This is a genomic window from Kiloniella sp. (assembly GCF_965205715.1).
In the GTDB taxonomy this organism is placed as follows: Bacteria; Pseudomonadota; Alphaproteobacteria; order Kiloniellales; family Kiloniellaceae; genus Kiloniella.
In genome coordinates this window covers 726,840-842,182 of the sequence record NZ_CBDBHW010000014.1, presented here as the reverse complement: position 1 = coordinate 842,182, position 115,343 = coordinate 726,840, and the positions used below count along the sequence as shown (strand labels likewise).

The 115,343-nt window shown below is 45.8% G+C and carries 106 protein-coding genes, 1 tRNA gene and 2 pseudogenes (1 of these 109 only partly in view); 55 read left to right on the top strand and 54 right to left on the bottom strand.

Translation table 11 applies throughout. The features are described from left to right. The 5 genes from serB to ACOGW3_RS20745 all read right to left on the bottom strand — a co-directional run. On the bottom strand, positions 1-553 hold the 5' portion of the coding sequence (serB, locus tag ACOGW3_RS20765; RefSeq protein ID WP_419904694.1) for a phosphoserine phosphatase SerB. Its footprint begins 419 nt before the window's first position; the window shows 553 of its 972 coding nt (coding positions 1-553); the start codon lies at positions 551-553; its stop codon lies off the left edge, out of view. A gap of 40 nt (positions 554-593) precedes the next feature. Continuing rightward, positions 594-1,346, bottom strand: coding sequence for an amino acid ABC transporter ATP-binding protein (locus ACOGW3_RS20760; RefSeq protein WP_419905967.1), 753 nt, complete (start codon positions 1,344-1,346; stop codon positions 594-596). A gap of 92 nt (positions 1,347-1,438) precedes the next feature. Continuing rightward, positions 1,439-2,527 (bottom strand): amino acid ABC transporter permease, encoded by a 1,089-nt coding sequence (locus ACOGW3_RS20755; RefSeq protein ID WP_419904693.1) that lies wholly within the window; start codon positions 2,525-2,527, stop codon positions 1,439-1,441. Between the two features lie 2 nt (positions 2,528-2,529). After that, positions 2,530-3,705 (bottom strand): amino acid ABC transporter permease, encoded by a 1,176-nt coding sequence (locus tag ACOGW3_RS20750; RefSeq protein ID WP_419904692.1) that lies wholly within the window; start codon positions 3,703-3,705, stop codon positions 2,530-2,532. A 183-nt stretch (positions 3,706-3,888) separates the two neighbouring features. Next, complete coding sequence (locus tag ACOGW3_RS20745) at positions 3,889-4,920, bottom strand: amino acid ABC transporter substrate-binding protein (RefSeq protein ID WP_419904691.1); 1,032 nt, start codon at positions 4,918-4,920, stop codon at positions 3,889-3,891. 158 nt (positions 4,921-5,078) lie between these two features. Here ACOGW3_RS20745 and tnpA (ACOGW3_RS20740) point away from each other — a divergent pair, with 158 nt between their 5' ends. From tnpA (ACOGW3_RS20740) to ACOGW3_RS20715, 6 genes are all read left to right on the top strand, one after another. Continuing rightward, positions 5,079-5,513: an IS200/IS605 family transposase gene (gene tnpA, locus ACOGW3_RS20740; protein WP_419901075.1), complete on the top strand. Its 435-nt coding sequence runs from the start codon at positions 5,079-5,081 to the stop codon at positions 5,511-5,513. 324 nt (positions 5,514-5,837) lie between these two features. Further along, on the top strand, positions 5,838-6,845 hold the full coding sequence (locus ACOGW3_RS20735) for an amino acid ABC transporter substrate-binding protein (RefSeq protein ID WP_419904690.1): 1,008 nt from the start codon (positions 5,838-5,840) through the stop codon (positions 6,843-6,845). Between the two features lie 19 nt (positions 6,846-6,864). Beyond that, positions 6,865-9,171, top strand: coding sequence for an ATP-binding protein (locus tag ACOGW3_RS20730; protein WP_419904689.1), 2,307 nt, complete (start codon positions 6,865-6,867; stop codon positions 9,169-9,171). 453 nt (positions 9,172-9,624) lie between these two features. Continuing rightward, positions 9,625-11,178 carry a sensor histidine kinase gene (locus ACOGW3_RS20725; protein ID WP_419904688.1) on the top strand — a complete coding sequence of 518 codons (1,554 nt, stop codon included), beginning with the start codon at positions 9,625-9,627 and terminating at the stop codon, positions 11,176-11,178. Then, on the top strand, positions 11,175-11,777 hold the full coding sequence (locus ACOGW3_RS20720; RefSeq protein ID WP_419904687.1) for a response regulator transcription factor: 603 nt from the start codon (positions 11,175-11,177) through the stop codon (positions 11,775-11,777). The genes ACOGW3_RS20725 and ACOGW3_RS20720 overlap by 4 nt, the downstream gene beginning before the upstream one ends. A gap of 119 nt (positions 11,778-11,896) precedes the next feature. Next, positions 11,897-12,415: a GlcG/HbpS family heme-binding protein gene (locus ACOGW3_RS20715; RefSeq protein ID WP_419904686.1), complete on the top strand. Its 519-nt coding sequence runs from the start codon at positions 11,897-11,899 to the stop codon at positions 12,413-12,415. A gap of 119 nt (positions 12,416-12,534) precedes the next feature. Here the strand turns inward: ACOGW3_RS20715 and ACOGW3_RS20710 are convergent, their stop codons facing one another. Continuing rightward, entirely contained in the window at positions 12,535-14,784 is a 2,250-nt protein-coding gene (locus ACOGW3_RS20710) for a PAS-domain containing protein (RefSeq protein WP_419904685.1), read from the bottom strand. Between the two features lie 5 nt (positions 14,785-14,789). Further along, a complete protein-coding gene (locus tag ACOGW3_RS20705; protein ID WP_419904684.1) occupies positions 14,790-15,587 on the bottom strand; it encodes a substrate-binding periplasmic protein in 798 nt (265 codons plus the stop codon). A gap of 385 nt (positions 15,588-15,972) precedes the next feature. Here ACOGW3_RS20705 and ACOGW3_RS20700 point away from each other — a divergent pair, with 385 nt between their 5' ends. After that, entirely contained in the window at positions 15,973-16,989 is a 1,017-nt protein-coding gene (locus ACOGW3_RS20700) for a DUF2278 family protein (protein ID WP_419904683.1), read from the top strand. A 66-nt stretch (positions 16,990-17,055) separates the two neighbouring features. After that, entirely contained in the window at positions 17,056-18,639 is a 1,584-nt protein-coding gene (locus ACOGW3_RS20695; RefSeq protein WP_419904682.1) for an SH3 domain-containing protein, read from the top strand. A 143-nt stretch (positions 18,640-18,782) separates the two neighbouring features. On the opposite strand, the gene ACOGW3_RS20690 is transcribed toward ACOGW3_RS20695, so the two are convergent. Beyond that, positions 18,783-19,145, bottom strand: a complete 363-nt coding sequence (locus tag ACOGW3_RS20690; protein ID WP_419904681.1) for a hypothetical protein — start codon at positions 19,143-19,145, stop codon at positions 18,783-18,785. On the opposite strand from ACOGW3_RS20690, the gene ACOGW3_RS20685 reads away from it, so the two are divergent. Then, positions 19,132-20,364 (top strand): ISL3 family transposase, encoded by a 1,233-nt coding sequence (locus ACOGW3_RS20685; RefSeq protein WP_419901077.1) that lies wholly within the window; start codon positions 19,132-19,134, stop codon positions 20,362-20,364. The genes ACOGW3_RS20690 and ACOGW3_RS20685 overlap by 14 nt on opposite strands. 650 nt (positions 20,365-21,014) lie before the next feature. On the opposite strand, the gene ACOGW3_RS20680 is transcribed toward ACOGW3_RS20685, so the two are convergent. Both ACOGW3_RS20680 and ACOGW3_RS20675 read right to left on the bottom strand, forming a co-directional pair. Next, entirely contained in the window at positions 21,015-22,211 is a 1,197-nt protein-coding gene (locus tag ACOGW3_RS20680) for a DUF1835 domain-containing protein (protein WP_419904680.1), read from the bottom strand. A 180-nt stretch (positions 22,212-22,391) separates the two neighbouring features. Further along, positions 22,392-22,706, bottom strand: a complete 315-nt coding sequence (locus tag ACOGW3_RS20675; protein WP_419904679.1) for a DUF3088 family protein — start codon at positions 22,704-22,706, stop codon at positions 22,392-22,394. A 158-nt stretch (positions 22,707-22,864) separates the two neighbouring features. Between ACOGW3_RS20675 and ACOGW3_RS20670 the strand changes: the two genes are divergently transcribed. Beyond that, entirely contained in the window at positions 22,865-23,368 is a 504-nt protein-coding gene (locus ACOGW3_RS20670; RefSeq protein ID WP_419904678.1) for a hypothetical protein, read from the top strand. Between the two features lie 66 nt (positions 23,369-23,434). On the opposite strand, the gene ACOGW3_RS20665 is transcribed toward ACOGW3_RS20670, so the two are convergent. The 4 genes and pseudogenes from ACOGW3_RS20665 to ACOGW3_RS20650 all read right to left on the bottom strand — a co-directional run bounded on the left by ACOGW3_RS20665 (position 23,435) and on the right by ACOGW3_RS20650 (position 29,805). Next, entirely contained in the window at positions 23,435-25,825 is a 2,391-nt protein-coding gene (locus ACOGW3_RS20665; RefSeq protein ID WP_419904677.1) for an EAL domain-containing protein, read from the bottom strand. A 57-nt stretch (positions 25,826-25,882) separates the two neighbouring features. Beyond that, positions 25,883-26,038: pseudogene (locus ACOGW3_RS20660) on the bottom strand (hypothetical protein); the annotation flags it as partial. Between the two features lie 461 nt (positions 26,039-26,499). Then, positions 26,500-28,470, bottom strand: coding sequence for an ATP-binding protein (locus ACOGW3_RS20655; protein WP_419904676.1), 1,971 nt, complete (start codon positions 28,468-28,470; stop codon positions 26,500-26,502). Positions 28,471-28,572: 102 nt separating this feature from the next. Continuing rightward, positions 28,573-29,805, bottom strand: a complete 1,233-nt coding sequence (locus ACOGW3_RS20650; protein WP_419901077.1) for an ISL3 family transposase — start codon at positions 29,803-29,805, stop codon at positions 28,573-28,575. Between ACOGW3_RS20650 and ACOGW3_RS20645 the strand changes: the two genes are divergently transcribed. The 3 genes from ACOGW3_RS20645 to ACOGW3_RS20635 all read left to right on the top strand — a co-directional run bounded on the left by ACOGW3_RS20645 (position 29,792) and on the right by ACOGW3_RS20635 (position 32,611). Beyond that, entirely contained in the window at positions 29,792-30,439 is a 648-nt protein-coding gene (locus tag ACOGW3_RS20645; protein ID WP_419904675.1) for an ABC transporter substrate-binding protein, read from the top strand. The genes ACOGW3_RS20650 and ACOGW3_RS20645 overlap by 14 nt on opposite strands. Before the next feature lie 7 nt (positions 30,440-30,446). Further along, positions 30,447-31,052, top strand: coding sequence for a hypothetical protein (locus ACOGW3_RS20640; RefSeq protein ID WP_419904674.1), 606 nt, complete (start codon positions 30,447-30,449; stop codon positions 31,050-31,052). Between the two features lie 407 nt (positions 31,053-31,459). Next, on the top strand, positions 31,460-32,611 hold the full coding sequence (locus ACOGW3_RS20635; protein ID WP_419904673.1) for a sensor histidine kinase: 1,152 nt from the start codon (positions 31,460-31,462) through the stop codon (positions 32,609-32,611). Between the two features lie 270 nt (positions 32,612-32,881). Here ACOGW3_RS20635 and ACOGW3_RS20630 read toward each other — a convergent pair whose 3' ends face one another. After that, complete coding sequence (locus ACOGW3_RS20630) at positions 32,882-36,889, bottom strand: DNA topoisomerase (protein WP_419904672.1); 4,008 nt, start codon at positions 36,887-36,889, stop codon at positions 32,882-32,884. Positions 36,890-37,013: 124 nt separating this feature from the next. Then, positions 37,014-37,700 (bottom strand): substrate-binding periplasmic protein, encoded by a 687-nt coding sequence (locus ACOGW3_RS20625; RefSeq protein WP_419904671.1) that lies wholly within the window; start codon positions 37,698-37,700, stop codon positions 37,014-37,016. 357 nt (positions 37,701-38,057) lie between these two features. Between ACOGW3_RS20625 and ACOGW3_RS20620 the strand changes: the two genes are divergently transcribed. The 5 genes from ACOGW3_RS20620 to ACOGW3_RS20600 all read left to right on the top strand — a co-directional run bounded on the left by ACOGW3_RS20620 (position 38,058) and on the right by ACOGW3_RS20600 (position 43,516). After that, positions 38,058-39,167, top strand: a complete 1,110-nt coding sequence (locus tag ACOGW3_RS20620) for a substrate-binding domain-containing protein (RefSeq protein WP_419904670.1) — start codon at positions 38,058-38,060, stop codon at positions 39,165-39,167. Positions 39,168-39,175: 8 nt separating this feature from the next. Next, entirely contained in the window at positions 39,176-39,922 is a 747-nt protein-coding gene (locus ACOGW3_RS20615; protein WP_419904669.1) for a hypothetical protein, read from the top strand. Between the two features lie 128 nt (positions 39,923-40,050). Continuing rightward, positions 40,051-40,500: a terminase small subunit gene (locus ACOGW3_RS20610; RefSeq protein WP_419904668.1), complete on the top strand. Its 450-nt coding sequence runs from the start codon at positions 40,051-40,053 to the stop codon at positions 40,498-40,500. A gap of 63 nt (positions 40,501-40,563) precedes the next feature. Then, positions 40,564-42,027 (top strand): terminase, encoded by a 1,464-nt coding sequence (locus ACOGW3_RS20605; RefSeq protein WP_419904667.1) that lies wholly within the window; start codon positions 40,564-40,566, stop codon positions 42,025-42,027. A 298-nt stretch (positions 42,028-42,325) separates the two neighbouring features. Further along, positions 42,326-43,516 carry a hypothetical protein gene (locus ACOGW3_RS20600; RefSeq protein WP_419904666.1) on the top strand — a complete coding sequence of 397 codons (1,191 nt, stop codon included), beginning with the start codon at positions 42,326-42,328 and terminating at the stop codon, positions 43,514-43,516. Positions 43,517-43,522: 6 nt separating this feature from the next. Here the strand turns inward: ACOGW3_RS20600 and ACOGW3_RS20595 are convergent, their stop codons facing one another. From ACOGW3_RS20595 to ACOGW3_RS20585, 3 genes are all read right to left on the bottom strand, one after another. Continuing rightward, the gene (locus tag ACOGW3_RS20595) at positions 43,523-43,786 is read right to left on the bottom strand and encodes a hypothetical protein (protein WP_419904665.1); all 264 of its coding nucleotides are present in this window, start codon (positions 43,784-43,786) and stop codon (positions 43,523-43,525) included. A 170-nt stretch (positions 43,787-43,956) separates the two neighbouring features. Further along, a complete protein-coding gene (locus tag ACOGW3_RS20590) occupies positions 43,957-44,757 on the bottom strand; it encodes a hypothetical protein (RefSeq protein ID WP_419904664.1) in 801 nt (266 codons plus the stop codon). 96 nt (positions 44,758-44,853) lie between these two features. Then, a complete protein-coding gene (locus ACOGW3_RS20585) occupies positions 44,854-44,982 on the bottom strand; it encodes a hypothetical protein (protein WP_419904663.1) in 129 nt (42 codons plus the stop codon). Between ACOGW3_RS20585 and ACOGW3_RS20580 the strand changes: the two genes are divergently transcribed. After that, complete coding sequence (locus ACOGW3_RS20580; RefSeq protein WP_419904662.1) at positions 44,969-46,201, top strand: ISL3 family transposase; 1,233 nt, start codon at positions 44,969-44,971, stop codon at positions 46,199-46,201. The genes ACOGW3_RS20585 and ACOGW3_RS20580 overlap by 14 nt on opposite strands. Here ACOGW3_RS20580 and ACOGW3_RS20575 read toward each other — a convergent pair. Then, the gene (locus ACOGW3_RS20575) at positions 46,179-46,511 is read right to left on the bottom strand and encodes a hypothetical protein (RefSeq protein ID WP_419904661.1); all 333 of its coding nucleotides are present in this window, start codon (positions 46,509-46,511) and stop codon (positions 46,179-46,181) included. The genes ACOGW3_RS20580 and ACOGW3_RS20575 overlap by 23 nt on opposite strands. Positions 46,512-46,942: 431 nt before the next feature. Between ACOGW3_RS20575 and ACOGW3_RS20570 the strand changes: the two genes are divergently transcribed. Continuing rightward, positions 46,943-47,033, top strand: a tRNA-Ser gene (locus tag ACOGW3_RS20570). Between the two features lie 251 nt (positions 47,034-47,284). Here ACOGW3_RS20570 and ACOGW3_RS20565 read toward each other — a convergent pair. From ACOGW3_RS20565 to lexA, 5 genes are all read right to left on the bottom strand, one after another. After that, the gene (locus ACOGW3_RS20565; protein ID WP_419904660.1) at positions 47,285-48,337 is read right to left on the bottom strand and encodes a hypothetical protein; all 1,053 of its coding nucleotides are present in this window, start codon (positions 48,335-48,337) and stop codon (positions 47,285-47,287) included. Further along, a complete protein-coding gene (locus tag ACOGW3_RS20560; RefSeq protein ID WP_419904659.1) occupies positions 48,303-49,295 on the bottom strand; it encodes a hypothetical protein in 993 nt (330 codons plus the stop codon). Before ACOGW3_RS20560 ends, ACOGW3_RS20565 begins: the two co-directional genes overlap by 35 nt. 86 nt (positions 49,296-49,381) lie before the next feature. After that, positions 49,382-50,614, bottom strand: coding sequence for an ISL3 family transposase (locus ACOGW3_RS20555; protein WP_419901077.1), 1,233 nt, complete (start codon positions 50,612-50,614; stop codon positions 49,382-49,384). Positions 50,615-50,688: 74 nt separating this feature from the next. Continuing rightward, positions 50,689-50,871, bottom strand: a complete 183-nt coding sequence (locus tag ACOGW3_RS20550; RefSeq protein ID WP_419904658.1) for a hypothetical protein — start codon at positions 50,869-50,871, stop codon at positions 50,689-50,691. Further along, complete coding sequence (gene lexA / locus ACOGW3_RS20545) at positions 50,858-51,520, bottom strand: transcriptional repressor LexA (RefSeq protein ID WP_419904657.1); 663 nt, start codon at positions 51,518-51,520, stop codon at positions 50,858-50,860. Before lexA ends, ACOGW3_RS20550 begins: the two co-directional genes overlap by 14 nt. Before the next feature lie 162 nt (positions 51,521-51,682). Between lexA and ACOGW3_RS20540 the strand changes: the two genes are divergently transcribed. From ACOGW3_RS20540 to ACOGW3_RS20450, 19 genes and pseudogenes are all read left to right on the top strand, one after another. Then, a complete protein-coding gene (locus tag ACOGW3_RS20540; protein ID WP_419904656.1) occupies positions 51,683-51,880 on the top strand; it encodes a hypothetical protein in 198 nt (65 codons plus the stop codon). A gap of 4 nt (positions 51,881-51,884) precedes the next feature. Then, on the top strand, positions 51,885-52,355 hold the full coding sequence (locus ACOGW3_RS20535; RefSeq protein WP_419904655.1) for a DUF2924 domain-containing protein: 471 nt from the start codon (positions 51,885-51,887) through the stop codon (positions 52,353-52,355). Next, the gene (locus ACOGW3_RS20530) at positions 52,352-53,737 is read left to right on the top strand and encodes a recombinase family protein (RefSeq protein ID WP_419904654.1); all 1,386 of its coding nucleotides are present in this window, start codon (positions 52,352-52,354) and stop codon (positions 53,735-53,737) included. Before ACOGW3_RS20535 ends, ACOGW3_RS20530 begins: the two co-directional genes overlap by 4 nt. Then, the gene (locus tag ACOGW3_RS20525; RefSeq protein WP_419904653.1) at positions 53,722-54,132 is read left to right on the top strand and encodes a hypothetical protein; all 411 of its coding nucleotides are present in this window, start codon (positions 53,722-53,724) and stop codon (positions 54,130-54,132) included. Before ACOGW3_RS20530 ends, ACOGW3_RS20525 begins: the two co-directional genes overlap by 16 nt. A 198-nt stretch (positions 54,133-54,330) precedes the next feature. Then, on the top strand, positions 54,331-54,879 hold the full coding sequence (locus ACOGW3_RS20520) for an RNA polymerase sigma factor (RefSeq protein ID WP_419904652.1): 549 nt from the start codon (positions 54,331-54,333) through the stop codon (positions 54,877-54,879). A 194-nt stretch (positions 54,880-55,073) separates the two neighbouring features. Next, complete coding sequence (locus ACOGW3_RS20515) at positions 55,074-55,367, top strand: hypothetical protein (protein ID WP_419904651.1); 294 nt, start codon at positions 55,074-55,076, stop codon at positions 55,365-55,367. Then, positions 55,364-56,263, top strand: coding sequence for an ATP-binding protein (locus tag ACOGW3_RS20510; RefSeq protein WP_419904650.1), 900 nt, complete (start codon positions 55,364-55,366; stop codon positions 56,261-56,263). The genes ACOGW3_RS20515 and ACOGW3_RS20510 overlap by 4 nt, the downstream gene beginning before the upstream one ends. Then, entirely contained in the window at positions 56,260-56,850 is a 591-nt protein-coding gene (locus ACOGW3_RS20505) for a hypothetical protein (RefSeq protein WP_419904649.1), read from the top strand. Before ACOGW3_RS20510 ends, ACOGW3_RS20505 begins: the two co-directional genes overlap by 4 nt. Before the next feature lie 12 nt (positions 56,851-56,862). Then, positions 56,863-58,527 (top strand): DEAD/DEAH box helicase, encoded by a 1,665-nt coding sequence (locus ACOGW3_RS20500; protein WP_419904648.1) that lies wholly within the window; start codon positions 56,863-56,865, stop codon positions 58,525-58,527. Further along, positions 58,524-58,733, top strand: coding sequence for a DUF6511 domain-containing protein (locus ACOGW3_RS20495; RefSeq protein ID WP_419903501.1), 210 nt, complete (start codon positions 58,524-58,526; stop codon positions 58,731-58,733). The genes ACOGW3_RS20500 and ACOGW3_RS20495 overlap by 4 nt, the downstream gene beginning before the upstream one ends. After that, entirely contained in the window at positions 58,734-59,525 is a 792-nt protein-coding gene (locus tag ACOGW3_RS20490) for a PD-(D/E)XK nuclease family protein (protein WP_419904647.1), read from the top strand. Beyond that, positions 59,522-61,711: an AAA family ATPase gene (locus ACOGW3_RS20485; RefSeq protein ID WP_419904646.1), complete on the top strand. Its 2,190-nt coding sequence runs from the start codon at positions 59,522-59,524 to the stop codon at positions 61,709-61,711. The genes ACOGW3_RS20490 and ACOGW3_RS20485 overlap by 4 nt, the downstream gene beginning before the upstream one ends. Before the next feature lie 374 nt (positions 61,712-62,085). Next, positions 62,086-62,571, top strand: coding sequence for a hypothetical protein (locus ACOGW3_RS20480; RefSeq protein ID WP_419905966.1), 486 nt, complete (start codon positions 62,086-62,088; stop codon positions 62,569-62,571). Then, positions 62,568-62,852 (top strand): DUF6378 domain-containing protein, encoded by a 285-nt coding sequence (locus tag ACOGW3_RS20475; RefSeq protein WP_419904645.1) that lies wholly within the window; start codon positions 62,568-62,570, stop codon positions 62,850-62,852. The genes ACOGW3_RS20480 and ACOGW3_RS20475 overlap by 4 nt, the downstream gene beginning before the upstream one ends. Then, positions 62,842-63,225, top strand: coding sequence for a DUF6362 family protein (locus ACOGW3_RS20470; protein WP_419904644.1), 384 nt, complete (start codon positions 62,842-62,844; stop codon positions 63,223-63,225). The genes ACOGW3_RS20475 and ACOGW3_RS20470 overlap by 11 nt, the downstream gene beginning before the upstream one ends. Positions 63,226-63,538: 313 nt before the next feature. Beyond that, positions 63,539-63,847, top strand: a pseudogene (locus ACOGW3_RS20465) (ParB/Srx family N-terminal domain-containing protein); the annotation flags it as partial. A gap of 94 nt (positions 63,848-63,941) precedes the next feature. Next, positions 63,942-65,174, top strand: coding sequence for an ISL3 family transposase (locus tag ACOGW3_RS20460; protein WP_419904321.1), 1,233 nt, complete (start codon positions 63,942-63,944; stop codon positions 65,172-65,174). Positions 65,175-65,301: 127 nt separating this feature from the next. Continuing rightward, positions 65,302-66,534 carry an ISL3 family transposase gene (locus ACOGW3_RS20455; protein WP_419901077.1) on the top strand — a complete coding sequence of 411 codons (1,233 nt, stop codon included), beginning with the start codon at positions 65,302-65,304 and terminating at the stop codon, positions 66,532-66,534. Positions 66,535-66,791: 257 nt separating this feature from the next. Then, a complete protein-coding gene (locus ACOGW3_RS20450) occupies positions 66,792-67,088 on the top strand; it encodes a hypothetical protein (RefSeq protein WP_419904643.1) in 297 nt (98 codons plus the stop codon). Here ACOGW3_RS20450 and ACOGW3_RS20445 read toward each other — a convergent pair. Continuing rightward, entirely contained in the window at positions 67,085-68,038 is a 954-nt protein-coding gene (locus tag ACOGW3_RS20445; protein WP_419904642.1) for a COG2958 family protein, read from the bottom strand. The two genes, ACOGW3_RS20450 and ACOGW3_RS20445, sit on opposite strands and share 4 nt — an antisense overlap. 74 nt (positions 68,039-68,112) lie before the next feature. Here ACOGW3_RS20445 and ACOGW3_RS20440 point away from each other — a divergent pair, with 74 nt between their 5' ends. After that, a complete protein-coding gene (locus tag ACOGW3_RS20440; protein ID WP_419904641.1) occupies positions 68,113-68,547 on the top strand; it encodes a lysozyme in 435 nt (144 codons plus the stop codon). Here the strand turns inward: ACOGW3_RS20440 and ACOGW3_RS20435 are convergent. Genes ACOGW3_RS20435 through ACOGW3_RS20405 form a run of 7 tightly spaced genes read right to left on the bottom strand, consistent with a single transcriptional unit; the run spans position 68,544 to position 77,088 of the window. After that, positions 68,544-69,254, bottom strand: coding sequence for a M48 family metallopeptidase (locus ACOGW3_RS20435; protein WP_419904640.1), 711 nt, complete (start codon positions 69,252-69,254; stop codon positions 68,544-68,546). The two genes, ACOGW3_RS20440 and ACOGW3_RS20435, sit on opposite strands and share 4 nt — an antisense overlap. Next, positions 69,254-72,466, bottom strand: a complete 3,213-nt coding sequence (locus ACOGW3_RS20430) for a type I restriction endonuclease subunit R (RefSeq protein ID WP_419904639.1) — start codon at positions 72,464-72,466, stop codon at positions 69,254-69,256. The genes ACOGW3_RS20435 and ACOGW3_RS20430 overlap by 1 nt, the downstream gene beginning before the upstream one ends. Further along, a complete protein-coding gene (locus ACOGW3_RS20425) occupies positions 72,466-73,662 on the bottom strand; it encodes a restriction endonuclease subunit S (protein WP_419904638.1) in 1,197 nt (398 codons plus the stop codon). Before ACOGW3_RS20425 ends, ACOGW3_RS20430 begins: the two co-directional genes overlap by 1 nt. Further along, a complete protein-coding gene (locus ACOGW3_RS20420) occupies positions 73,655-74,665 on the bottom strand; it encodes a virulence RhuM family protein (protein WP_419904637.1) in 1,011 nt (336 codons plus the stop codon). Before ACOGW3_RS20420 ends, ACOGW3_RS20425 begins: the two co-directional genes overlap by 8 nt. Further along, the gene (locus ACOGW3_RS20415) at positions 74,662-76,176 is read right to left on the bottom strand and encodes a type I restriction-modification system subunit M (protein WP_419904636.1); all 1,515 of its coding nucleotides are present in this window, start codon (positions 76,174-76,176) and stop codon (positions 74,662-74,664) included. Before ACOGW3_RS20415 ends, ACOGW3_RS20420 begins: the two co-directional genes overlap by 4 nt. 17 nt (positions 76,177-76,193) lie before the next feature. After that, a complete protein-coding gene (locus ACOGW3_RS20410; RefSeq protein WP_419904635.1) occupies positions 76,194-76,427 on the bottom strand; it encodes a DUF2188 domain-containing protein in 234 nt (77 codons plus the stop codon). Positions 76,428-76,431: 4 nt separating this feature from the next. Beyond that, complete coding sequence (locus ACOGW3_RS20405; RefSeq protein WP_419904634.1) at positions 76,432-77,088, bottom strand: restriction endonuclease subunit S; 657 nt, start codon at positions 77,086-77,088, stop codon at positions 76,432-76,434. 106 nt (positions 77,089-77,194) lie between these two features. On the opposite strand from ACOGW3_RS20405, the gene ACOGW3_RS20400 reads away from it, so the two are divergent. The 3 genes from ACOGW3_RS20400 to ACOGW3_RS20390 are packed head-to-tail and all read left to right on the top strand — an operon-like array spanning position 77,195 to position 82,287. Next, positions 77,195-77,779, top strand: a complete 585-nt coding sequence (locus ACOGW3_RS20400; RefSeq protein ID WP_419904633.1) for a hypothetical protein — start codon at positions 77,195-77,197, stop codon at positions 77,777-77,779. A 21-nt stretch (positions 77,780-77,800) separates the two neighbouring features. Continuing rightward, the gene (locus ACOGW3_RS20395; RefSeq protein ID WP_419904632.1) at positions 77,801-80,539 is read left to right on the top strand and encodes a TM0106 family RecB-like putative nuclease; all 2,739 of its coding nucleotides are present in this window, start codon (positions 77,801-77,803) and stop codon (positions 80,537-80,539) included. Continuing rightward, positions 80,539-82,287, top strand: a complete 1,749-nt coding sequence (locus ACOGW3_RS20390) for a VRR-NUC domain-containing protein (protein WP_419904631.1) — start codon at positions 80,539-80,541, stop codon at positions 82,285-82,287. The genes ACOGW3_RS20395 and ACOGW3_RS20390 overlap by 1 nt, the downstream gene beginning before the upstream one ends. A gap of 507 nt (positions 82,288-82,794) precedes the next feature. Here ACOGW3_RS20390 and ACOGW3_RS20385 read toward each other — a convergent pair. From ACOGW3_RS20385 to ACOGW3_RS20355, 7 genes are all read right to left on the bottom strand, one after another. Further along, positions 82,795-84,027 carry an ISL3 family transposase gene (locus tag ACOGW3_RS20385; RefSeq protein WP_419901077.1) on the bottom strand — a complete coding sequence of 411 codons (1,233 nt, stop codon included), beginning with the start codon at positions 84,025-84,027 and terminating at the stop codon, positions 82,795-82,797. A 589-nt stretch (positions 84,028-84,616) separates the two neighbouring features. Then, positions 84,617-85,360: a hypothetical protein gene (locus ACOGW3_RS20380; protein ID WP_419904630.1), complete on the bottom strand. Its 744-nt coding sequence runs from the start codon at positions 85,358-85,360 to the stop codon at positions 84,617-84,619. A gap of 472 nt (positions 85,361-85,832) precedes the next feature. Then, positions 85,833-88,469 (bottom strand): TRAP transporter permease, encoded by a 2,637-nt coding sequence (locus tag ACOGW3_RS20375; protein ID WP_419904629.1) that lies wholly within the window; start codon positions 88,467-88,469, stop codon positions 85,833-85,835. A 129-nt stretch (positions 88,470-88,598) separates the two neighbouring features. Then, positions 88,599-89,585, bottom strand: coding sequence for a TAXI family TRAP transporter solute-binding subunit (locus tag ACOGW3_RS20370; protein WP_419904628.1), 987 nt, complete (start codon positions 89,583-89,585; stop codon positions 88,599-88,601). An 89-nt stretch (positions 89,586-89,674) separates the two neighbouring features. Further along, positions 89,675-90,145 (bottom strand): RidA family protein, encoded by a 471-nt coding sequence (locus ACOGW3_RS20365; RefSeq protein WP_419904627.1) that lies wholly within the window; start codon positions 90,143-90,145, stop codon positions 89,675-89,677. A 13-nt stretch (positions 90,146-90,158) separates the two neighbouring features. Then, positions 90,159-91,214, bottom strand: coding sequence for a D-cysteine desulfhydrase (locus tag ACOGW3_RS20360; protein WP_419904626.1), 1,056 nt, complete (start codon positions 91,212-91,214; stop codon positions 90,159-90,161). A gap of 37 nt (positions 91,215-91,251) precedes the next feature. After that, the gene (locus ACOGW3_RS20355; protein WP_419904625.1) at positions 91,252-91,995 is read right to left on the bottom strand and encodes a sulfite exporter TauE/SafE family protein; all 744 of its coding nucleotides are present in this window, start codon (positions 91,993-91,995) and stop codon (positions 91,252-91,254) included. Positions 91,996-92,133: 138 nt separating this feature from the next. Between ACOGW3_RS20355 and ACOGW3_RS20350 the strand changes: the two genes are divergently transcribed. After that, complete coding sequence (locus ACOGW3_RS20350; protein ID WP_419904624.1) at positions 92,134-93,036, top strand: LysR substrate-binding domain-containing protein; 903 nt, start codon at positions 92,134-92,136, stop codon at positions 93,034-93,036. Positions 93,037-93,093: 57 nt separating this feature from the next. On the opposite strand, the gene ACOGW3_RS20345 is transcribed toward ACOGW3_RS20350, so the two are convergent. Together ACOGW3_RS20345 and ACOGW3_RS20340 are read right to left on the bottom strand one after the other, a co-directional pair. Beyond that, the gene (locus ACOGW3_RS20345) at positions 93,094-93,822 is read right to left on the bottom strand and encodes an aspartate/glutamate racemase family protein (RefSeq protein WP_419904623.1); all 729 of its coding nucleotides are present in this window, start codon (positions 93,820-93,822) and stop codon (positions 93,094-93,096) included. Positions 93,823-93,864: 42 nt separating this feature from the next. Continuing rightward, the gene (locus ACOGW3_RS20340; protein WP_419904622.1) at positions 93,865-94,362 is read right to left on the bottom strand and encodes an Lrp/AsnC family transcriptional regulator; all 498 of its coding nucleotides are present in this window, start codon (positions 94,360-94,362) and stop codon (positions 93,865-93,867) included. A 168-nt stretch (positions 94,363-94,530) separates the two neighbouring features. Here ACOGW3_RS20340 and ACOGW3_RS20335 point away from each other — a divergent pair, with 168 nt between their 5' ends. Then, the gene (locus tag ACOGW3_RS20335; protein WP_419904621.1) at positions 94,531-95,571 is read left to right on the top strand and encodes a LacI family DNA-binding transcriptional regulator; all 1,041 of its coding nucleotides are present in this window, start codon (positions 94,531-94,533) and stop codon (positions 95,569-95,571) included. A gap of 19 nt (positions 95,572-95,590) precedes the next feature. Here the strand turns inward: ACOGW3_RS20335 and ACOGW3_RS20330 are convergent, their stop codons facing one another. From ACOGW3_RS20330 to rsgA, 6 genes are all read right to left on the bottom strand, one after another. After that, on the bottom strand, positions 95,591-96,895 hold the full coding sequence (locus tag ACOGW3_RS20330) for a TRAP transporter large permease (RefSeq protein ID WP_419904620.1): 1,305 nt from the start codon (positions 96,893-96,895) through the stop codon (positions 95,591-95,593). Continuing rightward, positions 96,892-97,419, bottom strand: a complete 528-nt coding sequence (locus tag ACOGW3_RS20325; protein ID WP_419904619.1) for a TRAP transporter small permease subunit — start codon at positions 97,417-97,419, stop codon at positions 96,892-96,894. The genes ACOGW3_RS20330 and ACOGW3_RS20325 overlap by 4 nt, the downstream gene beginning before the upstream one ends. A gap of 94 nt (positions 97,420-97,513) precedes the next feature. Continuing rightward, complete coding sequence (locus ACOGW3_RS20320; protein WP_419904618.1) at positions 97,514-98,446, bottom strand: TRAP transporter substrate-binding protein; 933 nt, start codon at positions 98,444-98,446, stop codon at positions 97,514-97,516. 157 nt (positions 98,447-98,603) lie between these two features. Continuing rightward, positions 98,604-99,851, bottom strand: coding sequence for an NAD(P)/FAD-dependent oxidoreductase (locus tag ACOGW3_RS20315; protein WP_419904617.1), 1,248 nt, complete (start codon positions 99,849-99,851; stop codon positions 98,604-98,606). 187 nt (positions 99,852-100,038) lie between these two features. Further along, the gene (locus tag ACOGW3_RS20310; RefSeq protein ID WP_419904616.1) at positions 100,039-100,611 is read right to left on the bottom strand and encodes a peroxidase-related enzyme; all 573 of its coding nucleotides are present in this window, start codon (positions 100,609-100,611) and stop codon (positions 100,039-100,041) included. A 12-nt stretch (positions 100,612-100,623) separates the two neighbouring features. Continuing rightward, a complete protein-coding gene (gene rsgA, locus ACOGW3_RS20305) occupies positions 100,624-101,769 on the bottom strand; it encodes a ribosome small subunit-dependent GTPase A (protein ID WP_419904615.1) in 1,146 nt (381 codons plus the stop codon). 207 nt (positions 101,770-101,976) lie between these two features. Between rsgA and ACOGW3_RS20300 the strand changes: the two genes are divergently transcribed. Together ACOGW3_RS20300 and ACOGW3_RS20295 are read left to right on the top strand one after the other, a co-directional pair. Continuing rightward, positions 101,977-102,987 (top strand): PAS domain-containing protein, encoded by a 1,011-nt coding sequence (locus ACOGW3_RS20300; protein WP_419904614.1) that lies wholly within the window; start codon positions 101,977-101,979, stop codon positions 102,985-102,987. A 9-nt stretch (positions 102,988-102,996) separates the two neighbouring features. Beyond that, the gene (locus tag ACOGW3_RS20295; protein WP_419904613.1) at positions 102,997-104,244 is read left to right on the top strand and encodes an ISL3 family transposase; all 1,248 of its coding nucleotides are present in this window, start codon (positions 102,997-102,999) and stop codon (positions 104,242-104,244) included. On the opposite strand, the gene ACOGW3_RS20290 is transcribed toward ACOGW3_RS20295, so the two are convergent. Continuing rightward, the gene (locus tag ACOGW3_RS20290; protein ID WP_419904612.1) at positions 104,185-104,328 is read right to left on the bottom strand and encodes a hypothetical protein; all 144 of its coding nucleotides are present in this window, start codon (positions 104,326-104,328) and stop codon (positions 104,185-104,187) included. The genes ACOGW3_RS20295 and ACOGW3_RS20290 overlap by 60 nt on opposite strands. Here ACOGW3_RS20290 and ACOGW3_RS20285 point away from each other — a divergent pair. The 4 genes from ACOGW3_RS20285 to ACOGW3_RS20270 all read left to right on the top strand — a co-directional run bounded on the left by ACOGW3_RS20285 (position 104,315) and on the right by ACOGW3_RS20270 (position 108,931). Beyond that, on the top strand, positions 104,315-105,547 hold the full coding sequence (locus ACOGW3_RS20285; RefSeq protein ID WP_419901077.1) for an ISL3 family transposase: 1,233 nt from the start codon (positions 104,315-104,317) through the stop codon (positions 105,545-105,547). The genes ACOGW3_RS20290 and ACOGW3_RS20285 overlap by 14 nt on opposite strands. Positions 105,548-105,676: 129 nt before the next feature. Further along, positions 105,677-107,002, top strand: a complete 1,326-nt coding sequence (locus ACOGW3_RS20280) for a hypothetical protein (RefSeq protein WP_419904611.1) — start codon at positions 105,677-105,679, stop codon at positions 107,000-107,002. Positions 107,003-107,127: 125 nt separating this feature from the next. After that, positions 107,128-107,976: a 5'-nucleotidase, lipoprotein e(P4) family gene (locus ACOGW3_RS20275; RefSeq protein ID WP_419904610.1), complete on the top strand. Its 849-nt coding sequence runs from the start codon at positions 107,128-107,130 to the stop codon at positions 107,974-107,976. A gap of 352 nt (positions 107,977-108,328) precedes the next feature. Next, entirely contained in the window at positions 108,329-108,931 is a 603-nt protein-coding gene (locus tag ACOGW3_RS20270) for a paraquat-inducible protein A (RefSeq protein ID WP_419904609.1), read from the top strand. A gap of 44 nt (positions 108,932-108,975) precedes the next feature. Here ACOGW3_RS20270 and ACOGW3_RS20265 read toward each other — a convergent pair whose 3' ends face one another. The 4 genes from ACOGW3_RS20265 to ACOGW3_RS20250 form a co-directional block, all read right to left on the bottom strand. Continuing rightward, a complete protein-coding gene (locus ACOGW3_RS20265) occupies positions 108,976-109,644 on the bottom strand; it encodes a DMT family transporter (RefSeq protein WP_419904608.1) in 669 nt (222 codons plus the stop codon). A 64-nt stretch (positions 109,645-109,708) separates the two neighbouring features. Continuing rightward, positions 109,709-110,521, bottom strand: a complete 813-nt coding sequence (gene istB, locus ACOGW3_RS20260; protein ID WP_419901088.1) for an IS21-like element helper ATPase IstB — start codon at positions 110,519-110,521, stop codon at positions 109,709-109,711. Continuing rightward, on the bottom strand, positions 110,518-112,026 hold the full coding sequence (istA, locus tag ACOGW3_RS20255; protein ID WP_419901087.1) for an IS21 family transposase: 1,509 nt from the start codon (positions 112,024-112,026) through the stop codon (positions 110,518-110,520). The genes istB and istA overlap by 4 nt, the downstream gene beginning before the upstream one ends. Positions 112,027-112,123: 97 nt before the next feature. Beyond that, positions 112,124-112,489 (bottom strand): EamA family transporter, encoded by a 366-nt coding sequence (locus ACOGW3_RS20250; protein WP_419904607.1) that lies wholly within the window; start codon positions 112,487-112,489, stop codon positions 112,124-112,126. Positions 112,490-112,734: 245 nt separating this feature from the next. Here ACOGW3_RS20250 and ACOGW3_RS20245 point away from each other — a divergent pair, with 245 nt between their 5' ends. The 4 genes from ACOGW3_RS20245 (at position 112,735) to ACOGW3_RS20230 (ending at position 114,931) form a co-directional block, all read left to right on the top strand. Then, entirely contained in the window at positions 112,735-113,349 is a 615-nt protein-coding gene (locus ACOGW3_RS20245; protein ID WP_419904606.1) for a 2-dehydro-3-deoxy-6-phosphogalactonate aldolase, read from the top strand. Positions 113,350-113,351: 2 nt separating this feature from the next. After that, positions 113,352-113,561 carry a hypothetical protein gene (locus ACOGW3_RS20240; protein ID WP_419904605.1) on the top strand — a complete coding sequence of 70 codons (210 nt, stop codon included), beginning with the start codon at positions 113,352-113,354 and terminating at the stop codon, positions 113,559-113,561. A gap of 103 nt (positions 113,562-113,664) precedes the next feature. Continuing rightward, positions 113,665-114,099, top strand: a complete 435-nt coding sequence (gene tnpA / locus ACOGW3_RS20235; RefSeq protein ID WP_419901154.1) for an IS200/IS605 family transposase — start codon at positions 113,665-113,667, stop codon at positions 114,097-114,099. 91 nt (positions 114,100-114,190) lie between these two features. After that, positions 114,191-114,931, top strand: coding sequence for a glycosyl hydrolase family 18 protein (locus tag ACOGW3_RS20230; RefSeq protein WP_419905965.1), 741 nt, complete (start codon positions 114,191-114,193; stop codon positions 114,929-114,931). A gap of 36 nt (positions 114,932-114,967) precedes the next feature. Here the strand turns inward: ACOGW3_RS20230 and ACOGW3_RS20225 are convergent, their stop codons facing one another. Beyond that, on the bottom strand, positions 114,968-115,309 hold the full coding sequence (locus tag ACOGW3_RS20225; RefSeq protein WP_419904604.1) for a winged helix-turn-helix transcriptional regulator: 342 nt from the start codon (positions 115,307-115,309) through the stop codon (positions 114,968-114,970). Positions 115,310-115,343 lie beyond the last annotated feature (34 nt).

The window sequence follows — 115,343 nt, the reverse complement described above, 5'->3', positions numbered from 1 at the left end:
TGCTGGCTCCTGCTGTTAGTTGGATTGAATTGTTATAGGCCTCTTCAATTGCCGTTGAAGGAAGTCCTTCGAGCAATTTTAGCCGCTTGTGCAAAGAAGCTTCAAATCCAATAGCGCCCTGCATGGCTTGTTCCGTAATGGATGTTATTTTTTCAGATACGCCGTGAATGTTGGCGAGCTCATCGATGCATTCACTGGTAATGATGGTCGCATCCATATCAGCGATTAAGAGGTTCTTTTTACGGCCAATTAGGGGGAGGGCATTAGCATCAATTTCTTGGCCTTGGAGGACGTCTCTGGCTTTGATTAAACTTAAAGATAGATCTCCAGAAAAGGCAATTTCGTAGGCATTTTTTCCCAAAACCATCGTGCCGATTATGGTGCTACCGATGCTCTGCAATCCCTCAATACAGAGGTCGAGTACTGTCGATGAGATTATTCCTGATGTTGTGAGAACCAGTACGTTTGCTGTTTTAGCGTCTGGCTCTACCGTTAATTCTGCCGTTAGTTCAGATGTTAATTCTGCCGCTACTTCAGAGGGTAACCTTTCCATCTTGTCTGTGTACTCCTCGTTTACAGAAACTAAACGTGATTTAATGAGAGAGGATCTGGCTTAAGAACAGTTGAGTGCGATCCATTTGAGGGTTGGAGAAGAAAGTATCAGGCTTGTTCTCTTCTACAATTTCACCGCCGTCCATAAAGATCACGCGATCAGCTACGGACTTGGCAAAGCCCATTTCATGGGTCACGCAAATCATGGTCATGCCGTCGTTGGCAAGTTCGGCCATGACGTCGAGCACTTCCTTGATCATTTCCGGGTCGAGTGCGGATGTGGGCTCATCGAACAGCATTACTTTCGGGGACATACATAGAGATCGGGCGATGGCGACCCGTTGCTGTTGGCCCCCGGATAGTTGACCCGGGAATTTCTCGCTTTGTTCGGCGATGTTGACCCGGTTCAAATATGTCATGGCGAGATCAATCGCTTCTTTACGGGGCATCTTTCGCACCCAAATCGGGGCCAGGATCAGGTTTTCCAGAATGGTCATATGTGGAAAGAGGTTGAAGTGCTGGAAGCACATGCCAACGTCTTTACGTACCATTTCCAGCGCTTTGGTATTGCTGGTGAGCTCTTGACCATTGACGGTGATGGTTCCGGCCTGGTGTTGTTCAAGCTGATTGATACAACGGATCATGGTTGATTTACCCGATCCCGAGGGGCCACAAACCACAATACGTTCACCCTTGGTGACTTCCAGGTTTATATTTTTGAGGACATGAAAGTCACCGTACCACTTGTTCATATCTTTAAGCGAAATAACAACTTCAGAGTAGTCGGTTGGCATTTTAGAAGCCATTTTAGAAACTGTGGCTGTATTTTGAGATGACATAAAAGTAATCCTTAATCTGTACACCAGCGGTAATGAGTGGCTGGGCCCTAATCATGACTAGTCTGGCCGCGTTTTTCGAGGGAACGGCCATAACGGCTGAGGCTGAAGCAAAGTACCCAATAGACAAAGGCACAGAAGACAAAGGCTTCGGCGTCAAAGCCCAACCATTCAGCGTCCTGGGATGCCGCCTTGGCGATGCCAAGGAAATCAAGCAAGCCGACAACAACAACCAGGGAAGTATCCTTGAGCAAGGCAATACAGCGACCGATCAGCGGCGGTATGACAATTTTCAAAGCTTGCGGCAGAATGATGAAGGCCGTGGTTTGCCAACTGTTTAACCCGAGAGCCACTGCGGCTTCTGATTGTCCTGTGCTCACGCCTTGTAAACCACCACGAACGACTTCAGCAATATAGGCGGAAGAAAACAGGATAATTCCGAATTGAACCCGATAGAGAATACCGACTTCAACACCATCGGGTAAGAACAGGGGCAACATGATCGTGGCCATAAACAAGATCGTAACCAACGGGACGCCACGGATCAGTTCGATAACGCAGACACAAAAGCCTTTGATAAATTTGGTGTTAGATGTACGGCCAAGCGCAAGAAGTACACCGATGGGCAAAGAGGCAAGAATACCTGCGACAGCAAGCACAAGTGTAAGTAACAACCCGCCCCATTCAGATGTATCGACCACCTCTAGGCCTAAACCCCCGCCGATTAACCAGTAAATGGGGAGCGGGAGAACCATCCAGGCAGCAACTGCCTGTCGGGTGTTGAGATAATGGCGGGCGGTGGCAAAAAACAAACCAAATAGAAGTCCCGCAGCAATAATGGGGCGCCAAACTAGTTCTATAGGGTAGGGACCCAACAGAAATAGTTTAATCTGGGCATCGACAAACGCCCAACAAGCGCCTTGCCCTTGCCTGCAAATCTCAGCCGTGCCCTGAAAGACGGCATCGAGAATAAACCAGTTAAACAAAGGCGGAACCAAAGCAAAGAGAATACCCAACCCAATCAGGGTAAGTAGGCCGTTCGACAGGCTGTTGAAAAGATTTGATTGTACCCAGTGAACGACACCCGTTTGGGAGGCGGGGGGCGGCATATCCGGAGAGGGTTGAAATACTGTTGTCATGATCAGCGCTCCACCAACTGGAATTTTTTATTCGCAATGTTCATAAGAAGAGATATGAACAGGTTAATGCTGAGGTAAACCGCCATCCAAATTGCGATGACTTCGATTGCCTGACCATTTTGACCGATCATGGTACCACCGACGGATACCATGTCTGGAAAGCCAATAGCTATGGCAAGAGAGCTATCTTTGACCAAGCTGGCGTAGTCATTGGTCGTGGCTGGAATGACCGTGCGCAGTGCTTGCGGAAGGACGACATCTTTCATGGTTCGATCTGAAGAAAGGCCAAGGGCTATTGCTGCCTCGCGTTGTCCTTTTTGTACCGACATGATGCCACTGCGAACATTTTCAGCAATGAAGGCGCCACGATAAAAAACCAGACCAAAAACAAGGGCGGCAAATTCAGGACGGAAAACCAGACCGCCTTTGAAGTTAAAGCCTTTGAGCTCAGGAATTTCCCAACTAAGGGCATCACCGATAACGCTATTCACCAAAACAGGTGGCAGGATGAGCAAGGCCAGAGAGATCCATATAACAGGGTAGCTCTTCCCGGTTTTGTCCAAGGTTTTCTTGGCCCAGCGATTAAAAGCAAAGGTGGCAATTACACCGAGTACCATTGCTGATAATAAAAGTGTGATGTTGTCACCTGGGATTGGCCGGGGAAGAAATATGCCGCGCTGACTTAAAAATCCGCCAGGTATAAATTCAATTGCCTCTCGCACAGACGGCAAGCCAACCAGGACGACCCCGTATACAAATAGCAGTATCAAGAGAACCGGGATGTTACGCAGGACTTCGACATAAACCTCGGCCATCTTGGCAATGAGGGGATTACCCGAAACTTGGGCCACGCCCATGACAATGCCAACGATCGTCGCCAAGAATACGCAAAGTACCGTAGCATATAGTGTGTTGATTATGCCAACGAGAAAGGCATGGCCATAACTGTCAGAGGGACTATAGGAAATAAGAGAGTCACCAATTGGAAAACCAGCTTCTTGTGACAGAAACGAAAATCCGGTTTCAATGTGACGGGCTTCCAGGCTTTCCTGTGTGCTGATGAGGAGATAATAAGCAGCACCAATGACCAATCCAGCTATCACTGTCTGGTAGAGACAGGCAAGTAATCGGTCGTAGGAAAACAGCCCACCAAGGCGCATGTTGGTAGATCTAGACATGGCATAACCTTTGGTATGGGTTAACAGTCGTTAGCTCTTCAATTCAGCGAGAATTTTGTATGGATTATGCTGAAGAAGGTCCTGTTATAAATGGCAAGAGCTGTTTTCCGGTTGCAGGGGAAAACCACTCTTGCCAATTCAGAAGCTTTGCCTTTTAAGGGAAGAACAAAGCTTCGGATCTAATTAACGAAGCGGCGCCACATAAAGCAGACCACCGTCTTTCCATAGGGCATTGGTACCCCGAGGAAGGTCTAGCGGGCTGTTTTTACCGAGGTTCCGGTCATAGATTTCGCCATAGTTACCAACAACTGAAATCGCTTTTTCCATCCAGTCGTTCTCAAGACCAATGTAAGATCCGTATTCACCAGAAGCACCAAGCATGCGCTGAACTGTTGGATTGTTACGCTGGGCTTCGCCGAGGTTGGTTACGTTTTTCTGCGTCACACCCAACTCTTCAGCAGTGATCAGGCCATTGATGGTCCAAGTCACAAGGTCTTTCCACTGGTTGTCGCCATGTTTCACGAGCGGAGCCAATGGCTCTTTGGAAATGACTTCAGGCAGGACAACGTGCGCACTTGGGTCTTTCATTGTGGTCCGGAAAGCTGCCAGTTGGCTGTTGTCCGTTGTCAATGCATCGCAACGACCTGAACGGTAGGCGTTGACGGCTTCTTTTTTGCCTTCAAAAACAACGGGTTCAAAGTCAAGTTTGTTTGCCCGGGCAAAGTCGGCAAGGTTGAGCTCAGTGGTTGTGCCGGAAGTCACACAAACGGTTGCACCGTTTAGTTCTGTGGCACTTTTAACGCCGAGATCTTTACGGGTCATGAAGCCCTGGCCGTCATAAAAAACAACTGTGGTAAAATCAACACCTTCTTTGGTATCGCGTTTCATGGTCCAGGTGGTGGTACGTGACGTCAGATCAACCTGTCCGGTGACAACCGCCAGAATTTTCTGTTTGGAAGCCAAGGGAATAAACTTGATTTTGTCGCCTTCGCCAAAGATCACGGCTGAAACCGCACGACACATATCAACGTCAAGTCCAGCCCATACTCCATCTGAGTTCGGGTTGGAGAAACCTGGTACACCTTCACTTACACCGCAGTTAATGTAACCGCGTGCTTTAACATCATCCAGAGTGCCCGCAGATGCCTGGGTCGAAAAAAGAGCCAGGCCAGCGACCATCAGGCCGGAAATTTTCTTTGCAGTTAATTTTTTCATTTAGATGCCTCTTGTTCAAAAGATCCTGTTCGACACAGCTCTTTAGTTAATTTAATCCGGTAAACCCCCGGCTATGCCGGGGGACTCTCAATGGTTTGACCGTTCCCACGGTCTTACATTTCTTTGTTTATTGACCAAAATAACAAAGGAATTAGCCGATGAGAGATTACAAAAGCCTTGCACATACGAGATGGGATTGTAAATACCACGTGGTTTTCATCCCTAAACGCAGGAAAAAAGTTATCTATGGCAACCTACGTCAGTATCTTGGTGAAATTTTCCATGAACTGGCCGGGCATCGCGAAAGTAAGATTGAGGAGGGCCATTTGATGCCGGATCACATTCACATGTGTATCAGCATACCGCCCAAACATGCTGTTTCAAAAGTCGTTGGATACCTAAAAGGAAAAAGCGCGATTGCCATAGCTCGAAAATTCAAAAATAAAGCACGGAATTTCAAGGGTGAAAATTTTTGGGCCCGTGGATATTTCGTCTCAACTGTAGGGCTCGATGAACAGATGGTGAGGGAGTATATCAGAACGCAAGAAGAGCGTGATAAGTACTTTGACCAAATGGATATATTCAATCCATAACCGCTTTAGCGGTTCCCAATTTGCCCCTTTAAGGGGCTCACCCGCTTAAGCCCCCGGCTTTGCCGGGGGTCATTTAACTTGTTTTGCAGTTGCTGTGTTGGCTCAATTGTCTCTTAAAGAAGACCAGGCTCGCAATTGGACTGAGGTACTGGTGTGGGCGACAAAGGTCGTAATCGTTTGACAAAAACTACGACTAAAGTCGTACGCCTCTATAAATCTTGGCTCGCTTGATATAGGTTAAATCTTCAAAGGCTGGATAAGGTTAAAGGGGCGGTCGTGATCAAGTATCTATCTTTGTTTTCTCCTGTGCTAAGCACTGTGTTTATGGCGATGTTTTCGGGATTTCTTTTCGTAAATTCATCTTCAGATGCCTTTGCAGCCTCGACCTTGGATGAAGTGAGAGAGCGCGGTTATTTGACGTGTGGTGTCGGCGAACACGACTTTGGCTTTGCCCAACGTGATATTCGCGGACAATGGCATGGTTTTGATGTCGATTTTTGCCGCGCAGTGGCGAGTGCGACCCTGGGTGATCCTACGGCAGTTCGCTTTGTCCCCGTAGACAGCCAGAACCGGATCTCTACCCTGCTGGATAAAGAGATCGATCTGTTGACCCGCACTACGACCTGGACTTTGAGCAGGGATACCGCAAAGGCGATTAACTTTACCCAGGTTACGCTTTATGAAGGGCAGGGCATCATTGCACGCTCCGAGCTTGGTATTCATCAACTTAGCCAAGCGTTTGAGGGGACTATTTGCGTGAATTCCGGGACAACAAGCCTGCTGAATCTCGAAGATTACCTCAGTCGAAAAAATTCTAAATTAGAAATACTGGTTTTGGAAACTCAACAGGGACGCTGGGACGCTTTCTTCAATGGCCGTTGTGATCTCATGTCTTCGGATATGATCGATTTGCAGGCAGGTGCTGTGATGCTGGCGCCAAGCCCTGATGATTACATCATTCTGCCAGATGTTATATCCAAAGAACCTCTGGCCCCGGCTGTCCGTAATGATGATGACCAGTGGTTTGATATCGTGAAATGGGTGATTAACATCACGATTGCCGGTGAGGAATATGGGGTTACTTCTGTAAATGTATCGACCTTGCCGTCAGATATTCCTCTCCAGGCAGGTCGATTATTTGGATCTCAAAATACACTTGGATTGGAACTTGGTCTCGACACGGAGTGGGCCTTAAGAGTGATCCGAGATGTGGGAAATTACGGTGAGATTTTTGAACGCAATCTGGGGCAGGGATCCCAGTTTAAGGTTGAACGCAAGCTCAACAATCTTTGGACTAAAGGCGGGTTGATGTACGCCCTGCCAATCCGTTAAACGCGACTTGGTATAAACCATGCCTCAGTTTCGTCCCTCGATCTTGACCCGCCCCTCTATATTGGCAAGAGGAATTTTCACCCGCGTATTGGTGAGCTTGCTTTGCATGGTTATCCTTATAGCCACGGCGAGTTTTGTTTCTTTAAACTCCTTCAATGACCTCCGTAAGGGCTTAAGTGAATTTACAGGCAATGATCTGCCGAAAGTGGTTGCGGGATCTAAACTCAATCAAATTTCAGCCAACCTTGCTTCTTTTGCACCAGCTCTTTTATCCAGTAATAGTAAGGGGACCCGACAAGCAGTTCTCCTTCGCCTTAAAGACCAGGTAACTTGGCTCGAAGAGATACTGCAACAGTTGGAAGATGCAGGGTATTCATCCAAAGATTTACAGCGTTTTGTACAGTTAAAATCGACACTGGTTGATAATCTGCACAGCGTCGCCGAACTGGTTCGAAAAAGGTCTGAGAACTCATCGGCAAGTAAAAGGATTTTGAGAAAAGCCCCGGAATTGAATAAGCAACTGTTTGATTTCAATAAATTGTTATTTTCGAACTCAGAGCAAAAAGGAGTGGTTATCCAGAGATGGTCTAGTGCTTTGGGCGCAGGTTTATTGCTTATTCCAACAGCGGCTGCCACGGATCATCCTTTGGCTCTTCAGAAGATAAGTACGCAATTCGAAAATCATCTCAGAGTGATCGATAACAATAATACACAGTTACCAAAAGACCTTCAGGAAAAGGCTTGGAGCCTTTTTGAGCAATTGAAAACACTGGGGCTTGGGGCATCTGGAATTATCGAGTTACGCGAGCAAGCTTTTCATTTGGACGCTATTGTTCAGGGGACAGTGAGCCAGAATAAGGTGGTGGCTGATCGATTTGTTGCCTCCGCTTCAAGCCTCACCCGCAAACTCCAAACGGGAATATTAAAGAGAAGTTCTGAATTGGACCGTGAATCCCAAGAACAAAGTGCTTTGTTTTTGTTGATGTCATTGTTGAGTTCCGTCGGCGCAATTCTGGTGTTCTTTTACATCAACCGTTCAGTCATCCAGCGCCTGGCCAACCTCAGTCGTACCATGATTTCACATGCATCGGGCCTGCGTACACCCATTGTGTCCTCTGGAAATGACGAAATTACCGACATGACCAAGGCCTTCAAATATTTTGTGGATGCCATTGAAAAGCGTGAGGATGAACTCCAAGATGCCAGGGAACTGGCCGAAAAAGCTGATCGGGCTAAGTCACGATTTTTAGCAGCTGCCAGTCATGATTTACGACAACCGCTGCATGCTATTGGGCTTTTCGTGGCGACATTGCTGGGGCGCAGTCATGACAAAAAGACCAAGCCTGTTATCGAGAACATTGAACGCTCTATTGACCATATGAACGATCTTTTTGAATCAATTCTCGATTATTCACAATTGGAAGCCGGAGAACTTCGCCCAGAATTGAGCAGCTTTAATCTTTCCCCTTTACTGACCATGCTTGAGAGAGACTTTACAGAACTTGCGCGGGAAAAGGGGCTTACATTAGAGGTCGAAAATGACAATATTTGGGTCCGTAGTGAGCCTTTGCTTCTTGATCGTATTTTGCGCAATTTACTCTCCAATGCCATACGCTATACTCAGACAGGTGGTGTAGCTCTTTTGGTTGAATATAAAGGGCTAGACGCAGTCCGTATCACCGTCAAAGATACGGGCCGTGGTATCCCCGAAGGTAAACAGCAGCAGGTATTCCAGGAGTTTTATCGCAGCGGTGCCAAAGCCGAAAAAGGCCTTGGCCTTGGTCTGGCAATTGCTCGACAAATGGCCCAATTACTCGGGTCAGATATTTCTTTGTCTTCTGTCGTCGATAAAGGGTCTAGCTTTTCCCTTGATATCCCTACGGCACAAAATGAGATTAAAGAACAGTCGGGCTCTTTCGGGAGACTTACGTCCTCCAAAGAGAATTTATTGCAAAATCAGTTGGTTGTAATTCTTGATGATGACCCTCAAATTCTCAAAGCAATGAGAGGTGTACTTGAAAAATGGGGCTGTGAAGTAATCTCGGCAGCGGATAAATCCACGCTTTTTCAGAAACTTGAGTACAAGGATAAAAGCGCCTTAGCCTACATTGTCGATTATCAACTCGATAACAGCGAAACTGGCATCGATGTTCTGAGGCAACTCATGGAAGAAGATCAGGCTTCTCAAGGCGTTATTGTCTCGGGAAATACTGATCCGTTTATTGAGTTACAGGCAAGGGATACGGGATACAGTTTTTTCGCTAAGCCTCTTAGACCCGCTAAACTCGCTGCGTATCTGCGGCACTTGGTCCGGAACAGGGCTTAAGTACTATGAATATCTGGCAGATCCATTATTGATTTTGGAGGGGGGACCAAATGAGTATCAGCATAACTACCGTTGTGAGTGCCTAGCCGACAACACTTAAAATGAGGATGCCAGTTAAAACAAAGTAAGTAGCGAGTACTGACTTTAAGAACCATAGTGTGTTTTTGGAGATGTGGCGTGTACTTGGCAAGAAACCCTCCTCATATATGGCAAACAAATATCATGTATTGAAGTTAATGTAGATTTTACTTTGGCGCGAGCGATGGAGTTCCATCAATGATGTTAAATTAAAGAGTCAGTTATTAATATTGAACTAATTTTTAGGGATTGATTATTATAATTTTTACAATGATCGGTGCATTTGTATAACCTAGATCCTAAAAGTCCGGGTATGAATGTCCGTTCTCATTTTTGGCACTCAATTTAGGTATAAGCCACATTTAGGCGTAGGTAATGATTAATAAAAGAATATGGTATGGTGCTATTTCTACTTGGCTTTTGATATGCACCATATTTACTTATTGGTCAGCCACAATTCTTATAAATGATTTAAAAACTGAATTGAATACTGATGCCCAATCGTTGCATCGCATGGTCTCTCAAAGGGCGGATCAACACGATGCACATCTAACCGGGCTTTCATCTCTGGCATCCGTAAACAAAGAACCTTTGCTCGACCCTTTAGCCAGTCTGGCAGATACAATTCAGCAATTTTACACCCGAATTACCTTTATTGATTTGGTCAAGCTGGATAAACAAAAGCCTCGAGGGATTTTCACCTCGCGGCCATCGGGCCTTGAACAAAATATCATTGAGGATATTAATGCTGCAGCATATGCATCCAGTGGGGCGTTGCAGATTTTACCTGCGCCTAAGGGATACCTTTTGGTCAAACGTTCGCCTAACTCTGATCTTGCACGTTATGGGGTTGCACTGAGTATTGATGCGGCCAAGCTTCTACAAAATGATCTTGGATTTGGTTCTGAAATTTCTATAGCATTGGCAACAAATGATGGGGTACCGCTATATCACAAAATAGGTGAACCTCGCGAAGGACTGTTTCCTTTTGCCCTGAAGTTTCATCAAGTCCTTGGTAGTCGGAGCCAACCCTTAATTTTAGATGTTCGTAGAACGGTCACTTTGTCAGACATAGTCCCCTGGATACTTGTCTTGCCCTTCTTCCTGCTTTCTGGGGCAACTCTATTCGGGGTGAGGGCCTACCTTGAACAACGTTTAAAAGCCAAGCGATCCGAACAACGCGCCCTGTTGGGAGAACATGAAGCACGTATTGCGCAAGCTTCACGGATTAACAGCTTGGGTGAAATGGCTTCTGGTCTTGCTCATGAGTTGACCCAGCCTTTGACCGCGATCTTGAGCAAAAGCCAGGCTGGAGAGCACATCGTAAAACTAAATCCCGAAGATAGCGAGACCCTGTCCTCTGTTTTGAGTTCAATCACCCAGCAATCGAAACGAGCAGGGGATATACTTCTCAGGCTTCGTAAATGGACCGTGCAAGAAACGGAAGGGCTTGAACAAGTTGACTTAAATTCTGTCGCTCGGGGAATAAAAGAGTTAATGAAGGCTGACCTCAAGGAACGAGGAATCGAAATGCAACTTTTTCTAAATCCTGAAGCCCTCTTTATCTGGGCTGATGCGGTTCAGATTGAACAAGTGGTTTTCAATTTGGCTAAAAATGGTGTTGAGGCTCTCGATCATGTTGAGGGAGAGACAGAAAAAGGACACACTTTGGAAATATCGACTTTTACTTCTGGTGATCAGGCCGTTATTGAGATTACCGACAATGGACCAGGTATTTCAAAAGATATAATATCAAACGTACACCAGCCCTTTTTTACCACTAAACCAAATGGAATGGGGTTGGGGCTTTCCCTTTGTGAAGGGATCGTTGATCGCTTTTATGGCACCTTAGAAATTAACAATCGATCAAGTGGTGGTGTCTTGGCTTCAGTAACATTCCCTCTCAAAACACAAAGTACAAACCAATGAGTACGAATATCTATCTGGTCGATGATGACGAAGCCGTTCGGGACGGGTTAAGTCTGTTACTTAAAACGCTGGGTTATCACGTTGCGACCTTTGGTGATCCTGTAACATTCCTTGAAGCTCAGCCGAGACTTTCTCCTGGATGTATTGTTATGGACATTCGGATGCCAATGATTTCAGGTTTGAAAGTCCAGGAAAAATTGGTTGAAGCCAATTGCGATTGGCCCGTGGTCGTGATCAGTGGGCATGGCGATATAAATGCCTGTCGTAGAGCATTTAAGAATGGGGCCGTTGATTTTTTAAGTAAGCCACTGGACGAACAAGATCTGATCGATGCGATCCAAAAAGGAGAAGCAAACCTTCTGGAAATTGAGAGAAAACAGGCCGAGATTGCTGAGTCAACTTCCCTGTTAAACACTCTTACCCCCCGAGAGAAAGAAGTATTGGATATGGTTAGCCGGGGATGGGCAACAAAAGAAATCGCCGTAAGTCTTTCGATCTCTCCACGGACAATTGAAAGCCACCGTTCACATATTGCCGAAAAGCTTGGTACGACATCTGTTGCTGAGATGGCCCGTTTGGTTCTGGAAGCCCAAGAGTAATATATCCGTAGCTCTACGGATATAACCTAGGTGAGGTACGAATTTTTCGTCTTAAATTATTACGTTACCTTCATCTCCAGTTTAATCCTTACTGGTTTAATTCTTACTGGAGTTCAGACATGAAGACCTCGTTTAAAACTGTTGTAGTTCGTGGCTTTGGCCTATTGGGTGTTGTTATGGCAGCATCTTCTTTTTCAGCCTCAACTATGGCTGCGGACCTTCCTACAGCACCTTATCTTCCGCTTGAAATGGCAGAAAAAGCCGCCCAGGCAGCGGTCGCTCAATGCAAAGCTGATGGATATAATGTAAGCGTGGCAATTGTTGAACGCTCAGGAGCAACTAAAGTCCTGCTCAAGGCCGATGGTTCTGGCCCTCACACAGTTGGCAGTAGCACAGGCAAAGCCTTTACTTCTGCGAGCATGGGGCGTCCTACCCTTGGGCTTGCAAACTTCCTAAAAGATCACCGTGAACTCGATGGATTACGCGACATGGATGCGCGCATGATAATCCTTGGTGGTGGCCTGCCGATTAAATTTAACGGTAAATTGGTCGGTGGTATCGGTGTAGGCGGCGCCCCAGGTGGTGACAAGGATGAAAAGTGTGCCAAGGTTGGTCTGGCAGCAATTGGCGCAGAATAAGTTACAAGAATAACAGGTTCTAATTGGGCGGCGGTATAGAACAGATACGAATTAAGGGTATTCATAGTTAGTAATTGTCTGAATTTAGTTTATGTTTCTAGGGCGCCGCCTTTTAGTATTTAAGTTTGAGGCGGTGGTCCGGCATTAGGTAGCAATACGGTTATCGTGGTTCCTATTCCGACTTCACTTTCCAGGCTGATCGTGCCGCAATGAAGTTCGACCAAGGACTTAACAATCGGCAACCCAAGGCCAGACCCCTTAATATCAATTCTCAAGGGGTCGATAATTTGTCCCCAGGGTTTCATGATCTTTTCTAAGTACTCTTGTTCGATACCGATGCCAGTATCTGCTATGACCAGCTTAGTACTCGTATCTTCATTAGATGCTCGAACAGTGACGCAACCGCCCTCAGGTGTAAATTTGATGGCGTTTGACAGGAGGTTCAAAATAATTTGATCAAAGGCACGCTGATCAGCTTTGAGGAGCGGTAAATTATCTTCGATATCTGTTTCAATTATAACATCTGATCTTTTTGCAAGAGGATCAATTGTACGAAGATTGTCCTGGATTGATTTTCGTACATCCAAGACTGAAACATCAAGTTCAAGTTTCCCTGCTTCTATTTTAGAGAGATCCAATAAGTCGTTGATTAGCCTCAAAAGGTGTCGTCCACTGTTGAAAATGTCTGCCCCGTATTCTGCGTAGACGGCTTCCTTTTTGGGACCGAGCATTTGATCTTTAATCATGGTAGAAAAGCCAAGGATAGCATTAAGCGGGGTTCTTAATTCATGGCTCATGGCCGCAAGGAAGTCCGATTTTGAACGGTTGGCAAGTTCGGCACTTTCCTTGGCGAGGCGGAGCTCCTCTACGGCTTTTTTGCGTTTGGTGATGTCTGTGACAACGTTGATAACCCCTCCGCTAGGAGTTGGAGTGGTATGAACTTCCAATACCCGGCCATGAATTGTTTTGCGTTCCCAATTCTGGGGCGTGACGAGTACGGGTAGTTTTTCAATCCAAGTGTCTGCAAGTGCTTCAGGGTTACCCTCGCCAAAATCACCCCGTTTGGCCTGGTATAAGTTTTCAATACGGACAGTATCGCCAATTTTTAACAAACCGTCAGGAAAATCGTAAAGTTCGCAGTATTGTGCATTGAAAAATACGTATCTCCGATCCTTGTCAACATACCGTATCCCGCCAGGAATGTTGTCAAGAACGGCGCGGAGTTGAGCTTCTTTCTCGACCATTTGTTCTTCGGCAAGCTTGCGTACTGTTATATCGATATAGCTGCAGATCTGTCCTCCCCCAGGCATGGGAGTTCGTCTGGCTTCAATGATGCGACCGTCCGTAAAATATAGCTCCTCAGTTTCAGTTCTACCTTCTGCAAAACTTTTCATGCGTCTTTGAATGAGGGTATCTACATCACAGTTGTGATGAAGGCTTCTGTCGTAAAAGCAAACTTCCGCATCGTGTTTTATGAGTTCAGAAAACTCTAGTCCGACAAATCGGAAACGATCAGGTAGATTGAAGATCTCAAAATATCTGTCATTCCAGGTTAACATTCGACCTTCTGCATCAAAAACTACGAGCCCGCCTCTCATATTAGAGAGCGTGGCTTGTAATAAATCAGATTTTTCTGACAAGTCCTGAGTCCGGGCTTCTACCTGTATCTCAAGTTCTTCGTGATATCTTTCCTGGACTTCGAGCATTTGGTTGAAGGCATTTGTAACCACCCCAATCTCATCGTCACTGGACCATTGCACTCTTTGCCCCCGTACTTTGCTGGAAGAGGATTGGATGAGCGCTAACATTCTTCTTAAGGGTGTGCCCACATATCGTTGATGTGCAAATATATTTGTTGCAACCAGGGTTAGTATCAGGACTATGGCGAGTATGACGACGGTAGCAATCCGAAAGTAGGTTTCAGCTAGAAGATTTTTATCCGTAAAGGTGATTATTAGCTTTCCAATAACCCTGTGCTCAGATTCCATTTCAGGTACGAAGATGATTGGCCTTTGAGAGGTCAAGGATGTGGTTCCTGCCTCGATATCAATGCCTATTTTTCCAAACGACTGGCCTTCATCGTCATAAACAGTTGCACCTGCGAAGTCTTTATCGATGGCCATTGCCTCTAAAATTGATTTGATACGTTCTTCTTCAACGTTCCAAAGAGGTTCAGCCATAACAACACTGAATATTTGAGTAACCTGTTCTAGTTTTTCATGGAGTTTGGCTTTTTCCTGAAGATATAGTGATACTTCCATAGCAGTAATAAAGGTTGCGCCGATAAGTAAAAAAATGGGAACAATCAAGGTAAGTAATTTGACCTGAAGTTTGGAAAGTCCGTACTTATACTGCCACTTCTCCAGCATATTACTTACTTCTCACCGCTGCTATATGTATCAAGAATTGCTTGCCATGTCGGATCATTTACCATGGCTTTGAGAGCTTGATCGAGAAAGTCTCGGATATCTTCGCGCTTGTTATTGACGAAAATTCTACGGTTATAGCTACTGTGCGGTCGTGGGGATATGAAAAGATCATCGTAAAGGTTCATCTGCTTAATAAAATAGTTAACAGCAGACGAAGGTGTGATTGTGACATCAATTCGGCCTTTAGATAGCTTCATGAAGTTTGATATGTGTCCGTCAGAATCAATCCTAATGGTGTTGGCGGTTTTTGATATGTAATCGTCGATTTCAACGTAATGGTGGCCGCGTAACCCTCCAAACTTTAGTCCGGCTAAGGAATTTGGTCCGTTGTAAATAATCATATCGTCTTTTCTGGATACGACGACGTTTTTATCTTTTAAGAGGACTTGCTGTGTCCAAAGGAACTTCGTTTCTTCTTTATCGTTAAACCATAGAGGATTAACCCAGGGCACTACCACGGTCTTTGGTTTCTCAATTAGCAAGTTGATCCGGAGCCGAGACATTACCCTAACTTCAAAGCGATATTGTTTGTCAGCTTTGTTGTTGAGGTAGGACGCGAGTTCGTAGGTAAGCCCAACATCCTTATTGGTCACAAAAGGTATGTGTGAGTGATAGGTAATCAGAGGGATGATCTCTGTATTTGTCGTTAAGTCTTGTGCAGTAGAGGGGGGCGCAAGTATTCCTGACATCATGATACATAAAGTCACGATGGTAGCTTTTAAACTATTTTGTACCTTCTTCATCGTATAGCCCACAGAATTGTTTCACAAATCGTGGTATAAAAATGCATCTTTAAATCTATCTGCTCAGCCTAAAGCAAACCTGGTTACGATAGATTTAACACACGGCTGTCTGGTTAAAATTACTTTTACCCAGGTGCTCGCTTTGATCGGGTACGCTAAGAAATCTAGAAGGGCCTGAGCCTTTAGAGGCAGATTTTATTACCGTTATATTCGGCCATCGAGGCCAATTCCCTTTCTTTAGATGAGATAACTTTTTGTACAACAAATGGTTGAATTATCTTTTATGGTTTCACGCAAAATTCACATGACGTTTTTCTCCGGTTGAGTTCTAATAGTCGTCGCATATTGATAATTCTCTGATGTCATCAGAAGGAAACACCTGTTTATGCCCTTAAAAAATTATTCTCTCCTAAAAGGTAAAGCTTCGAATATTGCCATTGATGATGATGAGAGCCCCCATTTAGAAATAAGGATAGAGGCTGCGGGGGTAAGTTACCGCGTTGCAATCAATGTCCGTTCCAATGTCTCGCCTCATGATCTGCTCTACCGTAAGCAAGCCCCTTTTGCTCATCCTTTTTTAGATGAATTTTTACATCTTCCAGAAGGGCGGACAGATTTGAACAATGAACTGCCGGAATTGGTATTGGATTATGTCAGGGGAAACTTTGTTCAACGTGAAGCCATGAAAATTGCCCCTTTTCAACGAACTGGTCCAGATAATGACCTTCGGGATTATTTGGAACCGATAATCAGAGAGGGCATCGAGGACAATAGTATTACGTTTTATGCTTTTGGTGAGGCATGGGGGCCGGAAACAGGCGAAGTGGATAAGTATTTTGGGTTTACGCCCGGAAATGGTATCCACGATATTCATATGAATCAGGGCTCTGGCGGGCGTTTCAAAGGATCCAATGGTGTCAATCAAGACGGGGCACTTTTTATCCATTTCGGGGCTACAAACCATTGGGCCGCTGTTTTTCTCGCGTTTCAAAGCCAGTCCTGGAACACGGATTCTCATACAGGCCATCCTTTGGATGACACTTTGGTGGAACCGGGAAAAATCAACCCCCTTCAGCCAGGCGTTGCAATCGTTGCGGCCTTGATAAACCCTACAGGACATGAAGATGGTCGCGAAAGTGTAACCCTCTTAAACAGGACTGATGCTGATGTTCAAATCAATGGGTGGAAGCTGATTGATCGTGACGAGAGAGCTCAAATCCTTGTCGGCATAATAGAGGCAGGAGATACCATCAGAATAGCCTTGCATGGTGGGGCCGAAAACCCTCACCTCCGCAACAAAGGAGGTGAAATCAGACTGGTGACACCTGATGGAGTTGTTGCGCACGCCATTAGCTATAAAAAACACGAAGCAGCGAGGGAAGGCTGGACCACCGTTTTTTAACGAACTTTCTCCTTACCTTGTAAATTCGTTTGAGTACTCGGATCACCGGAGCTTAAGGAAACTGCTATGAGCAAGTTTATCTATGATGATTTTGTGAGATTACGGCGCGAACCTGATTCCAGATCAAAGGTTGTCTTAACTCTGGCCTATGGCGACGAGGTTGATGTTCTTGAACAACAAGGCCGTTATATCAAATTACGCGCCAAAACCCATTATGATGGTACAACAACAGGGTGGGCTAAAAATGATCCCGATCTGTCTTTGGGTGATCAAGGAATTTTCAAATTTTCAATGGTTGATGTCCAACAGGGCGATGGGCTGATCATGGAATCACCCAACGGCCAGATCGTATTTATTGATGGGGGAGACAACAAGCTTTTTGCCAGACACGTCGCTGCCCGTTTCAGGTATAAAAAAACAACCGCGGAAAAACCGTTGGATGTGGCTGCAATTATCATCTCACATGGGGATGCGGACCATTTTGACGGACTTAATGATCTGGTTCGATCCGAAACCCAATCGGGCCTCGCAGACCGAAAACGAATATATATTCATCCAAAACGGGTCTATCACAATGGATTGGTAAAGGCATCAACAAAAAAGGAGGATGATTCTCGGCGCTCAACTCGAGAAATGTTTGGCCGTAGCGTGGAAAGAGAGGGGGAAACCTATGCCTGTGATTTAGTGGACGATCCCAGAGATGTAGAAGATGAGCTCCGCAATAGGCCTTTTGATCGGTGGGCAACTACTCTGGATCATTGGGAAGCGCGAGGTCATATAGATATTCGCCGGATCGCCTTTGGTGATAATGAGAATGAACTTTTTGATTTCTTGTACGACGATGGTGTCAATGTTCGCCTGCATGGCCCCTTTAGTGAGCCGATAAAAGATCCTGAAGATGGTAAAGTAAAACCGATGTTACGGTTCTTTCATGCGCCCGAAAAGTCCCCGGATATGCATCTTGATGCCGGCCGTGAGGGGGCGATTTCAGCCTCACACACCATTAATGGTCATTCGATTGCCTTACAAGTTAGTATCGGAAATGTACGCTTAAATCTTACCGGGGATTTAAACAAACCGTCCATGCGATTGATGCGTGATAATATACCGGCCAGGGAACTTGAGGCAGAGATAATTAAGGCGCCACATCACGGGTCGGCAGATTTTGATTTTCAGTCCTTAAAAGATATGCGCCCTGTCGTTGCAATTATCTCCTCCGGAGATGAGAATCCCAGCAAGGAACATATCCATCCACGGGCGACTTTGATGGCTGCGCTGGGTAAAGTTATGCGGTTGGATACCGGGGTGATCCTAAACACTGAATTGGCAGCATTCTTCGGCACAAAAGGTTATGCTTATGAGCGCGATGATTTGAAGAGCTTCTTTAAAGATCACAGCCAAGAAAACTTTACCCGTGAAGAACTACAAAAAATGTTTACCGGGAAAATTGATCCGGGTGATCCCGCTGGGGCTTTTTATGCATTTGAGCGCAAGAACTTCGGCATTATCCATATTCGAACCGATGGCGAACGTGTACTGGTCTTCACCCATTCAGGAAAAAAGGGCATGAACGAAGCCTATCATTTCACTGTGAGAATGGATGGAAATGAAAGAAAAATCACCTTCGCAAAGAAAGCCAGAGTACGTTAGGAAAGGGTAAGTAATACTTTTACCTTACACCTTAATTGTCCAAAAACTATTCGCCTTCGACGGTACGGACTTTGGAACCCCAAAATGAATAAAGCCCGCTAAGTACGCCCGCGAAGTCAAAAGGGTTTCTATATGACCACCAATTAATCCAAGCTATAAACGGCAAAAATCCTGCTGGGTCCTGGTTCACAGTTATCGAAAAGACCTTGGTTTAAATAGTTTTTTGCTTCATCTAACGACCCCAAAAGGCAATGGTTATTGACTTCGATCTCTTCAGCCATGAGATTGCAGGAAAGGAAGGAACATTCAGGGGCGTTCTCTTGAGAGAAAGAAACTATATCAAATCCTTCCAGTCTTTTATTCGTCGGAACAAATACATCTGTTGGGAAAGATTTTTGGCTCTTCTCCGCTTTGTTGAGTAGAAAAAGATGCCGACCGCCAAGTAACCTGTTGATATGTATGGTTTCTGATAACTTTACATAGAGCAGGTATATGACAATCAACATCTCGCAGCATATTTTAGGCCTCAAAGGGCAACGTGTAAATGAAATTAAACTGGATGACGGCGGTGTTAAGATTGTCATTCACTGCAGCCGAGACGCGCGTAGGAGGGCTATAGACCCTGCTACAGGCCAGAAGGGAAGCATCAACCAGCATGTCCGCCGACAAGTAAACGACATCCCCCTTTTTGGGTATCCTTGTGTGGTCGAGATTGAGCTGGCGCAGGTTTATATTAACAAGGGCGAACGCCGCATTGAGGGGTGTGATTTTGTTGATAAAGGGTGCCGTTTCACTCACCGATTTTGCCGACTGATCAGTGGATTATGTCGGCATATGTCTATTCAAGCGGTTTCCAGACATTTGGATATACGATGGGAAACGGTCAAGAATATCGACAGGGCATACCTTATTGAAACTCTCCCTACGCTTGATCCTGCAGAGCTAACTGGCTTGGAATATATTGGTGTAGATGAAGTTGCCCGGGCGAAAGGTCATGACTACATGACGGTGGTCTACGATATGGTTGGCGGTCATCTGATCTGGGTTGAAGCAGGCCGAACTGCCGAGGTTTTTTCAAGGTTTTTGAAACAACTGCAACCAGATACAGCCTGCAAAATAAAGGCCGTAGCGATGGATATGGGGCCTGCCTACCAAAAGGCTGTCAGAGAGTCCTTGCCGTTGGCCGACATAGTATTTGACCGTTTCCACGTCATGAAAAACTACAGCAAAGCTATCCATAATCAGCGTCGACTTGAGTTCAGAAAGGCCGATCCAAGTGGTAAAGAGTTGATGAAAGGGACACATTATCTGTTGCTCAAAAATGCGGATAAGTTGAGTGAAAAACAAAGTGACAAGCTGCAAAGGTTGCTGGAGAGCAATAGCAACCTGAATGCACTTTACGTCTTGAAAGAACAGCTTCAGCTGCTGTGGAGTGCCGCTTCATTTGAGGCGATGGCGGAGCAACTGGAACGTTGGTGCCTGATAGCAGATCAGTCACAGATGCTCTATCTAAAAAAGTTCGCGAAATCCCTACGGAAACATTGTGTGGGCATCTGCAACTACGCCAAACACAAGCTCACAAGCGCCAGGATAGAGGCTGGTAATGTCAGTATAGGAATGATCCGTAAGCGAGCCAGAGGCATCAAGGATACCGAATACTTCAAACTCAAAATTAGACAATCATCCATTCCAGATAATCAATCTATGCTCTATTTGAAATCCTAAATCTACTCAACAAAGCGGAGAAGTGCCAGATTTTTCTGGAGCGAAAGGCTCCCAAGGACCATCTCCGGGACATTTCCCTGATCTATGCTGTAGCTCATAGGCTTCATAATAAAAGATCAGTGTTTGGGAGATATCGAGATTATTATCTGTAGCGAGCTTTTGCAAGACTGTGGGGCAGTTGAATAACCAATAGCCGTTATGTTTCCAAAAGGGGATGTAATCCGCGAAGTTTTCTGAAATACATCCACTAACCGAAAAGAGATCCTTCACGATTTTATTCTTGAAGCCTTTAGGTCTGAGGGCGATCCGTTTCGCCATATAGCCAACAGGTATCATGCGGGAGCCTAACGTTCTCCATTTTAATTTTGTAGAACATAATTTATACAATTGTGTTCTATGTACAGATCAATATTCTAATATTAGTTGTGTATCAAATTAGCGATAGAATGGTATTTTGTCGAAGAGAATATTCGCATGTTAGTGGAAATCCGATCCACTCATAACTTTGTCGTTATTAGTAACACACGTTATTCAGAAACCTTATTACGTTCTAAACTTCTCCTTAAAGGAGAGACTTTAATGCCTCCAACCCAACGTTCTGCTTTACAGATATCAAGATAATCAAGATCACCTTTTAGGACCTTATGTCCTTAATCTGTCAGTGATATCTGGCGTTCGGGCCAGGGAGTTGGCGTTGTGGTTTTATTGTAAGTGATCAAAGGCTTATTGGCCTTGGTTAGCTCGACAAGCACGGACCAGAACATCAAATCACCGAGGAAGGGCAGGGGTTCTCTTTCTCGCATTAATACGTTGAATAGTTTGTGACCTTTGATTTGCCCATAGTCTGCAATTATTTCGAGCGAAAGTTGTTGGGTGAGACCTAGGCCATTATGTTGTCCAGGCAGTTCCTGTAAATGACGCTCTAGGGCTTTGGCCATTGGGGGGATTTCCTGTGTTCCCTGAGCAATAATAGCCTGAACGTCATTTGGCGTTTCTTGTCTTATAGCGTTCCATACCCTTTTACCGAGCACGAATTGTGCGGTGGAAATAGGGGCGCGGCGATTCTCCCACAGCCAAATAAACATCTCAGGTGCTAACTGACCAAGGCCAGTTAAATCAGGAACGCCGGGAACTTCATCGACACATATCAACTCTATGGTAGGTCGATTGTACAGGCTGGATATTTTGCTCAATAGACAGGCAAGGATGAGTTGGTCGTAACTGTCGTGCTCAAACCACAAAACGACCTTTGTATAGTCTGACAAGTGATTGAGTTTCTTATAGGCGCAGTACTGTTTGGCGAGAACTTCTTTTAGTGGGAGACCGTAGGCGTTTGCTATAAAATCTGCACGCTGATTGTAAAACTCTTCATCCTCTATATCGGGTACAGGCCCCTGACAGAAAGGATCTGAAAACTCGTGAAAATCACCGACAAAGCCTGCGATATCCAGCCCGTGCTTAATATCTGAACCACAACGAATGTGCAGGGTTTTATTATCATCCAGTTGCGGGATGGTGTTTTCACCGATCTGTCTTTTGTGCAGAGAAAGGCGGTCACAATGGGTTTTAAGCTGAGGCCAGGAGGAAAAGCCATTTTCACGGGCAATTACGAATTGGCACTCACTAAGCTTTAATCGTTGGGTATCAGATGTGAAGTCCAAAGCTTTTGGATAGTGGTTGGAAAAACGCAACTGGGCGGCGTTTTCCCCGTTTATGATTGCTTTTAAAAGATCCTTAGCCCGCTTTTTTTGTTGTTCGAAATTTATCGACCCGTGAAACATAGTTCTTGAAAATTGGGTGCGGGAAGACGGAGGCGTTATTGGACGCGTTTGTTTTGACGAAGTCATACGATTACCCTCATAACTAAACCCGTGTCCGCCTGTCAGGTCAGGAAATCGTCGATATATTTTTTATCTTGAACTTGGGCGCAGCCCTTTCCGCGGACGAGGAGGCTTAAGCAAAGCCGTCAATTTTATGCCATGGGGGGAAAAGGGCGTCAATGTCAATTCCTCGACGGTATTTAGGTTCTATGGGTGGGGAGCGGCACCACCATATGTTCCTGCCAGATAAGTCGTGATCTCTATAGGGTCTGTAAGTGTTTTTCCTTGATCAAAGATTAAAACTGGTACCCACTGATTATCTTCGCCGAGTATATCAACAAGCTCTGCCCTTGGGCGCGGGAAGGGTATGCGGCGAATATCAATATAATCTTTCCACCCAGGATTGGCGGCGAGTGCTCCTTCTATCAAAGCACAATGAGAGCAGAACCAGGTCGTGTTATTGCTACCTTCGACATTGTTATCTTCAAAAGGCATGTGGAGAATAAAAAGAATGGGTTTCATTCGGACCTTTATCCTAAAGACGCGTTACAGATTGATTTAATAATCAGGATCTTATGTAAAACAAAAGCGGGCGTCTATTCTTAATTGACACAATCAAGGATTGTGTCAATACAGGTCGGGTACTGACAAATATTTCAAATAAAAATTTAGGAAAAATAATGTTACGGAAAACGTTTTTTGTCGCTAGCCTATTGGTTCTGTCAGGCTGCGTAACAAATGGTGGCGCTCCCTATACGACAGCTGGAAATCTTCAAGAAAAAGGCTTAACACCTATGTCTGGAGAAGAGGTTGCTGCCTTTGTAACAAATAAAACATTAGTGGGTGAATATGTGAGTACGCCCAATGCACAAATACAGGGAAAAACCACGCGTTGGATGGAATTTTTTAATGCGGATGGTCGTTCAGATTATCAATATTGTGAAAGTAAACAGAGCGAGAGTTGGAACTGTGCCAAGAATGTTAAGGGGCAGTGGAAGATAACCGATAATCAAATTTGCTTTAAATACAAAAATTCTGCGATTTATGGTCGTTGTTTCCACATGTATGTCGAGGGTGATGTCCATTTATTGGTTGCAACAACACACAAAGCTTCAGGTTATCTTCGCGCGAGAATTTATAAATCAATGGAAGGCTTTGTAAAAGAAGCACCTTTTAGCGGCTAATCTTATCGGTGATTAATTCTGATCCGTGGTAATCGAATGAAGGTGTCCGAGATCTAATCGGAAGGCTTATGTATGTTTGGCAGCGAATTTTGCTCTTGGATATTCGCTTAAAAAAGTGAGCATTTTATCTTCGGGCATGGGGCGGGCGTAATAATACCCCTGAAGGATATGGCAGCCTTCTTTTTGAAGGAGGGCTTCCTGCTCTTTTGTTTCGACGCCTTCGGCAATGACTTTCATACCAAAGGCTTTGCCCAACTGGATGATAGACTTGGTTATCGCAGCATCTCTGTCATCTATCATTGCCCCGCTCACAAAGGACCGATCAATTTTCAATTTTTGGGCGGGAATGGACTTTAATTGAGACATTGATGTGGTCCCGGTACCAAAATCATCGATTGATATTTCAACACCCATTTCCTTTATCTTCCATAGAGCTTCAAGAGCAATAGTTGGTTCGCTCATAATAGCTGTTTCTGTTACCTCAATTTCCAGGTTTTTTGGATTGAGCCCTGCTTTATCTAAACAAGATTCAATATTGCTGGGCAGTTCAGGATTTGCGAGTTGAACAGCTGATATATTTACCGCCATTCGCATGTCCGATATGCCTTTGTTTAGCCATTTATAATGGGTTTTTATCGCCTCTTCTAAAACCCATTGCCCAATGGGAGTTATAAGACCTGCTTGTTCTGCGAGGGGGATAAAGTCTTCCGGGTTTACCCATTTTCCCGACGGGCCGCACCATCTGAGTAGAGCTTCTGCACCAACGATCTCCATCGTTACGGCGTCAATTTGAGGTTGGTAATAAAGGGACAGTTCGTTCAGTGGAATTGCAGCACGCAAGTCTTGAAGGATTTGGGTTCGACGGATAAGATCGCTGCCATATTTCTCTTCATAGGCTTTAATTGAATTACGGCCTATCTCTTTGGCCTGTGCCATTGCAATGTCAGCCTGGTGAATTAAATCTTCTGCTTTGTCAGAGCGATCACTGTCCTTGCTAATAACGGTTCCTATACTGCCGGTAATGCGTAAATTTGACCCATTAATATTTATGGGATCATCGAGTACGGATAGGACGAGGCTTGCTAGAAATTTTGCTGATTTTGGGTTGCCATCCATTCGACTTAAAATGCCGAAAGTATCGCCGCCAACACGGGAGATTTGTATGTTGTTTGCCGTCCAAATATTTGCCCCTTTTTGCAGCCTATGGGCAACCTCTTTCAATATTTTATCCCCAATTTTATGACTAAAGGTATGATTGATATCTCGAAATTTATCTAAGCCTAGGAGTAAAACAGCCACACCCTTGTCAGAGCTTTTTTCTGGATCGAGGGGAAGCTGTTGAGTGTGAAGTGTTGCCGGCTGCTGGATAGATTTTGTATTTTGGGAAGGGACATAATCGAGAAAAGATTCTAGTCGCTCAATAAAGGATGTCCTGTTTGGAAGCTCTGTAAGAGCATCGTAATAGGCCATTCGTCGAGTATTGGTAAAAAGATGAAGGTTTTCGTGGAGCAGTGATATTCTTGAGCAGAATATTTCGACCATCTGTCGATCGTGATCACTCAAAGGATGGCTTAAGCTCAAGTAGATGATCATTTCGCTCCCAGTCTGTGAGCGAACATAAAGACAGGCAGCTGTGGGAAGGAATTGATGCTCTTTATCGTGAGAAGCTTTGTGAATGAGGCTTGAAACTTTTTTATCTTCCAGGGCTTCAATGGACTTCCCTGATGAATGTGAATAACTGCCCGCAGCGGCAATGATTTGTAGTTGTCCTGAGGTGCCGGAAACAGGGCTGAGGCTTTCACTGCAAATAAGGCTATTTGCGCTACTGCCCAGGATGGAGGCAAATTGAGTAAGGATGCTGTTGCAGAAAAGAGTAATTGAGGGGCTTTTCATCATGAATTCTGAGGTGTTGATGATTTGTGAAAGCCCAATTCTGTTTTCTTCAAGACGGTCAATATAACTATATGTACGCAGAGCTGAGATGAGAATTGAATAGAGTTTTTGCGAAGTGATTTCTGTTTTGAGGTAATAGCCATTTATATTGTAATTATGAATAACTTCCCGTTCAGGAGCTTGCCCGGGTTGACCTGTACGCAGAATGATTTGAATTTTATTGTTTTCTAATTCATTTCTTATAACCGAAATTAAACGGATGCCAGCGTCATCGGTTTCCATCATAACATCTAATAAAACCAAGGCCGTATCTGGGTTTTTTACGAGAAATTCTTTAGCTTCTTGTCCGGAATAGGCCGAATGAAACTTTACTTTTCGTCCTGCAAAAGTGATATCTGACAACATCATGCTTGTGAGAGTGTGAATATCTTCTTCATCGTCCACAATCAGAATGTGCCAGAACCGAGGGTCAATAACGGACGTTTTTTCCGTTTTGCGGTCCCGCGTTTCTTTACTGTCGGGTTCATCGGCAAACAGGATCTTATCGCTTATTTCATTCTGCATTTAAAAATTTCCGAACCAAACTGAGTGGGCCAAAATTTTCTATCTTTGAGTAAGCTTCTAATATCGTAATTTAAATTTATGGCATTTTGTGGGAATGCCGATGTTAAAGTGGGTGCCTTCTCCTTCTTCGCTATCTACTGCAATTGATCCCTTAAGTTTAGCTGCGACTATATTGTACACCAGCGGAAGGCCTAAGTCGTTGCCACCTTGATTTTTTGGGTGGTGAAGATGGGGGCGAAAACTTTTCTTATAATCACTTTGGGTATGCCAACCTCATCATCACAATAGCATATATAAACCCAATCGTGAGCAGGTTTGTTATCAATTTTTATTGCAATGCCCCCGGCCACTATCAAGGTTGGAGGCATGGCAGAGAATTTTAAGTCAAATTGGTTATGACTTGTGAGAATGGCCTGGATAGCTATTTATTCTGATGTCTTCTGGACAAACAATTTTAATGGTTTTGGGTTACGTTTTTCATCACCGCATTAATGGCTAGATCGTGTAAGTCCGGCCTCTAACGCTGTAATTCCAGATTATATTATTGATGATGATTATAGGCCATGTTCAACAATGGGAACTGTGTTGCACATTTTTTTATATAGGAGGGAATGGAAGAACCCTTGTTATATTTCATTAAGAAGTATTCGATTGCTCAAAAAAGCTGATTGGATTTAGGAGTTATTGCATTCAAGTATTTTATTTTCAATAAGGGTCCTGTTGCTTGGGAAGGTTAAGGTGATTGTGGTTCCTATGCCAACCTCACTTTCAACTTCCAAAGTACCTTCAAATAATTTCATAAAACAAATACAAAGATACAAGCCTAGGCCAGAGCCTTCGTATCGTCTCGGGTGCATTCGGTTCGTTTGTTCAAAAGCCTTGAGAGCTTGCTCTAGTTCTATTTCTGACATCCCCAAGCCGGTATCTTTGACGGAAAGGATAATTGAATTCTCTTTATTTAATCTCGTACTGACGAGAATTTTACCGCTCTCAGAAGTGTATTTTATGGCATTGGAAATAAGGTTGTTCAAAATTTGAATGATTGCTCTCTTGTCTCCTCTTAATTGAGGAAAGGCCTCTGGAATCTCCATAATCAGCTGTTGATCTGCAGCATCAGCCATTAAATGAAGCTGCCTGAAAGACATTTTAATCAATGATGCTAAATCTACAGGTTCGTCAGAAAGTTCGTACTTTTGGGCTTCAATCTTTGAGAGGTCGAGTATATCATTTATCAAACTAATGAGGAGAGTACCGCTGTTGTGTATATCACAAGCATACTCATCATATTTTGAGTGCCCAAGATCGCCAAAGGTTTTACGTCGCATGATATCGCTGAAACCAATAATGGCGTTAAGTGGTGTGCGAAGATCATGGCTCATGTTTGCCAAAAACTCGGATTTAGATTGATTTGCTTTTTCTGCGTCATCTTTGGCTTTTTCCAACGCGACTTCGATATTTTTTCTTTTGGTGATGTCAGACGCTGATCCTCGATGTCCTATATAAGCTCCGTGAGCATCAAATAAGGGAATTCCATTAATACGGGCATGAAATACCTTACCCTCCGAGTTACGATATTTATAGTCAAAATCTTTGATTTCACGGTGCTCAAGAAGTGCTGCCCGGTAAGGGATCCATTCTTCATCAAGCATAAGATCTCCTGCGAGCTCTTCGCGGGTCATACCTTGAATGTCGGTAAATTTTCGGCCGCGATATCCAGACTTTTTACTCGCAGATTCCCAAACAATACGCCCGTCAATATCGATTTCCCAAAGCCAATCAGATGCCGTTGAAGCGAACTCTCGAAAACGCTCCTCGCTTGTTTTTAATCTGCGCTCTACTTTTTCGAGTTCGTGGACCATTGAATTAAATGAATGAACCAGATCGCTTGCTTCCCTGAGAACGAAGTTGTGAAATGAGGGGATCCGTGCATTCAGCTTACCGGCTGATACATCCTCCGCAGCTTTTACAACTGCGAGCATGGGTAATGATAAGTAACGCGCAAACCACCAACTAACCAATGCTGCAACGACAATACCGAGTAGTGCAATTATAAGAACGGCTATACGTACATTGCTTGCCCGCTCATTTAATTCTGAAACAGGCTGAGGTATCATTATGCCCCAACCAACTTTGGGGAGAGTTGTGTAGCCAGCGATCATTTCCTCTTTTATGGAAGGAGAGAAAAAGGTCGTAACCCCTGTTTGGTTGTTCATCATCAATGCAACGGGTTTAATCGAAGATATGTCCTTTATCTCTGCACGCCATTTGGCGTTGGGATGTGCAAGTATGCTGCCTGTGTGGTCTACAATTGCAGCATGTCCCTGCTTTCCAAAGGATATTTTGTTCCCAATATCAACTATGTAATTTGTTTCTAACTCCCCAAAGGCAAGTGAGCCATCCAAGTCAGCTTTAACAAGGTAAAGCACTGGTTTGCCGTGGTCGTCGTGGAATGCCTGGGAAAACATAACTTGATTAGGGGTTGTTTTTGCTTTTTTTATTGTTTCATCGAGCTTTTTCAGAACCTGGGGAGATATCCTTCCCATTTCATCTATGTGTCGAAAAGTAGATGCAGGACCAGATGCGGACATAGATAAGTTAAATATTTGGCCTGTTTGATCTGTGATACAGATGTGGTTGAATTTCACAATTTTAAGAAGTTCGGGAATATGATCTGTGGATTTTTGGTCAATTAAACTTTTCGTTGATACTCTGAAAATTTGGGCTCTTCTCCGCTTTGTTGAGTAGATTTAGGATTTCAAATAGAGCATAGATTGATTATCTGGAATGGATGATTGTCTAATTTTGAGTTTGAAGTATTCGGTATCCTTGATGCCTCTGGCTCGCTTACGGATCATTCCTATACTGACATTACCAGCCTCTATCCTGGCGCTTGTGAGCTTGTGTTTGGCGTAGTTGCAGATGCCCACACAATGTTTCCGTAGGGATTTCGCGAACTTTTTTAGATAGAGCATCTGTGACTGATCTGCTATCAGGCACCAACGTTCCAGTTGCTCCGCCATCGCCTCAAATGAAGCGGCACTCCACAGCAGCTGAAGCTGTTCTTTCAAGACGTAAAGTGCATTCAGGTTGCTATTGCTCTCCAGCAACCTTTGCAGCTTGTCACTTTGTTTTTCACTCAACTTATCCGCATTTTTGAGCAACAGATAATGCGTCCCTTTCATCAACTCTTTACCACTTGGATCGGCCTTTCTGAACTCAAGTCGACGCTGATTATGGATAGCTTTGCTGTAGTTTTTCATGACGTGGAAACGGTCAAATACTATGTCGGCCAACGGCAAGGACTCTCTGACAGCCTTTTGGTAGGCAGGCCCCATATCCATCGCTACGGCCTTTATTTTGCAGGCTGTATCTGGTTGCAGTTGTTTCAAAAACCTTGAAAAAACCTCGGCAGTTCGGCCTGCTTCAACCCAGATCAGATGACCGCCAACCATATCGTAGACCACCGTCATGTAGTCATGACCTTTCGCCCGGGCAACTTCATCTACACCAATATATTCCAAGCCAGTTAGCTCTGCAGGATCAAGCGTAGGGAGAGTTTCAATAAGGTATGCCCTGTCGATATTCTTGACCGTTTCCCATCGTATATCCAAATGTCTGGAAACCGCTTGAATAGACATATGCCGACATAATCCACTGATCAGTCGGCAAAATCGGTGAGTGAAACGGCACCCTTTATCAACAAAATCACACCCCTCAATGCGGCGTTCGCCCTTGTTAATATAAACCTGCGCCAGCTCAATCTCGACCACACAAGGATACCCAAAAAGGGGGATGTCGTTTACTTGTCGGCGGACATGCTGGTTGATGCTTCCCTTCTGGCCTGTAGCAGGGTCTATAGCCCTCCTACGCGCGTCTCGGCTGCAGTGAATGACAATCTTAACACCGCCGTCATCCAGTTTAATTTCATTTACACGTTGCCCTTTGAGGCCTAAAATATGCTGCGAGATGTTGATTGTCATATACCTGCTCTATGTAAAGTTATCAGAAACCATACATATCAACAGGTTACTTGGAGGTCGGCATCTTTTTCTACTCAACAAAGCGGAGAAGAGCCTGGCTGATATCCTTTTGGCCGAGCCCGTTCCCCGTGCTGTTGTGATGGTTGGTGCTTATGCTCCTTCGGCACGCTTTATCAAACTCGCCCGTGATGCTGGTCTTGATGCTTTATTTATAAATGTTTCTTTTGTTGGTTCTGAACCTCTCGCTCGTGAATTAGGTGCCGAATATGATGGGGTTATCGTGACACAGGTTGTGCCCCATCCTGAGGATAGGTCTTTGCCATTGGTCAATAATTACCAAAAGGACATGGAAACTTACGCTCTTGGCAAAAGCCCTTCTTTCGGAAGTCTTGAGGGGTATATCGCTGCTGAAATTTTCATAAAGGCTTTATCGCGATTGGAAAGTCCCCCATCCAGGGAAAATATAATTGATGCACTCGAAGACTTAGGGGAGTTTTCTATAGGATCAGGCCATGTATTGCGATTTGGTGAAAACAATCACCAAGCGAGCCATCGTGTATGGCCTACAGTATTACGAAATGGCGAATTTGTTCCCTTTGAGTGGTCCGATATTTCTTCTTTGTTAGGGCAATAGGTTAAGGATGGAAGCTCACCAGGAGGCTATACAAATAAAAAGGATGCTGTGGGCTTTGATTGGCCTCAGCCTTTTAACGTCCTTGGTTGTTAATTTATCTTTGGGTTGGGGAAGTGTAAATCAACGGGATCTATCTGCGAAGATAGCTGTTGATGAAAAAGTATTTGCCGAAAAAGTTGCAAATATAAACCTTTTACTCCGAGTGGGTACGACTGAGATCAGGCTCTTACTCGATAGAGGAGAAAAAACAAACCCAATCAAAGGTGTTAAAGCAATACAAAGTTTGCAAAAATCATTGGAAAAGTTGAACATTTATACCAATGAAACGAGTGAAGAGCTTATCGCTTCACTCAGTCAGGGCGTAAACCAGCTCTTGAGCCTCTTGATCTCTTCTGAAAATTGGAGAGGGAGGAATGATCAAATTCAGGCCGATCTGGGGCGGGATTTCACGTTAAATAAAGTTCGACGACAATTGACAATCATTCATACAATGATCGGTGGGATTGTTGGTAATGATCGTTTGAAAATGACGTTGAACATCAAGAGGTACCAGCGCGCTGGTGGTGTTAACACCTTCCCCCGCTTGAAAGCAGGGGATTTTCGGGGCGGTTAGCCCGTCAGGTTGACGCTTCACAGGGGAGCCAGTGCTACCCTCCACGTCCAGCAACGGTGTGTTCCACCGCCGTTTGGGTAAAAGCGAAACAGCTTGGTTATCACTGTTTCAAACGCAATCTACCACCAATCGGTGGCAACGTAAAGAAAGGCCGCGCTTCCTCCCCGACCTAAAGGACGGGGTATCCGCGCGAGATTTTAGATGATGTTGTTGGTCTTACCGAAGAGATTATTAAGCAGCACAAAGAGTTATTAAAGGGAAATGTCGGAATTCTATTAACCGAATTTGCCGATATTCAACGTCTTGTTGAAGTGCTATCCGGGGAACCGAACTATGATCACCTATCAGATATCAAAGATAATAAATTAAAACCAAGTTTAGATCGCCTTGAACGCGGATTAAAAGGTTTGAAACAGGGGGAAGGGATTAATACTGTTGATTGGTTATCGGAAATTGAAGTTCTGAAAGGTTATCTTTTTGGGGTCGGCCATATTATTGATGAACAGCATCAAACAATACATGTTCGTCCTGGTGGTTTATATACCTTGATCAGGGATTATTTAGAGTTAAAGGATCGAAATCTAGACCTACGTGATGATCTCGTTCGCAATATGGCCAGTCTTGATCGTGACTGGTCGGAGTTTGTCAAATTGGAGCAGGACCGACAAAAAGAAATTAGCCAGCAGTCTGTGGCAAAATTATCTGGAATGTGGGTTACTGTCTCTTTGATCAGTGTCTTTAGTGTCTTGATTTTCCTTATTTTGATTTGGTTTATATTCAAGGCCGTCTCATTGCAAGTTGATACCCTTTATGATCTTAGACAGCAGGCAGAATCATCAAATCAAGCAAAAAGTAATTTTTTGGCATCTATGAGCCATGAATTAAGAACGCCTTTAAATGCGATCATTGGGTTTTCGCAAATAATGAAACTTCAAACACTGGGGCCTTTAGGTAACAAAAAATATTTAGAATACAGTAATGATATCACTCAATCTGGGCAGCATTTACTTGATATTATTAATGATATTCTTGATGTCTCATCGATTGAAGCGGGTCAACTTACCATTAGCGAAAGTAAGTTCCACTTTCCTGAGATTTTAAACGATGCCATCCAAATGGTCCGACTACAGGCGGAGGAATCTCTTGTAAACATCGAAAACAATGTCGGAGATGATGGCCCGTTAATATTTGCAGACGAGCGGCTGGTGAAGCAGGTCGTGGTTAACCTCTTGAGCAACGCAGTTAAGTTCACGCCCGAAAACGGTACCATTCGTATTTCAAAACTGATGGACGAAAAGGGACGTTTCTGCCTGGCAGTAACTGACACTGGTATCGGCATGGATGATGCTGGTGTGATGGTTGCCTTGACACCCTTTGGTATGGTCAAGAATGCTTACGATGACAATACAAAGGGTACAGGCCTCGGCCTTCCTTTGGCCAAACGGATGATGGAAATTCATGGCGGCACGATAACAATCGAAAGCCAACCAGAACTCGGCACTCGCGTGACCCTTGTGTTCCCAAAAGAACGTATTATCTCGGCAGATTTAACAGACTGACAGTCACATGCCAGAATGAGATAGGCTCTGGGTTTTGTGTTCTTTACATCACGCATCTTGTTACAAGCTTTAACTGGCTAAGGAACAAAGTTCCTTCCTTATTTTGGTAAGTTGCCAATTGTCCGGGTTTGAATTCCCAAACTTCAAAGGGGTCTCCAAAATCATAATAATCTGCAAGAATTATACAGTTTGATTCATCTAAAACCCAGATCGCACAGGGCCTTCTTACCTCTACGCCCTCATCTAATAATCTTACATAGGCGTGCTTTTTCATTGGGAACAATTAGTAGAAGATTTCTTGCCGATCAATATAACCAGTTCTTGGGCAGAAGACATCGCGTCATAGATTTCTTGATGTGTCGGTTGTTTTGCGGTCTCGCTTGGTAAAACCACGATGGCAGCCTTTCCTTGCTGCGCCTTGCAACGTGTTGGATGTAGGGCATAGGCGAGAGGCAGACGATCTAGTTCATCGAAATCAAATTCATGGCTTTTACCTGAGAAATCAATGGTGACACGGCCACTATCTAGCTTACTGGCGTTTTCATTACCCATTATTGGTGCGTCGCGAGTTATGTCTTTGATAATGCCAATTTCACCCGTGAGCAAATCACGTTCAAGGTCGTTCTCTAACAGCATAACCTTGTCTCCCGTGCGGTAACGACACTCAAAACGATGAGCAAAAAGGCCATCTTGTGATGTATTTAATAATTGTTGTAGATGGGGAATTAATGCCATGGGGCTAAGGGCGCCACTTGCCAAACTGGTAACCTGAATGTCGCGTATACTGTCGAATTTGAATGTTTTTGGAATTCTATTCTTGGAAATTTCGGCGAGTTTACGTTGGATATCAGAGGTATCATTGGCCTCGACAAAATAAAAGCTTCCATTTTTCCCTGAAGCATTATCTTCTTTAACTGGAGAGAGATCCAAAGGTTGTTGTTTCGCAAGTCGTTGGCAATTTTCAAAAAGATTACTGTTGGTGGTTTCCTGAGAAATCTCTGTCAGATTGATTGGGGGGATATCAAGTGTCTTGATAATCTCTTTAAGTACCCGCCCGGTTCCAGGCATTGGGCAACGCTTGTAGTCATCGAGTAGTATTAATCCGGCATCATCTGGTAAGGCTTCCAAGGCTGCGAGCAATAAGGGACGGTCCAAAAGCTGAGCGTGGGTAATAATGAGAAGCTGGCAATCCAAAGGCTTGCGGGCTGTACGTTTATAACTGTTTGTCTTTGGGTTGTATTCGAGCAGTTTGGCAAGTGAAACGGCTTCTTGCTCAATCGTTTTAGCGAGGCCTTTTGTTTCTGTTGAAGAGGGGGATGTCAGAGACAGGTTTATCCCCTTGGCGCCCAGGATTTTTAAAAATGCTTTGAGAGTTTGATATTTACCCGTGCCAGAAATTCCAGAGATGATGGACAGACGGTTTTGGAAAAGTTTTGTAACCGCCTGGGCTTGTTGTTGTGTCAGGCTTATACCTTCACGGTCCACGACCCAGGCGATGGCTTTGTCAGCCTCAATACTTGACCAAGCAGGCACATCTTCTTGCATTGATTTTAAGCGTTTGAGAATTTTATTTTCTGCTTGCCAGAGAGGACGAATTATCAAGTGCTCTTGGGTTGTGCCTTCAGAATCTTTGCGTTTAACTTTGTGGAGTTGTTTATCTTCCTGTTCAATTTCTAACGCTTCTGCCAATAGCTCCGGGGCAAGATCCAAGCGTTTGTTAAGCATGCCTAATAGGCTATCTTTTTCCCGGTAGTCTACCGATTGTGTTAATGCGTGAAAGAGAGCTGCACGGGCGCGAAGAAGGCTATCAGCTGGTAAGCCTAAACGGTGGGCGAGGTTGTCAGCAATGCTAAAAGGCAGGCCACGAATATCACGAACTATGCAATAGGGATTTTCTTTTAGTTTTGAGATCGTTTCACCGGCATAAGCTTGATAAAAACGAAAAGACCGAGCGGGATCAATGCCATGGTCGTGAAGGAAATCTTGAATTTCCTGACTGATTTTACGTTCAGTTGCCCACTCTTGAATCAGCTTCAATTTACCCTTGGGCAAGCCATCGAGAGTTTCAAGCTTTTCAGGGGTTTGCTCGATAACCTTAAGGGTGTCTGTTGTGTAAGCTTCGATCAGTTGCTTGGCAGCTTTTGCTCCCAACCCTTTAATCATAGCAACAAGCTGGGTTTCTATATTAGCAAGAACGCGTTCTGGGCTAGGGCCCTTACCTCCGAGGTGTTCGTCCAAAAACTCACGACAGATATTAAAATCAGAAGTGTAACCTTTGGGGAGTTTTAAGCCCTTATTTGCGGCAATGGACTTCGCTGTATCTTTCATTTTATCGGTGGGTTTGCCCTTGCCAGCACCTTTGGGCATGGCAACTCCCGTGTGGATTTTGGGAGCGGTTGAGCCGTTGGTTTTTAAAATGCCGATAAGGCGGGCGGTATCATCGCCGATATTGTCCCAGACTTGTCGCGCGCTCTGCTTCCCTTCCAAGACATCGTCGAGGTGCATTTCCCACAGCGCAGTTACGCCGGGATCAACAAGTTCGGGTGCTGCGGTTTTTAGCGTCTTGTACAATGTCAGTCCGGCGTCAGTGGGGACGATGTGCTTTCCACTTTGGGTAAGGAAATTTTGTAATTTGAGGCCGGTAATCACGGCGGCACGTGTCGCAGGTGTACCAATGCCCTTGGCCTCTTTTAAGCGTTCTTTCAGGTCCCTGTCATCAACAAAACGCCATGAATTCTGCATAGCGTCAATGAGAGTACCTTCGTTGTACCGCGGCGGTGCCTTGGTTTTTTTTGTATCGGTAGTAACAGGCATGAGAGTTGCTAGATCGCCGTCATTTATGGGAGGAAGTTCGCCTGCGTGATCTTCCTTTTTCTCCATTTCGTCGGTGTAAACTGCTTTCCATCCCTGTTCTTTGGGGATGTTACCCGTAACCTTAAAGTCGAGGATTTTTTCTTTTTCTTCAGCCAGGGTAATCGGCACCGCCATGGAGATGTTGGTGGATTCATAGACAAAATCTGGCATGAGGATGGCAAGGTAGGAACTGGCTACGAGATCGAACATGCGTTGTTCATCGGGCGTCAGGCGAGGATAGATAACCTCTATCTTATCCATGGTGTTTTTATTTGGCACGATCGCATGGTGAGATACGCCCTTTAGTCCAGCATCAGAAAAGTGTCCTGATTTGCCCTTTCGAACTTCTGGTTTTGATAGTGCCTGAGTTAATTCCGGATTTTGATATTGATCAAGTTTGGTTAGACCCTGAATGATTTCCCCGATATCTTCAATTTGGTTTTCCGCAAGGTAGCGGGATTCCGCACGAGGATATGTTTGGATCTTCTTGCCTTCACCGTCATAAAGTTCTTGGGCAATGTTGAGGGTTTTATCCGCACTCCAACCCCAACGGCGGGCACAAATTTTTTGTAATTCTGGTAGATCGAGCAGGCGCGGGGGCTTGGTGCGTTTGATCTTCTTTTCAGCTTTTAACGGGCCTTGGAAGCCCTCAACCGCCGCGCGGATTTGTTCTGCTTTATCAAGATCAAGGATCTTTTCTCTGGGCGCGTGACGGAGGTCGAGTTGAAGCTTATTCTCTCCAACTTGAATTTGGTCTTGGTTTTGAGCATCAACAGTAGCTGTCGCGACGAGGTGGTAATAATCCTGCGGATTGAAATCCAGAATTTCCAATTCGCGCATGCAAACGATAGCCATGGTCGGGGTCTTGACCCGGCCAATCCCAATTGCGCCATATTGGCCAGGTTGTTTCAAGGCAACTGTTGCTGCTCGTGTAAGTGATAGATTATAAACCTGATCTGACTGTTGGCGGACCACGGCCGCTTGACCCAGATTAAAGTACTTTTCGTTGGGTTCCAGATTGGCAAAGGCTTGTTTGAGGGTTTTTTCATCTTGAGCAGTAAACATTGCCCGCTCAACAACGCCTTTAAACTTGTAGTGTCTCAGGATTTCTTCACCGATTAATTGACCTTCGCGGTCACAATCGGTTGCGAGGATAACCCGCGTGGCGGACTTCAGGGCATCTGCAATGGCTTGTAATTTCCCCTTTGATGAGGGCGAAGCATCTGGAGCAGGACAGGTTGGGTAAAAGTCATCTGGCTTGAGAAGATCAAAAGACCATTTTCCCCAGCTGCTTTGAACTTTTTGAGGTTCTTCGAGGCTAAGTAAATGCCCCTCTGCAGGAAAAATTCGTCCGTAATTACTGCCGACTGCCGCTTGAACGTCCCTTTTTTGAGACGTTTTTTCCGTAATAATAATTGTCGACAACTTGAAACCCTTTACCAGTACATAATCAGGATTTCTTTTAGCGTAAACTCAGCCAAAGGATAAGACCCTGGTAGCTTTATTTTTTAAAAAAAATCAATTTTTTTATGATTGGGACCAGGAAGCATTAATCTTCAGGGCAAGGCCAAAAGGACATGCCGTGGTTTTCCAAAGCTTGGGCCCAGGCATTATTTTCAAGTTGCTTTTTTATTGCGACTTTTGCCTTTGGAATAAGGTTTTGATGAGGGGAGTTTTTGGACAAGGTTAGGTGGACCTCGTAGGTTTGGAAAACGACGGGAAAGCCAAACTTTGTACGCCAATCCCCAGGCATGCCTGGACGGGGTTCATGTGAGTTCAAGAGACGGTAATAGTGGCCTGAATGTATAACGATGGCATCGACACGACCATTTGCGAGCAACCGCATCATTGTGGGAGAATCAGGGGCCGGACTTTTTATAAAAGTCGGGTTGTTTATATTTGCTTTGGCAAAACCACCGTTCTTTATAAAAGCCACGTTTTTACCGGCAATATCCTCGACAGAGTTGATCTCTACGCCTTGATGAGGAACGATAATATCCGCTAAACAACCAAGTTTACCAAGGTAGTGAACTTTATCTTCAAACGCTGGTACTTTGAAGATAAATGTGAAGTCGTATTTATCCGTACCAAGATATTCCATAATCCGGGGCCACGAAGTGATTTGCCTTTCCAGTTCTATGCCCATCCCTTCTTCCAGTACCTTAAATGTATCGATTAGGGTGCCTTGATAGGGGCCATTGTCAACGCGGTAAACTTCTGGAAATGATTCAAACAAGGCGACAGAAGGAAGATCTCCAGCCCTCGTTAGGGAAGAGAAAGTAAGCCCTGTGGCGAGACAAAGACAAATTTGGATGAACTTCTTCAAGTACGAACTCCTACGAGAATACATCTGCGCCGATGGTAACTTACCTTGATCACATTGACATCAGTTTGTCTCAAGGAAGTTTCTATTATGTAAACCACTTGCCATAAATGATATAGATATGAGCTATCTGGGTTTCTATCAACAGGCCAAAATAAATGAAGGTTTTAGAGGTATCCAGCAATAGCTTGTATCCCGTAATTTATATAATGTATCTGTTAACATATTTAGATTACTCTAAATTTGGTCGATCTAACGTGGATAATGATGATGGATAAGTGGACGCCGATTTTTGCGGTTGGCTTGTTCAGTATGTTGGGCCTTGCCAGCCTGGGAGTTTTTATAATTAGAGAAGAGCCGCGACCTCTTCCTGAGCTCATCCAGCTGTCCACTGTTGGTCCAAGGGCAGAAACCCCTGTTACTTCCGATGTTCTTTACCTCATTGACTCCCAAATAAAGTCTGTGCGGAAGATGGGGTTAAAAGCCGCAGTGGTGCTGCATGATACCAAGTCAGATTACAGCCGGGTACTTGTCAAAGGGCTAAAGCATGAATTGGCTAATTTGGATATTGACCTCATCTATCTTTCCGATGCGGGGAATGATCCATATATCGAACGATTACAATTGATTAAGGCCTTGCTACAAGAGCCTGATATTCTGATCACTCTACCACTTAATCAAGATGCATTGTCGTATTATTTTAAATTGGCAAGTGAGCGGAACACATCTGTTGCCATCCTAAATAACCTTCCCGCGGGGCTCAATCACCCTAAAGATTATGCGGGTGTTGTGACGGATGACCTGTTCCAGATGGGCCGTTATGCTGCGGAGATGATCGCAAGTAATATTAAGGGGGGCGGGAAAGTAGCCGTTCTTTATCATGCGTCACCTGATTTTGTCACCAATCAACGTGATAAAGCCCTGGAAACAGTATTGGAACACCGTTATCCAAGTATCAAAGTAGTAGCGCGTGAAGGCATTAATTCAATAGAAGATGCGGAAACAAAAACTCTGGATATATTGAAGTCTTATCCTGATGTCGATGCAATATATGTTCCCTGGGCAGCCGTGGCCAAAGGGAGTTTAGCGGGGTTAAGAAAGCTTAATAATAAAAAGACCAAACTCTTTACAATGAATTTTGACGAGGAACTTTCAAAAGACATGGTAAATGAGGGAAATGTTGGCGGGTTTGTTGTCGACTATCCCTATGATATTGGAACAGCCCTGGTACGGGTAGCTGTATTGGCAAAACTTGGAGAACCAACCCCCGCATTGACAACCGTTAGGGCTGAAAAAGTTGACAAAACCAGTCTCGTAATTCGCTGGCGCGAGATCCAACATGAAGAAGTTCCCGACGATATCATGAGCGAGTTCAAGTAATGAGTCTTATGCGGCGATATCATAAGTCTTTTATTGTTGCGGTTGCCCTTACTATTTCATTTGAGGTTTTTGGCTACATTGCACTAAAGTCAGAGCTAACATATTTAAATGGCACGATAAAAGGTGTGAGCGAACAATATCGCGACCTATCGCGTCTGACCAAATCCTTGCTTCGGGGAGAGCGGGGAAAACCTCTTCAAAAAGATCCCTGGATCATGGCTTGGAAAGCATATGATAAGGGGGTCAGGGAGCTCGGAACGCAACGTTATCAGCTTTTTTTAACGGAAGATATCAAAACGAGTTGCGATACAATTTTACTTTTTTGGCGCTCATCCCAAATGGGTTTTAATAGTGCCGTTGAAAAAATTGAGTTAGCCTTTCCTAAAAACACAACGTTACCAAGTTCAACTGGGATTTTTCCGCTTTTGGATGAGGCCAAGCTGAAAGGTGATAGCCCAGCAATAATTCTTTATTCTGAAATGGTTTCCAATCTGATTTCTTTCAATGTATTTGCCAAAGAAATCATGCAAATTGAATTGTTACAGCTAGATAAAGAGATAAATGAACATATTGAACGAATAAATTATTTTTACTGGCTTCAGCTTTCTCTCGTTTTGTTTGGTTTTTTTATCAGTTCGATCATCTTAATCTTTGTGAGACTTGATCCCGTTGCAAATAGACGAAAACGTTTGCGTAAAGCGAAGAAGTTGACAAAAACAAAGCGTAAACCACCGCGCATTTTAAATCATGAATAAGACAAGGTTTACGATGTTCCCAGTCTTTATGATGAATTGTGGGCACTCTTCCCCCGATATAAGATGTGGTGGGGTTCTCTCATCAGTTTAAGCCCTATTTTCAAATAATAATATTTATTGGGCAGTATATGAGCGCGCTAAATCAAGATGGCAAACTCACGGTTAAACAACGTCGTTTTGTCGAAGAATATCTTATTGATCTAAATGCAACCCAGGCAGCGATCCGTGCGGGATATAGCCCAAACTCAGTTAAGCAAACCGCAAGTCGTGTGTTGAATAAACCTGTTGTGCGTGCGGCAATCAATCAGGCGCAAGTGGAGCGTTCAGAACGTTTGAAGATTGATGCCGATTATGTATTGAAAGGCGCTGTTGAGCTTTTCGAGCGTTGTATGCAGCGAAGTCCCGTGGCAGACGCCGATGGAGAATACAAATTCCAACACAGTGGTGCAGGGAAGGCACTGGAACTCATTGGTAAGCACGTGTCGGTTCAGGCCTTTAAGGAAAAGGTCGAAATGGGCATCGAAAGTGAATTGGTCGATCGCCTTTTGAGAGGGCGTAAACGACTGGGTGATCGGTAAATTTTAACTTCGCGTTCTCCTTCGAATATTATCCTAATAATATAATCAGACTTGAGGCGTTAAATGACCCATGTAGTTGATTTGGACATTGCAGAGGACTGCGCGCAATTTTATGCAGACCCCTTGGGTTTTGTGCTGTGGGCTTTTGACTGGGGGCAGGGGGATCTCGTTGATTTTAAGGGGCCGCGGGATTGGCAGCGTAACTATCTCGCGGGGCTTGGCGCACTGATTAAAACTCGAAATTTTGATGGTGTACATCCGGTGGCCCCCATGGATCTTGCCACAGCATCGGGGCATGGAATTGGTAAATCTGCACTATCTGCCTGGTTGATCCTATTCATTCTCTCTACCCGGCCTTTTGCCAAGGGAGTGGTGACTTCAAATACTGGCGATCAACTGCGCACAAAAACCTGGGCTGAGCTCGGTAAGTGGCACAGACGTTGCCTCACCGGGCATTGGTTTTCGTACAGTGCAAGCAAAGGTAACATGTCCTTGGTCCATAAGCGTCATCCCGAGAGTTGGCGCTGTGATGCTCAGACCTGTCGTGAGGAAAATTCAGAGAGTTTTGCCGGACTACACGCCGCAAATTCAACGCCATTTTATCTGTTTGATGAAGCCTCGGCAGTACCGGACAAGATTTGGGAGGTCAGTGATGGCGGCCTAACCGATGGAGAACCGATGCGCTTTGTCTTTGGTAATCCGACCCGAAATTCAGGTCGGTTTTATGAGTGCTTTAACCGTTTACGTCATCGTTGGCAGGCCCAACAGATTGACAGCCGTAAGGTTGAGGGGACCAACGCTGGTTTGATGGCACAGTGGGTTGAAGACTATGGCGAAGACAGTGACTTCGTCCGGGTTAGGGTACGCGGTGTTTTTCCACGCGCGGGATCAACCCAGTTTATTTCAAACCAAATCGTTACCGAAGCCAAAAACAACCTCCTGCCACCACAAACAAACCAGCCGATCGTTATCGGTGTTGATGTCGCGAGGTTTGGTGATGATCAATCGGTCATTCTGATCCGTCAGGGGCGTAAGGTATTAGAGATAAGAAAATATCGGGTGGATACCATGGCGCTCGCCGGTTTCGTTGTCGAAACGATGCAGCAATACCGCCCAGATGGGGTGCTGGTCGATGGTGTTGGTGTCGGTGGCGGTGTCGTCGATAGGTTGCACCAGCTTGGACATGCTGTGATCGATGTTAACGCCGGGTCTCGCGCGCAGGACCAAAAAACCTATCTCAACAAGCGCGCCGAGATGTGGGGCAAAATGCGTGACTGGCTCAAGGGTGGCGATATTCCAGACGACGACCAGGAGTTAGAAACCGATCTCACAGCTATTGAATACGGTTTCGATGCTAAGAACAGACTACAGCTTGAGCGCAAAGAGGACATGAAAAAGAGGGGGTTACACTCACCGGATGTAGCGGATGCACTCGCGCTTACATTCGCTGAGACAATCTCTAAATGGTCAGAGGATGATATGGGAGATATGGATACCGCTATCTCTGATTATGAGCCGGGGGGGTAGGGGCCAGTCAAGCCCGGGTTAGGGAACTTGCTAATACCATTTTATCAATTTCGGCATCAGACAAGACAGGGCCCGAGAGGTAATCAGCATCCGTTTGGTCTCTAATTTTGTAAGAATTCGCACCTTCTGATGTTCGAAAAATAGTTGACTGATCCTACCTTATAGCAGTGCCAGTTTTATAAGAAACAAGTCCCTTCGACGGCAATAAAATACCGTACAAACAAACTGTATAACGTCGATGTATCGCCCTTAAAGAGGGATCAATAATACAATTAATCACCCATAAGGAGTTTTTGACATGGCAAGATCTAGAGATCGAGCAACCGATAGAGGTAGTTTCGGCGGAGGGGGAACTAGCGAACGTAGTGGCGGGCAGAACCAGAGCCGGGGGCCTGGTCGGCGTGGTGGAGCACGTGGCAAAAAGGGAAGCAAAAGTACACAGAACAATAATGCTTCAGGACAAATAAATGATGGAAATCCACAAGGTCGCGAAGGAGGGAATGCTGAATCTAACGGTGTAAATAGGCGTGGGAATACCTATTCTGGACCAAAGGGAACAGGGATTGGAGGTCTGAATAGGGCAGCACGACAAGCTGCTGCTAATTCAGTTGGTCTTAGCGCCGAAACATATGATGGTGCTTTGGGAGATGAAGAAGAACAAGGTGGACTAGTCGAAGTACAGAGTAATGGGAAAACGGTTAAAGTTCACGACCTTAGTTTGAACCAGAGAGGTGTATTTGTCGGATCAAAGACGCCAACTCAAAGCTTTGTAGATGCACATCCAACCTTAGGAGGAATGCACTCTCCTGCAATGCAAAGTGCATATAACGCAGCCACGAGAGGAGCTGCGGGCATTGGAGTTGCCAGAAGCGAAAAGGCTTCTCAAGTTCAGCTAGATGTTTTAAGGGCTCTTTCCGCAACCCCAAAAGTCCAACAAAAGAGGGCGCGAGAATTTTTCGCAAAAAATAATCCAGTTCGATCTGCATTCGAACGGGTTGGATCCTTTGCTCTTGCAGGGATAAACTCATATGGAACATATAGTACAGAAGAAGAAACATTTGGTCAGGCTGGAACAATGGAGAATTTCTCTGTGCCTGATATGGTGGCAGGGTTTCTTAGTTATGGCGTCAGCCCGGTTTCGGGCCTTGCGAAAGCATATAAAACGGCCGATTTTTTCGATGAAAAATTAAATGGAGGGGGGGTAAATATTGGCGGTTCAGGTTATGGAGGATTCACTACAGAATCTGATTTAGCTCAAAGAGCACAAGATAATGTTAATCAAAGACGTTCTGCCAAAGGGAGTGATCCTGTTGGTACTTATTTTCCAAAATCCATCTACGAGACAGCAGCACAAACTCTTTACCCTCAGCAGGATGATGAGAATAAACAACTTGGTGTTGGGGTGACGACCGGAGCGTCTAAGGTGCGTAAAGCGCCTGAATTGTCAGCACTAAAGCGAAGGCAGGCAATTTATAGACGCGCTTCTTAAGCAGTCTCAGTCCTTATCAAATCCTCGGGCAAGAAAAAAAAGTCCGGGGAGGGCGAGGTAGGCAGTGAGGACCAAGAGCCAAAACTCGGTTAGTTGATAATAGATATCTGGTTTATCGAAGAAGACCAGATATCCGAGCAGTAGAGCAAAACTGGCGGCGATAACGGCACTTAAGGCTGGGGGGATGCGTTCGCTGATCCATACCGAGATACAGACATGCGGGAATGTAAGAAGGAGAAGAAGGTTGATGAGTACTTGTTTAATTGCCATTTCTGGGGCCCTGGTATGTATTCATTTCCCAAATAATAGCTCTTATTGATATGGAAATGGCGAGGTCGGTTATTATTAAACTATTTACTATATTCAGGTGTTCGAGCAAGGCAATGTCAATAAATAATAAGTGATAACACCGCGGACCGCTGTTGGCTTCAAAAGAGGGACTATTCAGTCTCTGATCCAAAAAATAGCACCAGCCGGGTATTATTGATACGACTTAAGCAATGGTGGTTTTGTCTCCAGTTAGGATTTTCTGGGCCAAGAAATAAGACGTTCAGGCGTAAGTTTAAGGTTGATCTATCCAGCATATCTTGTACGTGTTCAATCTGCCTTTCGGTCAGCGCGATGTTGATATGCCCCGAACCCGCCGTGATAATTGCGGGATCTAGTGAGGCCCGTTGCCTGTTAATCTCGGGGAAGGGAATGAGTTCACCATCAAGGTCAACTGGTGGTCCCTTTATGGCGCGATGGGGAGTACCGGGGCTTGGTTCTTCGGATAAATAAAAGCCATTGGTCATAACTCCTGATATTTGTGTTGTCGGAGTGCTCGAACAAAACTCATTTTCAGGATCAAAAACGTAGTCGGTCGTTATCAATCCACCTGTTAATTCCCCAGTGTCAGGATGGGTTGTTGCCAAATTTGTGTATATATAGTCTTCAAGGTTGAAATAGTAGACAGCTTGATGTTCCATTGCATAATCAAATCGGCATCTGGGGCGAACGCCTCGTGGAAGTTCAAGACTTTGATAGCCGATATGTGCCTCATCGAACGCTAAGTCCTCAAAATAAGGCGCACCAAGTCCTGTGTGATCGGTCTGACAACCGAAAGGAATAGCGTCGGGGGAGCCTTTTTTATCTGAATAAACCTGCTGTCTTACCGTGGGTTCAATTGTAAAGCTGGTAACTTTAGGCAAGCTACATCCGTTAAGAGAAATAAGGGTAATGGCAATGAGAAATTTCTTCATAGGATTGCGACCTCAGATTTTAGTAATATCTGTATGGTTGAATTTATAAAATTTTATCGTAGATAAATGTAAATATAAAATATCGAATATATTCTGTTAATTTTGTGTTCTATTTAGGCTCTTCTCCGCTTTGTTGAGTAGAAAAAGATGCCGACCGCCAAGTAACCTGTTGATATGTATGGTTTCTGATAACTTTACATAGAGCAGGTATATGACAATCAACATCTCGCAGCATATTTTAGGCCTCAAAGGGCAACGTGTAAATGAAATTAAACTGGATGACGGCGGTGTTAAGATTGTCATTCACTGCAGCCGAGACGCGCGTAGGAGGGCTATAGACCCTGCTACAGGCCAGAAGGGAAGCATCAACCAGCATGTCCGCCGACAAGTAAACGACATCCCCATTTTTGGGTATCCTTGTGTGGTCGAGATTGAGCTGGCGCAGGTTTATATTAACAAGGGCGAACGCCGCATTGAGGGGTGTGATTTTGTTGATAAAGGGTGCCGTTTCACTCACCGATTTTGCCGACTGATCAGTGGATTATGTCGGCATATGTCTATTCAAGCGGTTTCCAGACATTTGGATATACGATGGGAAACGGTCAAGAATATCGACAGGGCATACCTTATTGAAACTCTCCCTACGCTTGATCCTGCAGAGCTAACTGGCTTGGAATATATTGGTGTAGATGAAGTTGCCCGGGCGAAAGGTCATGACTACATGACGGTGGTCTACGATATGGTTGGCGGTCATCTGATCTGGGTTGAAGCAGGCCGAACTGCCGAGGTTTTTTCAAGGTTTTTGAAACAACTGCAACCAGATACAGCCTGCAAAATAAAGGCCGTAGCGATGGATATGGGGCCTGCCTACCAAAAGGCTGTCAGAGAGTCCTTGCCGTTGGCCGACATAGTATTTGACCGTTTCCACGTCATGAAAAACTACAGCAAAGCTATCCATAATCAGCGTCGACTTGAGTTCAGAAAGGCCGATCCAAGTGGTAAAGAGTTGATGAAAGGGACACATTATCTGTTGCTCAAAAATGCGGATAAGTTGAGTGAAAAACAAAGTGACAAGCTGCAAAGGTTGCTGGAGAGCAATAGCAACCTGAATGCACTTTACGTCTTGAAAGAACAGCTTCAGCTGCTGTGGAGTGCCGCTTCATTTGAGGCGATGGCGGAGCAACTGGAACGTTGGTGCCTGATAGCAGATCAGTCACAGATGCTCTATCTAAAAAAGTTCGCGAAATCCCTACGGAAACATTGTGTGGGCATCTGCAACTACGCCAAACACAAGCTCACAAGCGCCAGGATAGAGGCTGGTAATGTCAGTATAGGAATGATCCGTAAGCGAGCCAGAGGCATCAAGGATACCGAATACTTCAAACTCAAAATTAGACAATCATCCATTCCAGATAATCAATCTATGCTCTATTTGAAATCCTAAATCTACTCAACAAAGCGGAGAAGTGCCGAAGATTCACTCCCTGAGGTAAAAAAGTTAGAGAGCCTTCTTCCATTTGATGGGTATTTCCATCGCATGAGGTTATTCGTTCCCGCCCACTTTTAATGTAAACAAAACAGGGCACGTTACAAAAGAACTCAATATCTACTAAATCTTTATCCAAATCCTTATAAAATATGGCTGACGAACCATGATGCATTAAACATTTGGCGTCTTTCATTTCTAAAAGAGCTTCTGGCAAAATCAGGATGTTATTTTTGCTGTACTCAGCAATGTTCTGATCAGATTTCATCCCGTTATCGGTCTCTTTAATGTTTACATATGGAAGCTTAATTACTCATTTAATTCCAAGATTAGTAACAGGAAATTTTAAAAATGTCTTAATATGAGTGCGTAATCTTCGCCTAAATATATAATATGGATTTGAATCAGGCGATCTTCTAATGGGATGAGTGTTTAATCGGTCTAAAAAGACCTGAAAGCGAATGTTGTATATTTAAGCTTTTCCCTGTTTCTGCGTTTTATTACTGTCCAGTTCCTAGGTTTTATAGAATCGGTTCGTGATCGTTTAAATTAAATCAGGATAATCTTTGAGAGACGTGATCTAAAACATTAAGAAAACTGCCTGTTCGCGGCCTCTTTCTAATAAAGTGAATTTAAATGATCTTTTTCACTTTACAGCCTTGATGTAAAACCTTAGAAATTCGCTTGTTCACAAAATGTGGAGAGTTGGCCGAGTGGCTGAAGGCGCTCCCCTGCTAAGGGAGTATACGTTAACCGCGTATCGAGGGTTCGAATCCCTCACTCTCCGCCATTGACTACAAACGAACTTTCATATGCACTAGATGTGCATAGCCTCAAAAGCCCAGCATTTGCGGGCTTTTTTGCTGTTTGCAATTGACTTCCTCTCTATAAAAACACCCCGTTTTTCTCTAGTTTTCCTCCTATATATGCCCCTTTCCTGAAAAACACCGTACTTGGAAAAACGAAGTACGGAGCTTTTAGTCATGAGAAATCAAGGGCTTGGCAATTGACCAGTTCGCACCAGTCTATGCCTGTCATTGACTATTCATCAGGTGAGATATGAAACTTGGAGCGATAGCAAACGCGGTTTTTGTGATCTTTGTAATCCTCAAATGGATCACTGTCATATATGCCGAAGAACTTTTGAAAGACTTTCTTCAGTTCTTGTTTTTGCTTTTTCTGGTTTCGGTTGGCTTTTGGGTTATCCCATGTGAATTGGCCTCGCTCATCTGCAAAGCCTTCCAGCAGATTCCATTGTTTATTGGGAGATGCTGTTCGGCCATCAGCCATGCCCATCTGGGTAAAATTGTAAACTTGGGAAATCCTATTGCTACCAGTATTGCAAGTGACACGAACCGTATGCCCATCGGTGAACTTAACCGTAATATTCGACCACTCTGCATCGGCTGGAGTTGGAAATAAGACACAGCTCACTTCTGGCATTGGGTCTTCTTGAGCCTCATGAAAGGCAGAAAATTCTTCTGAGGCTTTTCTGTTATCAATGAGCATGTCTGCGTTAGTCAAACCCTGCAAGCCAATCAAATTAGAGCCTTTGGCACGAATAGCATTAATCTTGGACTGACTGATGTTGTCGATAGACGGCATAAGCAAAATGGCTGATCCATCAAGGCCAATCACATGATTAATTATGCCTTCCAGATCTCCATCGTGAATATCGATTCCAAAGAAAACTGGATAACGAATGGTGCCGCGAGGAATGTAATGCCCAACCCTTATACAGCTTGAGGTGCCATCAATGGTTTGTATATCCTTTGAAACTGAAATCTCATTCGTAGAGTCGGCGATTAAGCCAGCAATTTTTTTTAGACTTAGAGTATGCAGCCGTCTGTCATTATTCGAAATATGTAAGTCTGGGCAGGAGGTGGTGTCATCATTACAAACTGCCAGCATTTTCCCATTAGGCATTTCACACACACGCCTTCCACCGCAATGCCCATGATCACAATGTAACTGTTCATCAAAAGCCGTTGTGCTATCGAACCAAGACTTGACTAACTCAGCATCACCAAAGTGTTTGATCAAAAATGCATGATTATGTTCATGCCGAGGCAGCTTCGCGAGCATATTCCACATATTGCGCTGCCTCCTGTTTTGATGTTCTAGGTTCAACTAGCCCTTGGTCGGTGATCCAATCTTCCACAACCAGAAAATCTTCGTCACGACTGAACGTAGCACGATTGCCAGCCCGGATATCAATCGGCCTTGCCTTCTTCACCCCTTCAAACTTTACGCTGAACTTGGCAAAATTTATGGCCGCACGCTTTGTCGATTCCTGACCGTTCTTCCGTATAAGCGTGTTGAGAAGATTGCCTGATTTTCTGATTTCAGTTTCGCCGCCCCAATCATAATGAATTTCAACCAGCTTCACATCTTCAACACCATCAGTAGTGGCAAAATTATGGGCGGCATTATCAACATCTCTCAATTTCTCTAACGAAAACTTCTTTTGCTCAGAGAAGTACCCTTCGTTGCCAAAAATATGTTTTCCCACACAGCGTAAGAATTCTTCTATCTGACCTTTTTTCTTACTAGATATTCGGACGCTGACATCATCGCTGTCGCAATTATAAATCAGAAGATCATGGCATTGAGGGTTGTAAAATACACTCCCTGTCTCGCCATCTTTCATTTTAAATTCACGCTTTAATGGCTTGCCGTATTTTATAACGATGCTAACTCGGTGCCCTTGAGGGAACAAATAAACTCGGCAATTTCGCAATCGGTTATTACTGGCAAACCAGTCATCAAGCTCTGATTGCAGTGCTGTGATTGTTCCATCTGAAATCTCTGGAAAAGATCTTTTTTGAGCGTGTGAGCCCCAATAAAAACTAAAGCCCCGATAGTTTCGGACTAATGATCGCGCATATTCCGTATGGAAAAGATTAGGCTGATTTAAAAAGCAAAACAGGGCTAAATCTTCATGTGATCCGGGCGTATAGTGTAATTCGATACCTTGGTCTTTGGCTGCAGATATCAGCGAGTCCATGGCTTCTTGACTAGACATTTCTGTTATTAATTGCAGAGCTTCCATCAACTCGTGCGTTTCATCAGAATCTTGAACGTTGTCGTTTGGGCGGATAAGCGCTTTTGGGCACTTCTCCGCTTTGTTGAGTAGATTTAGGATTTCAAATAGAGCATAGATTGATTATCTGGAATGGATGATTGTCTAATTTTGAGTTTGAAGTATTCGGTATCCTTGATGCCTCTGGCTCGCTTACGGATCATTCCTATACTGACATTACCAGCCTCTATCCTGGCGCTTGTGAGCTTGTGTTTGGCGTAGTTGCAGATGCCCACACAATGTTTCCGTAGGGATTTCGCGAACTTTTTTAGATAGAGCATCTGTGACTGATCTGCTATCAGGCACCAACGTTCCAGTTGCTCCGCCATCGCCTCAAATGAAGCGGCACTCCACAGCAGCTGAAGCTGTTCTTTCAAGACGTAAAGTGCATTCAGGTTGCTATTGCTCTCCAGCAACCTTTGCAGCTTGTCACTTTGTTTTTCACTCAACTTATCCGCATTTTTGAGCAACAGATAATGTGTCCCTTTCATCAACTCTTTACCACTTGGATCGGCCTTTCTGAACTCAAGTCGACGCTGATTATGGATAGCTTTGCTGTAGTTTTTCATGACGTGGAAACGGTCAAATACTATGTCGGCCAACGGCAAGGACTCTCTGACAGCCTTTTGGTAGGCAGGCCCCATATCCATCGCTACGGCCTTTATTTTGCAGGCTGTATCTGGTTGCAGTTGTTTCAAAAACCTTGAAAAAACCTCGGCAGTTCGGCCTGCTTCAACCCAGATCAGATGACCGCCAACCATATCGTAGACCACCGTCATGTAGTCATGACCTTTCGCCCGGGCAACTTCATCTACACCAATATATTCCAAGCCAGTTAGCTCTGCAGGATCAAGCGTAGGGAGAGTTTCAATAAGGTATGCCCTGTCGATATTCTTGACCGTTTCCCATCGTATATCCAAATGTCTGGAAACCGCTTGAATAGACATATGCCGACATAATCCACTGATCAGTCGGCAAAATCGGTGAGTGAAACGGCACCCTTTATCAACAAAATCACACCCCTCAATGCGGCGTTCGCCCTTGTTAATATAAACCTGCGCCAGCTCAATCTCGACCACACAAGGATACCCAAAAAGGGGGATGTCGTTTACTTGTCGGCGGACATGCTGGTTGATGCTTCCCTTCTGGCCTGTAGCAGGGTCTATAGCCCTCCTACGCGCGTCTCGGCTGCAGTGAATGACAATCTTAACACCGCCGTCATCCAGTTTAATTTCATTTACACGTTGCCCTTTGAGGCCTAAAATATGCTGCGAGATGTTGATTGTCATATACCTGCTCTATGTAAAGTTATCAGAAACCATACATATCAACAGGTTACTTGGCGGTCGGCATCTTTTTCTACTCAACAAAGCGGAGAAGAGCCCGCTTTTGTAATATTTTCAAAATTCAAAGTGCCGTTTTCGAGATGAATCTCATGCTCTTCAAAGAATTTTGGAAACTTTCTGAATAGCTGAATAAGCAGCTCTGCATCCAGACCGCCTAAAACATCTACATTTGTGAATACCTTTGGATTATATCTCGACATCGCCAATCTCCTGTTTCGTCGTTACAGGGTTGGCCTCGGTGTCAACACCCGAGCAGACGTGTAAGACCTTCCCAATTATTTTAAGTTCATCCTGTTGTCCTATGATGATGGGTTTAAGTTTCTGATTTTCAGGGCGCAGTTCAATATGCTCCCCTTCAATACTCAGCCGCTTTACAGTGGCTTCTTCGCCGACCATGGCCACCACAATATCGCTGTTTTCAGCAATAGGTTGCTGGCGCACAACAACGTAATCTCCCTCGAAAATATCAGCATCAATCATGCTGTCACCTTGCACTTTGAGCGCGAAGCATTTCCCGCGCAGAACATTATCCGGCACCATGACCTGACCAATCTGATTCTCAAGGGCGAGAATCGGTTGGCCAGCAGCAACCATTCCCAAAACAGGAACAGCTGACAAATTGGTTTTATCCGGTGTTTGTGCGTGGAGGATTTCGATGGAACGCGCTTTTCGCGCTTGCCTGCGAATATAGCCTTTATCTTCCAGTCGCTTGAGACCTTCAAACACGCTGGGTGCTTTCACACCCAATTCCACAGCAAGCTCTTGTACCGTGGGCGACATCCCCATGGCACGTTTCAGGCGTTCAACAGCCTGTAATAGCGTATTCTGTGCGTTTGTCAGTTGCTCCATAGCATCCTTTCAATTTTGGCTAATGACCTAATATAAATTATGCTTATGATTTTCACAAGCCTAATTTGATTCAATGCACAGCATTGACTGAACCGACAGTTTTCAAGTCATTTCAGTAAGTAACTCCTTGAACGACGCAATAATTCTCAAGGAGGAACGCCCATGTCTTCACTTCCCCCAAACCTAATAAATGAGCGAGATCGCCGCACCGAAGTGGCGCGTTTGCTGGCGTTTGGCATCCTGCGCTGCAAGATCCGTCTAAACCGTCAGTTCGAGCCAACACATCCCTCTAATTCATTGGACTTCAGGGTTTTTCCAAGCGTTCATGCCCATGACGAAGAACCAAAAAACCAAGGATAAACAGATGGATAAAACACTTCTGGCACGTGTAGCGGCACTCCCAAATATGCCGCTATCAGACCTGAAAGCATTATGGCGGGATGTGTATCAGGACGAACCACCCGGCGGTCATAAAAGCCACATTGTCCGCAGACTGGCTTATCGCCTGCAGGAGCTCGCCTATGATGTTGATCCGCAGATTGAGAACCGGATCGAACAGCAGGCCAATGATTTATTCGGCCCCAATAAATCAAGAAATGGCAAAAAAGCTAAGCCGAAGCGCAAGACACAATATCAGCGGCCCATCCCCGGCACCAAACTAGTTCGGGAATATAAGGGCATCGAATATCAGGTCACTATTTTAGAAGAAGGTTATGAATATGCAGGCTGCCTATACAAAAGCCTGTCGAAAGTGGCGCTGGCCATAACGGGCAGCAGCTGGTCTGGGCCTGCCTTCTTCGGATTAAACAACAAAGTACAAGGAGGCAAACATTGAGCAAAACCACACCGAAAAAACGCTGCGCGATTTATACGCGCAAATCTACCGAGGAAGGCTTGGACATGGAGTTCAACAGCCTTGATGCTCAGCGCGAGGCTTGTGAATCCTACATTGCTTCACAAAAACATGAAGGCTGGTTCCAGCTCCCTGATGAATATGATGATGGCGGCTTTACAGGCGGCAATATGGATCGTCCGGCCTTAAAGCGTCTGATGGACGATATCAAATGCGGCCTGATCGACACGGTTGTCGTGTACAAGGTTGACCGTTTGTCGCGCTCCTTGGCTGATTTTGCCAAGCTGATTGACCTGTTTGATGAGCACAAAGTGTCCTTCGTTTCCGTTACCCAGCAATTCAACACCACCACATCAATGGGCCGACTGACACTGAACATCCTGCTCAGCTTTGCCCAGTTTGAGCGTGAGGTGATTGGCGAACGCATCCGCGATAAATTGGCTGCATCCAAACGCAAGGGCATGTGGATGGGCGGCGTCACGCCCATGGGCTATGTGGTGAAAAACCGCGAGCTTGTGATTGAGCCTGATGAGGCTGAGGGCATTCGCAAAATATTTGATCTGTTTTTGATGACCAAGTCGCCCACAGAGATGGCAAAGATGTTGCCGCGCATGGGGGTGTTAAGCAAGAAGCGCACAACTAAAAACGGACGCGTCATTGGTGGCAAGGCACTGGATAAAGGCGGTCTCTATAAAATTCTGCAAAACCCCATCTATATCGGCAAGATCAAACATAAAGACAAAATCTACGAAGGCCGCCATCCAGCCATCATCGACATGGATACGTGGAATAAAGTCCGCGCCATCATGAAAGAAAACACCATCAACCGAGGCGCAATCACACGCAAGAAAACCAAGGCAATTTTGATGGGGCTTTTGAAATGCGGTGAGTGTGAATGCTATCTGGTGCCAAGCCATACCCGCAAAAAAGGCGGCAGGCTTTATCGCTATTACACCTGCGAGCACTATCGCAAAGGCATCAACCCGGATTGCAAAGTTCGTAATGTCAGTGCCAGTGAGATGGAAGCTTTGATCCTGACACAGCTGCAAGCCGTTTTTGCCTCACCTGAAATGATCGTTGAGACATGGCGCGAGGCATACAAAGAGGATGAAAGCGTGACTGAAACAGAAGTCCGGGACGCGCTTGGCAATATTGTACCGATCTGGAAGGAGCTTTTTCCGGCAGAGCAGCAACGTATTCTTGAGCTGATGATTGAGAAAGTCATCGTCAATTATGAATATGTTGATGTCCGTATCCGGGCAGATGGCATGCTCAGCCTTGCACGAGAATTGGACGAACAAGAAAAGCGCCTCCAAGGAATTTCAACCAAACAATTGGAGGAGCAAGCATGGGTGCACGCATAAAAATGATGGAAGGCAATGTGATCTCGGTTCGGGTGCCGATAAAAATCAAACGCTACGGCGGCAAAAAACTGATTTTACTTCCTGAAGGTGCTCATATGACTGCACCGCAAGAAGCTTCGAAACCCGACGAAACACTCGTTAAAGCTTTGGCCAAAGCCTATTACTGGCAGAACCTGATTGATACTGGGCGCTATAAATCCATCGATGACATGTCGCGCCAGCGCAAAATCAATTCCTCTTATATGTCGCGGATACTGCGCCTCAATCAACTCGCTCCACAGATTAAAAAAGCCATCTTGGATGGTACGCAGCCGCGCCAGTTAAGTCTGCAGGATATGCAAACCCCATTTCCCGATATTTGGGATGAGCAATTAAAGCATTTTGGATTTGCCTAATCCCGCTTCGGTGAAATTTCACCGAACGCTCTGAAATTTTTTTCAAAAAAATTTACGACCACCAAAGCCCCGCATGTCGGGGCTTTTTTTGTTTTTGCAGCGCTTTGAATAGCCCGTCTCACCGGGCCTCCAGTGAGTTTTCGCCAGTCCCAGTTGACCCGCCCGCGTGGCGGCTAACCGCAACTGGAGACGAAAACCATGAGCAAAAACAACTATGAAGGAATCCATCCTTATGTCGTAAACCAAGTCCGTTATCACGCACGCAGCCTGATGCGGCACTCCGCCATTCATGGCGTAGAAGTCGAGGACCTCGAGCAAGAGCTGATGCTGGATTATCTATCCCGCAAGCAGGCTTATGATCCCGAAAAAGCAAAATGGTCGACCTTTGTTGACCGTATCCTCAACCACAAATGCGCCAGCCTGATTGAAGCAGCCCGCGCCCAAAAGCGTGGGTCCGGCATTAGTGACTTTTCACTTGATGTATGGCTTGAGGATAAGGATGGCGAAGACAACGCCTTGCCTGATCCCGCAACCGAAGACCTGACCAGCCGCGATCTTCAAATTGATCTTGAACAGGCGGTTCAGCAGATGCCGCCGCATCTGGTGTTGCTGCTGGTTGATATGCGAACGCTCAGCATCAGTGAAATCTCACGCAAAACCAAAACCCCACGCTCAACCCTCTACGGGACGCTGTCCGAACTTCGTGGATCGCTGAAGGAGCGTGGCTTTGCGGAATATCTGCACTGAGCCGCCGACAGTTTTTGAGCCCTCTCGGTAAGTAACTCCTTGAAGGCAAGAAAACATGCCGGGTTCTCGCGGAAATACAAGACCTGAATCAGGGAATACCGCGACCGCTTTGCTCTTTGGGCGGCGTCAGAACCCGGCAGCCGAAATGACACGACCAAAGAGCAAATTTTAACCCACGAAATCAAGGAGGTTTTATGTTTAAGCTATCGTTACAAAAGCTGATTAAAGACAGCTACTACGCCAAACATGTTCCGGCATTTATTCAAATTCCAGAGCTTGGTGCCATAGAAGAAGACACCACCAAACCTATCCATGAGGCAACTCTGGATGATCTGGCCTTTGCCGCACAGGCTTTGGATAAAGAACAAAGCGCCATCTATAAGCGCCTGTCTGCCATCCGTGAGCTTTATACGGAAGCACGTTCCAAAGGCGCATTAGGCGCTGAAAACATTGTGGATGCACTCTCCCGCAAAGGAGGTGCCCAATGAGCCTTCCCATAATCTCAGCCGATGAACGCTTGAAAGAAACCAAGGGCATTAAAGGATGCATCTTTGGTAAAAGCGGTATTGGCAAAACATCATTGCTTTGGACGCTTCCCGCTGAAAAGACACTGTTCTTTGATCTGGAGGCTGGTGATCTGGCCATTGAAGGTTGGCAAGGCGATACCATCCGTCCGCGCACATGGCAGGATTGTCGTGATATTGCAGCCTTTATAGGTGGCCCTAATCCGGCCTTGCGTGATGAGCAGCCTTACAGCCAAGCCCATTATGATGCCGTCACCGCCAAGTATGGTGATGCCGGAGCACTTGATAAATACGACACGATCTTCATCGACAGCATCACCGTTGCCGGACGCTTGTGTTTCAACTGGTGCAAGGGACAGCCACAGGCATTTTCTGACAAAACAGGCAAACCCGACACGCGTGGTGCTTACGGCTTGCATGGTCAGGAAATGATCGCGTGGCTTACGCATCTCCAACACACACGCGGAAAGAATATCTGGTTTGTCGGCATCTTGGACGAAAAGATCGATGAGTTTAATCGCCGTTTCTTCCAGCCGCAAATTGAAGGCAGCAAAACAGCATTAGAGCTTCCCGGCATTGTCGATCAGGTCATCACCATGACCGAGATGACAAGCCCCGATGGCAAGTCATTCCGCGCCTTTATCTGCCACACCATCAATGATGCCGGATACCCGGCCAAGGATCGTTCCGGTCGTCTTGACCTGATGGAAGAACCCCATCTTGGCCGCCTCATGCAGAAGATTGCAGGCAAAGCCAAGCCTGCTGCTGAACGCCTCACGTTCTCAATTGAACAGGACACGCCCGCCAGCAGCACCCCTGATCCCCAACAAAATAACGAAACACAAGGAGGCCAAGAATGAGTTGGAACGATTTTAATAGTGCAGATGATCAAAGCGGATTTGATGTCATCCCCAAAGGAACGCTGGCTAAGGTCCGTATGACCATTAAGCCCGGTGGCCATGATGATGCGTCGCAAGGCTGGACGGGTGGCTGGGCCACGCGCAGCAATACCACAGGTGCCGTCTATTTGAACTGTGAATTTGTGGTGTTGGAAGGCAAATATACCCGCCGCAAAATCTGGAGCCTGATTGGCCTTTACAGTACCAAAGGACCGGACTGGGCCAATATTGGTCGCGCCTTTATCAAAGGGATTTTGAACTCCTCTCGCGGCGTGTCCAACAAGGATAATTCGCCAGCCGCCCAGAATGCCCGCCGTATCAACGGCCTTGGTGATCTGGATGGTGTCGAGTTTGCCGCCCGTATCGATATTGAGAAGGACCAGAACGGTGACGACAAGAACGTCATCAAACTAGCCATCACACCAGATCATAAGGAATACGCCTCCCTGATGGGTGCTGTATCTGGTGCAGCTTCTGTGCCTCAGTCCAATAGTGATCAGTCCGCGTCTGCGAGTTCTGCCAGCAACCTGCCGTCATGGGCACAATGATAAGGGGGCGGCATGTTACTCAGACCAAGACAAAAGGAGCTTGTCTCCAAGACTGTTGATGCGCTTTATACCCACGGCAATACGCTTGCCGTCGCGCCGACAGGTGCAGGCAAGACGATCATGCTATCAGCAGTGCTGGGACGTATGTTTGACCGCGATATTGAACGTGCTTGTGTGCTTGCTCACCGTGATGAGCTGACTTTTCAAAATGAAGGCAAGTTCAAGCGCGTAAACCCATCACTTTCCACCAGCATTTTCAATGCGAATGAGAAAAGCTGGGATGGCCAAGTGGCCTTTGCCATGGTGCAAACCCTCTCGCGGGAGAGCAACCTGCAATCATTGCCGCCGCTTGATGCATTGGTAATTGATGAAGCCCATCACGCTCGGGCCGACAGCTATATGCGGGTGATTGAGCACGCTCAAAACATCAATCCGAATTTGAAGCTGCTGGGCATGACCGCCACGCCTAACCGTGGTGATAAAAAAGGTCTGCGCCCGATCTTTTCCAACGTGTCGGACCAGATCACGGTTAAGGAGCTGATCGCTTCCGGTCACCTTGTGCCGCCACGCACCTTTGTCATGAATGTCGGTGTTCAGGAAGAGCTGAGCAAAGTCCGTAAAACCGCCCTTGATTACGATATGGGCGCGGTCGCCGACATCATGAACACACGCCCGATTAATGATGCGGTGGTTCAACACTGGAAGGAAAAAGCCGGAGATCGACAAACCGTCGTATTCTGCTCGACCGTTGAGCATGCGCGGGATGTCATGGCCAGCTTTATCAGCGCAGGCATCGCCACAGGCATGATCTGGGGTGATATGGGCGAAACAGATCGCGCTGATACTTTGGCAGCTTACGGCAAAGGCAATCTGCAAGTGATCGTCAATGTCGCGGTGCTGACCGAAGGCTGGGACCACCCGCCAACATCCTGCATCGTTTTACTGCGCCCAAACTCTTACAAATCCACCATGATCCAAATGATCGGTCGTGGTTTGAGGACAGTCGACCCGGCTGAGTTTCCCGGCATCATCAAAAAAGACTGTGTTGTGCTCGACTTTGGCACATCGACACTGATGCATGGCTCGCTGGAACAGGAAGTCCAGCTGGATGACCAGTTTATTGAAGGCGATGCGCCATATAAAGACTGCCCGGAATGCGGCGCTGATGTGCCGCTCGCCAGTAAGGAATGCCAACTATGTGGCTATGTCTGGGAAGGACAGCCCGAGGCTGACACCACGCAGACCGCTGATTTCCACATGACGGAAATTGATATCCTCAAACGCTCCAGCTTTCTTTGGTGCGATTTGCGCGGTGATGATCAGTATTTTATTGCAACCGGCTTTGAAGCTTGGGGCGGTGTCTTTTACCGCGACGGCGAATGGTACGCCGTTGGTGGCCGCAAAAATCATGCGGTTAAGCTCTTGGCTGCGGGTGAGCGTATTGTATGCTTCGCTGCTGCCGATGACTGGATCAACCTGTTTGAAACCGAGAGCGCTGCTCACAAAACCAAGAACTGGCTGCACCAGCCTGCCACCGAAAAACAGCTACGTCATCTCCCCCCTGAATATCGCAATGATTACAGCCTGACCCGTTACAAGGCTTCCGCGCTGATGACCATGCGTTTCAACAATACGGCCATCCGTCAGGTCATTGAAAACGGGAGGATCGCCGCATGATTGATCCCACAGATTTTGAACGTGATTGCATGAATAAGGCTCTGCGCCCCCTTGGGGAATATGTCGCCGAGATTGGCGCTGACAAAGCCTTCCAAGATTTAACCCGTGAGCAAGTCCTGACACTGATCGAAGTCGTTGTGACGGCTTACATGGACGAGCTTTCCAAAGGCGAGTCCATAGAAGATTTTGGGGAGATTCCATTTTAGATGCTTGATTTTAACCATTCGTCCGGGTTGGCTTGGGCGGCGGACGACAACATAAAATGCCCCAGTTTTACCGAGCGTGTGTCTGAATTAATTGATCAGGCATTGTGCGCGGAACATAAAGCCCAGCCAGAACGCGATTATCTGGGGGCTTCCCGCCTTGGGGAAAACTGCAGCCTTAAATTACAATACGAATATACGAACATCCCTAAAGACAAAGGCTTTTCCGGCCAGACCTTACGGATATTTGCCGCAGGGCATGTGTTTGAATATCTGGCCATTCGCTGGCTTCGTCTTGCCGGGTTTGAGCTCTTCACTGAAAAGCCGAATGGCTATCAGTTTGGATTTTCGGTCGCCGATGGTCGCATCCGTGGTCATGTTGACGGCATTATTAATGGCGCACCCGAGGCACTGGGTCTGACATTCCCGATGCTCTGGGAGTGCAAGTCGCTTAATGCCAAGTCATGGAAAGATACTGTCAAACGCGGCGTTGCCAAATCAAAACCTGTCTATGCCGCGCAAATGGCAACCTACCAAGCCTATATGGAAGGCAGTGTGCCGGGCATCAGTAAAAACCCGGCGCTATTCACAGCCATTAATAAAGATACGGCAGAGCTGTATTTTGAGCTTGTGCCTTTTGATGCCAGCCTTGCCCAAAAGGTCAGTGATCGTGCGGTTACTATCTTAAAAGCAGCCGAGGCTGGTGAGTTATTACCGCGCCATACTACTGATCCTGAACATTTTGAGTGTCGTTTCTGTGCCTACCGCAATCGATGTTGGGAGGTGCCTGCATGACAGTAAGCTGGTCCGATTTCAATGATGCGCCAAGCCAATATCCGGAATTCAAAGACGCTACTGTTCCCACGGATGATATCCGTCAGCAACTGATCGGACGACTGGATCAAGTCTTATCTTACTTGCTGCCAGCAGGCCGCATCAAACGCGGTGTGTATGAGATCGGCGATATTCAAGGCAGCAAAGGTGACAGCCTCAAGGTTGAGCTGAATAGCGGCAAAGCTGGCATGTGGCATGATTTTGCCACGGGCGAAGGCGGCGACATCTTTGATCTGTGGGCTGCTTGCCACAATCTGGATACCAAACATCAATTCCCGCAGGTGGTCAGCTCAGCCAGTGAATGGTTGGGACTGTCTTCGCCTGTGCCGATGCCTGTTCCTCAAAGTAAATCTGCTAAACATATCCCCGAGGATGAGCTTGGCCCACATACAGCCAAATGGGATTATCTGGATGGCGATGGCAAACTAATCGCCTGCGTCTATCGCTATGACACAACCGACGGCAAAGAATTCAGGCCATGGGATGTGCTGGCAAAGAAACACCGCGCCCCCACACCAAGACCGCTTTTTAACCATCCGGGTCTCAGGGAAAACCAGCATGTGGTGCTGGTCGAAGGTGAAAAAGCTGCCGAAGCTTTGATGGCCCATGGCATTACTGCTACAACCGCGATGAATGGCGCAAAAGCCCCGCCGGAAAAAACAGACTGGTCACCCCTCAAAGGCAAACACCTGCTGATCTGGCCGGATCATGATGAGGCTGGCCGCGCTTATGCCGAAGCCGTTAGCGTATATCTTGGCGCACAAGGTGTGACCGCTTCGCTCACCATTTTAGATGTGCCAAGTGACAAACCTGAAAAATGGGATGCAGCCGATGCTGTGTCTGAGGGCTTGGACATACGCGCTTTTATTGCTGCGTGCATCAAAACCGAAAAAGCCGCTGTCACTGCTGTGCCTGCCTTCACGGTTGGACATTTTCTGGATGACACATCGCCCATGCCGGAAGATTTGATCCTGCCGCGTGTGTTAACACCGGGTGGGCTAATGGTCTTTGGCGGTGCGCCAAAGGTCGGCAAAAGTGATTTTTTGCTCTCGCTGCTGGCCCATATGGCGGCAGGTGTTCCTTTTCTTGGCATGAAGCCACCACGCCCTTTGCGGATATTTTATCTGCAGGCAGAGATTGGCTACCACTATTTGCGCGAGCGCCTGCAAAACATGGCATTTGATAAAAACCTGCTGCCGCTGGTTCGCAAAAATCTGGTTGTCACACCGCAATTTAAGATGCTGCTCAATGAGCATGGTGTTGCCGCCACCTGTGAGGCCATTCGCAGCCATTTTAGCGATCTGGGCGTTGATATTATCGTCGTTGATCCGCTTCGTAATGTGTTTGACGGCGGCGAAGGCGATGCAGGTGAAAATGATAACGCTGCCATGCTGTTTTTCTTGCAGCAACGGCTCGATGCATTGCGTGATGCCGTTAATCCCGATGCCGGGATTATCCTTGCCCACCACACACGTAAAATTCAAAAGAAGCAGCTGGAAGAAGATCCGTTTCAGGCACTCTCCGGTGCCAGTAGCCTGCGAGGTTATTACACCACCGGGCTGATCCTGTTCCAGCCGGATGAAAACCAGTCCTATCGCCAGCTGATTTTTGAGCTGCGAAACGGCCCACGCCTGCGCTCCAAAGTGATCGATAAGGTCGATGGTGCGTGGCAAGAGATGGAATACAGCTCGGATCGTCTGGTCAATCGTGACTATGGCCAGAAGCTGGATGCGGAGCGCCGTCGCAAGCGCGATGTGATCCTTGAAATCATCTACGAGGAATCTCGCTCTGGCCGTGTCTACACCATGAACCAGTTTTGTCAGGCGTTTGAAAACCGCGCCGGGCTTGGCGGCAAAGACACCATTCGTGGCCGCTTGGATGTGCTTTCCACAAAGGGCTACGTCAAGTTTTTCAAGGATGCAGACAATTACGGCTTGAGCAGTCCCTCTCGCACCAAATATGGCTTTTTGTGCGTTGAAGACATGCATCTGGGCACTGGTGAAGAGATGGTCGACCCGCACACAGGCGAAGTCTCGGGCAAGCTGCAAGCGGTCTATCCAACCCATTACAAATGCCGTCAGACAGCCGCTGTTTTGCCTGTCGAGAACCCTCGTGTGTGGATTGAGACGCAAGAGGATCAGGCATGATGAACCAGCCCCAAAACACCTGCAAAAACCAATTTTCCCACCCAGGAAAAATGGTCTGCCACGCTCCCAAACTGGAGCAGTTTCGGCCCAATCTGAAACTGCAGCAAATCTGCCAAAACTGGAAAACGCCAGCCATATCAACGGTTTCAGTGCAGTTTCGGGCCAAATTCCAGTTTTGGTCATCCAGTTTCGTTCCAAACTGCCCAAACTGGACGGAAAGCCTTTTATTTCAAGGCTTAGCCAGTTTGGAAGTGTTTAGGAAAAAGACTCCCTCTCCCTACGGGAGAGAGTGCCCCTATGGGGGCAACTCTCCCCGGTCGAGGGTGTTGTGCGTGCTCATTTCATCTTTCCCAACAACCAAACAGGAGGTCTCCATGGAAAAAACCAATCAACCCATTTTGCTCAGTCTCGATCTGGGCACAGCCACCGGATGGGCGCTGTCCAACAAACATGGACGCATCATGAGCGGCACAGCGCATTTTCGTCCCCGTCGTTTTGAGGGTGGCGGCATGCGTTATCTGCGCTTTGAGCGCTGGCTGAATGAAACCCGCGATGTGTCGGGCGAGATTAACGCGGTCTATTTCGAAGAAGTCCGCAGGCATCTTGGCGTGGACGCTGCCCATGCCTACGGCGGCTTTCTAGCTTCACTCACCGCATGGTGTGAGGAGCACAGCATCCCTTACGAAGGCGTTCCGGTCGGCACGATCAAGAAGTTCATCACTGGCAAAGGCAATGCTGGTAAGGCAGCTGTTATCGCAGCTGTCAAAGCCCTCGGCCATCTGCCCGAAGATGACAACGAAGCCGATGCGCTGGCTCTCCTGCATTTTGCCCGTGAGCAGATGATCGGAGGCCAGTCATGAGACATGCCAACCGACTTTTGGAGGAAGCGACACGGACACTGGCAGAGCGTGGTGAAAGCTACGGATCACCCCAGCCGCTATTCGAAAACGTAGCCAAACGCTGGTCACTGACGTTGGGCGTGGGTGTGAGTGCTGAACAGGTCATCACTTGTTTGATTGATCAGAAACTGGCGCGACTGAACAGCAGCCCCGGGCATCAGGACAGCATTCTCGACGTTGCCGGGTATGCAGCAATTTTAAACGAAATCATCAACAACAACGGAGGTGCTTATGGAGCATAACTGGACAGAAAAGGACGTGGCAGGTCAATTTGAAGAATCCATTTCAACTTTGAAAAAGCTACCGCCTGTGCGGGCGCAAGGCTATTTTAATGCGTGGCCCGAGATTGTCCGCACTCCGGAAGAGATTGCGGCAGGTGAACCCATGCCGCTTCGCTTACGTGCAACGCCTGATGCGATCTCACGCATGGAGCAAACACTACGCTGGATCACATGGGTTGATGCCCCGGAGCGTCGCTTGATCTGGCATCGCGCCGCACGCAGACGATGGAAAACAATTTGCTGGGAGCTGGGCTGTGATCGCAGCACAGCATGGCGCAAGTGGAATATTGCGCTGGCAAAAATTGCTGCTCGCTTGAACGCAGGACAGAAGTAAAGTGTTGCAACACTTTAGTATTCGACACTTGCAACATTTTTGGCTACTATAAGAACCATAATCGGCAGCAGTGTACGCACAGGCAGCCGTCAAGAATTCAAGCGAGCCGCCATCAATCTGATTGCGGCTTTTTTGTTTCCTCACACCGCTCATTTACCGATGCTCCTCTCACATACCAAGCCACGGGTCCTTCCTGTGGCTGGAACGTATGCGGGCGGGCTGGGCGCAGTATTTCGCTAGCGTCAGGGCTGCAAAAGAGGTTCGCAGTTCGCACCCGGGTTCGCACACCACTAACACATAAAAAGGTTTAACAATGGATTTGAATGTTCAGCAAATAGCGCTGGAGCAGCTGGTTCCCTATGCCCGCAACGCACGCACACATAGTGAGTCACAAGTGGCGCAGATTGCAGGATCGATTGCTGAATTTGGTTTTGTGAACCCTGTTTTGGTTGGCGGCGATAACATCATCATCGCGGGCCATGGCCGTGTGATGGCTGCGAAAAAGCTGGGCCTGCAAACCGTTCCAACCATCAAGCTGGATCACCTGACAGAAAACCAGCGCCGCGCCTTGGTGATTGCCGATAACAAAATCGCCGAGAATGCCGGATGGGATGAAGAATTGGCTCTTCTCCGCTTTGTTGAGTAGAAAAAGATGCCGACCGCCAAGTAACCTGTTGATATGTATGGTTTCTGATAACTTTACATAGAGCAGGTATATGACAATCAACATCTCGCAGCATATTTTAGGCCTCAAAGGGCAACGTGTAAATGAAATTAAACTGGATGACGGCGGTGTTAAGATTGTCATTCACTGCAGCCGAGACGCGCGTAGGAGGGCTATAGACCCTGCTACAGGCCAGAAGGGAAGCATCAACCAGCATGTCCGCCGACAAGTAAACGACATCCCCCTTTTTGGGTATCCTTGTGTGGTCGAGATTGAGCTGGCGCAGGTTTATATTAACAAGGGCGAACGCCGCATTGAGGGGTGTGATTTTGTTGATAAAGGGTGCCGTTTCACTCACCGATTTTGCCGACTGATCAGTGGATTATGTCGGCATATGTCTATTCAAGCGGTTTCCAGACATTTGGATATACGATGGGAAACGGTCAAGAATATCGACAGGGCATACCTTATTGAAACTCTCCCTACGCTTGATCCTGCAGAGCTAACTGGCTTGGAATATATTGGTGTAGATGAAGTTGCCCGGGCGAAAGGTCATGACTACATGACGGTGGTCTACGATATGGTTGGCGGTCATCTGATCTGGGTTGAAGCAGGCCGAACTGCCGAGGTTTTTTCAAGGTTTTTGAAACAACTGCAACCAGATACAGCCTGCAAAATAAAGGCCGTAGCGATGGATATGGGGCCTGCCTACCAAAAGGCTGTCAGAGAGTCCTTGCCGTTGGCCGACATAGTATTTGACCGTTTCCACGTCATGAAAAACTACAGCAAAACTATCCATAATCAGCGTCGACTTGAGTTCAGAAAGGCCGATCCAAGTGGTAAAGAGTTGATGAAAGGGACACATTATCTGTTGCTCAAAAATGCGGATAAGTTGAGTGAAAAACAAAGTGACAAGCTGCAAAGGTTGCTGGAGAGCAATAGCAACCTGAATGCACTTTACGTCTTGAAAGAACAGCTTCAGCTGCTGTGGAGTGCCGCTTCATTTGAGGCGATGGCGGAGCAACTGGAACGTTGGTGCCTGATAGCAGATCAGTCACAGATGCTCTATCTAAAAAAGTTCGCGAAATCCCTACGGAAACATTGTGTGGGCATCTGCAACTACGCCAAACACAAGCTCACAAGCGCCAGGATAGAGGCTGGTAATGTCAGTATAGGAATGATCCGTAAGCGAGCCAGAGGCATCAAGGATACCGAATACTTCAAACTCAAAATTAGACAATCATCCATTCCAGATAATCAATCTATGCTCTATTTGAAATCCTAAATCTACTCAACAAAGCGGAGAAGTGCCTCAAGGGCTCTTCTCCGCTTTGTTGAGTAGAAAAAGATGCCGACCGCCAAGTAACCTGTTGATATGTATGGTTTCTGATAACTTTACATAGAGCAGGTATATGACAATCAACATCTCGCAGCATATTTTAGGCCTCAAAGGGCAACGTGTAAATGAAATTAAACTGGATGACGGCGGTGTTAAGATTGTCATTCACTGCAGCCGAGACGCGCGTAGGAGGGCTATAGACCCTGCTACAGGCCAGAAGGGAAGCATCAACCAGCATGTCCGCCGACAAGTAAACGACATCCCCCTTTTTGGGTATCCTTGTGTGGTCGAGATTGAGCTGGCGCAGGTTTATATTAACAAGGGCGAACGCCGCATTGAGGGGTGTGATTTTGTTGATAAAGGGTGCCGTTTCACTCACCGATTTTGCCGACTGATCAGTGGATTATGTCGGCATATGTCTATTCAAGCGGTTTCCAGACATTTGGATATACGATGGGAAACGGTCAAGAATATCGACAGGGCATACCTTATTGAAACTCTCCCTACGCTTGATCCTGCAGAGCTAACTGGCTTGGAATATATTGGTGTAGATGAAGTTGCCCGGGCGAAAGGTCATGACTACATGACGGTGGTCTACGATATGGTTGGCGGTCATCTGATCTGGGTTGAAGCAGGCCGAACTGCCGAGGTTTTTTCAAGGTTTTTGAAACAACTGCAACCAGATACAGCCTGCAAAATAAAGGCCGTAGCGATGGATATGGGGCCTGCCTACCAAAAGGCTGTCAGAGAGTCCTTGCCGTTGGCCGACATAGTATTTGACCGTTTCCACGTCATGAAAAACTACAGCAAAGCTATCCATAATCAGCGTCGACTTGAGTTCAGAAAGGCCGATCCAAGTGGTAAAGAGTTGATGAAAGGGACGCATTATCTGTTGCTCAAAAATGCGGATAAGTTGAGTGAAAAACAAAGTGACAAGCTGCAAAGGTTGCTGGAGAGCAATAGCAACCTGAATGCACTTTACGTCTTGAAAGAACAGCTTCAGCTGCTGTGGAGTGCCGCTTCATTTGAGGCGATGGCGGAGCAACTGGAACGTTGGTGCCTGATAGCAGATCAGTCACAGATGCTCTATCTAAAAAAGTTCGCGAAATCCCTACGGAAACATTGTGTGGGCATCTGCAACTACGCCAAACACAAGCTCACAAGCGCCAGGATAGAGGCTGGTAATGTCAGTATAGGAATGATCCGTAAGCGAGCCAGAGGCATCAAGGATACCGAATACTTCAAACTCAAAATTAGACAATCATCCATTCCAGATAATCAATCTATGCTCTATTTGAAATCCTAAATCTACTCAACAAAGCGGAGAAGAGCCTGTTCAAGCTACTGGATCAGGGTGTCGGTATTACCGACGGACTGATTGCCGTGTGGGATGGCGAAACGCAGGCATTATTTGCAGCGGTTATGTCCTTCTGGTTTGGGCAGCGCGCCTTAGCCAAATTCCGCTCAAACCCTTGAAAAACATGATCTTATTCACTTGATAAGCGCTCGGAATGAAGCGTTACTGTAAGTGTAAAAAGCAATTGAAAACAAGGAGATAACACTATGAGCAAACTATTTTACAAGGCCATGATTGAAGACATCCAAAACGAAAAATGCACCGACGCAGAGCTGGAAGCGCTGCTAAATGCCTTTGAGTACACAGTCAAGAAAATGGCCACCACGCTGGCCCGTAAAGCTTGGTACACGCTGGAAGATTACGCCACTGCCAAACAATACGGCATCGACCGCTTTACGCTGATGATTGAGCGCAAAGAAGTCCTTGGGCAAGAGCAATGGCATGGTGTTTTTGAATATGGCAGCAAGAACCTCAAAGTTATAGGAACACTGGAAAAGGATTAATCCTGCTCTGTATTCATGTCCCAGTCAGACTGACGTATCTCGCCTGTTTGATAAAACTGACGGATTAACTTGATATATTGCAAGAAGTCTTTGTTTTCTTCCGTCAACCTGTTCGCCGTATCCCAATCAATTTCGGTGCGTTCCTTGGCAGGAATAATGATTTGGCTTTCAGATGGGTTTTCAGCGTCCAGTCGAATAAAGCCAATGCCATGAAGGCTGGCAAGCATCCTAAGCTCTTTCAAGGTATCAGCACCTTCGATTTCGCTGGCAACTAAATAGCCGAAGTTTGCCCATGAAGAGTTGCTTACGGCTTGGAAAAAGACTTCGCGTACGTTTGAGCGATTGATTAATATCTTAACCTCAAACGACCATAGTTTAGTTTTCTTATCAGCATATTGCTGCACGCAGTCTTTTATTTCACGGTGCCAATCGCAACTGAGGTCTTCCATGCCGACAAGATCAGGGTAAAGCCACTTATTACCACCTGCGCCTCTGGAATTGCGGGATCGCTTTTCATCAATTCTTTTGCTGTAAAGCTCAAGCTCTGACCAGAGAAACTCTGACAGGATGGGGTAAAGGTCATGTTCTTTTACTACAGATCCGTTCGCTTTTGTGGCGGGTGAAGGCTCATGACTCTCAGCATGGTCAATCTCAGCACTGTCAGTTGATTCAGTGAAATAGTACTTTCGAGGGCGGCCTTCTGTGGTTTTAACTTCGGGATGGCGCTTCTGCAGTCGTGGACGTTGTGAACCAATTTCAGCAACGATTTGCTGCAGCAATGCTGTTTCATTGTCGAGCGGATTAACGGTAGCTGTTGAGCGCTTTTGTTTTTGGCGGCATTCATCTGGATAGGTTTCAAATATCCAATTGGCAATTTCCCGAGCGGTAAATTTTTGCTCTGGGTTCTGCTGTAAAAATTCAGCGACAGTGTTCGCCAAGTTTAGCGCCATTATTCATTCTCTTTCATTTTCGTACTCACAGATATTACCAAGATTTACCAATTTCACAAGAAAAGAGGAGAAAAATGAGACACATCACACAAAACGGATTGGACCTGATCAAACGGTTCGAGGGCTTCTCTCGGACCGTTTATTTTTGTCCGGCTGGTTATCCCACCATTGGCTATGGTCACGTTGTCAAAGATGATGAGGACTTTTCATCGGGTATTGATGAAGCACAGGCTGAGGAGCTTTTGCGGCAAGATGCTCAGATTGCAGAGCGTGCCGTCCTGCGCTTAATCAATGTACCGCTGACAGACGGCCAGTTTGATGCGCTGGTGTCATTCACCTATAATCTGGGCGGTGGTGCGCTCCAGCGTTCCACACTGCGCCGTAAAATCAACCGCGAGGAACATGGCGAAGTACCAGAACAATTCATGCGCTGGGTCTGGGCTGGTGGCCGTAAGCTTAAAGGGCTTGTTCGTCGACGAACTGCAGAAGCTGGCTTATATACTTTTTAGATTAAAGCCATTTCAAGTTTGTGTTTACGCTTCATCCAGTCAGGCAACGTGCGGTCGAGCAGTTTATAAAACTCAGTACCGTGATTGTGGTGGATGAGATGGCAAAGCTCATGAATAACAACGTATTCAATACATTCTTTGGGCGTTTGAATAAGGTTTACATTAAGCGTGAGCTGACCTTTTTCTGATAAGCTTCCCCAGCGTTTATCCATTCTTTGTAGTTTCAAATTTGGTTTTTTTAGATCACCTTTTTTGAAATTTTCCCAGCAATCATCAAAAATTCTGGATAGATACATCTTAGCCCGTCTTCTATACCAAGAATCCATAAGCTTTTCTATGTGATCTGGTTTGCTGGAAGTTGCCTCGATACAAAAATATCCATTTTTCAAAAGCACCTTGTCTTTGTCAGAGAGCTCTATTTTTAATCTGTACTTTCGACCAAGATAAAGATGACTTTCACCGCCAACATACTTTCTGTCAGGTGTTCTTGGGTCAAACTGGTTGAAATAAGCAATTTGGCGCTTTATCCATCGGGCTCTTTTCTTGATTTTTTCTTCAACAGCCTCAAGCGTTGAAGTTTTCGGAGCTTTGACCACGACACTTTTGTCAGGATGGACCGCAATTTCTAGCGATTTACGGTTCATCATCAAAAGCTCGTAGTCAATTTCTGTTTTGCCGTAGCTGATGGTGCAGGCAATACTTTTCATTATGCATGCCTCCTGCTTTTGGCTATCTGCATCGTTTTTTCAATAATCTCATCCATCTGCTCCAAGCTTAATGCCATATCAAACTTGTCTTTGACCTCGTCATAAAGGAAGTCATCTATGTCATTAATGGCAGATTTTTGGGCATCATCATCGGTCCAGAAATCAACCTTCCAGTGATCTTCAATGATGCGCTGAATGGCCAGAGATGTTTCTGCGGATACAGACTCAATCTCTTGTGTCTCTGCCTCATATTTCATGAAGTATGGCTTGATTACACCGTAGTAAGCACAGGCTTCATCATTGCCGTTGATGCTATCAGGTACATCATCATGCTTCTTTGAAACGACCGAGTCACGAATATCGCTAACCTTGTTAAGGTAATCGAGATCAGAGATACGGCGTGCCTTAAAATCATCGATGGCCTGCTGGATCAGTTTTGAAAACTTCTCATAAAACGCAGGGTCTTCATCCATCTTTTCATTGATAACTTTTTTCGTTGCATGCGCGATGGTGTCAGCTTTGGCAGCTGTTGATTTACCAGAGTGAATGCCCTGGCCTTTTTTGACAGCATCAAAATTCTGATCGTCAAAAATATCGACAGGCGCATTCAGCTGAATAACCTCATTGGCCTGAATATGTGTATCGAGCAGCTTTTTGATTTTTGGCTCGTAATCACGGTAATCGATGGCCTCCGCATAGCGCAGTTTTACTGATTTTTTCAGGTTCTGGAATCGTTTCAGATCAGCCTTATAAGTTCGCAACTTGGCTTCATCCGTTTCCATGATGAATTTATCAGTTGAAAGCGCAATCCCAAGAGTTTTGCTATATTCTGCAAGTCTCTCGTAAAAGTCTTCACGCAACTCATCATCTGCCAAAAGAACCTCAAAAGATTCCTCATCATGCTTGTTTTTCACCTCTCGGAAAACGTCCCATAAATCCGAATAACGTTGCGGAAGCATTTGCACTTCTTCATTAACCGAAGTCAGCGTGCCCAAAAGGTCTTCTTCGTCGAAGCCTTCAAACGCATCATACATGGTTAGTGCTTTATCCAGCTCACCAAGGACACTGGCATAGTCAACGATATACCCAAAGTCTTTACCTTCGTGTAAGCGGTTCACACGAGCAATGGCCTGCAACAGGGTATGTTCACGCAGGGTGCGGCAAAGGTAGAGAACCGTGTTTTTGGGGGCATCAAATCCGGTCAGAAGTTTATCAACAACAATCAGAATTTCCGGCTCTTCACCGTATTTGAACTGATTAATGACCTGCTTGGTATATTCCTCCTCGGAACCAAAGCGCTTCATCATTTTATCCCAAAACTTGCCAACCTCATCGGTTGGCCCTTCATCGACTTCCTCATGGCCTTCACGAGTATCCGGTGGCGAAATAATCACTTCCGATGTGACGAACCCAATATCTTTCAGGTGCTCATGATATTTAAGCGCCGCCGCTTTGCTTGGGGCAACAAGCTGGGCTTTAAAGCCTGTACCTTGCCAGTTGGCGCGGTAATGCTCACTCACGTCGAAGGCACGCATATAAATAACCTGATCAGACTTATTCAGCATTTCAGCGCGGGCATATTTCTTTTTCAGATCAGCCTGCTGGTCTTTATTCAGATCTGATGTGTGGCGGTCAAACCAAAGGTCGATAGCAGCCTGATTCTGTACCATTTCCACATGACGGCCTTCATACAGCAATGGCAATACAGCCTTGTCTTTCACTGCTTGTTTGATGGAGTAATGGGGTTCAATCAAACCGCCAAATTTTGAGAAGTTATTCTTTTCTTTTTTAAGCAGCGGCGTACCTGTAAAACCCAAGTAACATGAGTTAGGAAGCATCTGGCGCATTCTGGCGGCAAGCGAGCCAAAGTTTGTACGGTGGCTTTCATCCACCAGCACAAAAATATCCGAGGATTCATCGACATATTTTTCCGATGCCCAACCTTTATCAAACTTGTGAATGAGCGTGGTGATAATGCCGACTTTTTCTTTCAGGTGTTTCACAAGGTTACGGCCAGATGTGGCACGTTCTTTGGAAAGGCCACAGGCAGCAAACGTATTGCCCAGCTGCTTGTCCAGATCATCACGGTCGGTGACCAGCAGAATACGCGGATTCACAACCTCTGTATCCAAGGCAAGTGCGCGTGTTAGCATCACCATGGTCAGAGATTTACCAGAGCCTTGCGTATGCCAAATGACACCGCCCGTTCTGATGCCTTCGCGGTCGCGGCGTTTAATACGCGCAACGGTAGAGCGGATCACAAAGAACTGTTGGTAACGAGCAATCTTCTTAATTCCCCCATCAAACAGCGTAAAGCGATAGGTCAGCTCTAGCAGCCGTTCTGGACGACAGAGGCTATAAAGCGCTTTATCCTGCTCGGTGAGCATGCGCTCGCCTTCATTTTCCAGCGCATCAAAAAATCCACGCGCAGGAGCAAATTCACCTGAGAATAACGCGTTCTTCTTATCATCGCTCAAAGGCGTATTGATGATTTTGGTGATCTTGTCTTCTTTGTCTTCCAACTCATTCCACACGCCCCAGAATTTGGCAGGTGTACCTGCGGTCGCATATTGGGCCGCATTTTTGTTCACGCCCATCACCAATTGCACATAGGTGAACAGTTTTGGGATGTATTCATCACCTTGATTGCGGATGTTTTGCGAAACGGCTTGTTCAACCTCCACCTTGGGGGATTTACATTCAATCACGGCCAAAGGAATACCGTTGACGAATAGAACAATGTCTGGTCTGGCTGTTTCCACGCTGCGGTTACGTTCCACCGCGAATTCCGGCACAACATGAAACACATTGTTAGACGGTGTTTTCCAGTCGATGTAATTCAGGTTAAAGCTTTTGCTGTTGCCCTCGACCGTTTGCTCCAGCGCTGTGCCAAGGGTGATCAGGTCATAGATAACCTCGTTGGTTTTTTGCAGCCCGTCATATTTGACGTTTTTGATCTTCTGGATGGCTTCCTGAATATTGGCTTCGGAAAAATGATAATCCTTACCCTTGTAGTGGATGCTGTTGAATTTCTTCAGTTGCTCACGCAGCACGCTTTCCAGCAGCACATTGCTGTTTTTACCACCGCGCATCGCCAAAGCTTGTTCTGGTGAGAGATACTCATACCCAAGCGCGATCAGCTCCTGCAGAGCAGGAATTTGCGACAAATATTCTTCGTTAAAACGAAAGCCTTGTATATTACTCCCCGACATTACGCGGCCTCCTTATTTTTGATATGCCATTCGCCAGACAACAGCTTTTGCATCAACCCACGTTTTTGCGTGCGATATTGATCGGCTAGCTTTTTGAGTAGGTTGATTTCTTCTTTGGCTGTATTGAGCGTGTTTGCAATGTTTTGCTGAACAGAAAGTTCAGGTAGGCAAATTGGGATTGCCCCTAGATCACCGAAACTAACTGTCTCACGCACGCTGCCTTGTGCACTCTTTTTAATCCGCTGTTTTGCCTCACTAGAAGAGAGCCAGTGCAAGAAATAATCACTATCTGCCATTTTGTGATCCAGCTTAAACACTGTGTACATCGGGCTTAATATTCCGTCGTCCCAATCATCTAATCGTGCAATAGAACCCACATTGATACGTGATGGGTTATAGGCATACTGGCCTTGCTTCACGATTTTGTAATTGGTTACATTCGCACTCGCTACACGGCGTTCAAATTGATCTTCTGGCAACACAAACCCACTGTGATTGGTGACACTCAACACGCGGTCAATTTCATTATCCCGGTTTCGCTTCGAAACTTCCTCGACAAAATCGGAAAGAAGCTTCTTCTTATGCCCAGATCTATTAATTAACCTCGTAACCAACCACCCGAACTGGCGCTCTTTGGCATCAATCAACGCTTCGGTTTTTTCGATCATATGTCCCCATTCATCCAGCATTGAAACAATCATTTGCTGGTCTGTTTTAGGAGGGACAACAATTGGAACTTTTGATAAATCTTTTTGACCGATATTGGCTCTAACAGCCCCTTGGCTGCGGCGGATCATTTCTTTTCTGATCGTGTCGGTTTTAAAGCAATACTTTGCAAACTCTGGCAGCAACAATTGTTTTATTTGTCTTCCACGAATAACAAATCCCCCAAATGTAATCTTTTCTTCACCTAAATATACAGAGGAGAACGCGATCTCTTCCGGAGTTTCTGACGTCCTGTTGAATAAAATATCACCTCGAACAACCGAATATTCGTTTAATTGCTTATCAGTAATTTCTACGGAGCCGACGACATCATCGCTGCACAGACAGTTTTTGCGGAAAATATCCATTACATTGACAAATTTAATACCCTTACCATATGCGCTCTTATCGGCATTGACCCCATTTTTGAAATCCATAAACGTGCCGAGCGTAGTTGTTGTCCAACCAGTTGGGAGATTTAAGTTACTCATCCTCACCCCCACGTTTAGTCAGTTTCTTTTCGAGGGTTTCTAACTCCTTGATATCCTCTTCATCAGCGGCAATGGCTTCTGCTTCTTTTCTCTTGGTATCAAATTCATCGTAACGCTCTGCTGCAAGCTTTTGAGCCACTTCCATTTTGAGTTTTCCGGCGTGAGTCAGCAGGTCTCGTTCGTTAAACTCAAGAAACGCATCCAATTTATCGGCCCAGTCATTCATGCTGATGGTTTTACGTTTTTGTGCCTGATCTTCTGCGTAGTCCAGATACATAGTGACAATGCGATTAAGTTCGTCAATTTCATCCTGCTGTAGGTAGTTTTTGGCAGTGCCAATATCGCCCTTTCTGACAATAGACCCTTTGAAAGAAGTTAGACCCATATTGGCTTTTCCGGGATCACTTCGATCAGCAATCAATTCAGCAGCGGTTTTACCCGTTACAGCCCAAAGCATTTTATTTTGAACTTTTTTGAAAAAGAGTTGCGCCTGTTCGGAGGATTTATCGTAATCAACCGCCGTGGCGTAAAGGTCTTTTACTTTTTGATAGAAGCGTTTTTCAGATGCTCGGATGTCACGGATACGAGCAAGCCACTCATCAAAGTAATCCCATTTGTCAGCTTGCTTCAGGCGCTCATCATCCATGGCGAAGCCTTTGACCAGATACTCCTTCAAAACAGTGTTGGCCCAACGACGGAATTGCGAGCCTCGAGGTGAGCGGACACGGAATCCAACAGCCAAAATAGCTTCCAGATTGTACATTTTTGTTTGGTACTGCTTACCGTCTGCGGCAGTTGTCAAGGATTCCTTGACAACTGAATTCTCCATTAACTCATTGTCTTCAAATACATTTTTCAAGTGAAGGCTGACATTCTGCTTTGTTGTATCAAAGAGTTCAGACATTTCGTTCTGAGTAAGCCAAACCGTACCTTCAATGGCTCGCAAATTAATCTCAGCAAGTCCATCTTCTGTCTGGTAGATGATTAATTCACCGTTGCTCATGCTGCTACCTCCTTTAGAAGGTTCGCCATTTTGCCGCGCACTTCTGCCAATTCACCTTCAAGTGTATCGATTTCTTGCTGAACGACCTCAATGTCGATTTCCGCTTCCTCTTCGAAGGTATCGACATAGCGTGGGATATTCAGGTTGAAGTCATTTTCTTTCAGTTCATCATAGCTTGCTAAATGTGCGTATTTAGGGGCTTCTTCACGCGCCTCATAGGCGTTTAGGATTTTCTCCATATGTTCATCAAGCAGGGCGTTTTGGTTTTTGCCCGGCTGATAATCTTGACTGGCATCAATAAACAGCACATCTTTTCTGTCTTCATTGGCACCACCTTTTTCACGAGAGCGGTCAAAAATTAAAATAGCAACGGGGATGGATGTGCTCGGGAACAAGTTACCCGGCAGACCAATCACGGCATCCAGAAGATTATCTTTGATGAGTTTTTCGCGGATGCGTCCCTCAGCAGCGCCACGGAATAATACCCCATGAGGAACCACCACAGAGATACGGCCTTCTTTTTCAACTGCGGCCTCAATCATGTGACTGATAAAGGCATAGTCGCCTTTTGATTTCGGCGGTACACCGCGCCAAAAGCGGTTATAGGTATCAGCTTCTGCTTCATTGGCACCCCACTTATCAAGCGAGAATGGTGGGTTGGCGACGATGTTATCGAACTTCATCAGGCGGTCATTTTCGACCAATGTTGGCGATGTCAGCGTATTACACCATTCAATACGGGCGGAGTCAGTGCCATGCAAAAACATGTTCATACGGCATAAAGCCCAAGTGCTCCCATTCACCTCCATACCATAGATGGAGTAGTTACGGTCACCGACAGCTTTGGCCGCTTCGATTAAAAGTCCACCCGAACCACAGGCTGGATCACAAATACGCGCACCTACTTTTGGTTTGCAAAGCTGCGCGACCAATTTTGAAACTTTATGCGGCGTGTAGAACTCTCCCGCTTTTTTACCTGCATCAGAGGCAAAGCGCTCAATCAGATAAATGTAAACATTGCCAATAACATCTTCTGAAATACGGCTTGGACGCATATCAAGCTGGGGCTTATTGAAATCCTCCAACAGCATTTTTAGGCGGCGGTTACGGTCTTTGGTTTGCCCCAAATTGGCTTCGGAGTTAAAATCAATATTGCGAAACACCCCTTCCAGTTTTCCTTTATTGGCCGTTTCTATTGAGTCTAATGCAATATTGATAATTTCGCCGATGTTTGATTCGTTACGCTGATCGTAAAGATCGTAATAGCTTGATCCCTTTGGCAGGATAAATCTCTCACGCTCTAGTTTACGGCGGATACGCACATCATCGTCGCCATATTGTTTACGGTATTCTTCATAATGATCTTTCCATACATCAGAGATGTATTTCAGGAACAGCATCACAAGGATATAATCCTTGTAACCTGCTGCATCCATTACGCCACGAAAGGTGTCACAAGCAGCCCATGCAGCGTTATTTACGTCTTGTTGTTTAATTGCTTCATTCGTCATTTTTGTGCTCCTTGTGCTTATTTCGTATCTTTCGGTGGGTATGGGTCGTTGCCATAGCTGTTTCCGGCTCTAATTTTGCCGTCACGGCCATGGACCTTGGTATCTGATTGTTGGTTGCGGGCAATTTGCTCGGCCCGTTTAATCGCTTCTTTCTGCGTATCGGTGACCTTCGTTGCCTTGCTATTACCTGCGCCCTTAACGGCCCATCCGTCCGGGTGCTTCACTACATGTTGATTTTTTCCTCGTGTCATAGTATTAATTCCTTGCTCTTGACTGAGTTTGACCCGGAGTAGATGTTGCCGCATCGAAGCCGGGTTTTTTATTACTCGCGGTTTGGCGAGATTCTGATGCCATCTGCATCAAAATTCCTTGGGTGTAGATCGCTTTGCGATTTTTAATCTCCTCTAAGAGTTGCTGCTCTCGCATGGAGAGACTGAAAAACTCCGCCACTTTTTTTTGCTGTTCTAATGAAGGCAGATTGACTTCCAAATCTTCCAAGCCCTGCTTGCTAACCATTTTAACCATGGTGCCTTTTGATCTAGACGCAAGGTAAGACTGTGAAGAAGGCTGGTTGATCCACCAAAGCAAAAACTCTGGCACAACCTTTTTTATATCTGGTCGCACACGGAATAATGGAGCAGCCACGATTGTGTTCTCCACGTCCTCATCCAGTAGCGCAGCAGTGTTTGTCTGACCGCGAGAGCGGAAAATAATATCCCCTAGCTTGGCAAGCTGATTCGGCTTAGGCTTGGTGTGGTCGATGTGAATGCTTTCGCTCAGGTGCACGAAGTTGTCGTCACCAAGGTCTTTCATTTGAATGACCCTAACATCGCCGCCCTTGGATGCCTCAATACGTGTGCGAAACGTCACTCCCGAGGAAACCGTTGCTATATCTTTTAACTTCAAAATCATCTCGACAAAACTCTGTAATTCGATTACTGTTAAAATCAATGTATCGCGGAATGTTCTGCGTGTCAACTATAAAAATACAGTAATGGCGTTTTTGTAAAAAATAAATATGCAGCAATACGGTAACGATCAGATTCTCTACTCCCCATCGGACTTGGTCACCTTTTTGGGGTGTCACCATGCGAGCTTTCTTGATGTGAAGGCTTTGAGCGAGGATATGGATAAGGCTGAGGCCAGCACCACAGGTCAGCTGCTGCAGCAAAAAGGCTTGGAGCATGAGGCGGCTTACCTTCAACAGCTCAAAGACGAAGGTAAGTCTGTTGTCGAAATCCCTAAAGACCGCAATCTGCAAGATCGCGCCCAGCTCACACTGGAGGCCATGCAGTCCGGTGCGGATGTGATTTATCAGGCCGTGTTCTTTGCGCCTCCTTGGCGGGGTGATGCTGATTTTCTGATCAAGTGCGATACACCGTCCGACTTGGGTGATTTTAGCTATGAGGTGCTGGACACCAAACTGGCACGAACAGCTGAGCCCAAGCATATCATGCAGCTTTGTGTCTATTCTGAGCTGCTGACTGACCTTCAGGGGCTGCGCCCGGCTGATATGCATCTGTTTCTGGGCGACCATGAAAAACACAGCTTTCGCGTGGCTGACTTCTTTTATTACTACACCCGCGCTAAAGGCCGCTTTTAAACCTATCTGCAAAGCCTGCCTATGAATTCATATCCTGAACCTTGTGGCCATTGCAATTTCTGTCCATGGCGCGAGGGCTGCAAAGCGCAGTGGGAACAAGATGACCATTTAAGCCTTGTGGCTAACATTCAGCGCTCACAAATGGACAAGCTACGTAAAGCTGGCATCCGTACCGTTGCGGAGCTTGCCGCCACAACGCCCGACACAAAAATTCCTGATCTGAGCTGTGATGTGTTTTTGCGTTTGCGCTCACAAGCCGTTTTGCAACATCACAAAGCCACCACGGGTGAGAATAAATGCGAGATCATTTCATTCCCGCCGGGCAAGGGATTCACCCGAATGCCTGTGCCGGATGACGGTGACCTGTTCTTTGATATGGAAGGCGATCCGCTTTATCCAAATGGCTTGGAATATCTGTTTGGGGTGTATTATTTCAAAGATGGTAAGGAGTTGTTCCTTCCGTTCTGGGCGCATGATCACGAAGAAGAAAAAGAGACCTTCAAACGCTTTATGGGCTTTTTGGCTGAGCATCTGGCTGAACACCCACATGCCCATATTTATCACTACAACCATTATGAAACCACAGCCCTGAAACGCTTGGCTTGCCGTTATGCTGTGTGTGAGGAGCAGTTGGATAATCTGCTCCGCAATCAGAAATTCATTGATCTGTATCTGGTGGTGCGTGAGAGCATCCGCACCTCTGAACCCGGCTATTCCATTAAGAACATGGAAGCCTTCTATATGGACAAGCGAGCCAATGCGGTGGCAACCGCAGCCGATAGCATCATCGTTTACAATGAGTGGCGCGAAACGGGCGCGAATGAATTGCTGCAGGAGATTTCTGATTATAACGAGGTAGATTGTGTCTCCACACATTTGCTGCGCGATTGGCTGCTGACGCTTAAGCCAGAAGATGCGCCGTGGTTTAAGGGCCTGCCTGAATATGCCGAGGAAGAAGAGCTACAGCGAAAGGATTGGGAAATCGAATATGAGGATTACCAAACCCGCCTTGGTGTCATCGAGGACAATCCACCACCGATCAATGAGCGGCTTTCACATCTGCTGGAGTTTCATAACCGGGAAGCCAAACCACAATGGTGGAGCAGCTTTGAAAGGCAGAATAAGTTTGAAGATGAGCTGATTGACGATACGGAGTGCCTTGGTGGCCTGCAGCAAGTTGGCAGTCCCGAGCCTGAAAAGCGCTCTCTGATTTACAGCTACCGCTTCCCATCACAAGAATACAAGCTGAAGGTTGGCGCACAGGCAGTTGACATCGCCGTCATGGAAAATGCAGGCACGATTGTTGAGATTGATGAGGATGCCTGCATCGTCAAAATCAAGCGCGGGGCCAGCAAAGACCCATTACCGGAAAGCCTGTCTATTGGCCCGCCGGGACCGATTGATAGTAAGATCATCCGCTCTGCTATTTATCGCTATGCCGACCATGTGTTGGAAGCACCGGATGGCACCCATGCCGCAACCGAACTGTTGGCACGTAATGTTCCGCGCATTGAGGGCAAGCAGCCGGGCGAAGCAGTCATCACATCTGATGATCTGCAAGGCGATGCACTGGAAGCCATTGCCGCGCTAAAAAACAGCTATCTCTTTATCCAAGGCCCTCCGGGCGCAGGTAAAACCTATACCAGCAGCCATATCATTGTGGACCTAATCAAGCGCGGCAAGAAAATTGGAGTAACCTCCAACTCCCATAAAGCCATTCATAACTTGCTTGAAAAAGTGGAGAGCGTTGCCGCTGAAAAAGGCGGGAACTTCCACGGCATCAAAAAAGCCAGCGGCGGGAACGCGGAAACCATCTTTGACGGGCAATTCATCCGCTCAGAAACCAAGACCGAGAATATGAGTCTTGGCGCTGATCTATTCGCTGGCACCGCATGGACATTTGCCAGCCCGCATTTTGATGGTCAGCTGGATTACCTGTTCATTGATGAGGCCGGGCAAGTTGCCACGGCCAATGTGGTCGCTATGGCCACGGCGACCAAGAACATCATTCTGATCGGCGATCAGATGCAGCTTGGGCAACCTATTCAAGGTACCCACCCGGGAGAAGCAGGACTATCAGTGCTGGAGTTCTTGCTGGGCGATCATTCCACCATCCCAGCAGAGCGCGGCATCTTCCTTGGTCAGACACGCCGCATGCGCCCGAGCATCTGCCAGTTTATATCTGATGCATTTTATGATGGCCGCCTGACAGCCCATGAAAGCACCGCCGAGCGCAGCCTGAATCTTCAAGGCGTTAATCTGCCCAATGAAGGGATTGTCATGATCCCTGCAGCGCATGAAGGCTGTTCGCAAAAGAGCATCGAGGAAGGCGAAATCATCAAAGCCAAATATGATGCCTTGCTCGGCCAAGAATTTACAGACCGTGATGGCACAACACGCCCGATAACCGAGGACGATATTTTGGTGGTCACGCCATACAATGTGCAGGTCAATTACTTGCGCTCCATCCTTCCAGATAATGCCAAGGTCGGCACCGTTGATAAGTTCCAAGGACAAGAAGCGCCCATCGTGCTGATTTCCATGGTGACATCAAGCGCCGAAGACCTGCCGCGCAATATTGAGTTTCTCTACAGCAAGAACCGTTTGAATGTTGCCATCTCTCGTGCACAGTGTCTGGCGGTGGTGGTCGCCAATCCCAAACTGCTGGAAATCCCATGCGGCACTGTGGAGCAGATGAAACTGGTCAATACATTCTGCTGGCTGGATGAGTATGCGAATAAAAACAGAGAGGTTTGCTGATGTGGTATGTAATCATCGGCGGTATTATTCTATGGGTAATCTACCGCTACAATAAGAAGAAACAATCTGCACCTGCACTAACTGTTTCAATGCATGTTGATAACAGCGGCTGGGAAGAGGCAAAAAAGCAAAAGGCAAGTTCATTAAAGACGCTCAAGAAGTCATTCAAGCCTGCGCCAGACAATGAAACAGCGCTGGCAGACACATTATCGACCCTAGCCGCATTCCATGAAAATCATGGTCAATCCTTAAGCGAGATAGAGGTTTCGGTAAAATCCCTCAATCTTCCAGACGACTTAATCAAGCTAGAAACAGCACTCAGAAAAGAAATCAATCGTTTTTACAAGCAAAGAGATGACCTGAAATCAAAGGCCGTAGCCATACAGTTGTCTTATCAACATGCACAATTGCAACTGCAGAACCCAGAGCATGAGTGGAAAAACTTTGCTGGATTACAAAAGCTTCAATCTAACTGGAAGGCTGAAGAGTATTTTAACGGTCTACTGATCCTCATGACAGCATTCAAAGGCACGTTTCCGAATTCATCCAATGCTGAGAAATTATCATCTGACATTGAACGAATGTTTGAATTGTGGAACTCGCAAAATATAGCCCGGGAGAATTTTGAATCTCAAGTTAAAGCATACGACACTGTAAAGACCGCTTCTGATAAGCATTTCGTTATTCTGAGCATAATTGAATATTTGGACCGACGTTATAAATTCAACCCATCCTTCAAAGATGAGCTTATTGGCTGGTGTCTAAAGGACATTGATCTCTATGAAGATTTCTTGAAATCATTTCATGAGCACGATCTATTTACCACTGCACAGCAGATGGACTTCTATGACAATCCCGGCTTGAAAGAGAAGAAACTTGCGACCATCAGCTTTGACCGAGTCAAGAAACTTAAAAACTATATGGTGCCAAGGCTAAACTCATATGATGTTTTGAGTTCAATATATGAAGCAGATGGAAATACCGAGAAACTTCAATGGCTACAAAATACTGGCGTTAAGATCGGATATATTGATGGCGTAGCCATAGAGCCACCAGAAGAAAAAGCGGCATTCGATCACAAAGCCATCACCCAAGAAATTGAAGTCTCTAAATCTGGGCAAAAAGGTAAACTGGCATTTCTTGATTCAAAGGGCGAAGCGTGCTCAACCGAGTCCGCTTTTAAAGATCACGCTGAACAACAAGGCTGGCATGTGATGCGTGCAGAGGTGTCTTTTTGGCAAGCTATGTTCTGCCTAACATTCTGGGATGAAGTATTTGAAGGAATGGGAGAACCGTCACAGGGACAAGATATCCCGCATGACCTTTTTAGAGGCGATGACTTTTATCTTAACAGGCAGAAAGTCATAGATAGCCGTTATGAGCAGATTAAGTCGATTAATCTTTCTGAATTCATAAACCAACAAATCAATAGATCTGAAGGAACTTGGACTCGCCTTATTTATAATGGCGATCAGGATATGTTGGCATATGCAAAGTCTAAAATTGTGCAGGATTTCCTCCAAAAAATTGATCCTGAAATCTTCGCCAAAATTGTTTACAGGATTGCTCAAAACCCGAACGAAAACCGCTCCGGCGTATCAGACTTCATCATCTGGAACGATGACGAACTGAAAATGGTCGAGGTCAAGAAGGTTCGGGAGCAAGTCAGGGAATCCCAGCTGAATTGGCTTTCATGGATGATTGACGAAAACATCCCTGTAGAGATTGTTCGCGTAAAAGCAGTGTAATCCGTTTCCAATGAATCCCAAACAGGGATTCGAACGCACGATTAGTACGGTACTTTCGCCACTGTAATTGAAGTCATACCAAGAGCGGAAATCAAACCCACACAAGGTGTTGCAACATAAAACTTGCTTTCTATTGTTTTCAGGACGATTATTTGTTGCAATACAATGGTGAGTGTAGAGGATTCGAACCCAAAGGGGTTCAATACACCGCCATTTTTTTATAATGGCAAAAACCCTTCAGATACGATGTATTACTACATGGCGGGAATTTTCTTCCATACATGTACTTTAATTACACTTAAACAAATCTAATCCTAGTCGCAGTAAGATTTAAATTACACGATCCCCAATTATGTTTAACTTTCTTCCTCACCAACTTCTTCAATAACCGTTCCAAAAGTTACACTAGGTTCTCCTCCGACTTGTTGTCGGATGGACAAGGTAAGAGGCTTTTCGGTTTGTAAAATATGATGAATATTTGGCACTTCTCCGCTTTGTTGAGTAGATTTAGGATTTCAAATAGAGCATAGATTGATTATCTGGAATGGATGATTGTCTAATTTTGAGTTTGAAGTATTCGGTATCCTTGATGCCTCTGGCTCGCTTACGGATCATTCCTATACTGACATTACCAGCCTCTATCCTGGCGCTTGTGAGCTTGTGTTTGGCGTAGTTGCAGATGCCCACACAATGTTTCCGTAGGGATTTCGCGAACTTTTTTAGATAGAGCATCTGTGACTGATCTGCTATCAGGCACCAACGTTCCAGTTGCTCCGCCATCGCCTCAAATGAAGCGGCACTCCACAGCAGCTGAAGCTGTTCTTTCAAGACGTAAAGTGCATTCAGGTTGCTATTGCTCTCCAGCAACCTTTGCAGCTTGTCACTTTGTTTTTCACTCAACTTATCCGCATTTTTGAGCAACAGATAATGTGTCCCTTTCATCAACTCTTTACCACTTGGATCGGCCTTTCTGAACTCAAGTCGACGCTGATTATGGATAGCTTTGCTGTAGTTTTTCATGACGTGGAAACGGTCAAATACTATGTCGGCCAACGGCAAGGACTCTCTGACAGCCTTTTGGTAGGCAGGCCCCATATCCATCGCTACGGCCTTTATTTTGCAGGCTGTATCTGGTTGCAGTTGTTTCAAAAACCTTGAAAAAACCTCGGCAGTTCGGCCTGCTTCAACCCAGATCAGATGACCGCCAACCATATCGTAGACCACCGTCATGTAGTCATGACCTTTCGCCCGGGCAACTTCATCTACACCAATATATTCCAAGCCAGTTAGCTCTGCAGGATCAAGCGTAGGGAGAGTTTCAATAAGGTATGCCCTGTCGATATTCTTGACCGTTTCCCATCGTATATCCAAATGTCTGGAAACCGCTTGAATAGACATATGCCGACATAATCCACTGATCAGTCGGCAAAATCGGTGAGTGAAACGGCACCCTTTATCAACAAAATCACACCCCTCAATGCGGCGTTCGCCCTTGTTAATATAAACCTGCGCCAGCTCAATCTCGACCACACAAGGATACCCAAAAAGGGGGATGTCGTTTACTTGTCGGCGGACATGCTGGTTGATGCTTCCCTTCTGGCCTGTAGCAGGGTCTATAGCCCTCCTACGCGCGTCTCGGCTGCAGTGAATGACAATCTTAACACCGCCGTCATCCAGTTTAATTTCATTTACACGTTGCCCTTTGAGGCCTAAAATATGCTGCGAGATGTTGATTGTCATATACCTGCTCTATGTAAAGTTATCAGAAACCATACATATCAACAGGTTACTTGGCGGTCGGCATCTTTTTCTACTCAACAAAGCGGAGAAGAGCCGAATATTTTGAAACATATTCATGGGATAGCCGAGTAATGCTGTATGGTTACCATCCTGCTCTTGGTAGATTACAATATTATCCTTTGAACTATCGTAATTTTCTTCATTAAAAAAAGCCATCACCGCCTTTTTTTGCCCGCTAGAAGAGTAGCAATATATTCTGATGTCAGCATTACTGGGTTTTGCGACTTCAACTTTATAGTTGTCTATTATTGCTTTTTTTCTAATAAGCCACGCCATGTTTGCTTCCCTTTTCCCTTTTAAATGAGTACCCAATATTTACAAATTGAATGCTTAAGTTGTATTTAATCTTAAGGGCAATACAAATTCAAGGTCTTGAGACCGCGCTTAATGTGAGAAACTTACCGTTGGTCGTGAGGATGAAATCTTTCAGCCAATGCAGGTCCAGCTTTTCATTGCCAGGTGTATTCGGGATTATAATTTGATGATTGTGAAGGGTATTCATTAAGCAGGTTACGATGGCGATCTTTGCTTATTCATCCGTTAAGACGCCCAGTCCATCTAATAGGTTCTCTGAAATGGCGGTGCGTAAGAACCGGGGAGCATCCTTATCTTCATTGCGGTAGCTGGCATAGAGACTAATAGCGGTAAGCGTTTCTTTATCTAGAATGCCATTGGGATCTTGAGATGAAAATTTCATATCTTTCAGTTGTGTTTGTAATTTTCTGATTTGTTCCTGGCTCAGAGGTTTTTCCAAGATCAAATATTGAGAGCTATTAGACCAAGGCATGATAAGGATTTGGTCATCGACTTGGTGCAGCTGGGTAAGCACGTCCTCACCACAGATCACATCGTAAGGTTGATGAATGCGTTGCTCACCCCGAAAGCTTGGATTGCTTAGGGGGGAGATGTTGAGGTCGGCCAGGTTTGGGTCTTCAAGAAATACGAATGATACGCTCTTTGCCTGGATGCGCCCTGTTTCACAAGTCATTCCCTCCATGTGAAAGCCATCCTCATCAATTTCCAAATAGGTGCCTATGAGCGTGTCTCCTTCCGCTATTGACAGGGTGCTGGCAGTAGAGCTATCTGTCCTCATGCTCACAACTTGGTAACGTCCATTGAGGCTTTGCGGATGGTCAAAACTTTGGGGTTCTTCCGCACAAGCCGGGTTTAGCATAAACACTAGGATGTACACGATTAAAGCAGATATGCTTCGCAAAGGTATGTGGAAAGGTATGCTCATCATTGTCGCATCTTCTTTTGCAAGTTCGTACAATTATTGATCCGCTGCTCTCGATGTCGCGTAATAATCATTCGCTTCAGCTCGTGTCATAGATGCCAGAGCACGATCCTTCTTAAAATTAGCTATTCCTGCCTGATCAAAAGCTAAACCCCACATATGGTAAAACTATGACATAATGCTAAAAGAATACTAGGTTTCAGGTGCCACGGATACAGTGACAAGGACCTCAGTTGTTGGGACCCGCCGCTTGAAAGGGATCCCTTCAATAGTAAGGGGGGGAGGAAAATAGGTATCACAGACTGTTATAGAAAGAGTATTTAGGGCATCCGGATCTAGCCATTTTTAGCCGAGGGAGCTAATTATTCTTTACTTAGAATTACAATGGGGAGATTTTTTTAATCTTGTTTTATTTCTCTTCGGCAAAAGTTTTCCTTTCAAGATAACAATAAAGCCACTCATGTTAATCAAGAGTGGCTTTATTGTTATAAGGTAATTGGGAGCTTCTTTAGCTGACAGCAGGGATGCTATGAGCCCCGTTATCTTGTCCTCGCTTCCTTCTGCGTTGAAGCATTATAATAAACAAGATCAACCCGAGTGCTGGGATGTAGATCAGTTGTTTTGGCGGTTGGTCATTTGGAACTTCCATACTTTCGATCAACTGGAAGGCATCCAGTCCTGCTTGTGCTGCCGGGCTACCAATCTCTACAACGTCAACTTCAAGCCCTTGATCGGTGTGGAAAAACTGAAGTCCGGACTTTTCCAAACGGCTGTCTACGCTATCCCCTTGCGGCAGTTTGATAACAGCCATGAATTGGCGGGGATCGCCGACATCGTCTTCACCCAAAACGCGCAATCTTATCGTAGTATCAGGTTCAATGGTTTCTAATGTCGCCATGATTTGTGTGGCGGGGACCTGATTGTAGTGATCGACAACCTGATCGACCCAAAATCCTGGGCGCAGCAGACTGAAAGCGGCAAGTAATAACAAGGTTGATTCAAGTTTGTTTGAGTGAGTGATAAAGAAGCCTTGGGTCCCGGCGGTAAAAGCCAGCATCGCAATTGTGGCTATGATGAAGATAGATATGCCCTCTAGCCATCCCACATCAATCAATAACAAGTCGGTATTGTAGATGAAGATAAAAGGGAGGATTGCCGTCCGCATGGAATAAGCAAAGGCAATAATGCCGGTCTTGATGGGATTACCCCCGGATATTGCCGCCGCGGCAAAGGACGCGAGGCCAACTGGTGGCGTTACATCTGCCATCAAGCCGTAATAGAACACGAAAAGGTGCACCGAGATCAAAGGTACGATTAGGCCGTTCTGGGCACCCAATTCAACGATGACATTGGCCAATAGAGACGAGACGACAATGTAATTTGCCGTCGTTGGCAAACCCATGCCGAGGATGAGGCAAAGAAAGGCAACAAGGATTAACATTAGAGCCAAATTGCCAAAGGAAAGGACTTCGACCACATCAGCCAAGACAGAACCGATGCTGGTTTGCGAAACCGCACCGACAATGATACCGGCTGTGGCGGTGGCAATGGAAATACTTGCCATATTACGAGCGCCGGTAATGAGCCCGTCTCTTAAATCCAGGATCCCTGCTATTAGTTCGGGAATTACGTTCTGATGTTCCCGGAAATAGGCATCGAGGGGCCGATGAGTAACAATGATAAAGATGAGTAGAGTTGAGCCCCAAAAAGCGCTTAGTCCAGGTGATAACCGCTCGACCATTAGACACCAAATCAAAACGATGACCGGCAGCAAAAAGTGAAGGCCAGCTTTGAATATCGGCCCAGGTGCAGGAAGCTCATCAATCGGTTTGTTGGGATCATCCATTTCAATTTTTGGGAAAAAGGTACTGTAGCGCACAAGCAAGACATAAGTAATTGAGATTAACCCTGCGATGATCCAGCCGCTGTAGTCGCCAGCCATGGGTTTGATCCAACCCATACCGTAATAAACGGCTACAGCCATGCCGGAGAAACCAAGAAAACCGAGCAGAAATCCTGATATTTTACGGATAAAACTCTGGCTATTGGGGCGACGGGGAAGCCCGTTCATGTTGTGCTTTAGGGCCTCGAGATGAACGATATAAACCAAAGCGATATAGGAAATCAGGGCGGGCAAAAAGGCGTGCGTGATGACTTCGATATAACTGACACCGACATATTCGACCATCAAGAAAGCGGCTGCGCCCATCACGGGGGGCATGATTTGACCGTTCACGGATGAGGCGACTTCGACGGCGCCAGCTTTTTCAGCGGAAAACCCAACCCGTTTCATCATTGGCATGGTGAAGGTGCCTGTGGTCACGACATTGGCAATTGAGGACCCTGAAATGACGCCAGTAAGGCCTGAAGCTACAACGGCTGCCTTGGCGGGGCCGCCTTTGTAATGACCCAGTAGAGAAAATGCGAGTTTGATAAAGTAGTTACCTGCACCTGCTTTTTCCAACAAGGCGCCAAAAAGTACAAACAAGAAAACGAAGTCGGTCGAAACCCCGAGGGCAACACCGAATACACCCTCTGTTGTTACCCATTGATGATTGACCACCTGGGACAGGGAGTAACCTTTGTGTTCGATCAGTTCAGGCATGTAATTGCCATAAAAACTATAGAGCAGGAACAACACGGCGATTACGACCAACGCGGGGCCTAAGCTGCGCCGCGCAGCTTCGAGCAACAATGGCACACCAATACAGGCAACAACGATGTCTTGAGTGGATGGTGCCCCGACCCGTTCAGAAATGGCTTCATAGTCGAGGAAATAATAGGCGGCACAAAAGGCAGCAACAGCAGCTACGATCCAATCAGTTACTGGCACATAGGAACGTGGTGATTTGATCGACCGTGGAAAGCTCAGGAATACCAGAAATATGGCAAAGGCTAAATGGATTGAACGGGTTTGGTTTCCGTTAAAGCGGAGCCAGTCAATATCAACCATATAGGGAAGGGGCGAGGCGATCCATATTTGAAACAGAGACCAAGTAAGGGCCGTTCCCAGGATTACTTTCTGCGTGATCCCAAAAGGTTTTCGCCCTCCTGTATCTGCTGAAACTGCGATGTCATCAACATCGACCCCGACACCTACATCACTCTCGATACTGACAGGTGCATTCTTTACCTGATCATCCATTTTAAACTCCCAGAATTCCGACCGTTAACGCGCAGGCATCGGAAGGAAATTGCCATATTGAAAAAGTTTCTCCCGCCATCGGTAAGTTGAACAAACCAGTGGCGGGAGAAGCAATCAGTCGTCTGTTTCTTACAACCAACCGCGTTCTTTGTAATAACGAACCGCACCATCATGTAGAGGTGCAGACAGAGCATTTTTAATCATGTCTTCTGGCTTTAGATTGGCGAAAGCTGGGTGCAAACGTTTGAAACGATCGAAATTTTCAAATACGGCTTTTACCAGGTGATAAATGGTGTCACTTGATACTTTGTCGGAAGATACGAAGGTCGCGCCTACACCAAAGGTATCGATTGCCTTGTCTGTACCTTGGTACATACCGCCAGGAATTTGCGCGGTGGAATAATAGGCATTAGCCTCAACCAAGCCGTCCACATATTCGCCGGTTACGGGAACAAGGCGAACGTCACAGCTGGTGGCAGCTTCTTTAATATTAGCTACTGGATGGCCCGCGGTATGAACCAGGGCATCAATCTTGTTGTCACAGAGAGCTTGAGAATGTTCACTGGATTTTAATTCAGAGGCCAGTTGAAAACTTTTCTTATCCCATCCTTTCAGGTCCATCAATACTTCCATGGTACCGCGCTGGCCAGAACCGGGATTGCCGATATTCACACGTTTATCAACCAATTGGTCAAAGTGTGTAATACCTGAATCAGATCTTACAACAACGGTAAAAGGTTCTGGGTGAACAGAGAAAACCGCACGTAAAGATTTATTCGGACCCGCCTTGGTGAATTTGGAAGTACCGTAATAGGCGTGATATTGCCAGTCGGATTGGGCAACGCCCATATCCTGACCACCATCCCGTATAGAGTTCAAGTTGGCAATGGAGCCTCCAGTGGAGGGCGCTGAACAGCGCAGACCGTGTTCTTTGCTGGTACGGTTGACCATTTTACAGATGGATTGACCGACAACATAATAAACGCCAGTTTGACCGCCGGTACCGATAGATACGTGAGTTTTTGTTTGAGCAAAGGCCTGGGTGCTAAGTCCCGATGCCATAAATCCGGCCACAGCCAAAGCAAGGAATTTAGGGTTATTTGATAACTTCAACATTAAAACACTCCCATAGATTATTGTTATTTTTGATTGTTTGCCTCTAAAAAGGATGTCCCGGGGTGAGGCTTATTCCGGGAGCAAAAGAATTAATCTTCCAGTTCGAAGATGGCATCGACTTCAACGGATACACCAAATGGCAGAGATGAAGATCCAACCGCTGCACGGGCGTGTTTACCCTTATCGCCAAATATCTCGCACATGAGATCCGAGGCGCCGTTTATCACCAAGGCATGGTCAGTAAAGCCCGCTGCTGAGTTCACAAATCCGCCAAGGCGAACCACACGTTTAATTTTTTCCAGATCTCCATCGCAGGCAGATTTCACTTGTGCGATAAGGTTCAACACGCATTGGCGAGCAGCTGCTTGTGCTTCTTCTATAGAAACATCGGTGCCGACTTGCCCCTTGCAAATGATTTCGCCGTTTGCCATTGGCAGTTGACCTGACACAAAAACCAGATTTCCGGTGCAGACATAGGGGACGTAGTTGGCAACGGGGGCCGTTGCTTCTGGTAAATCGATGGCTAAAGTCTTCAACCGTGCTTCAATCGTCGTTGTCATTATTTTTTCCTGATTAACTTGCCAAAAGGGTGGCTTGGGATTGCGTGTCACCGAACATCCCCTGGAGTAATTCGGGGTAGCCGAATAGGGTTGGGGTGCCGCCAGTGTGCAAAAACACGATGTTCTGTTTTTGATTGAAATGGCCGCTGGTGACCAAATGGATAAGCCCTGCCATGGCTTTTCCGGTGTATGTTGGATCCAGAAGCAAACCTTCGCAGGTAGCGCTCAATCGCAATGCTTCCAATAGGTCTTCGTTTAACTGGCCATAACCCGGACGCAGCATTCTGTCATCGGTCCAGACATCGTCTTTCGTGACGACACCGGGACACCCGATCATCTCGGCAACTTCAGATGCTTTGGCTAAAACGCGTTGGGTTTGAGATTCTTGATCGCGCCTGACACAAAAGCCGTAAACAGGGATTTTGCAGCCCAAAGCGCGTAATCCGCTCAATACGCCGGCATGGGTTGTTGCGCTTCCGGTGGGGAGTACGATGCCGTCGATTTTAAGAGATCGCTGTTGAAACTGTAGCAGGAGTTCTTCGGCGCAACGTACATAACCGAGTGAACCATAGGGGACATGATTGTTACTCGACAAGGGGATGACATAAGGATTTCCACCCTCTTTACGAATTTCATCTGCACGGGCATAGAGGGCTTGGTCTGCGCCTTCTTCGTCTTCGCCCACAGGATAATAATGGATTTTCGCGCCCATTAATCTCATGAGGAAAGGATTGCCGGAATCATAATATTCTTGCTGACGGCCATCGACGCGCTTTTCCAGCTGAACTTCAACTTCCAAACCTAACTTTCGCGCGGCAGCAATGGTCAAACGCACATGGTTTGATTGCACGGCGCCAGTTGTCAGCAAAGTGTCAGCCCCTTTGGAGAGGGCATCACCTATATAGTATTCCAATTGCCGTGCTTTATTTCCGCCCATGGCAAGACCGGTACAATCATCCCGTTTCGCCCAAATTCTCGGGCCTTCGAGCTTTTTGCTTAAATTCTCGAGGCTCTCCAACGGGGTTGGCGTGTGAGATAGTTCTACCCTAGGGTATTTGTCGGTTAACATGTTGGTCTCTCTTTATATTCTGGACGCAATAAAAAGGTTACAGGTTGAAAATCATGAACAAGCCGGTCAGCAGCAGGATCAGTAAAACCAGTCCCTTAAAAAGTTGTTGATTGATTTTTGTTGAAAGCAAGTGACCGGCAGCCACACCGATAAGTGCAGATGGTGTTAGCACTCCGGCGGTTACCCAAGTTTGGGTCTCAATGCCGATAAATGCTGTCTGCAACATCAAGGCACCGGCATAGGAAAAGACAAAGAATGTCAGAATGGTGGCGCGGATCTCATTTTTACTGAGGCTTGTTCTTGAGAGATAAAGCATAACCGCTGGGCCTGGCATTGCCATGGCGCTGGCCATTAAACCGGATGCAACACCAACGCCCATTATAGCGCCAGGTCTTTGTCCTGGGTCTTCAGTCGTCAGGCCTGTTTTTTGCTTATTGAGTAAATGCCAACCGTTTTGCAGGCTAATCAAAATGATCAAAACTGCGACAGCCATTTTAATCGCTTCAAGATCGAGTTGGTTATAAGCCAACACACCAATGGGAAATCCGAGTGTACAGCCGATCGACAACCATTTTAATAAATGGGCAGGCGCTAAACCTTTTAGATTTGGCCAGTGAACACATGACATTACCAGGGTAATGATGATCACAATTTGAATTGCAGCCACGGAATCAAGCATGATTAGAAAGGCTGATACTGCGATCAATCCAAATCCGAAACCCGTGGCTGATTGAACGGTTGCGGCTAGAAAAGTGACCAGTAAGAGAAGTGCCCATTCCATGCTGTCGTGCCTAATTAGTAATAACTGTTGCAGCATGTTTTCTTTTTTGTAGCATCATCGCAAATCAGTTATTTGCCATCGTGCATAACTAAATATTATGCTATGTAATTAAGCATTTTAATTCAGGATGTTATTTCTATGAATTTTCGACAGATAGAAGCTTTTAGAGCAGTAATGGTCACGGGCTCAGGAACAGAGGCAGCCAAAATGCTCTTCATCACGCAGCCAGCGATCAGTCGATTAATTTCTGATCTTGAGTATGGATCTGGATTACAGCTTTTCATACGAAAACCAAACCGGTTGGAGCCGACCCCCGAAGCATTAGCGCTTTACCGTGAGGTGGACCGGGCCTTTATTGGGCTAGAAGAAATCCGCACCACTGCTGAGGCTATTGTTAACCAGCAGCAGGGGAGCCTTCGGATTGTGGCCATGCCGGTTTGTGTGGAAAGTTTCTTACCGTCCTTGATTTCGGAATTTACCAAACGCCATCCAAAGGTAAGTATCGAGCTCGAAACTGCTCCACGGATACAAGCTTTGGAAATGGTTCGTTCCCAACGTTTTGATATTGGGGTTGTCTCCATGATGGGGCAAGATTCTGTAAATTTGAAAGTGGAACCTTTCTGTCAGCAAAAGGCCGTTTGCGTTTTGCCTAGGGATCATCCTTTAAGGGATAAGTCAGAAATTCAAGCTAAAGACTTAGAGTTTGATCCCTTTATATCCCTTTCTGCTGGAAGCCCTTTTCGAGCCTTAATTGATACAGTTTTTTTTGAAGAGAATGTAAAACGTAAATTGGCAATTGAGACCCGCACACAGAGGACGATATATGAATTGGTCAGAAGGGGTGCTGGCGTATCTATTCTTGATCCTTTTGTTACAGATGCCCAAGACACCGATATTATTACCAAGCCCTTCGTACCAGAGGTAACTTGGGATTATGCAACCATACAACTTCATTCAGCGCCGCCCTCTTTGAACACTCAGTCATTCGAGGCATTACTCATGGCGCATTTTTCAGTGGAAAAAGCAAATTTCTCACAGTAGGCGTGCAAGTGTTCTTATAAGGACGCCAATAGTCGCAGGAAGAGGGAACTTCTATTGTTAGTCGCTGGATAAGCCTGATTGAATGAGGTTTACCAAATCTATAATTCCAAAAACCGGAACCCCAGTTACAGCACGGATTTTTTTTGCATAGGGCTGAAGGTTTGTACATTCCAAAACGATGGCACCGATTTCGGGGTGAGCCGTTAACAGCTCTTTGGTTATATCCAAAAGGTCCTGTTCAATTTTGATTGGATCTAGCGGACGAGGGGACGTGACCGAAGGCTTTAGGATCGTTTCAGAAAAGGCTTTGGAGTTTTCCATCCCTCTAATATGAACCGGGCAAGTTTCATCAATTGCGGCGGCTTTTAAATGTTCAGGGGAAAGCGAGCCTGCATCTGCCGTTATGATCCCGACTGATTTTTGGGGACCAATCATGCTTGAAATCATCGGGACCAGTAGCAGGCTTGATGTGACCACAGGGATAGAGACCGCGGCTGCGAGTTCCTTTTGCACGACGGTTAAAAATCCACAACTGGTAATAATGGCACGCACACCTTCGCGCTCTAATTCTTGTGCCGCCTCGATAAAGAGGGGAAGTAAGGCGCGTGCTTTTGATCCTTCAGCTACGATTTGATCCGGCGTAGCGGACGTTACGACTTTATATCTTACAGGAAAATCGAACGAGCGGGCGTTGCCGATGTCGCCAGGAATGCGAAGAAATGAGGTGTCGAGGACAAGTATGCCAATATCTTGTCCGTAAGCCGCCTGACCTCCTGATAACACCATTTTATATTATATCTTTCCTTGAAGGCTGGTTGGGAAGGCTTTTTATGCGCCAACCGCATGTAAGTAGGGGCGTTCATTTTGTATCTGAGTGGTTCCCGCACGATCAAATTTGTTGGCCAGGATCACATTTGATTTCGTTCTAATAACATGCGGTAGAATAGAGATTTCTTCAAGCAGGGCATCGAGATCTTCAAGCAAAGGGGCCTCTACGGTACAAAAGAGATTAAATTCGCCCGTCAATGCGCTGCAACTTATAATTTCAGGGAATTCTTGCAACTGTTTGATCACAATACCGGAATGGTTTCTTTCAAGTTCAAGATATAACAAGGCATGTATGGAACGTTCGTTGGGGTCGGGCTTTATCACCGCGGTATAACCTTGGATAATACCTTCGCGTTCCAATCGGGTAATGCGTTCATGCACGGTTGAGCGCGCTACATTGAGGCTCTTGGCGATCAAACTTGTTGATATCCGAGCATTTTCCTGCAGGCTAAAGAGGATTCCACGATCCAAATCATCTCTGTGATGAGCTACTAACATTTGTTCAATTTCCCTTGTTCGTGCTCCCCTTGTTTTGGGGTGTTTATTTATTGATTGAGAAAATGACACGCCTGTTTAAGTGCTTCTATCAAATATTTGATTGAAATCCATCAAATCCCTGATTAGATTCCATCAAATATACCGTCTTCATCTGTGAGAATATTGCTCATGCACCGTGGATCAAAACCGACGCTTTCCGAAGTTGCCTCTCTTGCGGGGGTAAGTTCAGCCACTGTTGATCGTGTCTTGAACGGGAGAGGTGGTGTACGGGAAGAGCTTGAGACTAAGGTATTGGAAGCTGCGCGGAAGTTACGCCTTAACAGGAATTTAGATCAGATTCCTCGACAATTACTCCGTTTTTCCGTTTTGATGAACCGACCTGATCGAGACGTTTATGCGCGTATTCAAAAGGCGATTTTGGACCACCAATCGCTGCATGATACCAAGGGTTTTACTTGCAGCTTTCATTATTTTTCATCTCAGGAACCACAGGATATCGCGTCACGAATTGCATCCATACAGCGAGGTTTTGATGGTGTTATTCTCTTGGCCTATGACCACCCGGTAATTAGTGATGCACTGGATCCCATATGCAAAGAAGTCCCGGTTATTACGCTGATATCAGATCTTCCAAATTCTGGTCGAAGTCATTACGCCGGGAGTGGAAATCTCCAAGCAGGTAAATTAGCGGGCGACCTCTTGGGGCGGTTTATTCATCAGTCTCAAGGCAAGACATTAATTTTAACCCGGTTACAACGTTATACGGCTCATTTAGATAGAGAGATTGGCCTGAGACAGGTTATATCTGAACGTTATCCTCATCTCGAAGCGAGCCACGTTTTAGAGTGTAATAAGGGGGATAGCTCTGATTATAGAAAAATATGCGATTATATCGATAAACATGGCCCTTTTACCGGTCTTTATAATATTTCATCTTGGAATATTCACCTGGTTCAAGAACTAAAAGAACGCGGTTATCTGGATAACACGGTGACGGTTGCCCATGGTGTTAATCGAAGAACACGGCCCTTGTTACGCGATGGAATTATAGATGCGGTTATCGAATACAGCCCTGAAGAATACGCTCGCCATGCGGTTGATGCGCTGCTGAACCACTTCGGCCGATGCGAAGGGTTTGATCCCAATTATCGCCATCGGCTCGAAGTATTTACCAGGGAATACCTACCTCCACATCTAAGCGTGGATTAGTAGACGAAAAAGCAGTTGGCTAGCGCGTTTGACTTAATGTTTCTGGCAGCCAGGTCGCGAGCTCTGGAATAAGAAAGAGAATGACCACAAACCCACACATGACAAAGAACATCGGCATGGATGCGCGGGCAATATAGCCAATATCTTTACCAGTCATGCCTTGTAAGACAAACAAGTTAAATCCAACCGGCGGGGTGATTTGAGCCATTTCAACCACGATCATCAAATATACCCCAAACCAAAGCATATCAATGCCTGCGGCGCGTACCATGGGCTCAATAACGGCCATTGTTAACACGATTGAGGAAATACCATCGAGGAACATCCCGAGGAATATATAAAAGACGGTTAGAATCATGATAAGGGCGAAGGGGGAGAGCTCCCAGTGCACGATTGTGGTCGCGAGCGCTTTGGGAATACCGGTAAACCCCATGGCCAAAGATAAAAAGCCTGATCCCATAAGTATGAACATAATCATTGCAGATGTACGAACCGCGCCGAGAACGGATTCAATGAAGCTGTCTTTGTCCAATGTCTTTTGAAGCAGTGAAAGAAGGATCGAACCGAGTACACCCAAGGCTGCGGCCTCTGTTGCAGTGGCTATACCTGAATAGATTGACCCGATAACGCCTGAAATTAAGAGAAGTACAGGTAAGAGGTCGAGCAGAGCAGTTACTTTTTCCCTGAAAGCCATTGCCGGAGTTTTGTAAGAAACATCTCTGTTGAACAGGCCCCATACAGCGATGTAGCTCATAAAACAAAGAGCAAGAACAAGGCCCGGTATCATACTCGCCATAAAAAGCTTGGCGATAGACTCATTGACGGTAACGCCATAGATAATCATGGAAATTGAAGGGGGGATAAGAAGACCGAGTGTACCTGCCCCAGATAGTGTTCCGATGATCAGTTTTTCAGGATAGTCCCGCTTTTTTAATTCGGGGATAGACATTTTCCCGACTGTGGCAACGGTTGCTGCTGAAGAGCCAGAAATCGCTGCGAAAATTGCAGAAGCCCCGACGTTCACATGGAGGAGCCCACCAGGTAGTTTTCCCATAAAGGGCGTGAGACCTCTAAATAGTGTTTGAGAAAGTTTGGTACGAAAAAGGATCTCTCCCATCCAGATAAACAACGGTAAGGCGGTTAGCGTCCAGGAAGACTGGGAACCCCAAATGGTAATGGCCATAGCATCGCCAACCGGTGCTGAGGTAAAGAGAAACATGCCAACAATGGCGGTGGCGAGCAGAGAGGCGCCAATCCAAACCCCTGATCCAAGAAAAAAGAATAAAACACTGAGAAAGACAACAATGGAGATAGCTTCACTCATATTTCGCTTTGAGCCTCTTGGTCAAATTTTTCAGGATTTACTATTTCAGGTGTGAATACACTCTCAGCAAATGTGTGAAGGACAGAAAGGGTAAACACGGCAGAGCCAAGGGCAATGGGGACTTGGGGTATCCATAAAAGAATAGCGTCTGCACCTTCACTTCTTTCCCCGTATTCCCATGAATCCAAGGCTAAACGAGCCGTGTAGTAGGTAAGATAACAGGTAATGAGCGTCATAAATCCTAGAGTGGCGCGCTCAATAGTTAAGCGAATGGAGCCCTTGGTTCTTTGGATGAGTAAAAGGATACGAATATGGCCGTGAGAACGAAAGGTGTATGCGAGGGCCAAGAAAGTACTTGCTGCCATTACATAGCCTGCAAAGTCTGTAGCACCTCCGGCAAAAAGACCAAGAATACGCGCGAGGATACTGTAGAGAATTAAGCCGCAGAGAAGGAGAAGCAATCCACCCGAAAGCCAGGCACCCGCCAAGTAAATTTGGTCGAGGGTTTTCGATATCTTGTTCAAAAGCTGCTCCTACTTTGCTCTACTTATTTGTTATTAAAAGACCTGCAAGCCCAGAGTAAAGCCCGCAGGTCTGTTAATTTAACGGTCGGATAAATTACTGACTTTTGTAACTAGAAAGTATTTCGCTTCCGCTGTCACCAATTTTAGCCAACCACTCATCGCGAAGCTTTGCCCCAACATCTTCAAAGGCAGCGCGCATTTCAGGTGTCATTGGTTTTACGGACATTCCGTTCTTTTTGAATTCTTCAAGATACCAATCAGCTAAGTTTTCTGCTTTGTTCCACCCTTTGTCTTCGGCGGTTTTTGCTGCAGCACGGATGACGTCTTGAACTTCTTTGTCTAGTTTGTTCCAGGCTTTTTTGTTTACGATAACCATGTTCCGGGGCAACCAGGCACGGACGTCATAAAAGAAACCAACGTGTTCCCATAATTTACGGTCATAACCGGTTGAACCAGAAGAAATCATCGATTGGGCAACACCGGTGGCAAAGGCTTGTGATAATTCTGCAGCTTCGATTTTTGTCGGTACCATACCGAGCATATCTGCAACTTTTGATGTTGTTGCGTTATAGGCACGGAATTTCAAGCCTTTGACATCTTCGGGTGTCTTGGCTTCCTTGATGGAGTAGAAACCCTGTGGTGGCCATGGAGCAGAATAGAGAAAGACGAGACCAGATTTATCAAGCTTTTTGACAAGCTCAGGTTTGGATGCTTCGTATAATTTTCGGGCATCATCAAATGATGTCGCCAGAAATGGGACGGAATCAATTTCGTAAAGAGGATCATCATTACTGAGGGCTGAAATAAGACGTTCACCAATAGGGGTTAGCCCACGGCGGACAGCGCCAAAAATTTCAGAGCCACCAAAAAGAGATCCACCTGGGTGAGTAACGATCTCTAATTCACCCGAAGTTTTTGCTGTCACTTCAGCAGCGAATTCTGCAGCGATTTGAGAATGGTAATTTGTAGCGGAATAAGCTAACGCCATATCCCATTTATCTGCTGCTGTTACTGCCTGTGCAGACATGAGCAAGCTCGCTGACAGAGTGGCTGCTCCAATAGTTTTACGAAGTATGTTCACTGTTATTACTCCCTGTTTGATTAGTAAGTTTTAGTTTCTTTTATTGCTTGGTGTCCGGCTACAGCCGTATCTTGTAATCTTGTGAAAATAAGGTTGAGGATTGTCATGAGATAAACCTTTCAGCTTGGAAAGGGGCAGCATCGATTGGGGAAGATTCCCCTGATATTAAAGAGCCCAGGACTGATGCCGTTCCTGGTCCGGTACTAAAGCCGATGTGTTGATGCCCAATGGCAAGCCAAAGACCTTTGTGTCGAGGAGCTTGCCCTATTATAGGCCTGCAATCAGGTAGTGTTGGACGGCTGCCAAGCCATGGCTCTGGATCCAAAGGCTTATCAAAAGGAAAAGCATCTCTTGCAACAGCTTCTGCTGCTGATAACTGGCTGTAATTTGGCGCTGCATCTTGTTTGGCCAGTTCTACACCGGTGGTCAACCGTACGCCGTTAGACATGGGGGCCAGAACATATCCACCATCGACATCGTAAACGGGACGCTTTAATTTTCGCGCCTTATCGTGGCTGAAGTTCATATGGTAGCCGCGTTCAAAGACAAGGGGAACACTGTATCCAAATTTCTTTAAGAAGGTTTTTGCCCATGGACCCAGAGCGATGACAACCTGATCTGCCACTATCGTATTGTTACTATCCAGAGTTAATTCGTAACCGTGGTTTGATTGCTCTAAAACTTGTACCTTTGATCTGACTATTCTTCCGCCATTGGATTTGAAATATGTTGCATAGGCTTTGACAAGGTCGCCGGGGTTTTTGAAGCTGAGGGTATCTTGTATCCAGAGGCCTTTGCAAAATATAGGAGCAAGATCTGGTTCTAGGTTGGTGATCTCTTCGCCGTTTAATTCCTTCGTCGCGACGTTAAACTTATCGAACGTATTTCGCATTAATTTTGATCGTTCAAAAGTCGATTTTTGCCGATATAAATAGAGCCACCCTTTACGGTTTAACTTCTCCTGAAGCCCGAGGGCTGAGACCATTTCTTCGTGTTTCCGCGTTGAGAGTTGGATGAGATCATCCAACGCCTGAGTGGTATAATTAAAGTCTTTAAGGTTCGCTCTTTTCAGGAAACCTGCTGCCCAATTCATATTTGCGGCAACAAAAGTGGGATCATACCGAAAAGAAGTGGTTTTGTTTCCCATTAACTGGGGAAGCGACTTCCAAAGGCCGGGATGATTGAAAGGAATAATGGAACTACGTGCGATGACACCCGCATTACCATAGGATGTTTCTTGGCCCGGGTCATTCTTATCAATCAGGGTCACTTCGTACCCACGCCGTTGTAACTCAACGGCACAACAGACCCCAATTATACCGGCACCGAGTACCGCAATTTTCCCTGCCATCAAAACTTGTCTCCCTGTGAATAAGCATAAACGAGGAGCATGGCCGAGATAAACAACCAGAATGTCGGATTTTAGGGTGATGTCCGTTAATTTGCCGGACGGAGGGAGCGGTTGAAATAATGACTGAGCTTATGGGCAAAAAAACATTTCATTTTTATCGCGCCAAACCTTATCCAGAGTACATTTTTTAATCCCGAGCCATAGAATAAAACTCGTCATTCGGTCGCATTGATGTGAAGTTAGCCATGCGGTTACTTAAGCCAAAAAAGGCCGTAATGGCAGCAATATCCCAGATGTCTTCGTCTGAAAACCCGTGTTCGTACAGGGTCTGGAAATCAGCATCACTGGTGGATTGAGCATTGTTGGAGACCTTCATGGCAAAGTCCAGCATAGCCGTTTGGCGTGGAGAAATATCAGCCTTGCGGTAATTAACAGCTACCTGATCCGCGATTAGCGGGTTTTTAGCCCGGATACGTAAGATCGCCCCATGGGCAATGACACAATACTGACAGCCATTGTCGTTTGAAGTCGCAACGATAATCATCTCCATGTCCGCTTGGGTCAGATCACTCTCTTTTGTCATCAAGGCATCGTGATATGCAAAGAAGGCTCTGAATTCTTCAGGACGGTGGGCCAAAACTAAAAAAACATTGGGTACGAAACCTGCTTTTTCCTGAACGGCAAGGATTTTCTCCCTAATGTCATCGGGTAGATCTTTGAGTTCCGGTACAGGATAACGACTGATAGGGAGGGGTGGCATTTCCGGTGATCCTTATTTTTTTTGTTTACGTTTCAGGTGTTTTTGATCGTGTTTAATAGCCTTTGTAATCCGCTGTTGTTCTCTCCAGCTGATAACGGGTTCGACAGATTCTCCAGAATTAGGATTACTGCTTTGGCGTAATTTATTCCAGCGTTGATAGCGGTTGCGGTCGAGAGCATTCTCCAACAAAGCCGTGTTTAAAGCGCAACCGGGTTCATCCGTATGAGTGCAGTCGCGAAATTGACACTTTTCAGTTAGCTCGGTGATATCCTTAAAGAGGAGATTTATCCCCTTTTCAGCCTCGTGCAGATGTAAAACACGTATGCCGGGTGTATCAATCAACCATCCTCCTGATTTTGTCTGGTGGAGAATGCGGGCAGTTGTTGTGTGATGGCCCTGTGCATTTTTCTCGTTGATCTCTCCGGTTTGAGTATCAATTTGGCACATGGCGTTTAAGATCGTGGACTTTCCAACCCCGGAAGAGCCTATCATGGCAGTACTTTGTCCGGGTTGGCACCATTTCTCTAACCTTCGGACATGTGCTGGGTCGTGTGTATTTATAGCTTCAACGGCGAGATTTGGGGATAATGTTCTTACTTGTCTAGCCCAGGTGTCTGGGGATTTCGTTTGATCTGTTTTTGTTAGGACAACGACTGGGGTTACGCCTGCCCCAAATGCCAGGGCAAGGAGCCGATCTATCCAGGCTAAATCAAAATCGGCATTGCATGATGTAACGATAAAAAGCGTATCTATGTTCGAAGCGATGAGCTGAACTTGATTTTGAGAGCTAAAGTTAAGTCGCTGGAGTACGGTTTGACGGTCCAATTTTCTTACAATTTTTTCCGTAGAAGGCTCTATGAGAAGCCAATCTCCAACGGCAAATTCTCCCGCGCCCTGATCTTTAGCCATTGAAAACACATGTTCTCCGTCTTCAGAACGGGCCTGAAGGCGTATGCGGTGTACCCTGGTAATGCGTACTGGGAGAATTGTTCCCAAATTATGTTGTTTAATCTCATCAAAAGAGAGTTGGCCTTCAAAAAAAACAGACCATCCCAATTCTTGAAGTGACTGGAATTGGGATGAAAATGGCATAGGAGTGCTCGTAATAATTAATTCGGTAACTAATACTGGGATCCAGCTGAAAGAGGTTAACGACAATAGGTATGAAGCTTCAATCTCTTTTTCTTAAATTCATTTATCTACAACACAAAATTTAGCTTTTTTTAAGGAGCATGGGGGATAATAGTCGTCAGTTACGGACTGTGATCCCTTGACTGCCAATGATTAGCTATAACACTGTAGCGCTTTTGGGGTTGCCCGTATTTTCTGCCTAAGTAAATGATAAACATCAACAGATGCTAGGCAATGACAATAGAGACTATCGCAGAGCCAAATTTGGATTATGAACTCATCAACATGTTTGATGTCGGGATGGCTGTTGTTGATTTAAAACTCGATATTCTTTTTATCAATAACAAAGCAATAGATATGCTGGGGCTTCCTGATGCGTTTTGTAAAAAAGGTGTGAATTTTCGGGAAATAATTACCTGGCATGCCCAAGTTGGGGAATATGGGCCGGGGGATAAAGATCAGCAAATATTGGAAAGACTAAATTATTTTGTTCCAGGAAAAAGTTATAAAATTGTTCGTAAACGCCCAAATGGTACCGTTCTCCAGATAGTTGGGAACCCCACTACTTCTGGGGGATTTGCGATAACCTATTCAGATATAACGCATCTAGAAGAAGCAAAGGATTATCTTCAGAGCCTAAATCTAGAACTGGTCGAACAGGTTAAAGTTAAAAACGATGCTTTGGAACAAGAGAACAATATTCGTAATGTGGTCATGGAAAATACCCACCACGGTATTTCTCTCTTCGACCGGGATTTAAAACTGGTAATTTGCAACAAACGCTTTACCTCGCTGCTCGATTTTCCAGAAAACCTATCCAAGCCCGGAACGCCGATTGAAGACCTGTTTCGCTATAATGCTGAACGAGGTGAATACGGGCCAATGCCTTCTGAAGAACTATTAGTTCAAAGCGTTGAACAGCGCGTCAACTTGGCTAAAAAATTTGAAGCTCACAAATTTCGTAGAGAAACACCCAGCGGCAGAACTCTCGAGGTTATTGGCACGCCTGTTGAGGGTGGTTTTGTGACGAATTATACAGACGTAACCGACTTGGTTGCTTTACAAAAGTCTGAAAGAGAAACATCTGACAAGCTTTCAGGATTTCTTGAAACCAGTCCCGTTGGTGTTGGCATATCTCGGATCGATGACGGTAAAATTTGGCTCTTCTCCGCTTTGTTGAGTAGAAAAAGATGCCGACCGCCAAGTAACCTGTTGATATGTATGGTTTCTGATAACTTTACATAGAGCAGGTATATGACAATCAACATCTCGCAGCATATTTTAGGCCTCAAAGGGCAACGTGTAAATGAAATTAAACTGGATGACGGCGGTGTTAAGATTGTCATTCACTGCAGCCGAGACGCGCGTAGGAGGGCTATAGACCCTGCTACAGGCCAGAAGGGAAGCATCAACCAGCATGTCCGCCGACAAGTAAACGACATCCCCCTTTTTGGGTATCCTTGTGTGGTCGAGATTGAGCTGGCGCAGGTTTATATTAACAAGGGCGAACGCCGCATTGAGGGGTGTGATTTTGTTGATAAAGGGTGCCGTTTCACTCACCGATTTTGCCGACTGATCAGTGGATTATGTCGGCATATGTCTATTCAAGCGGTTTCCAGACATTTGGATATACGATGGGAAACGGTCAAGAATATCGACAGGGCATACCTTATTGAAACTCTCCCTACGCTTGATCATGCAGAGCTAACTGGCTTGGAATATATTGGTGTAGATGAAGTTGCCCGGGCGAAAGGTCATGACTACATGACGGTGGTCTACGATATGGTTGGCGGTCATCTGATCTGGGTTGAAGCAGGCCGAACTGCCGAGGTTTTTTCAAGGTTTTTGAAACAACTGCAACCAGATACAGCCTGCAAAATAAAGGCCGTAGCGATGGATATGGGGCCTGCCTACCAAAAGGCTGTCAGAGAGTCCTTGCCGTTGGCCGACATAGTATTTGACCGTTTCCACGTCATGAAAAACTACAGCAAAGCTATCCATAATCAGCGTCGACTTGAGTTCAGAAAGGCCGATCCAAGTGGTAAAGAGTTGATGAAAGGGACACATTATCTGTTGCTCAAAAATGCGGATAAGTTGAGTGAAAAACAAAGTGACAAGCTGCAAAGGTTGCTGGAGAGCAATAGCAACCTGAATGCACTTTACGTCTTGAAAGAACAGCTTCAGCTGCTGTGGAGTGCCGCTTCATTTGAGGCGATGGCGGAGCAACTGGAACGTTGGTGCCTGATAGCAGATCAGTCACAGATGCTCTATCTAAAAAAGTTCGCGAAATCCCTACGGAAACATTGTGTGGGCATCTGCAACTACGCCAAACACAAGCTCACAAGCGCCAGGATAGAGGCTGGTAATGTCAGTATAGGAATGATCCGTAAGCGAGCCAGAGGCATCAAGGATACCGAATACTTCAAACTCAAAATTAGACAATCATCCATTCCAGATAATCAATCTATGCTCTATTTGGCTCTTCTCCGCTTTGTTGAGTAGAAAAAGATGCCGACCGCCAAGTAACCTGTTGATATGTATGGTTTCTGATAACTTTACATAGAGCAGGTATATGACAATCAACATCTCGCAGCATATTTTAGGCCTCAAAGGGCAACGTGTAAATGAAATTAAACTGGATGACGGCGGTGTTAAGATTGTCATTCACTGCAGCCGAGACGCGCGTAGGAGGGCTATAGACCCTGCTACAGGCCAGAAGGGAAGCATCAACCAGCATGTCCGCCGACAAGTAAACGACATCCCCCTTTTTGGGTATCCTTGTGTGGTCGAGATTGAGCTGGCGCAGGTTTATATTAACAAGGGCGAACGCCGCATTGAGGGGTGTGATTTTGTTGATAAAGGGTGCCGTTTCACTCACCGATTTTGCCGACTGATCAGTGGATTATGTCGGCATATGTCTATTCAAGCGGTTTCCAGACATTTGGATATACGATGGGAAACGGTCAAGAATATCGACAGGGCATACCTTATTGAAACTCTCCCTACGCTTGATCCTGCAGAGCTAACTGGCTTGGAATATATTGGTGTAGATGAAGTTGCCCGGGCGAAAGGTCATGACTACATGACGGTGGTCTACGATATGGTTGGCGGTCATCTGATCTGGGTTGAAGCAGGCCGAACTGCCGAGGTTTTTTCAAGGTTTTTGAAACAACTGCAACCAGATACAGCCTGCAAAATAAAGGCCGTAGCGATGGATATGGGGCCTGCCTACCAAAAGGCTGTCAGAGAGTCCTTGCCGTTGGCCGACATAGTATTTGACCGTTTCCACGTCATGAAAAACTACAGCAAAGCTATCCATAATCAGCGTCGACTTGAGTTCAGAAAGGCCGATCCAAGTGGTAAAGAGTTGATGAAAGGGACACATTATCTGTTGCTCAAAAATGCGGATAAGTTGAGTGAAAAACAAAGTGACAAGCTGCAAAGGTTGCTGGAGAGCAATAGCAACCTGAATGCACTTTACGTCTTGAAAGAACAGCTTCAGCTGCTGTGGAGTGCCGCTTCATTTGAGGCGATGGCGGAGCAACTGGAACGTTGGTGCCTGATAGCAGATCAGTCACAGATGCTCTATCTAAAAAAGTTCGCGAAATCCCTACGGAAACATTGTGTGGGCATCTGCAACTACGCCAAACACAAGCTCACAAGCGCCAGGATAGAGGCTGGTAATGTCAGTATAGGAATGATCCGTAAGCGAGCCAGAGGCATCAAGGATACCGAATACTTCAAACTCAAAATTAGACAATCATCCATTCCAGATAATCAATCTATGCTCTATTTGAAATCCTAAATCTACTCAACAAAGCGGAGAAGTGCCGAAAATCCAAATCTGGCGCGCAACCCCGGCGATCTAGCTCTTCGGGCCCGGGATAATCTTTATGGCAAACGCACAGAGGCTTTGCGTGAGAAAAACACCCGAATGGAGCTTTTGGAATCTCAAATTGCGGGGGTGGATAAAAACTCACCAGAGGCCCAAAAGCTAGATCGGCAAAGAAAGAAACTTGCTGCCGAAATCCAGCGGGATTGGGGTTACGCCTTGCGGGAAGGCATCGAAACCTATTCATCATTTACCGGGCTGGATATGGTGGTGAATGACGCCCAACTTGCAGATAAAAGCGTACGTGATTTGATCAAGGATCCAAACTATTCAAGAGAAGGATTGGCAAAAAATGGCAGAGATCTCTCGGATGGGCAGCTAAAGAATTTCCTTAATGATCAGGTGATGATGATGACCCACCATATGAACGGCTTCCACGAGGGCCATGAAGGTGGGGCGGACGCTGGCTCGGCCATGGGGAAATATGCCGAACGTGCCGTACTCGCTCTTAAAATGATGGGGAAGGATGTTACCAAGCCACCCTATAAAGCCTTAAACGATGCCGCCGAAGAAATGGTCAAAAATCGTAAGGATCCTGCTGCTTTGAAAAAGACCATGCGTGAACTTGCTGAGACCTTTGGCAAGAATGGCAATGTGGATGAGGGATTACTTGTGTTGGCCGATCTTATAGAGAAAGCCGTGCCCGAAGCAAAAGGCCTTTGGGATCCTAAATTGCTGCGTGAGAGTGCGAACAGAGGGACAGACGCCCAACAGGCAAACGAAATGAGAGCCATAAAATCGCAACTGGCAAATCGTCGTAAACTCATGGAAGAACAAGAAAGAGAACTCGCCATCAACGGTCCAGCCACAGCGGCGGCATCAAATAGCAAAAAACAATTCAGGTTAAGGTCTGAATTAGAGGAACTTGAAACAGAACAGGCCCGTCGTGAGCACTTGGGCAGTAAGTACCGCAAAGAGGATTGGAAAAAAGCCGAAGCATTGGAATCAGAAGAAGCAGGTCTGAGGCGCCGTCTTGAACGCATGCAAAATCTTAATTCTCCGGGATCAGCTCAAAAAGAGATCAGGGATCGCCTTTCAAAAGTCCGGAGCGACTTAACGGGCTTAAACAAATCCTATAAAGACGAAGGTGGAACGGGGCGTTATCAACGCGACCATAGCGATGAGAGAATGGATCGCCGCATTGCAGCGATCAAAGAAGAACAGGCTTTGAGAAAACAAGCGGCGGATAAGTATCAAAGGCAAATGGAGGAAGAGGGTAAAAAAATGGCTGATGGCTCTGGGTTTGTCGATGACAATCCATATCAGGTATTTGAATTACCAAGGGATGAAAACTCTCTCACAACCTCTTCTATTCTTAGGGTTGGGCTTGATGGTGCCTCTGCCGAGATTGTCATTGAAAGGCCGTAAAGTGCGGAGGACCCAAAAGCCAATACTTGACCATTTAGTCAAAAAATATTTAAAGTGTAACAATTCTGTCATGTGAAAAATAAAAATTATTCGAAAAACAGTAAGAATATAACAGGGAAATAATCATGTTGCGTACTCTAAAGCTAACCGCTTTAACTGTTCTTATGGGGGGAACATTAGCGGGTTGTATCTCTACTCCTCAAAACGATCTTCTAAATGCGACCCTTTGGACTCAAAAATCTGTCGAGTTCAAAGCCAACAGCATAGCGATGTACGAACTTGCTAAAATAAAACTCGACGATGCCCTAGCTGATAAAAGCTGGACCGGCGCGCCAAATGAGCAGGGGGATAACTACAGCAACAAGCCACCTGCTGTGATGCTGGATGTGGATGAGACTGTTCTTGATAACTCTGCCTACGAAGCATGGCTTGTTGCCAATGAGCAAAGTTATGGTTCAAAAACCTGGGTACCATTTGTACGCTCTGAAACTTCTACCCCTGTTCCGGGTTCGCTGGATTTCATCAAGTATGCGGAATCAAAAGGCGTTAAAATTTTCTACGTATCAAACCGTAAAGCACCACAGGAAGAAGCAACCAGAAATAACCTGAAGGCTTATGGCTATCCGATAGATACTTCCGAAGATACTGTTCTTCTTCGTAAGGAAAAAGAAGCATGGAATTCTTCCAAGAAATCTCCACGTCGCGCACACATTACAGAGAATTACCGTCTGGTAATGGTTGTTGGTGATAACTTCAGCGACTTTGTAGATGATTACAAAGGTAGCATTGATGAGCGTAAAGCTGTTCTCGACAAATATGAAGACATGTGGGGCAGCAAGTGGATCATGATTTCAAATCCAATGTATGGTTCATGGGAATCAGCTGCTTTTGGCCACAATTGGGGTCTGACTTCGGCTGAACGTCGCAAGCAAAAGCACCAATCCCTGGATGTATGGGTGCCTGCAGACGAATAAATGAGACTACTTTGTCTTAAGATCTGATTTATTCAATTTGGATGAGATAAGAGGGGACGGTATAGATGCTGTCCCCTTTTTATTGTCGTTAGAAGAGAGCTGGTCTGATTGATTATGCCAGCCTGGACCCCATTAATAATGGTTATTTTAACTTTTCAGATTGAACCCGAGGGGATTACCCCTTAGATATGATGTAAGTTAAAGAAACTAGGAATTCGCGTTTTATGTTATTTACACTGATACTCTCTGTTTTTCGTCGCTTGTCTCTTTTAATTGAACCGACACCCGCTCTCGAGCCTATTCGGATTAAGGAAAGAGATCGCAAGCATTCAGGCCAAAACCGGAATCATCGGTGAAGGCTTTCAATATTCTGAAACAGGCTAAAAAATATTGGTCTTCAGAACATGAAAGTCTCAAATGGTGGCAACTTCTCTTTACACTTAAGCGTGCTGAACATTCTTTAGCTCAACGCGCCACAGGGCTGTCAAAACTTACCCCCTTGTTATTACTTTCAGCAATCGGAACCCTGATTGCTGGCTTGACCATTCCCATACTAAAGGTCGAGAAATTTTTCCTGTTCGAAGATCTGATTTCCATCGTAGGTGCTATTGATGAGCTTGCTCGGAGTGGGGAGTATCTTCTCGCCCTCGTAATTCTGTTGTTTTCAGTCGTTTTCCCAACCATGAAAATTTTTGTCGCGGATTATGTCTGGCGGGCACGAAACGTAGAGCATAAATCTGTGCAAAAAGCAGTGAAACTGATCGATCTGCTGGGTAAGTGGAGCATGCTTGATGTCTTTGTTGTGGGCATGATTGTTATTTCTGCCAAATCCTCTGGTATGGCGAATGCAACATCTCAACCCGGCATGTATTACTTCGGTGCTTCGGTAATTTTCTCCATGCTCGGGGTTATCTTGTTAAAGCGCTCTATCGAAAAAGTGGCCAAAGAAGACTAACAACCTTTGCTTTGAGTTGCTCTCCCCCATTTTAACCTCTGCAGTTATTCTCTTGTGTCTTTAGCAAACTGTTGGGCTGACCACTTCCATAGCCGACCATCTATAGCTGATAACCCGATGGCGATAATCAGCATTCCCACAAAATGGGATGCTTCTAATACTTCGTTTAAGAAGATTGAGCCAAGCAAGATGGCAGAAATCGGTACCAGTAGGGTGACAAGCAAAAGATTTGTCGCGCCTGCCTTTTCAAGAATTTTAAAATAAAGAATATAAGCGATGGCCGTTGAGAAAATCGCAAGGGAGACAACGGAAACCCAGGTTTCCATAGTGATCTCTGTTAAGGACGGTAAACCTTCAACGACATATGTGATCGGGATTAATATGAAGGTTGCCCCGCTGATTTGGCCGGCAGCTGTGACTATAGGGTTTATTGCCATTGTTTTGAACTTGCGGCCATAGGCACCAGCAAAGGCATAAGATAAAGTCGCGGCTAATATCGCTAATTGAGCAAAGGTATTTTGGCTCTCTGTTGGGACCCCAAACATAAGTACGACCCCGGCAAAGCCAATAATAACACCGACAACTTTTAAAATGGTTGCTCTCTCGTCCGGTAGGAAAATGGTCGCGACAATTACGCCAAAAAAAGGTGTCGTGGCATTGAGTATAGATGCCAAGCCTGAAGCAATATAGGTTTGTCCCCTGTAGAGCGTCAACCACTTTGTCCGGTTGCGTCAACCACCTTGGCCGCTTTTGATGCGGCTGTGATCTGACGTTTATTTACGATGCTTCAGGCATATTTTTCACCTTTTTGTTTGTGGTTTTCCGCAACATTTTTTTGAGATTTTGGGCGGCTTCCCATTGTCTGTAGCTGTCGATATTCATCTCAAGAATGGTTGAGTGGTGAACAAGACGATCGATTGCTGCAACGGTCATGGCCTTATCTTGAAAAATATTGTCCCATCCGCTAAAAGGTTGATTGGCAGCAATTGCAATACTTCGGTACTCATATCGTCTGGCGATCAATTCAAAGAGCACGGATGTTTCAGATATATCCCTTTGTGCATAGGTAATATCATCGAGAATGATGAGATCAAATTTATCGAGTTTTGCGAGGGCGTTTTCGAGCATAAGTTCACGTCTGGCAGCCTGGAGTTTTTGCACCAGATCACTGGTTTGCGTATAGAGCACACGGTATCCAGCCTCTATAAGAGCATAACCTACGGCGCATAGGAGATGAGTTTTTCCTCCCCCTGAATTTCCAATGGCAATCAGATTTGCTCTTGCGTCAATCCAGTCACCGGCAGACAAGGCTTCGACCTGCGCCTTTTTCACGTTAGGCAGCCGCTTGAAGTTAAAAGTGGCCAGAGTTTTTCCGCCCAGCAGGTTTGATGCGTTGAGATGGCGTTGAATGCGTCGCGTGTCCCTTTCGGCCAATTCATATTCGGCCAAAACGGCAAGGAACCTGGCTGCTGACCAGCCCTCCTTGTCGGATTGGATTGCGATATCTTGCCAGTGTTTGTGAAAGCTGGGTAATCGTAAGTCAGTTAGCATAAGAGGCAGCTTGTGCTGATCCACTTCAATGTTTGTCATGCCCGATCCTCCAACAGAGTATCAAAGACTGATAATGAAGGTTGAACCACGGGAATATCAGGAGGTAAATCCGTGTTCTTTTTTGTGATATTCAGCTTAAGTTTTTTTGCGCAAGGTAGCCTTCCTGCATTGATTTCTCTCGAAATCAGGTGCGCGACTTCGGCCTCACAAGCCTCTTCGTGCGCAAGGAAAAGTATCCCAACCATCTGACGACACGCATCTCTGCGGGACAACTTTTTCTGAAACAATGTCCAGGCCAGGGAGTACTCGGTTCTTGGAAAAATACTGTCACGATAAATAGAATTGGCGAGTGCCTGAGGTTTACGTTTGAGAGCATGAATGACGTGATGATAATTGATAACATGAATGCGGGGGCCTTTGCCGTGCCCCCGCTCACGAGAATGGCTGACGACATGAGTGCTGCCTAGATAGGCTTCTATCCGGTTATCGTAAATATGGACACGCAAGCGTTGACCAATTAGGCGAGAAGGGGCGCTATAAAAAACCTGCTTAACTAAAAAACCACTTGTTTTGGTAACTCTCGACACGACTTCAGTGTAATCTGTTGTTCGCCGAGGAGGTAACGCCTTGAGAGATTTCAACTCTGTTTGGATATCTTGGTCACGATGTTTGTTCCGTCTAGCAATCAGCTCGTCCAAAAATCGCCGATACTCATCCAAAGTGTCAAAGTCATTACTGCCACGCAAAATCAGGGCCTGCTTTATCGCAGTCTTAAGGTGACCGTGGTGAGATTCAATGGCACCGTTCTCGTGTGATTCCCCTCTGTTATTTCGACTGGCCTCCATACCGTAGTGCTCAACAAAAGCAGAATAACGTTTGGTAATGTCCTCCTTTTCCTCAACGCTCAAATTCCGAAAGGCCGCAGACAGGCTGTCGGTCCGGTGGTTTTCAGGAGCGCCCCCCAAGGACCAAAGCGCATTTTGTAAGTTCTCCGCAAGGGCTGTAAAACTCTCACCGCCAAGTACGACCCCAACATGTTCCCATCGGCTATATACCAGAACAAAATGATAGAGCCGATGCACCAAAGGATCTCCTGCAATGGTAATACTTAAGTCGGCTGCATCCGTGAAATCTGATTGGCCCATGTAACCCGGCTCAGGTGTTTGCCTGAAAATGATATCCTTTTCAGGGCCATTCAGAGCCCGCCATCCCCGAACTCGGCGCTCTAACGTGCGCTTGACACGGTCATCGGGAAAACGGAGCGGATAGAGGCTCTGTATGTGGCGCAACAAAGTAATGGGTTTGACCGAGTTGTCTTTATCCAAAATGGGAAGGATGTCCTTATCCCAGATATCTTCAAGCGGATCAGAAACTGTTCGCCCTCGCTTTATATTGCGTTGTGACGGTAAAGTCGCATCAACGTCAAATCGGCGGGCCGTGCGTTCGCTAAACCCTGCGCGGGCAGCGGCGGTTCGTTGACCATGAGTTTTTCTATCTGTCATGTAAAGTCTCAGTTGTTCATCTGTGATAAATTTATACGGCAAACAGGTTCCTCCAATTACATCTAGAGGTTCCTAATTTATCAACTCACAGCAGCTTGTAACTAACACCAAATTAAGCCTTGGCCGGTGGATCTGATTATCAAACGGGCACGCCCTTTTTAATGATCAGATCCACCGGCCAAGGTGGTTGTCGCAACCGGCCAAGGTTATTGTCGCTGAACAGTCCCCACACGATTAGCGTAAAGGGGATAACATTATTAAGCATCCCCATAAACAAGAAGGCTTTCCACGCCTTAAGGGTTGATGGAACGGGGATTTTCAAAGCGATAACCACACCCCAAAGTGTTATTGCTGCCAACCCAACCCTGAGGGTTACAATTGTCAGAGGGGGAAGTTCGGATACCGCGACACCCACAAAGAAAAAAGAGCCACCCCATAAAATAGATAAAACAATAAGCATGAACCATTCGCGGCCACCCATAGAGATATTAATTGTCGAGTTCATAGCAATAATTGCTCCATACCAAATTTTATTGAGTATAATAGTAGGGAAGACAAATATTTCAGACTATCCGTTTCTTGCTATTCATATGAATTTCGTCCACGTAATTTTTATAAAATATTGAAAAATATGCATCATTATAGATAGTCTAAGTTGTTAACGAATATCGCATAGATTGTGATGTAAGATGCATATCTTTGAGCAAAAATTGCTTGTTAACCACTAAGTTATTTTAGGATGTTTTGAACATGAAACGCCGGAATATTGTTGTAACCCTAGAGGGGGTAGAAGTTGAAGAAGCTGTTGATTTAGCAGGGGTATTGGTAGAGGCAGGAATAACTCGAATTGAAATTCCCTTAGACTCGCCAAATCCTTTTGGCTCAATCTCTGCGATCACGAAAGTTATGGGTGATAAGGCCATAATAGGTGCAGGAATGGCCCTTAAACGAATTGATGTTGATGGACTGAAAATTCTAGGGGGTAAGTTTATTTCTTCTCCAAACTGTAATCCTAAGATAATAACTCTCACTAAAGAGTTAGGATTATTATCTTGGCCAGGAGTCGTTACTCCAAGTGAGTGTTTCGCAGCGTTGGATGCTGGCGCAGATGGCTTAAATATTACCCCGGCCTCAATGGCGGGTTTTAATGGATGTAAGGCTTTGCGCGCTCTTCTTCCGGAAGGCACTCCACTTTATGCCGTTGGAGGTGTGAAGCTTTCGGAATTTAAAAAGTACGTCCAAGTTGGTTGTTCTGGTTTCGGCCTTGGATCAGAAGTATATGCTCCCGGGTGGAGTATTGCTAAAGTTGCAGACAAAGCCGCAGCCGCAGTTGATGCACACGATACGGTTTTTGAAGGATTTTAACGTTGGGAAAGTTTAGTATCGGTTTTGTCTATCTGACGACACTTTGCTTTCTTATCAGTAGTTCCTTGGCAACCGCTTCACCTCGGTACATTATCTATTACAACAGTGACGCATCTGCCCTCGCTGAGGTTGTTAAGGCAGATTATAGTCATGTCATTCTATCCTTTCTCGGCTCTCGGATTACCCACGGCGGTGAAATAGAACTAATTTAATCCGGTAAACCCCCGGCTATGCCGGGGGACTCTCAATGGTTTGACCGTTCCCACGGTCTTACATTTCTTTGTTTATTGACCAAAATAACAAAGGAATTAGCCGATGAGAGATTACAAAAGCCTTGCACATACGAGATGGGATTGTAAATACCACGTGGTTTTCATCCCTAAACGCAGGCAAAAAGTTATCTATGGCAACCTACGTCAGTATCTTGGTGAAATTTTCCATGAACTGGCCGGGCATCGCGAAAGTAAGATTGAGGAGGGCCATTTGATGCCGGATCACATTCACATGTGTATCAGCATACCGCCCAAACATGCTGTTTCAAAAGTCGTTGGATACCTAAAAGGAAAAAGCGCGATTGCCATAGCTCGAAAATTCAAAAATAAAGCACGGAATTTCAAGGGTGAAAATTTTTGGGCCCGTGGATATTTCGTCTCAACTGTAGGGCTCGATGAACAGATGGTGAGGGAGTATATCAGAACGCAAGAAGAGCGTGATAAGTACTTTGACCAAATGGATATATTCAATCCATAACCGCTTTAGCGGTTCCCAATTTGCCCCTTTAAGGGGCTCACCCGCTTAAGCCCCCGGCTTTGCCGGGGGTCATTTAACTCCGCCCAAAAATCTGGCGCAGCAGTGGTCCACGATTCCAAGATTGAAAGAAAATGGCATAAAAGTACTGATTTCATTTGGTGGTGGACTGGCTAAGGCAGACGATTATAAACATCTTGTTCACCGCGAAGAGGAATTGGCTGCTCTGATCGCAGATTTTGTTCGGACCAAGGGGCTCGACGGGGTAGATCTCGATTTTGAAGCAAGCTCAATGCTCCATATGGATCGATCCCCTGGTGTGGCTGATGGCAAATCTTTCTTAATTCGTCTGACAAAAGCTTTGCGAGAAAAATTACCATCGAAGGATTATTTCATTAGTCATGCGCCGCAGTCTCCCTATCTCAACCCTGATTGGCACCAAGGGCCTTACTTGGATATTTTAAAGAAGGCAGGGGGAGATATCGATTGGATTACAGTCCAATATTATAACAACCCAGGACAGGATGGCCCGGTCAAAAGTAAGGTCGTGGGTAGCAATCACAACCCTTATGTCACCTCTTATCGTGGTTTGGTTTCTGGATTGGACGGATTATCCTGGTCCTCAGATAAGGTTGTGATCGGTAAGCCAGTATATAAAGCTGATGCCTTCAGCGGTCACGTTTCGCCGCAGGTTATGGTGCGTGAGATCATCGAACCGCTGCGCACTCAGTATGGTGCTGATTTCGGCGGTATTGCAGGGTGGCAGTTTTCAACCCATACCAAAGATCACCAAAGCTGGAATAGTGATCTGGGGGAAGTTCTTCGCGGGCAATAGTTCCGAACTCTTCTGGTAATTAATTTCAGAAATGCGTTAAGGAGTACCGTTTCGTACTTTTATTTTATGCCCGACCTCAACGATGGCATTGATGGCCGGGACCAACTCTTCGCCCAAGTCGGTTAAGCTATATTCTACGGATGGGGGGGAGGTTGGCAGTACTCTGCGGTGGACAACAGCTTTATTCTCAAGTTCTTTGAGCCGTGTCGCGAGCATTTTGGCCGAGATCCCAACTAAATCGTGCTTTAGCTCACTAAACCGTCTGGGACCTCCTGAAAGATACCAGATAAGATTGGTAGTCCAGGCCCCACCTAAAATTGCCATGCACTCTGACAAGGGGCAGCCATAGGGGACATCACTGCTTTGGTTTTTACGCATCTTCAGAGCCAATGCAAAATTCTCCTGATTTGTC

Excerpts from the sequence above, each read along its gene's own strand:
- ACOGW3_RS20760 (WP_419905967.1), bottom strand. The coding sequence starts at position 1,346 with ATGCCAACCGACTACTCTGAAGTTGTTATTTCGCTTAAAGATATGAAC.
- ACOGW3_RS20755 (WP_419904693.1), bottom strand. The coding sequence starts at position 2,527 with ATGACAACAGTATTTCAACCCTCTCCGGATATGCCGCCCCCCGCCTCC.
- ACOGW3_RS20750 (WP_419904692.1), bottom strand. The coding sequence starts at position 3,705 with ATGTCTAGATCTACCAACATGCGCCTTGGTGGGCTGTTTTCCTACGAC.
- ACOGW3_RS20745 (WP_419904691.1), bottom strand. The coding sequence starts at position 4,920 with ATGAAAAAATTAACTGCAAAGAAAATTTCCGGCCTGATGGTCGCTGGC.
- tnpA (WP_419901075.1), top strand. The coding sequence starts at position 5,079 with ATGAGAGATTACAAAAGCCTTGCACATACGAGATGGGATTGTAAATAC.
- ACOGW3_RS20735 (WP_419904690.1), top strand. The coding sequence starts at position 5,838 with ATGGCGATGTTTTCGGGATTTCTTTTCGTAAATTCATCTTCAGATGCC.
- ACOGW3_RS20730 (WP_419904689.1), top strand. The coding sequence starts at position 6,865 with ATGCCTCAGTTTCGTCCCTCGATCTTGACCCGCCCCTCTATATTGGCA.
- ACOGW3_RS20725 (WP_419904688.1), top strand. The coding sequence starts at position 9,625 with ATGATTAATAAAAGAATATGGTATGGTGCTATTTCTACTTGGCTTTTG.
- ACOGW3_RS20720 (WP_419904687.1), top strand. The coding sequence starts at position 11,175 with ATGAGTACGAATATCTATCTGGTCGATGATGACGAAGCCGTTCGGGAC.
- ACOGW3_RS20715 (WP_419904686.1), top strand. The coding sequence starts at position 11,897 with ATGAAGACCTCGTTTAAAACTGTTGTAGTTCGTGGCTTTGGCCTATTG.
- ACOGW3_RS20710 (WP_419904685.1), bottom strand. The coding sequence starts at position 14,784 with ATGCTGGAGAAGTGGCAGTATAAGTACGGACTTTCCAAACTTCAGGTC.
- ACOGW3_RS20705 (WP_419904684.1), bottom strand. The coding sequence starts at position 15,587 with ATGAAGAAGGTACAAAATAGTTTAAAAGCTACCATCGTGACTTTATGT.
- ACOGW3_RS20700 (WP_419904683.1), top strand. The coding sequence starts at position 15,973 with ATGCCCTTAAAAAATTATTCTCTCCTAAAAGGTAAAGCTTCGAATATT.
- ACOGW3_RS20695 (WP_419904682.1), top strand. The coding sequence starts at position 17,056 with ATGAGCAAGTTTATCTATGATGATTTTGTGAGATTACGGCGCGAACCT.
- ACOGW3_RS20685 (WP_419901077.1), top strand. The coding sequence starts at position 19,132 with ATGACAATCAACATCTCGCAGCATATTTTAGGCCTCAAAGGGCAACGT.
- ACOGW3_RS20690 (WP_419904681.1), bottom strand. The coding sequence starts at position 19,145 with ATGTTGATTGTCATATACCTGCTCTATGTAAAGTTATCAGAAACCATA.
- ACOGW3_RS20680 (WP_419904680.1), bottom strand. The coding sequence starts at position 22,211 with ATGACTTCGTCAAAACAAACGCGTCCAATAACGCCTCCGTCTTCCCGC.
- ACOGW3_RS20675 (WP_419904679.1), bottom strand. The coding sequence starts at position 22,706 with ATGAAACCCATTCTTTTTATTCTCCACATGCCTTTTGAAGATAACAAT.
- ACOGW3_RS20670 (WP_419904678.1), top strand. The coding sequence starts at position 22,865 with ATGTTACGGAAAACGTTTTTTGTCGCTAGCCTATTGGTTCTGTCAGGC.
- ACOGW3_RS20665 (WP_419904677.1), bottom strand. The coding sequence starts at position 25,825 with ATGCAGAATGAAATAAGCGATAAGATCCTGTTTGCCGATGAACCCGAC.
- ACOGW3_RS20645 (WP_419904675.1), top strand. The coding sequence starts at position 29,792 with ATGTTGATTGTCATATACCTGCTCTATGTAAAGTTATCAGAAACCATA.
- ACOGW3_RS20650 (WP_419901077.1), bottom strand. The coding sequence starts at position 29,805 with ATGACAATCAACATCTCGCAGCATATTTTAGGCCTCAAAGGGCAACGT.
- ACOGW3_RS20640 (WP_419904674.1), top strand. The coding sequence starts at position 30,447 with ATGGAAGCTCACCAGGAGGCTATACAAATAAAAAGGATGCTGTGGGCT.
- ACOGW3_RS20620 (WP_419904670.1), top strand. The coding sequence starts at position 38,058 with ATGGATAAGTGGACGCCGATTTTTGCGGTTGGCTTGTTCAGTATGTTG.
- ACOGW3_RS20615 (WP_419904669.1), top strand. The coding sequence starts at position 39,176 with ATGCGGCGATATCATAAGTCTTTTATTGTTGCGGTTGCCCTTACTATT.
- ACOGW3_RS20610 (WP_419904668.1), top strand. The coding sequence starts at position 40,051 with ATGAGCGCGCTAAATCAAGATGGCAAACTCACGGTTAAACAACGTCGT.
- ACOGW3_RS20605 (WP_419904667.1), top strand. The coding sequence starts at position 40,564 with ATGACCCATGTAGTTGATTTGGACATTGCAGAGGACTGCGCGCAATTT.
- ACOGW3_RS20600 (WP_419904666.1), top strand. The coding sequence starts at position 42,326 with ATGGCAAGATCTAGAGATCGAGCAACCGATAGAGGTAGTTTCGGCGGA.
- ACOGW3_RS20595 (WP_419904665.1), bottom strand. The coding sequence starts at position 43,786 with ATGGCAATTAAACAAGTACTCATCAACCTTCTTCTCCTTCTTACATTC.
- ACOGW3_RS20590 (WP_419904664.1), bottom strand. The coding sequence starts at position 44,757 with ATGAAGAAATTTCTCATTGCCATTACCCTTATTTCTCTTAACGGATGT.
- ACOGW3_RS20580 (WP_419904662.1), top strand. The coding sequence starts at position 44,969 with ATGACAATCAACATCTCGCAGCATATTTTAGGCCTCAAAGGGCAACGT.
- ACOGW3_RS20585 (WP_419904663.1), bottom strand. The coding sequence starts at position 44,982 with ATGTTGATTGTCATATACCTGCTCTATGTAAAGTTATCAGAAACCATA.
- ACOGW3_RS20575 (WP_419904661.1), bottom strand. The coding sequence starts at position 46,511 with ATGAAATCTGATCAGAACATTGCTGAGTACAGCAAAAATAACATCCTG.
- ACOGW3_RS20565 (WP_419904660.1), bottom strand. The coding sequence starts at position 48,337 with ATGTGGAATATGCTCGCGAAGCTGCCTCGGCATGAACATAATCATGCA.
- ACOGW3_RS20560 (WP_419904659.1), bottom strand. The coding sequence starts at position 49,295 with ATGGAAGCTCTGCAATTAATAACAGAAATGTCTAGTCAAGAAGCCATG.
- ACOGW3_RS20555 (WP_419901077.1), bottom strand. The coding sequence starts at position 50,614 with ATGACAATCAACATCTCGCAGCATATTTTAGGCCTCAAAGGGCAACGT.
- ACOGW3_RS20550 (WP_419904658.1), bottom strand. The coding sequence starts at position 50,871 with ATGTCGAGATATAATCCAAAGGTATTCACAAATGTAGATGTTTTAGGC.
- lexA (WP_419904657.1), bottom strand. The coding sequence starts at position 51,520 with ATGGAGCAACTGACAAACGCACAGAATACGCTATTACAGGCTGTTGAA.
- ACOGW3_RS20540 (WP_419904656.1), top strand. The coding sequence starts at position 51,683 with ATGTCTTCACTTCCCCCAAACCTAATAAATGAGCGAGATCGCCGCACC.
- ACOGW3_RS20535 (WP_419904655.1), top strand. The coding sequence starts at position 51,885 with ATGGATAAAACACTTCTGGCACGTGTAGCGGCACTCCCAAATATGCCG.
- ACOGW3_RS20525 (WP_419904653.1), top strand. The coding sequence starts at position 53,722 with ATGGGTGCACGCATAAAAATGATGGAAGGCAATGTGATCTCGGTTCGG.
- ACOGW3_RS20520 (WP_419904652.1), top strand. The coding sequence starts at position 54,331 with ATGAGCAAAAACAACTATGAAGGAATCCATCCTTATGTCGTAAACCAA.
- ACOGW3_RS20515 (WP_419904651.1), top strand. The coding sequence starts at position 55,074 with ATGTTTAAGCTATCGTTACAAAAGCTGATTAAAGACAGCTACTACGCC.
- ACOGW3_RS20510 (WP_419904650.1), top strand. The coding sequence starts at position 55,364 with ATGAGCCTTCCCATAATCTCAGCCGATGAACGCTTGAAAGAAACCAAG.
- ACOGW3_RS20505 (WP_419904649.1), top strand. The coding sequence starts at position 56,260 with ATGAGTTGGAACGATTTTAATAGTGCAGATGATCAAAGCGGATTTGAT.
- ACOGW3_RS20500 (WP_419904648.1), top strand. The coding sequence starts at position 56,863 with ATGTTACTCAGACCAAGACAAAAGGAGCTTGTCTCCAAGACTGTTGAT.
- ACOGW3_RS20495 (WP_419903501.1), top strand. The coding sequence starts at position 58,524 with ATGATTGATCCCACAGATTTTGAACGTGATTGCATGAATAAGGCTCTG.
- ACOGW3_RS20490 (WP_419904647.1), top strand. The coding sequence starts at position 58,734 with ATGCTTGATTTTAACCATTCGTCCGGGTTGGCTTGGGCGGCGGACGAC.
- ACOGW3_RS20485 (WP_419904646.1), top strand. The coding sequence starts at position 59,522 with ATGACAGTAAGCTGGTCCGATTTCAATGATGCGCCAAGCCAATATCCG.
- ACOGW3_RS20480 (WP_419905966.1), top strand. The coding sequence starts at position 62,086 with ATGGAAAAAACCAATCAACCCATTTTGCTCAGTCTCGATCTGGGCACA.
- ACOGW3_RS20475 (WP_419904645.1), top strand. The coding sequence starts at position 62,568 with ATGAGACATGCCAACCGACTTTTGGAGGAAGCGACACGGACACTGGCA.
- ACOGW3_RS20470 (WP_419904644.1), top strand. The coding sequence starts at position 62,842 with ATGGAGCATAACTGGACAGAAAAGGACGTGGCAGGTCAATTTGAAGAA.
- ACOGW3_RS20460 (WP_419904321.1), top strand. The coding sequence starts at position 63,942 with ATGACAATCAACATCTCGCAGCATATTTTAGGCCTCAAAGGGCAACGT.
- ACOGW3_RS20455 (WP_419901077.1), top strand. The coding sequence starts at position 65,302 with ATGACAATCAACATCTCGCAGCATATTTTAGGCCTCAAAGGGCAACGT.
- ACOGW3_RS20450 (WP_419904643.1), top strand. The coding sequence starts at position 66,792 with ATGAGCAAACTATTTTACAAGGCCATGATTGAAGACATCCAAAACGAA.
- ACOGW3_RS20445 (WP_419904642.1), bottom strand. The coding sequence starts at position 68,038 with ATGGCGCTAAACTTGGCGAACACTGTCGCTGAATTTTTACAGCAGAAC.
- ACOGW3_RS20440 (WP_419904641.1), top strand. The coding sequence starts at position 68,113 with ATGAGACACATCACACAAAACGGATTGGACCTGATCAAACGGTTCGAG.
- ACOGW3_RS20435 (WP_419904640.1), bottom strand. The coding sequence starts at position 69,254 with ATGAAAAGTATTGCCTGCACCATCAGCTACGGCAAAACAGAAATTGAC.
- ACOGW3_RS20430 (WP_419904639.1), bottom strand. The coding sequence starts at position 72,466 with ATGTCGGGGAGTAATATACAAGGCTTTCGTTTTAACGAAGAATATTTG.
- ACOGW3_RS20425 (WP_419904638.1), bottom strand. The coding sequence starts at position 73,662 with ATGAGTAACTTAAATCTCCCAACTGGTTGGACAACAACTACGCTCGGC.
- ACOGW3_RS20420 (WP_419904637.1), bottom strand. The coding sequence starts at position 74,665 with ATGAGCAACGGTGAATTAATCATCTACCAGACAGAAGATGGACTTGCT.
- ACOGW3_RS20415 (WP_419904636.1), bottom strand. The coding sequence starts at position 76,176 with ATGACGAATGAAGCAATTAAACAACAAGACGTAAATAACGCTGCATGG.
- ACOGW3_RS20410 (WP_419904635.1), bottom strand. The coding sequence starts at position 76,427 with ATGACACGAGGAAAAAATCAACATGTAGTGAAGCACCCGGACGGATGG.
- ACOGW3_RS20405 (WP_419904634.1), bottom strand. The coding sequence starts at position 77,088 with ATGATTTTGAAGTTAAAAGATATAGCAACGGTTTCCTCGGGAGTGACG.
- ACOGW3_RS20400 (WP_419904633.1), top strand. The coding sequence starts at position 77,195 with ATGCAGCAATACGGTAACGATCAGATTCTCTACTCCCCATCGGACTTG.
- ACOGW3_RS20395 (WP_419904632.1), top strand. The coding sequence starts at position 77,801 with ATGAATTCATATCCTGAACCTTGTGGCCATTGCAATTTCTGTCCATGG.
- ACOGW3_RS20390 (WP_419904631.1), top strand. The coding sequence starts at position 80,539 with ATGTGGTATGTAATCATCGGCGGTATTATTCTATGGGTAATCTACCGC.
- ACOGW3_RS20385 (WP_419901077.1), bottom strand. The coding sequence starts at position 84,027 with ATGACAATCAACATCTCGCAGCATATTTTAGGCCTCAAAGGGCAACGT.
- ACOGW3_RS20375 (WP_419904629.1), bottom strand. The coding sequence starts at position 88,469 with ATGGATGATCAGGTAAAGAATGCACCTGTCAGTATCGAGAGTGATGTA.
- ACOGW3_RS20370 (WP_419904628.1), bottom strand. The coding sequence starts at position 89,585 with ATGTTGAAGTTATCAAATAACCCTAAATTCCTTGCTTTGGCTGTGGCC.
- ACOGW3_RS20365 (WP_419904627.1), bottom strand. The coding sequence starts at position 90,145 with ATGACAACGACGATTGAAGCACGGTTGAAGACTTTAGCCATCGATTTA.
- ACOGW3_RS20360 (WP_419904626.1), bottom strand. The coding sequence starts at position 91,214 with ATGTTAACCGACAAATACCCTAGGGTAGAACTATCTCACACGCCAACC.
- ACOGW3_RS20355 (WP_419904625.1), bottom strand. The coding sequence starts at position 91,995 with ATGGAATGGGCACTTCTCTTACTGGTCACTTTTCTAGCCGCAACCGTT.
- ACOGW3_RS20350 (WP_419904624.1), top strand. The coding sequence starts at position 92,134 with ATGAATTTTCGACAGATAGAAGCTTTTAGAGCAGTAATGGTCACGGGC.
- ACOGW3_RS20345 (WP_419904623.1), bottom strand. The coding sequence starts at position 93,822 with ATGGTGTTATCAGGAGGTCAGGCGGCTTACGGACAAGATATTGGCATA.
- ACOGW3_RS20340 (WP_419904622.1), bottom strand. The coding sequence starts at position 94,362 with ATGTTAGTAGCTCATCACAGAGATGATTTGGATCGTGGAATCCTCTTT.
- ACOGW3_RS20335 (WP_419904621.1), top strand. The coding sequence starts at position 94,531 with ATGCACCGTGGATCAAAACCGACGCTTTCCGAAGTTGCCTCTCTTGCG.
- ACOGW3_RS20330 (WP_419904620.1), bottom strand. The coding sequence starts at position 96,895 with ATGAGTGAAGCTATCTCCATTGTTGTCTTTCTCAGTGTTTTATTCTTT.
- ACOGW3_RS20320 (WP_419904618.1), bottom strand. The coding sequence starts at position 98,446 with ATGTCTGCACAGGCAGTAACAGCAGCAGATAAATGGGATATGGCGTTA.
- ACOGW3_RS20315 (WP_419904617.1), bottom strand. The coding sequence starts at position 99,851 with ATGGCAGGGAAAATTGCGGTACTCGGTGCCGGTATAATTGGGGTCTGT.
- ACOGW3_RS20310 (WP_419904616.1), bottom strand. The coding sequence starts at position 100,611 with ATGCCACCCCTCCCTATCAGTCGTTATCCTGTACCGGAACTCAAAGAT.
- ACOGW3_RS20300 (WP_419904614.1), top strand. The coding sequence starts at position 101,977 with ATGACAATAGAGACTATCGCAGAGCCAAATTTGGATTATGAACTCATC.
- ACOGW3_RS20295 (WP_419904613.1), top strand. The coding sequence starts at position 102,997 with ATGACAATCAACATCTCGCAGCATATTTTAGGCCTCAAAGGGCAACGT.
- ACOGW3_RS20285 (WP_419901077.1), top strand. The coding sequence starts at position 104,315 with ATGACAATCAACATCTCGCAGCATATTTTAGGCCTCAAAGGGCAACGT.
- ACOGW3_RS20290 (WP_419904612.1), bottom strand. The coding sequence starts at position 104,328 with ATGTTGATTGTCATATACCTGCTCTATGTAAAGTTATCAGAAACCATA.
- ACOGW3_RS20280 (WP_419904611.1), top strand. The coding sequence starts at position 105,677 with ATGGAGCTTTTGGAATCTCAAATTGCGGGGGTGGATAAAAACTCACCA.
- ACOGW3_RS20275 (WP_419904610.1), top strand. The coding sequence starts at position 107,128 with ATGTTGCGTACTCTAAAGCTAACCGCTTTAACTGTTCTTATGGGGGGA.
- istB (WP_419901088.1), bottom strand. The coding sequence starts at position 110,521 with ATGACAAACATTGAAGTGGATCAGCACAAGCTGCCTCTTATGCTAACT.
- ACOGW3_RS20250 (WP_419904607.1), bottom strand. The coding sequence starts at position 112,489 with ATGAACTCGACAATTAATATCTCTATGGGTGGCCGCGAATGGTTCATG.
- ACOGW3_RS20245 (WP_419904606.1), top strand. The coding sequence starts at position 112,735 with ATGAAACGCCGGAATATTGTTGTAACCCTAGAGGGGGTAGAAGTTGAA.
- tnpA (WP_419901154.1), top strand. The coding sequence starts at position 113,665 with ATGAGAGATTACAAAAGCCTTGCACATACGAGATGGGATTGTAAATAC.
- ACOGW3_RS20225 (WP_419904604.1), bottom strand. The coding sequence starts at position 115,309 with ATGCGTAAAAACCAAAGCAGTGATGTCCCCTATGGCTGCCCCTTGTCA.